This window comes from Allobosea sp. GW821-FHT10B12 (assembly GCF_059415545.1).
On record NZ_JBWKNL010000002.1, the window covers coordinates 334232 to 444006 of the forward strand.

Genomic DNA, 109775 nt, shown 5'->3' on the forward strand with positions numbered 1-109775 from the left:
GTTCAAGACACGTATCGCCGACTTCATCAGGTTCCGGGCCGAGCTAGTGCGCCGCGCCAATGTGATCGGCCAGCCTGCCGGCCGGGCCTGGGGCGACAACGAAGCCAATCGTACGGCCAGGGCCGCCCTCAATGCCGATCTGGAGGCGCTCGGGCTGGTCTATGCACGGCGAGCCGACGAGGTCGTCATCCTGAACCAACGCGCCTGGTTCACGACCTGGCTCATCATTCTGCTCGGTCTCGCAGCGCTCGCTCTGGCTGCCTATGTCGGCGCGGTGATCCGCCGCTCGCTGATCGCTCCCTTGCACGAGATCACCGAAACTGCCGATCATATCGCCGACGGCAAGGTCGTCGTCACCGTGCCGCACAGCGAGCGCCTTGATGAGGTCGGCAAGCTCGGTCAGGCCGTGCAGCAGCTTCAGGACACGCTGATCCGCAACAAGGAATTGCGGACGCTTGAACGGACCAGTGCGCGGCAGCGCGACAATCTCGAAATCCAGCTCCAGGAGAACAGGCGCCACCTGCTGGCAGCGATCAACAGCATGATGCCGGGCCTGATGATGTTGGATCTGGAGGGCAAGGTCATCCTGATGAATGAGTCCTACCGGAAGATCTACCGGCTTCCGCAGGACATGCCGCAATCGGGATTGACGATCCGTGATGTGCTTCGGCGCCGTGTCGAGATCGGCACCTTTTCCGGCGATGTCGACGTCTATGTCGCGGGGATTCTGGCGCGGATCGAGCAGGGCAGGCCCGCCGTCAGGCATGTCGACCTCAAGGACGGACGGGTTATCCGTATCGTCGAGCGGCCGATGACCGGCGCCACCAGCTGGGTGTCCACGCATGAGGATTTCACCGAGCAGCGGCATCTGCAGCGCTCGCTCGAGTGCACCGAGCATCTGCTCGCCGCGGTCATGGAGAACGTCCGCGTGGCCATCGTCGCCAAGGACGCGGCCACACTCCGCTACATATTGGTCAATCGCGCTGCAGAGATCCTGTTCGGCGTCAGCCGCGCCGAGATGATCGGTCGGACGGCACGCGATGTCTTCAGTGCCGAGACCGCCGAGTGGATCGACCGCGAAGATCGCCAGCTCCTACGCGAGGATGCTGCTGCCACAATGACGGTACGCACCATCGAGACACCCGGGAATGGCCGTCGCCTGATCGGCATCAGGCGTGTGCCGATCGCGGGCCACGACGATGAGTCGCGCGTGCTGCTGAGCCTGATCGAGGAGCATATCGAACAGGCGACCCAGTCTGCCGGCTGAGGCGCGCGGCCTCAGCTCTCACGGCGCGCTGATGAAGCGGTCACGACGATCAGCCCGGCGACGACGATCACCGCGATTCCGGCCCAGGTCGTCGGCGAGGGCAGGTCGCCGAACAGGACAAAGCCGAGCGCGGTCGCGCCGATCAATTCGAGATAGACGAAGGGCGAGAGCGTCTGCACCTGCGCCAGGCGGAAGGCGCTGATCGTCATCAGATTGCTGAGCGTCGAGACCAGGCCCATCAGCAAAATGAGCAGCAGTCCGTCGCGCGTCGGCGTCGTCCATTGCAGCAGGGCGAAGGGCATCAGCATCAGGATGCCGAGGGTGAGCTGGATCGTCAGGGTCGCCACTGGCGGCCTGTCCTGCGCCGTCGCGCGCGTCAGCACCAGATAGCAGGCCATGCAGAAGCCGGAGGCCAGCGCGATCAACGTGTCGGTGCTGGTCTCGGTCCCGGGGCGCACGACGAGGATGGCGCCGACGAAGCCGAGGAGCACGGCCAAGAGCTTGCGCCGGTCGAGCCGCTCGCGCAGCGCGATCGCGGCGAGCAGGGTCGCTGCGATCGGCGCGATGAAATAGGCGCCGAGTGCATCGGCCAAGGGAATGCGCGCGATCGCCACGAAATAGAGCGTCATCGCCGTGACGAGGAAGCCGGTGCGCAGGATTTGCGACAGCCAGTATCGGCCCGACGATGCGCGCTTATGCACCGGCGCCCGCCCGTGCTGGATCAGCGCGACCGGGAGGATGAAACCGAGCGCCGCGACATAGCGCACCCAGCTCAGGAAGGCCGGCGAGTGGGCGCCGCTGAGATATTTCGCGATGGCATCCGAAGTCGGAATGATCAGCATCGCAGCCGCCATGAGCAGCACGCCGAGCGCCTCGTCGCGTCGCTTGCGATGCGCCTGATCGGGGGAAGGGGTCATGGTGCGACCGTATCTGATTCCGCCGCGGCGACAGTGCTGGCGTTAACGCTTTCGCAGCCTCGGTAAATCCGCGTTAACCGCATGCGGTTTCTCCCGATTGCCGCTGACTTTGCGATATTGACGTGAACAAAGAGGGAATTAAACTGAACATATAGAGAACATTGGAGATCGGACATGCTCGTTGCTCGCAAGTTGATGGCCGGGGCCGTGGAGTTCCTCGCACTGGCGCTCTTCGTCGGAATGATCTGGGTCTGGGCCGCGCTCGCCTCTGGACCGCATGTCTGAGCGGCAGAGCAGGACGGACGTGGTGGACGTTTCGCGGTGTGTCCACAGCCTCTCATGGAGGCCGGCTCGACCGGGGCGGAGTGGCGCGCAATAACCGGTTCGGAGCATGCTCCAGGATGACGAATCGGCGCAGGTTCTTTTTCGCTCGGCCCACAGGCCGGCCGGGAGCGCGCCGGAGGGTGCGATGACCGACCGCAAAGACGATTTACTGGTTCAGGACGAGGTCGGCTTCGTCCATCTGCATGTCCATTCGAGCTATTCGCTGCTCGAAGGTGCGATCCAGGTCGGCGCGCTCGCCAAGCTTGCCGCCGGTGATGGCCAACCGGCCATGGCGCTGACCGACACCAACAACCTCTTCGGCGCGCTGGAATTCTCGGAGAAGCTGGCGAGTTCCGGCATCCAGCCGATCGCTGGCGTGCAGCTTTCCGTCGACTTTGCCGATGAAGATACGGGTGGACGCAAGCCGGTCCAGAGCGTCACGCCGCATCTCGTCCTGCTGGCGACCAACGAGGCCGGCTACGGCAATCTGATGAAGCTGGTGACGCAGGCCTGCCTCGCCGCCGGCGCCGGCAGCCCGGTTGCGAGCATCGATCAGGTTGCCGCCAGCAACAGCGATCTGATCGCGCTGACAGGTGGCGCGGGCGGTCCGCTCGACCTTGCCCTGCGTGCCGGCCAGCCGCCGCAGGCGGAAGCACGCCTGAAGCGCCTGCAGGCGATCTTCGGTGACCGGCTCTATGTCGAGATCCAGCGCCATGAGCGCGAGGACGGGCCGGCGGTCGAGGCCGGTTTGCTCCGGCTCGCCTATGACAATGATTTGCCGATCGTCGCCACCAACGAGCCCTTCTTCGGCAAGCCGGCGGATTTCGAGGCGCATGACGCGCTGCTCGCCGTGGCGGAAGGCCGGCTGCTTTCGGATGGCGAGCGCCGACGGGTGTCGCCGGCCCATTTCTTCGCCGGCCGCGAAGAGATGAAGCGGCGCTTTGCCGACCTGCCGGAGGCGCTGGCCTCGACCGTCGAGATCGCCCGGCGCTGTTCCTGGCGTGTCGGCACGCGCAAGCCGATCCTGCCGCGCTTCGGCGAGGAAGGGCGCGATGAGGCGGACGAGCTGGAGAGTCAGGCGAAGGCGGGCCTCGAGGCGCGGCTGGCCAAGCATGGACCGGCCACCGGCTTCACCACCGAGGACTACGAAAAGCGACTCGCCTTCGAGCTCTCGATCATCACCCGGATGAAATTCCCGGGCTATTTCCTCATCGTCGCCGACTTCATCAAGTGGGCCAAGGATCACGACATTCCGGTCGGGCCGGGCCGCGGCTCGGGCGCGGGCTCGCTCGTCGCCTATGCCCTGACCATCACCGACGTCGACCCGCTGCGCTTCGGCCTGCTGTTCGAGCGTTTCCTCAACCCTGACCGCGTCTCGATGCCGGACTTCGACATCGACTTCTGCCAGTACCGGCGTGAAGAGGTGATCGAGTACGTCAAGCATCGCTATGGCGAGGAGCGCGTCGCCCAGATCATCACCTTCGGTACTTTGCAGGCGCGCGGCGTGCTGCGCGATGTCGGCCGCGTGCTGGAGATGCCCTACGGCCAGGTCGACAAGCTGACCAAGCTGGTGCCGCAGAACCCGGCCAAGCCGATCACGCTGCCGGAAGCGATCGCCGGCGAGCCGAAGCTGCAGGAGGCTGCGGCCGAGGAGCCGGTGGTCGGCCGGCTGCTCGAGATCGCCCAGAAGCTCGAAGGCCTGCACCGTCACGCCTCGACCCACGCCGCCGGCGTCGTCATCGGCGACCGGCCGCTGGAGCAGCTCGTCGCGCTCTCGGTCGATCCGCGCACCGGCATGCGCGTCACCCAGTTCAACATGAAATGGGTCGAGCAGGCCGGGCTGGTGAAGTTCGACTTCCTCGGCCTGAAGACGCTGACGACGCTGACCATCGCGGTGCAATTGATCGCCCAGCGCGGCATTGCGGTCGACCTGGCGCAATTGCCCTTCGACGATCCCAAGACCTACGAGATGCTGGCGCGCGGCGAGACGGTCGGCGTGTTCCAGGTGGAATCGGTCGGCATGCGCAAGGCGCTGGTCGAGATGAAGGCCGACCGGATCGAGGACCTGATCGCGCTGGTGGCGCTCTATCGCCCCGGTCCGATGGACAACATCCCGACCTATTGCCGCCGCAAGCTCGGGCTGGAGGAGCCGACCTATCTCCATCCCGGCATGGAGCCGTTCCTGTCAGAGACGCATGGCATCATCGTCTACCAGGAACAGGTGATGCAGGTGGCGCAGGCGCTCTCGGGCTATTCGCTCGGCGAAGCTGACCTTTTGCGCCGCGCCATGGGCAAGAAGATCAAGGCCGAGATGGACGCCCAGCGCGACCGTTTCGTGAAGGGCGCGATCGAGGCCGGCCTGAAGAAGGACCTGGCCTCCGAGATCTTCGATCTGCTGGCGAAGTTCGCCGACTACGGCTTCAACAAGAGCCATGCGGCGGCCTATGCCGTCGTCGCCTTCCAGACCGCCTATCTCAAGGCCAATTATCCGGTCGAATTCCTCGCTGCGTCGATGACGCTCGATATCGGCAATACCGACAAGCTCTCGGAATTCCGGCGTGACGCCGAGCGGCTCGGCATCAAGGTCGAGCGTCCCTCGATCAACCGCTCCGGCGTCGATTTCGACGTCGCCGACGGAGCGATCCGCTATGCGCTCGGCGCGATCAAGGGCGTCGGCCGCGCCGCGGTCGAATCGATCGTCGCGGCGCGCGCCAAGGAAGGCCCGTTCCGCGACCTCGCCGATCTCGCCCGAAGGATCGATACGCGCCTGGTCAACCGCCGTACGATCGAGGCGCTGATCTCGGCCGGCACGCTCGACGAGATCGAGCCGGAGCGCGCCAAGGCGATGGCGGCAGTCGACGGCATGCTGGCGCTGTCGAACCGCACCCGCGACGAAGCGGCCGCCGGACAGCTCGACATGCTCGGCCGCGGGGTGGTGCAGGAGGAATTCCGCATCCCGCAGGTGGAGCCCTGGGCCCCGGCCGAACGACTGAAGCGCGAGCACGAAGCGGTCGGCTTCTTCCTGTCCGGCCACCCGCTCGACGACTATGAGCATGTGCTGAAGCGCCTGCGGGTGCAGAGCTATGCCGACTTCGCCCGCAATGTCCGCGCCAGCGGCACCTCGATCGCCAAGGTCGCTGCCTCCGTCATCGACAGATCGGAGCGACGGACCAAGTCCGGCAACAAGATGGGCATCGTCCAGCTCTCCGATCCGACCGGACAGTTCGAGGCGATCCTGTTCTCGGAGGGGCTGCAGCGCTATCGCGACCTGCTCGAGCCCGGCGCGGCGCTGGTGATCAGGCTCTCGGCCGTGCTCGACGGCGAGGAGGTGCGCCCGCGCATCGAGGATGTCGAGCGGCTCGACGAACTCGCCAACCGGCAGAAGCAGGACCTCTGCATCTTCCTGCGCGACGACAAGGCGCTGACATCTATTGCCGAGCGGGTGAAGCCGCGCGACGGCGTGCGCGCCGACGGCAAGATCTCGCTGGTGATGATCCTCGACGACGGCGCACAGGAGGTCGAGATCGAATTGCCGGGGCGCTATCCTGTCAATCAGCAGGTCGCCAATGCCGTGCGTGCTGCGCCGGGCGTGGTGAACGTCGAGCTGCGCTGACGGACTTTCTCAGCCCAGCCTTGCGCTGTCGGCGGCCAAGGCATCAGAGTGCCCACAGACAACGACAGTCTCCGGGGGGACGATGAAGCAATACGTCGCGCGCATTCCGATGAGCCTTGCCGTGCCCGAGGCGATGCACTGGGCGATCAAGGACGTGCTCGAAGGCGAGTACGAATGTGGCTATGATGGCGTCGGCCTCGATATCCTCGACATCGGCGCCAATGTCGGCTCCTTCGCGCTTTGGGCGAGCGCGCGCTGGCCGGGCAGCACCGTGACGTCCTATGAGCCGCATCCCGGCACCTACGAGCTCCTGAAGCGCAATACCGACCGGCGCCGTGACATCGTCACGGTCAACGCCGCGCTGTTTCCCGGCGGCCAGAAGACCGCGACTTTCCTGAGCCGCTTCGCCGGTGATGGCGAGTCGGGGCTCGCCTCCTATGCCGGCGACACGTTCGTGGCCGGCGCGATGGTCGAGCGTTACGAGGTCGCGGTGGTCGATCCGGCGAGCCTGCCCTCGGCTGACATCGTCAAGATCGACATCGAGGGTGGGGAGGGCGACGTGCTCGACCATCTCGACCTGTCGAAGACCTCGCTGGTGCTGCTTGAATACCAAAACCGCAGGAATCGCCTGCAGCTGGAGGCGCGTCTTAAGGCGGATTTCGAGCTGATCGATACCGTTGAGCACATCTGGGACCCGCTGCTCGAACAGCGTTGCTACCGGCCCGATCTCGCCGGCGACGTCTATGGCCGCATGTTCGCCGCCCGCAAGGGCATCACCCGGATGACGCGGACCGCCACCTAGAGCATTTCTGCGTTTCTCCGAATCGCAGAAATTCCCTAACTCTTTGTTTTATCGCATTTTCTTCACGCGAACCGGTGCCGCTTCGCTCGAAAATGCTCTGGTGAGGGCAAGCTCGTGATCGACGCCCGGACAGCGCTGATCGTCGTCGATATCCAGAACGATTTCTGCCCGGGCGGCAGCCTGGCGGTCGCCGGCGGCGACGAGGTCGTTCCACTCGTCAACGAGCTCGGCAAGCGTTTCGCCACCGTTGTGTTGACACAGGACTGGCACCCGGCCGGACATTCCTCGTTCGCGTCGAACCATCCCGGCAAGGCGCCGTTCGAGACGGTCGCCATGTCCTATGGGGCGCAAGTGCTCTGGCCGGACCATTGCGTCCAGGGCAGCGCGGGCGCGGCCTTTCATCCCGGCCTCGACCTTGCCATGGCGCAGGCGGTGATCCGCAAGGGCTGCCGCCGCGAGGTCGACAGCTATTCCGGCTTCGTCGAGGCCGACCGCACCACGCCGACCGGGCTCGGCGGCTATCTCCGGGAGCGCGGCATTGGGCGCGTCGCAGTCGTCGGCCTCGCCACCGATTTCTGCGTCAACTGGACGGCGCAGGACGCGGCCCGCCACGGCTTCGAGACCCTCGTTGTCGAGGAGGCTTGCCGCGCCATCGACCTCGACGGCTCGCTCGATCGCGCCTGGGCGGAGATGACCGCGCTCGGGGTGAGGCGGGCCAGGTTCGCCGATCTGATAGGTTGAGAAACGTTCACCTCGCCAAGGCGCGGATCTGCACCTGGACCCGGTCGCGGCCGAGCCGTTTCGAGCGATAGAGCGCCTCGTCTGCCTGCTGCAACAAGGTCTCCAGCTCGTCGCTGGCGGCACTACCCTCGGCGGCACCGATGCTGAGCGTCGCCTGAAGCGAGGCTTCATCCCAATCGGCCAGCGCCCGCGCGAAAGCGGCCCGGAGGCGGTTTGCGACGCGGACCGCTTCGGTCGCGCGCATATGCGGGAGGATGACGACGAACTCGTCACCGCCATGCCGCGCCAGGGTATCGCCAGCGCGCAATTCGTTGCGCGCAGCCTCGGCGAAGAGCTGCAGGATGCGGTCGCCGGCGGCATGGCCGTGCGTGTCGTTGAGGCTCTTGAAGTGATCGATGTCGATCAGGAGGAGGGCGACTTGGTAAGGGCGCCTGGCGGCCTCGGCCGCCAGGCGCTCCATGGCACGCTCCAGGCCGCTGCGGTTCATCGCGCCGGTGAGCGGATCGTGCTGGGCGATCGTGACCAGCCTGTTGCGGCTGCGCTCGGCAGCGAGCAGCAGCAATGCGCTGCTCCGGAGGAGCACGAAGGCGGTGCCAGTGACGGCGAACCAGGGTTTCGCGTTGTCGGCGGGAAACAGTTCAGCGCCGAGCTCTCCGGTCACGGCGAGCCAGGCGCGCAGTGCGAACAGCAGCACGGTCGGTGCGAACAGGGCCGCCAGGATGGCTCCGGAGACGAGCCGTTCGCGTCGCCACAAAAGCAGGCCTTCCCGGACCAGGAGCGCATCGCAGGCCATGACGAGGGCGGAGACGAGCACGACCCGCCTGACGAAGCCGTCGGGTTCATTCCACAGGACCAGCGGGATGGCAGCGGCCGCGACCGCCAAGGTGTAGAGCGGCAGGCGCGCGGGCCGTCCGGCAAAGCTCCTCACTCCATAGAGGACAAGCAGATAGCCGATCCAGCTGACGGTGTTGGCGAGCGGAATCGAGACGATGTCAGGTATGAAATCGCGCAACCCTACGCCGATGAAGCCGAGCCCGAGCAGCAGGTTGCTCAGCCCCCACCAGAGCGGCCAGCGTTCGAAGCGGCCGGTTGCGTAAGCGGCAAGCTGCACGAAGCCGAGAATCAAGGCGGTGATCGCACCCGCCAGATAGATTGTCCTCAGATCGAGCAACACGCCGTGTTCATCCAAGTCGACTCGGGGCACCCCTAGCAAACCGGCGTGAATGCTTTGACAACGAGATGCCGTGTACGCGGCCCGAAGGCGACCGATATCAAGCCGCAGCGATCACCTCGATCTCGACGAGCCAGTCTTCGCGCAGCGTCTGCGCCACGATCGCGGTGGTCGGGATGGCGCGGCCGCCGAGGGCGGCGAGACGGGCGCTCTGGTTGGCCTCGACGAAGCTGGCATCGCGCAGATAGCTGGTCAGCCGCACGATGTTGTCGACGCTCATATCCGCCGAGGCGAGGATCGCGCGCAGATTGTTCCAGATCAGCGCGAGTTGCTCGTCGAGCGTCGCAGCGGGCTTTCCGGCTTCGTCGAGCCCCATCGTGCCGCTGATGAAGAGCAGCCGCTGCGGCGCGACCACCTCCATTGCATGGGCGTAGTCCGAGGTCGCCGGATAGATGCCGCGGCTCGGATTATGGGTGATCACCTGCATGGTCTCCTCCTCGCAGCCGTTGGGCCGAACGTTGTCAGGCGAGGGAGTGTTATGGCTGGTGGAGGTTCCTGCAGTAGCGGAAAAGCGAATGCCGGACGAAATACAGATGACATTCCGCTTCGGCCGTCCGTGCGGCGGGGAGGGGGCGCTTTCGGCGAAACGGTATCAGGTCGTCACAAGGGCGGCTCGCTTTCGCAGCGGACCCGAGGCTTCCTGTCGCGTTCTTGTCGCATCGGGCAGGAAGGCTATTCTGGCGCCGGGGAAGCGGGGCTTGCATCTGCGGATGCGTTCAACTTGAGAGAGATTGTCATGCTGCTTTCCTTCAAGCGTTTCAGCGCTATTGCCGTGTTGGCGGCCCTGTCCGGCGGTCAGGCCTTCGCCCAGAGCCAGGCCGACCAGCTTGCCACGGCCTATCAGGCCGGCCGCAACCAGCTCGGCGTTCTCAGCTACTGCGCCGAAAAGGGGCATGTCGGTGCCGATGTCGTCGAGGTCCAGCGCAAGGTGCTGGCGCTGATCCCGCCGCCGGCCGACAAGAGTGCGGGCGACGCCGCTGAGGCCACCGGCAAGAAGGGCACGATCTCCATGATGGGCGTGACCCAGGATCTGGAGACGATCGCCAAGGCGCAGGGCGGCTCGTCGGCGACCTATTGCAAGCAGATCGGCGACGTCGTGCTGAAGGCCGCCGCCTCGCTGCCGAAGTAGGAGGCGTGGCGGCCGCTCCTGCCAATATCTGGCAGGGCAGGCATTGACCTCAACTATGGTTGAGGCCGTATCGACCCGGCTCCGCATCGCAAGCAAGGAGCCGGGTATGTCCGACCAGCCTGTCGTCAACATCAGCGTCATCACGCCGAAGCCGGAGTGCTTCGCCGAGTTCATGGAGTTGCAGCTTGCCCAGCATCACGCCTTGCGCGGCAAGGTCGAGGGGCTGATCGGCGGGCGGCTGTTCCGTTCACGCGAGGATCGCGATGTCGTCCTCGTTACGATGTTCGAATCCGAGGAGGCGGCGTCGCGCTTCAGTCGTGACGAGCGCTTCACCAGTCATATGGGGCGCGTGCGCCCCTTGCTGGAACGCGCCGTGCCGGGCGCCTACGAGGTGGCTTATGAGGTCGGTTCGCTCTGACAGCGGCTTCCGAAGCCTTGCATTCCTGCGCCATCGCGTGTAAGGCGCGCCCTATCCCACATGGGGAGCATCACCTCGACACCGAGGCGTTCCGGTGACTGGTCAGCCTATGGCCGGCTCATTCGCTCCCCAGAGGCTCAACCGGAAGGACAAGAACACCATGGCTCTGCCTGATTTCTCCATGCGTCAGCTGCTCGAGGCCGGCGCCCACTTCGGCCACCAGGCTCACCGCTGGAACCCGAAGATGTCGCCGTTCATCTACGGCACGCGCAACAACATCCACATCCTCGACCTGTCGCAGTCGGTGCCGATGCTCTCGCGCGCCCTGCAGGCGGTCAGCGACACCGTCGCCCGCGGCGGCCGCGTCCTCTTCGTCGGCACCAAGCGCCAGGCGCAGGACGCCATCGCCGATGCCGCCAAGCGTTCGGCCCAGTACTATGTCAATTCCCGCTGGCTCGGCGGCATGCTGACCAACTGGAAGACCATCTCGGCCTCGATCCAGCGCCTGCGCAAAGTCGACGAGCTGCTCTCCGGCGGCGGTACCGGTCTGACCAAGAAGGAGCGCCTGATGCTGGCCCGCGAGCGCGACAAGCTCGAGAAGGCGCTTGGCGGCATCAAGGACATGGGCGGCACGCCCGACATGATCTTCGTGATCGACACCAACAAGGAGCAGCTGGCGATCAAGGAGGCTCAGCGCCTCGGCATCCCGGTCGCCGCCATCGTCGATTCGAACTCGGATCCGGACGGCATCACCTTCCCGGTCCCGGCCAATGACGACGCCGGCCGCGCCATCCAGCTCTATTGCGACCTGATCGCTCGCTCGGCCATCGACGGCATCTCGCGCGCCTCGGGCGACAGCGGCATCGATCTCGGCGCTGCCGAGGCCCCGGTTGTCGAGACCGCGCTCGCCGAGCCGGCCGCCACTGAGGGCCAGGCTCAGGCATTCGAGCTGCTGACCGCTCCGCGCGGCGCTCCGGACGACTTCATGCGCCTCTCGGGCATGGGCCCGGAGATCGTGCAGAAGCTCAACGACGGCGGCATCTTCCACTTCTGGCAGCTCGCTGCCATGAGCCCGGCCGATGTCAGCAAGGTTGACCACGACCTCAAGCTCGCCGGCCGCATCGAGAGCCAGGGCTGGGTTGCCCAGGCGCGCGATCTCGCCGACGCCTGATCTTACGAATTGCGACGCGTCATCGGCGCGTCGCACTTTGATACCTGATTGAGCCCAAGCAGCGCCGACGCCGGAAACGGAGCGTCGGCGTTTGCCAATGGGGACCGGATTTAGAGTTGCGGCGTGCCATCGGGCGAGCCGCCAAGACAGCAAGGACGACGCAAATGGCTGCGATCACCGCCGGCATGGTGAAGGAACTCCGCGACAAGACCGGCGCGGGCATGATGGACTGCAAGGCCGCGCTCTCGGCCACCGACGGCAACATGGAAGCCGCCATCGACTGGCTGCGCGCCAAGGGCCTGTCGAAGGCCGCCAAGAAGGCCGGCCGCGTTGCCGCAGAAGGCCTCGTCGCCGTTGCCGTTCGTGGCCATAGCGGTGTCGTGGTCGAGGTCAACTCCGAGACCGACTTCGTCGCCCGCAATCTCGAATTCCAGGCGCTGGCCCGCACCATCGCCGATGTCGCGCTCGAGCGTGGCGGCGATGTCGAGGCGCTGGCCGCCCATCACTATCCGGGCGGCGGCACCGTCGCCGACGCTATCGCCAACGCCATCGCCACGATCGGCGAGAACATGACGCTGCGCCGTGTCGGCTCGGTTTCCGTCTCGGCCGGCGTGATCGGCTCCTATGTCCACGGCGCGGTCGCTGACGGGCTCGGCAAGATCGGCGTCATCGTCGGCCTGGAGTCGAGCGGCAAGGGCGACGAGCTCGCCGCGATCGGCCGCCAGCTCGCCATGCACATCGCCGCGACCAATCCGGTCGCGCTCGACCTCGCTTCGGTCGATCCGGCGGTGCTGGAGCGCGAGAAGGCGATCCTGGCCGAGAAGAACGCCGGCAAGCCCGAGCATGTGCTCGCCAAGATCATCGAGAGCGGGCTGAAGAGCTACGCCAAGGAGTACTGCCTGCTCGAGCAGGCCTATATCCATGACGGCTCGAAGTCGGTTTCGCAGGTGCTCAAGGAGGCCGAAGGCAAGGTCGGCGGTCCGGTCAAGCTCACCGGTTTTGCCCGCTTCGCGCTCGGCGAGGGCATCGAGAAGGAAGAGACCGACTTCGCCGCCGAGGTCGCGGCGGCCGGCGGCACCACGGGCTGACAAGCCCGTTGATAGCGTTCAGAAAGGCCGCGCCTCGCGCGGCCTTTTTTGTAAGTAGGAAGAGCCGGCCTGCCGAATCGGTGAGGCCGGTGATGTGGTGCAAGCAGTGGAGAGCCCCGATGAGACCTAAACGCGTTCTCGTGAAGCTCTCCGGCGAAGCCCTTGCCGGGCCTGCAGGAAATGGTCTGGACGGCGCGACGCTCACTGCGCTCGCCGCCGATATCGCCCATGCTTCGCGCGAGGGCGTCGAGATCGGCATCGTCGTCGGCGGCGGCAACTTCTTCCGCGGCGTGCAGGGACTGACCAAAGGCCTCGACCGCACCAGCGCCGATTCGATCGGCATGCTCGGGACGGTGATGAACGCGCTCGCGCTCGAACATGCGATCGAGAGTGCCGGCGCCCCGGCGCGCGCCATGTCGGCGGTGCCGATGCCCTCGCTCTGCGAGAGCTATGCCCGCAAGCGCGCGCTCGACCATCTCAGCAACGGCAAGGTGGTCATCCTCGGCGGCGGTACCGGCAATCCCTATTTCACCACCGACACGGGCGCGGCCTTGCGCGCGGCCGAGCTCGATTGCAGCCATCTCCTCAAGGCGACGCAGGTCGACGGCGTCTACTCGGCCGATCCGAAGAAGGATCCGAGCGCGACCCGCTACGACACGCTGACCCATGAGGATGCGATCCGGCGCGACCTCAAGGTGATGGACACCGCCGCCTTCGCGCTGGCGCGCGATGCAGCGCTCACCATCGTCGTCTTCTCGATCGCCGAACCCGGCATGCTCGCCGCCGTGCTGCGCGGCGAGGGCAGGGCGACCTACGTCACGCCCTGAGCCGTCAGTAGTTCGGCCAGTTGCCGGGCGTCATGATTTCGAGCAGATGCCCATCGGGATCGCGGAAGTAGATGCTCTCGCCGCCGCGATTCCAGCGCATCCGGCCTTCGATCTCTACGCCGTGCTGCCCGAGCTGCGCCTCCCATGACGCCAGCTCCTCGGCATCGACGGCAAAGCAGATGTGCAGCGGGCCCTGGCCATCATGCGGCGGGATGCTGCCTCGTTCCGAGGCTTGCGTCTCCACCGAGGCGCCGCGCAGGAACAGCAGCAGGACATTCTGCCCGCCGATATCGTAGGCGAACAGCGTCCTGGTCTTGAGCATGGACGCGAGCCCGAGCTTTTCCTCATAGAATGCCGCCGCGCGGTCGAGGTCATCGACATAGAGCGCGGTTTCGATGATGCGGTTCAGCCGGGGCATGAGACATCTCCTCGAGGCTGCGCTGACCGCTCGCGCGGCTGCAGTGCTGAGCTAGGACGTGCTCTCGGGGATAGCCAGCCCATCGGCGAGCTTATCCGATATGCATCGGCGGTTGAGCTTCGAATCCCCTTGCAGACCTGCGGGGGAAAATGCTGTTGAAGCATAAATCCTTGACCCTGGGGCGGGTGCTCGCCATGGTCGCGCGCATTTCCGGCTCCGGTCCGACCGGTTTCGACAAGGTTTTGAAGACGATGGCCCAGACCACTTTCGATCTCGCCGATCTCAATCGCCGCATGGATGGCGGCGTGCAGAAGTTCAAGAGCGACCTGGCTTCGCTTCGCACTGGCCGCGCCTCCGCCAATGTGCTCGATCCGATCACGGTCGAGGCTTATGGCGCCCGCACGCCGCTGAGCCAGCTCGCCACCGTCAGCGTGCCCGAGCCGCGCCTGCTCTCGGTCCAGGTCTGGGACCGCAGCATGGTCCAGGCGGTGGAGAAGGCGATCCGCGAATCCGATCTCGGCCTCAATCCCCAGACCGAAGGCCAGGTGCTGCGCATCCGCATCCCGGAGCTCAACGAGCAGCGCCGCAAGGAGATGGTCAAGGTCGCGCACAAATATGCCGAAGACGCCAAGGTGGCTGTCCGGCATGTGCGCCGCGACGGCATGGACCTGATCAAGAAGCTCGAGAAGGACGGGCATATGCCCAAGGACGACGTCACCAAGCAGACCGATCTAGTCCAGAAGGCGACCGACAAGCATATCGGCGAGATCGACCAGGCGCTCGCCGCCAAGGAAAAGGAAATCCTGCACGTCTAAAGTGCGTTGCGCGGCGCTGTCCGGTATCATCGACGCACGGGCAATTGGCCCAGAAGAGGCATTTTCAATGTCAGACGGCCCGCGCCCGGCAGCGCCCGATCCTGCTCCTGCCCATGTCGCCATCATCATGGACGGCAATGGCCGCTGGGCGCAGATGCGTGGCCTGCCGCGCCAGGAAGGCCACCGCCGTGGTCTCGAGGCGCTGCGGCGCACGGTCCGCAATGCCGGCGATCTCGGCATCCGCGTCCTGACTCTCTATTCGTTCTCGACCGAGAACTGGCGCCGGCCGATGGCCGAGGTCTCGTTCCTGATGGGGCTGCTGCGCCGTTTCGTCGAGAACGATCTCGCCGAGCTGAACGAGGCCGGCGTGAAGGTCCGGATCATCGGCAATCGCGAGGATCTGGCTCCCGACCTGCGGGCGCTCGTCGAACGCGCCGAGACGATGACGCAGGCCAATACCGGTCTCACCCTCGTCGTCGCCTTCAACTACGGCTCGCGCGACGAGATCGCGCGTGTGGCGCGTGACATCGCCCGGGACGTGGCTGCTGGCCGGCTTGCGCCCGAGGCGGTCGGCGAGGAGGTGCTGTCCTCCTATCTCGACACCGCTGCGTTGCCGGATCCGGATCTGGTGATCCGCACCTCGGGCGAGACCCGCATCTCAAATTTCCTGCTCTGGCAGGCGGCCTATGCCGAGTTCGTCTTCACGCCGGTGCTCTGGCCCGATTTCGATCGCAAGGCGCTCGAGGATGCGCTGGCCGAATACCAGCGCCGCGAGCGCCGCTATGGCGGTGTCGGCCAGCCCGCCGAAGCCAAGATGGGGGTCGCGTGAATGAGGGCGGCGCCAGCGCGGGCGCATCCGAGCTTCGCCTGCGGGTCGTCTCGGCGCTCGTGCTCGCCGCGGTCATCCTCGGCGTCACCCTGCTCGGCGGCTGGTCCTTCCGCCTGATCTGGACCGCCGTCGCAGGCGTCGTCGCCTATGAATGGCTCGCCATCGTCAGCCGCAGGAACGCCGTCGCCGGCGGAATCGGCGTCGGGCTGGCAGGGCTCGTGCTTAGTTTCCTGCCGTTGAGCGGCGCTGCGCTTGCGGGTGTCGCGGCGCTCGCCGGGCTCATCGGCGCAATCGTCACGACGCAAGCCAGTAATCAGCGCCTGCTCGAGGCCTGCGGCGTCGCCTATGCGCTCTGCTTCGCGCTGGTGACGCCTGTGCTGCGCGAGACCCCAGGGATGGGGCTGGCTCTGATCATCTGGACCTTTGCGGTGGTCTGGCTCACCGACATCGCCGCCTATTTCACCGGGCGGGCGCTGGGCGGGCCGAAGCTGATGCCACGTGTCAGCCCGAAGAAGACCTGGTCCGGCGCGCTCGGTGGCGCAGCGGCGGGGACTTTGTGCGGGGCAGCCGTCTGGGCCTGGTTCTTCCCGGGCCTGCCTTCCGGTCTCTGGCCGGTGCTCGCCGTGTCGTTTGCGGCTTCGGCGGCGAGCCAGGCGGGAGATTTGTTCGAATCGTCGATCAAGCGCCGCTTTGGCGCCAAGGATTCGAGTCATCTGATTCCCGGCCATGGTGGTTTCCTCGACCGGCTCGACGGTTACTGGGCCGTGCTGGTCTTCGCTGGCCTGCTGCTTTATCTGGCGCGCCTGGGACACTGATTTTTCGATGCGCCGCACAGTCACCATCCTGGGAGCCACCGGCTCCATCGGCCGCTCGACGCGCGCCGTGATCGCCGAGAATCCGGAGCGGCTGCAGGTCGCTGCGCTGGTCGCCGGTCGCGATGCGGCGGGACTGGCGCAGATCGCCCGCGAGACTGGCGCAAGCTTCGCGGCGATCGCGGACGCGCGGCAAGGCGAGGAACTCGCCGCCGCGCTGGCCGGCAGCGGCATCCGCCACGGCGCCGGGCGGGAGGGCGTGCTCGAAGCGGTTTCGCTCAACAGCGACATCGTGGTCAGCGCGATTTCGGGGGCGGCCGGGCTGGAGGCGACCTTCGCGGCGCTGACGCCGGGACGTGTCGTCGCGCTCGCCAACAAGGAGAGCCTGGTTTGCGCCGGCGCCGCGGTGATGGCGCGGGCGAGGGCGGTCGGCGCCCGCATCCTGCCGCTCGATTCCGAGCACAATGCCTTGTTTCAGGTGCTGGGAGCCGAGCCGATCTCGGCGATCCGTACGATGACGCTGACGGCATCGGGTGGTCCGTTTCGGACCTGGACCGCCGAGAAGATCGCCGCCGCCACGCCCGAGCAGGCGCTCGCCCATCCGAACTATGCGATGGGCGCCAAGATCACGATCGACTCCGCCAGCATGATGAACAAGGGGCTCGAGCTGATCGAGGCCTCATTCCTGTTCGAGCTCGGCGCCGACCAGCTCGACGTGCTCGTTCATCCCCAGCAGATCGTGCACGGCCTCGTCACCTTCCGCGACGGCTCGGTCAGCGCCGGCATGGCGGTGCCGGACATGCGCGTGGCTGCGGCGCACTGCCTCGGAATCGACGGCAGGCTGGATGCGCCGCCGAGCCGCTTCCTCGATCTGGTCGCGGCTGGCCCGCTCGCCTTCGAGCGGCCCGATCTCGCCCGCTTCCCGGCGCTGCGCCTCGCCATCGCGGCGCTCGCGGAAGGTGGCGCCATGCCGGCCGTGCTGAACGCTGCCAACGAGATCGCGGTCGAGGCCTTCCTCGATCGGCGCATCGCTTTCCCTGCGATTCCCGCCTTGGTCGAGGCTGTCTGCGAGCAAATGGCGGGTGCCCCGCTGTCGCCGCCTTCCGATGTCACGGAGGCGCTCGCCGTTGACCAAGATGCGAGAAACCGGACCGGCGCGCTCTTGTCCGGGGGGCGCTTCACTGTCACTTAGTGACTGAAGTCGGGAGAGTTTTATGGACATCCTCGGATCGGCCTGGCACGCGGCGAGTTTCCTGCTGGGCTATCTGCTGCCATTCCTGTTCGTCCTCACCCTCGTTGTGTTCGTGCATGAGCTCGGCCATTTCCTGGTCGGGCGTTGGTGCGGCGTCGATGTGAAGACCTTTTCAATCGGATTCGGGCGCGAGCTGTTCGGATTCAACGACCGGCACGGCACGCGCTGGCGTTTCGCGCTGATTCCGCTCGGCGGCTACGTCAAGTTCTCAGGCGATGCCGACGCCGCCAGCTCGACCGACGGCGACGCGCTCGCCGGCATGAGCCGCGAGGAGCGTGAGCGCTCCTTCCCGGCTCAGTCGATTGGCGAACGGGCGGCAATCGTGGCCGCGGGGCCGATCGCGAACTTCCTGCTCGCCATCCTGATCTTCGGCGCGACCGCCTATTTCGTGGGCAAGCCGACCCTGGCGCCGCGTGTCGACAGCGTCACGGTCGGCGGAGCGGCGGCGCGGGCCGGGCTGCAATCAGGCGACCTGGTCCATCTGGTGGATGGCCGCGAGATCAAGAGCTTCAGTGACCTGCAGCGGGCGATCTCGATCCGCCCCGGCGAGACGTTCCCGGTGACGGTCGAGCGGGGCGGCGCCATGGTCGTCGTCTCGGTGACGCCCGACCTGGTCGAGACCTCGTCGCCACTGGGGAAGCAGCGGCTCGGAATCATCGGGGTCCAGGCGTCGGCGAAGGCCGAGGACTGGACGACGCAGCATTTCAGCCTCGGCCAGTCCGTGCTGCTCGGCATGAGCGAAACCTGGTTCGTGGTCGAGCGGACCTATGACTACATCGCCAAGCTGATCAAGGGTAAGGAATCGACCGACCAATTGTCGGGGCCGATCCGCATTGCCCAGGTCTCGGGCATGGTCGCCTCCAGCGGCGGGCTACTGGCACTGATCAACCTAGCGGCGCTGCTCTCGGTCTCGATCGGGCTGATGAACCTGTTTCCGGTACCGATGCTCGATGGCGGCCATTTGCTGTTCTACGCAATCGAGGCACTGCGCGGCAAACCGCTGAGCGAACGGGCCCAAGAGATCGGCTTCCGAGTCGGGCTGGGACTCGTCCTGATGCTGATGCTGTTCGTGACCTGGAACGACCTTGTCCACGTCCGTTCGCTGCTGTGATCCGGCTCTCTGTCAGCCCGGCGCAAACTAGCTTGCACCGGGCTGACAGCGTTCGGCGCTAAAGCTGTCTCGCGCCTATGGATTGTGGCTTTTTATGGCCGGTTTTCGCCTGCCGGACCGGTTTCTCGGCCGGCACGCGTGACCTCCCAGCAACGACCCCCGCAAAAATCTTTTGTTAACGACAATGGCGGTTTGCACCCCGCGGGAAACTTTGTAGAAGCGTTTGGTCTTCAATGTCGCCGAGCCTCGCCTGTAGCGGGGTTCCCCGCTTGCGGGGTGGCGACCCAAAGAATGGAATAGGCGACCCGATGACGTCGACGCTTCAGAGCCGGTCCTTGCGCATGCGGCTCTCTCGATCAGTCGGACTTGCGGCCATCATGGTGGCCGTCAGCGGTAGCGTGGTGTTCGCGCAGTCCGTGATTGTCCAGGGCAACCGTCGCGTCGATGCGGAGACGATCCGCTCCTATGTGACGGGGCAGGGCTCAGGCAGCCCGCAGGAGATTCGCCAGAATCTCATGGCGACCGGCCTGTTCTCCAACGTTCAGGTCAGCCGCCGCGGGGCGCAGACCGTCGTCTCCGTCCAGGAGAACGATACGATCAACCGCGTTGCCTTCGAGGGCAATCGCCGCCTGAAGGGCGACGTCCTGCTCGGTCAGGTCCAGTCCAAGGCGCACGGCCCGCTGAGCCAGCAACTGATCGATGCCGACGTCGAGCGCCTCAAGGAAGTCTATCGTCGCGCCGGCTACGGGCTCGCCACGATCAGCGGCCGTATTCAGCCGCTGCCGAACGGCCGTTCCGACGTGGTCTTCACCATCGTGGAGAGCGGCAAGACCGGTATCAAGTCGATCAATTTCAGCGGCAACGGCGTCTACTCCTCGTCGCGCCTGCGCGGGTTGATGGCTTCGACCGAGTCGAATTTCCTGAGCTGGATCAAGACCTCCGACGTCTATGATCCGGACCGGATCAACGCCGACCTCGAGCTGATTCGCCGCTATTATCTGAAGAACGGCTATGCCGACTTCCGCATCGTCTCGAGCGATGCGCGTTTCGACGATGCGGCCGGTGGCTGGGTCGTCGACATCGCCGTTGACGAAGGTCCGCAGTACAAGGTCGGCAATGTCGGCGTCGATTCCCGGCTGCGCGATGTCGATCCGGCCGTGCTGGAATCGCTCGTCAACACGTCGAGCGGCGATACCTACAATGCCGAGGCGGTCGAGCGTTCGCTGGTCAGCCTGACCACCGAGGTGGCCAAGCGCGGCTATGCCTTCGCGCAGGTTCGCCCGCGCGGCGAGCGCGATGCGGCCAGCGGGCAGATCGGCATCACCTATGTGGTCGAGGAAGGGCCGCGGGTCTATGTCGAGCGCATCAATGTGCGCGGCAACACCCGTACGCGTGACTATGTCGTCCGCCGCGAGCTCGATCTCGGCGAAGGCGATGCCTACAACAAGGTCTTCGTCGACCGTGCGGAGCGCCGCCTCAACAATCTCGGCTTCTTCAACAAGGTCCGCATCACCAACGAGCCGGGCAGCGCGCCTGACCGCGTGGTCGTCAATATCGATGTCGAGGACAAGGCGACCGGCTCGTTCTCGATCGCGGGCGGCTATTCGACCTCGGATGGCGTCATCGGCGAGGTTTCGCTGTCGGAGTCGAACTTCCTCGGTCGCGGCCAGTATGTCCGTATCGCCGGCACGATGGGCCAGCGCACTCAGGGTATCGATTTCTCGTTCACCGAGCCGTACTTCCTCGGCCACCGGATCGCGGCGGGCTTCGACCTCTTCTCGAAGTTCAACGACAACACCAATATCGGCTACTTCGAGAGCCGGGTGACTGGCGGCCAGGTACGATTCTCTTTCCCGATCACGGAAGAGTTCTCGATCACGCCGCGCTATTCGATCTACACGACCGAGATCAAGATCCCGAACACCTACAACAAGCCGTATAACGACTGTACCTTCCCGATCGACGGCATCACGCCTGGCACCGCCGGTGCGGTGGACGCGACCACGACGTTCAACTGCTTGACGAATGGCGAGGCGACGGTCGCGGTCAAGGAGGCGCAGGGGACGACCCTGACCTCGCTGGTGGGCCTGAACTTCAACTACAACTCGCTCGACAACTACCAGAGCCCGCGCAACGGCTTCGTCGCCGAGATCAAGCCGGAGTTCGCTGGCGTCGGCGGCGACTCGAAGTTCCTGCGCGTCAGCGCCGATGCGCGCTACTACAAGGAGTTCCTCGAGGACTTCGTCGGTATCGCGCGTGTCCAGGCCGGTCACGTCCAGTCGACCGGTGGCGGCGATCTGCGCATGATCGACCACTACTTCCTCGGCCCGACACTGGTGCGCGGCTTCGCGCCTTCCGGCATCGGTCCGCGTGACGTGTCCAACGATCCGACGGCCAACGCGCTGGGCGGCACCACCTATTTCGGCGGTTCGCTCGAAGTGCAGTTCCCGATCTTCGGTCTGCCGCGCGACCTCGGCCTGAAGGGCGCGGTCTTCGCCGATGCCGGTACGTTGTTCAACTACGACGGCGGCTCGAAGGGCATCACCAACGGGGCCTTCCTGGGTTGCCCGGCTGGTTCGGAAGCGCGTCAGTTCAACGTGGCCACCAACTCGGTCTACCAGAACAATGTCGCTTGCGTGCGTGACAAGAACGTCATCCGCTCCTCGATCGGCGTGAGCCTGCTCTGGCAGTCGCCGCTCGGCCCGATCCGCTTCGACTACGCTTATGCGCTGTCGAAGGACGATGGGCAGATCGGCACCGACCCGCGCACCGGGATCACCGGCAAGTACGGTGGCGACCGGACGCAGGCTTTCCGCTTCTCGGGCGGCGCCCGCTTCTGACCGGCGGGGCGCCCGCGCGCCCCGCAACGGATCATCATATGGCAGATCCCAGTTTCTTTCCGATCGCGACCTCGCTGTCCTTCAGCGAGGTCGCTTCCTTGTCAGGCACCACCTTGCCCGAGGGCGCCGATCCGGAGCGCCGGGTCGAAGGCGTTGCGCCGCTCGAGACGGCCGGCGGCGGCGACGCCGCCTATATGGACAATCCGAAATATGTCGCGGCGCTGGTCGCGACGACTGCGGGGCTCTGCTTCGTTTCCCCGCGCTTCGTCGAGCGCGTGCCTGCCGGCACCGTCGCGCTGGTCACGCCGGCGCCCTACCATGCCTTTGCCAAGCTGCTCTCGGTCTTTCACCCGCAGGCGCTGCGGCCAGGCTCGATGTTCGGCTCCGCCGGCGTCGCTCCCGGTGCCTTCGTGCATGCGACGGCCAAGCTCGAAGCCGATGTCACGGCCGATCCGGGGGCAGTGATCGGACCGGGCGCTGAGGTCGGTGCCGGCACGGTGATCGGCCCCAACGCCGTGATCGGCGCGCAGGTGCGGATCGGACGGCAATGCGCGATCGGCGCCGGCTCGACGCTGCAAGCGGCCCTGATCGGCAATCGTGTCATCATTCATCCCGGCGTGCGAATCGGCCAGGACGGATTCGGCTTCGCCATGGGGCCGAAGGGGCACATGAAGGTGCCGCAGGTCGGCCGCGTCATCATCCAGGACGATGTCGAGATCGGCGCCAACACGACGATCGATCGCGGCGCTAGCCGCGACACGGTGATCGGCGAGGGCAGCAAGATCGATAACCTCGTGCAGATCGGGCACAACTGCGTGGTCGGGCGGCATTGCGTGATCTGCGCCCAGGTCGGCATGGCCGGCTCGAGCACGCTCGAGGATTTCGCCGTGCTCGGCGGACAGGTCGGGCTGGCGGGGCATCTGACGATCGGCATGGGCGCGCAGATCGCCGCCCAGAGCGGTGTCGCCGGCGATGTTCCGCGCGGCGCGCGCTATGGCGGCTATCCCGCGCAACCGGCGCTGAGCTGGGCACGCGAAGCCGCCTTGCTCAAGCAACTCGTCTCAAAGCGTGGCAAGGGCCCCGGCGGCGGCGAAAACGCTTGATCTCGCGCCGACTTCCGGCAAAAGCAGCTTGCAATATAGGTGACGCGCGCCGGCGCCGGGCGCAGGGCGTTCGAGGAGACCAGACACGATGACGGATGCGACCAAAGCGCTCGGCGTGGCCGATATCCAGAAGATCATGGCCTGCATCCCGCATCGCTACCCGTTCCTGCTGGTCGACAAGGTCGTCGAGATCGACGGAGACAGCTCCGGCGTCGGCATCAAGAACGTCACCTTCAACGAGCCGCAGTTCACCGGCCACTTTCCCGGCCGTCCGGTGTTCCCAGGCGTGCTGATGATCGAGGCGATGGCGCAGACCGCGGGCGTGCTTGTGGTCAGCGCGCGTGGCAGTGACGATCTTGCGGTCACCACCGTGCTGTTCACGACGATCGACAAGGCGAAGTTCCGCAAGCCCGTCATTCCGGGCGATACGCTGCGCTTTCATCTCACCAAGCTGGCGCATAAGCGCAACATCTGGTTCTACCGCGGCGAAGCCAGGGTCGACGGCGTGCTCGTCGCCGAGGCCGAGCTCTCGGCCATGGTCGTCTGAACGGGCAGCCACGATGCATGCTCCCGTTCCCGGCCAGACGCAGGATTCTGCCATGAACACTTCGATCCATCCGATGGCGATTGTCGACCCGGCTGCCAAGCTGGGAGCGGGCGTCAAGATCGGCCCGTTCTGCACGGTTGGTCCCGATGTCACCCTTGACGACGGCGTCGAGCTGATCAGCCATGTCGTCGTCGCCGGCCGCACGACGATCGGCCCTCGCACCAAGATCTATCCCTTCGCCTCGATCGGCCACCCGCCGCAGGATCTGAAGTACAAGGGCGAGCCGTCGACGCTGGCGATCGGCGCCGATTGCGTGATCCGCGAAGGCGTGACGATGAATCCGGGTACCGAAGGCGGCGGCATGAAGACCGTCGTCGGTGATCGCGGCCTGTTCCTGGCCAATTCGCATGTCGGTCATGACAGCGTGATCGGCAACAACGTCATCTTCTCGAACAATGTGATGTGTGCCGGCCACGTCACCGTCGGCGATTTCGTCATCGTCAGCGGCGGGACCGGGCTGCAGCAGTTCGTCCGGATCGGTGATCACGCTTTCATCGGCGGCGGCTCCGGTGTTCTGCTCGACGTCATCCCGTTCGGGATGGTCCGTGACAACCCCGCTCACCTCGCCGGGCTCAATCTCGTCGGTCTCAGGCGGCGCGGTTTCTCGCGCGAGCAGATCCACGAATTGCGCCGGGCCTATCGCCTGCTGTTCGCCGACGAAGGCACGCTCTCGGAGCGGGTCGAAGACGTTGCCACCGAGTTCGCCGAGCATCCGCTGATCCACGAAATCCTCGATTTCATCCGCGCCGGCGGCGATCGGGGCATTTCGGTGCCGCGTGACGTGAACGCGCCCGAACGGTGAGCGCAAAGGCGGCCGACGCTGCAGGGCGGTCGCAGGGACGGCGCGTCGCCGTCCTGGCCGGCCGCGGCGACTATCCGTTGCGGGTCGCCAGCGCGGCCACGGCGCAGGGCGCCAGCGTCTATGTCGCCGTGCTTGCCGGCGCGGGCGATCCGGCCGACTATACGGCCTATGACGCTAGGGAATACCGCCTTGGTCAGCTCGGGCGTTTCCTCGATGAGATCAAGCGCCGCGAGATCGACGAGATCGTCATGGTCGGCGCCTTGCCGCGGCCCAGCTTCGGCTCGCTGGCGCCGGAACTGTCGACCCTGAAATACCTGCCGCATTTTGCCCGCGCCTTTCAGGGCGGCGACGACCATCTGCTGCGCGGCGTCGTCAGCTTCTTCGAGGGCCAGGGGCTGCGTGTTCTAGGCCCGGCCGATATCGCCCCCGATCTCGTCGCACCAAATGGCGCACTTGGACGCCACAAGCCATCTGCCGTCGCGCGCGAGGCGATCGCGACCGGCTTCAACCTGCTCGCGGCGCTCTCGCCCTTCGACATCGGGCAGGCGGCGATCATCGCCGATCACCGCGTCGTTGCGATCGAAGCAGCGGAAGGCACGGACGCGATGATCGAGCGTGTCGCCGGCCTCGTCCAGGCGGGGCGCCTCAAGCCCGGCAAGGGTGACGGCGTGCTGATCAAGGCGCCCAAGCTTGGACAGGATCTGCGGGTCGACATGCCGGCGATCGGCCCGGACACGGTGGCGCGCGTGGCGGCCGCCGGTCTCGCCGGCATCGCGGTCAAGGCCGGCAGCGTGCTGATCGGCGACCGCGAGCGGCTCGCGACCCTCGCCGATGCCTCGGGCCTGTTCATCGAGGGCGTGGCGTGACACGCCCGTTCAGGCTCTTCATCGTTGCAGGCGAGGCTTCGGGAGATGCGCTCGGCGCGCGCTTCGTGGCGCGGCTGCGCGAGGTGCTGGGCGGTCGGCGACTCGAGCTGTCGGGTGTCGGCGGCGAGTCCCTGATCGCGGAAGGGCTGCACAGTGTCTTCCCGCAGGAGGACATTGCCGTGATGGGCTTCGGCCCTGTGGTGGCACGCCTGCCGCTGCTTTTGCGCCGCATGTCGGACGCCGCGCGGGCCGCAGAGGCATTCAAGCCCGATCTCCTGCTCACCATCGACGCACCTGATTTCAGCCTGCGCGTCGCGAAGAAGGTGAGACGGCTCGCGCCCTCGATCCCGGTCGCGCATTGGGTCTGCCCGAGCGTCTGGGCCTGGCGACAAGGACGAGCGCGGCGGATGAAACCGCATGTCGACCGCATCCTGGCGCTGCTGCCGTTCGAGCCGGCGGCGCTGGAGCGGCTCGGCGGGCCGGAGACCGTCTATGTCGGCCATCCCTTGATCGAGCGCCTGGATGCCTATCGGCCGGGGCCGGACGAAGCGCTGCGTCGCGACGATGCCGAGGCGCCCACCGTTCTGATCCTCCCCGGTAGTCGCCGTTCCGAGATTCGGCATCTGATGCCGCCCTTCGGCGAGGCCGTGGCCCTGGTGGCAGACCGGCTGCCGCAGGCCCGCTTTGTCCTTCCGGCCGTACCGCGCCTGGTCGAGATGATCACGGAGCTTGCCGCTGGCTGGCGCGTCAAGCCGGAGATCGTGGCGGGCGAACAAGCAAAGCTGACCGCTTTTCGTGGAGCGCGAGCGGCGCTTGCGGCCTCGGGCACGGTGACGCTCGAACTGGCGCTGTCGCAGGTGCCGACGGTCGCGGCCTATCGTGGCGCGGGCTGGGAGGCCGTGCTGGCGCGGCGCCTGATCAAGCTGCCGAGCGTGATCCTGCCCAACCTGATCATCGGCGAAAGCGTGGTGCCTGAGTTCATCCAGGACGAAGCCTCGCCGCAGGCCCTGTCCGAGGCACTCCTCGCCGCGATTGCCGAAGGCCCGGCACGCCAGCGCCAGCTCGACGGCTTCGCAAGTGTCGAGCAGAATATGCGAAGTGCCGGGCCAAGCCCGGCGGCGAACGCCGTCAGCGCGGCGCTCGCCCTGGTTCGGGAGCCGACAGGCGGCTAGAGCACATTCCGATCAGCTTGCATCGCAAGCTGATCGGAAAAGCGTTCTCTATCATAAAGTTAGGGACGGATTCACCGATCAGATTAAGTCAATCTGATCGGATCCGGCTCTAGCGGCCGCTTACTCGACGACGGCGCCCGAGGCCTTGGCGATCGGGCCCCATTTTGCCAGCTCGGCCTTGACGTGCTCGCCGAGCGCCTCCGGCGTCGAGCCGACGATCACCGCGCTGACATCCTCCAGGCGCTGCTTCACATTGGCGTCCTTGAGCGACTCGTTGGCGGCACTGTTGATCTTGTCGACCACCGGGCGCGGCATGTTGGCGGGTCCGAACAGCGCATTCCAAGTATAAGTCTCGTAGCCGGCGAGCCCGCCTTCGGCGATGGTCGGCAGGTCGGGGAAGGAGGAGACGCGCTCCTTGGTGGTGACGCCGATGGCACGCAACTGCCCGCTGCGGATGAACTGGGCCGAGGAGGGCAGGTTGTCGAACATGATCGGCACCGCGCCGGAGACGACGTCGTTCAGCGCCGGACCGGCGCCGCGATAGGGCACATGGTTCATGCTGACGCCGCCGAGCGATTTGAACAGCTCGCCGGAGAGATGCAGCGGTGTGCCGACGCCAGATGAGGCGTAGGAATACTTGCCGGGATTGTCCTTCAGCAGCTTCAGCACCTCCGGCACGGTCTTGGCCGGGAAGCTCGGATGCACGACCATCACGTTCGGCACCACGGCGAGCAGCGAGATCGGCGTGAAGTCCTTGACCGCGTCGAAGGTCACGGTCTTCAGGATCGCCGGATTGAGCGCATGGGTCGAGATGGTGCCGAGCAGCAGGGTGTAGCCGTCGGGCGTGGCCCGGGCGACCGCGGTCGAGCCGATATTGCCGCCGGCGCCGGCGCGGTTGTCGATCACGATCGACTGGCCGAGCAATTCGCCCATCTTCTGGCCGACGAGACGCGCGACGATGTCGGTCGAGCCGCCGGCTGCGAAGGGTACGATCAGCGAGATCGGCCGCGTCGGGAACTGCGCCTGGGCGGACACCGAGCCGGCAGCGCCGGCGAAGGGCAGGGCGGAGGCGCCGACGAGGAAGCCGCGGCGGCTGAGACCTTCTGCATTCGACATGAGCGATGAACCTTTCAAAATGGTCGGCGACTGTAGCGCGCCAAGTGCAACCGTCACTTGCGTTTGATGCATCAATCGCATGAAACAATAAAGGCCGCGACGGGGTTCCGTCGCGGCCTCGCTTGTCTCAGCCTTGGCTTCTCAGCGGCGGCCGATCGGGGTGTAGTCGCGCTTCGGAGCGCCGGTGTAGAGCTGGCGCGGACGGCCGATGCGCTGGGACGGATCCTCGATCATCTCCTTCCACTGCGCGATCCAGCCGATGCTGCGCGCCAGCGCGAACAGGGCCGTGAACATCGAGGTCGGGAAGCCCATCGCCTTCAGGGTGATGCCCGAATAGAAGTCGATGTTCGGATAGAGCTTCTTCTCGATGAAGTACTCGTCGTGCAGGGCGATGCGCTCGAGCTCCATGGCGACGTCGAGCAGCGGATCATCCTTGATGCCGAGCTCAGCCAGGACCTCATGCGTGGTCTTCTGCATGATCTTGGCGCGCGGATCGTAGTTCTTGTAGACCCGGTGGCCGAAGCCCATCAGGCGGAACGGATCGTTCTTGTCCTTGGCCTTGGCGATGTATTTCGGGATGTTGTCGACGCTGCCGATCTCCTCGAGCATCTTCAGCGCCGCTTCATTGGCGCCGCCATGCGCCGGGCCCCACAGGCAGGCGACGCCGGCCGCGATGCAGGCGAAGGGATTGGCGCCGGAGGAGCCGGCGAGGCGGACCGTCGAGGTCGAGGCGTTCTGCTCGTGGTCGGCGTGCAGGATGAAGATCCGGTCGAGCGCGCGCGACAGCACAGGATTGACCTTGTAGTCCTCGGCCGGCACGGCAAAGCACATGCGCAGGAAGTTCGAGGTGTAGTCCAGCGAGTTGAGCGGATACACGAAAGGCTGGCCGATCGTGTACTTGTAGGCCATCGCTGCCAGCGTCGGCATCTTCGCGATCATCCGCATCGAGGCGATCATGCGCTGCTGCGGATCGGAGATGTCGGTCGAGTCGTGATAGAACGCCGACATGGCGCCGACCGAGGCGACCAGGACCGCCATCGGGTGCGCGTCGCGGCGGAAGCCCTGGAAGAAGCGGGCCATCTGCTCGTGCACCATGGTGTGGCGCGTGACGCGATAGTCGAAATCCGCCTTCTGTGCTGCGGTCGGCAGTTCGCCGTAAAGCAGCAGATAGCAGGTCTCAAGGAAGTCGCCGTGCTCGGCGAGCTGCTCGATCGGGTAACCGCGATAGAGCAGTACGCCCTCGTCGCCATCGATATAGGTGATCTGCGACTCGCAGCTCGCGGTCGAGGTGAAGCCGGGATCGTAGGTGAACATCCCGGTCTGGGCGTAGAGCTTGCCAATATCGATGACCGACGGCCCGATCGAACCCGCTTTGACCGGCATGTCGACGGTTTTGCCCTCGACAGCCAACTGGCTGGAAATTCCGCTCATGGATCCGATCCTTTCAGGCTCGTTCTTCAGTCATGTTCCCGGTCGGACGGAGGCGCCGGCTGCTCATCGCGTTCCGGCATCATCCGAACGTCCCACGATGACGGCTCCATGACGGGAATGTCGGGGCGGGCAAGCGGGAAGAGTTCATCGGACTGATTTTGAAGCATTTTTTGTGCCGGACCGGCAGCGGGAGCCGCCGGTCCGCAGCGCGTTGCTAGACCAATTCGGCGAGGGGTTCAACCGAGCGGCCATTAGCCTTTCTGGGGGCAATCATGCGGCATCGGCGAGGCGCGCCAGCACCTCGTCGCGGCCGAGCACCGCCATCACGTCGAACAGGCCCGGCGAGGTGGTCTTGCCGGTCAGCGCCGCGCGCAAAGGCTGCGCTACCTGGCCGAGCTTGACGCCGCTCTCCTCGGCGAAGTCGCGGATCGCGCTCTCCAGTGGCGGCGGCGCCCAGTCGGCGACGGCCGAGAGCTTCTGCGCCAGCTTCGGCATGCGCTGCCGGGCTGCATCGTCGAGCAAAGCGGCGGCTTTCGGCTCGAGCGCAAGCGGCCGCTGGGCATAGAGATAGGAGGCGCTGTCGATCAGCTCGATCAGCGTCTTGGCGCGCTCCTTCAGGCCCGGCATGGCCGCCATCAGCTTGGCTTCCAGCTCCGGGGTCGGCTGCGTGCCGATGCCACGCGGCGGGCCGATTTCCGACCAGATCGCCTTCAGCGCGGTCATCAATTCGTGATCCTCCGACTGGCGCATATAGAGGCCGTTGAGGTTCTCAAGCTTGGCGTAGTCGAAGCGGGCTGGCGAGCGGCCGATCGAGGAGAGGTTGAACAGCGAGATCATCTCCTGCGGCGAGAAGATCTCCTGGTCGCCATGGCTCCAGCCGAGGCGCAGCAGATAGTTGCGCAGCGCGATCGGCAGATAGCCCATCGAGCGATAGGCATCGACGCCGAGCGCGCCGTGCCGCTTCGACAGCTTGGCGCCATCCGCGCCGTGGATCAGCGGGATGTGCGACATGCTGGGAACCTTCCAGCCGAGCGCCTGGTAGATCTGCGTCTGCCGCGCGGCATTGGTCAGATGGTCGTCGCCGCGGATGACGTGGGTGACGCCCATGTCGTGATCGTCGACCACGACGGCGAGCATATAGGTCGGGTTGCCGTCGGAGCGCAGCAGCACCAGGTCGTCGAGGTTCTCGTTCTGCCAGGTGACGCGGCCCTGGACCTCGTCCTCGACCACGGTCTCGCCGGTCTGCTCGGCCTTGAGGCGGATCACCGGCTTTACGCCCTCCGGCGCGGTCGCCGGATCGCGGTCGCGCCAGCGCCCGTCATAGCGCAGCGGCTTGCCCTCGGCGCGCGCCTTCTCGCGCATCTCCTCGAGCTCCTGCGGCGTCGCATAGCAGTAATACGCCTTGCCGGCGGCCAGCATCTGCTCGGCGACCTCGCGATGGCGGGCGGCGCGCTGGAACTGGTAGACGGTCTGCCCGTCCCAATCGAGGCCGAGCCAGGCGAGGCCGTCGAGGATCGCGGCGATCGCGCCGTCGGTCGAGCGTTCGCGGTCGGTGTCCTCGATGCGCAGCAGCATCTTGCCGCCATGGCGGCGGGCATAGAGCCAGTTGAACAGTGCGGTGCGGGCACCGCCGATGTGCAGGAATCCGGTGGGCGACGGCGCGAAGCGCGTGACGACCGTGTCACTCATGAAGGGAGGCTCCGGCGGAACGGGTAAGCAAAAGACGAGGGCGACTTCGATACGGGCCTCGGCCGGGGCTGACATCCGGCGCCGCCGCTGTAACATGCCTTGCCGGCTGCCGTTAAGTGCCCCCGACGGGGAGGGGGCGTGATCGCCGCGCGGCTGCGACGGGGGGACGAATGCTCTCCTACGGGCCAGAAGAGCGCCGTAGCAGGGTGCGAGCCGGTGAGCTGGCCTTGCCGGCGCGCTTGCGGCGCGTCGCCGGTGTCCCTTGGCCCGCATCGCTTTCGCTGCATGATTGGGGCGGTCGCGTCCGCCGGGCCTTCGAAACCGAGGCCGAGCGCCGCCGCCTGTTCAACTGGCTGCCGGTCTGCATGGGTGCCGGCGTGCTGCTCTATTTCCTGGCCGATCGCGAGCCGGGACTGGCCGCGCCCCTGGCCGGGGTGGTGCTGTGCGGGCTCGCCGCGCTGCTGACACGCCAGCGCCGTGCCGTCATGGCTGTCTGCATCGCGGCTGCCGCTGCCTTTGCCGGCTTCGCGACTGCGACCTTCAGAACGGCAGGCATGGCGGCGCCTGCACTTGCTCGCAACCATGTCGGCAAGCTCACCGGCTTCGTCGAGATGCTGGAGCAGCGCGAGAAGGGCGTGCGCATCGTCGTTCAGGTCACGGACCTGCCGGGTGTCGAGCCCGCGCAGCGGCCGCGGCGGGTGCGTGTCACCACGCCAGTGACGACGCTGAAGCCTGGCGATCATATCAGCGCGACGGCGCGCCTGTTGCCGCCGCCCGGGCCGGCGCGTCCCGGCGGCTATGATTTTGCCCGGGACGCGTTCTTCCAGGGCATCGGCGCGGTCGGGAACATCGCCGGCAAGATCTCGCTCGCACCTGCACCGGTTCCGATGCCGCGCCGGCTCGCCTTGGCGGTCGCGATCGACCAGGCCCGCAACGCGCTGACCGAGCGCATCGCGAGCAGCGGCGGCGGGCAGGCGGGGGCGATGGCGGCTGCCCTCGTCACCGGCAAGCGTGGGCTGATCAGCGAAGAGACCAACAGCGACCTGCGCGCCGCCGGCATCTACCATATCGTCATGTGCGATCGGGTTTGCCGGCAGCCGTCAAATCCTGTCTAACCTGATGATAAGATAAGGGTTTTGCCGGCTCTAATCACGGCAAAAAATTTTTGCGAGGTCCGCGCGAAAAGGCCCGGAATGCCCCTTCAGAAAGATATCGACATTTCGAAACGCGATTCGATATCGAAGTTGAGCGTCATATTGCGACGCCATTTCGAGAAGAGAATATTTCATGCGTTATACCAGCGTTCCCAAGGCCGATATCGGAAAGATCAAGAAGCTCTGCGTCGTCATTCGCGAGCTTAGCGAGCATTATCTCGTCTACATCGATGAGGACGAGCCGGAGATTGATTGGAGCAACCTCCCCGAATTGGGAGATGACGATTGAACGGGACGCCTTCGGGCGTCCTTTTTTCATTCAGAGCCCGGACTGACGAATCGCATCAGCGGATTGAAGGGCCAAGCCGAGATCAATTCGTCCGCGTCACTGACATCCACGATCGGCAGAAGGCTCGCCCATTTCGGCGTCAGGAACCGGGCCTTGCCATCTAGGGCGGCTCGATAGGCTCCGAAGTGGCAATGGGCGTCGAAGACACGAGTCTCGACGCCTGCCGCGTTCTCGATCGCGCAAGGGCGATGCCGACGAAGCTGCTCCGCCCAAATCGGCGAGATTCCTGTGGGCGGGTCGTTCAGGGTGCGCTCGAAGGCTTCGGCCCCGGCCTTCCGGAGGCCCTTCCACAGGTTCTTGTCGAGCGCATAGGTCTTCGTGAAGGCGGAGCGCTCGCAAAGCCCGTGATTGGGCAGAGCCACGCGACCATCGGTCGAAACACCCTTGAAGAACGGCACGAGCTTCTTCGCGGCCGGATCGTTGACGAAGAGCGGCGGCAGGGCGAAGGGCTGGGCGAGCAGCACATCGGCCGGGCTCGGAGGCCCATAGCGCGACACGAAGATTCGCTGAATGCGCTCCGGGGGATCGAGGATGAAGGGCGACGGATGGGAGCTTCGGCCGGTCATCAGGCGAGCCCACCACTCCGAGGAATAGGGAACCTGAACGGCAATCTTGCCGGGGGCGATGGTCGCGATCCATTCCATAATTGTGACGATGTCAGTTTCCGAGATCGTCGTTTGCGGACGCATCCCGATCAGATTCGCGATGCCGTTCAAGGCCGTGTTCACGGCTTCAGGACGGGCGGAGCCGTAGCATTCAAACGAGACCGCGAGCGCGGCTCGTAGCGGCGGGGCTCGCGTCGGCAATTCAGTCAGGAAAAAGCGCAGGCATTCAGCAACTGCGGCCGGATCATCGCGAACCGGCAGCTTCCAGTGAAACCGGGCAGATGGCGAGAATGTGCAAACCGGCCCCCCAAGGGAACCTTCGACCGGCTCGAAGCAGACATTGACGCCGCTCATCGCGAGGAAGACGGCATCATGCAGATCGGCGATCGTCTCTAGCCGAAGGAAGGCGTCTTTCATGGGCGAAGCGGGCGCTTCTCCAAGGCGTCGAGACGGCGATTCACTTCGACGGACGAAGCCTTCGACTCCTGAAGCGTGATGATATCCCGTTCGATCCGGGCGATGGTCGCGTTCTGGCTGTTGATGAAGAAGCCGCCGATCGCCGACGAGATTGACCAAGCGAGAGCGATCCCGGCGATGATCGGGCCGTAATTTGGCTTCGATCCGGCTTCCAACTTCGTGTGCAGGCCCTTCAGCGAATCCTTGATCTCTGCGAACTGCTCCTTGGTTTGCTGCTCGTGGCGCTCAACCCGGAGATCGATCGGGGATGATTGATTGAGCATGAGGTGCCGGAAGCTCGCGAACTCCTTCGCCAGATGCTCAACCTGCACTTCGAGGCGTGTAAGAGCCTTGGTTTCGGCGTCGTTCGTCATGCGTAGACGCCCGTGAGCGGGTACCATTTCGACGAAGCGCCGCTCGTAAAGGTCAGGCCCGCGCCGTCACCCAATGGGAAGGGTGCGTTCGTCGCGAGGCCTCGGAACGAGCCACCGCTGTGCGGATAGACATTGATCGTGCTGCCGCTCTCGTTGATGACCTTCAAATCCGTCCCGGCCGGCAGGCCCGAAGGAAAGACAAGGCCACCCGTTCCGCTTGTCACGATCGAAGTCATGTTGGTGATCGCCGTCGCGGTGCCCTGCGTGGTTCCGGCAGCCGCAAGCGTGGCGCTCGTGCCAAAAGAGAAGAAGCCGCCTGTATGGGCGACGTTCCCGGTGAAACTCGGGCTGGCAGAATTGGCCTTCGGGCTGACCGCCGTCGTGACGAAGGCAGTGGTCGCGATCTGCGTGGTGTTCGTGCCGGCCGTGGCCGTGGGTGCAGTCGGCGTTCCGGTCAGAGCCGGCGAGGCTAAGTTGGCCTTGCCTGCTGCCGTGGCTGTGATCGAGATATCGGCCGAACCGTCGAAGCCTATCGAGCCGGTGACATCGCCCGTCAGGCTGATAGTGCGCGTGGTGGCAAGCTTGGAGGCGGTTGCCGCGTTGCCGTTGAGATCGGCCGCGAGCGTGGCCTGCGCGCCTGTGAAAACCTCGTTCGTGTTAGTCGCGTCGGCAATGAGATTGAACTGGCCAGCCGACGAGTCGTAGCCGAAGAAGCCGGTCTTGATCGCGCTGCCGGTCCCATAGCGGAATTCAATGCCGCGATCTTTGCCGTCGTTCACGCTCGTCGAATTGCTGCCGAGCGTCATGATCGGGTCGGCGAGCGTCAGGGTCGTCGAGTTGATGGTCGTGGTGTTGCCCTGAAAAACGACATCGGCCGTGACAACGCCGCCAGTGTCAAAGCGCAGATAGTCGCTGAGGTTGGCGGACTGAATGATTGCCGCCGCTGCCTGAGTTTCAAGCGCTGCGATCTGAGCCTCTTCGGCGCTGTCTGCGGCCTCGTTGGCTTTGAGAGTGCTTGTGTCACGGGCCGCTACCGCTGTCGCCGCAGCCGCTTCGGCCGCGTTCTTCCGATCGAGAGCCCAAGCCGCGAGGGTCGCGGTGAACTCCTCATGGTCGATCGTGCTGATTTCGGCTGCCTGTGCCGCTGTTGCAGAAGCCTGAGCGGCATCGCGAAATGCCAAGGTGTCTGCACGAGCCGCCAGAACGGCAGCTTCCGAGATGTCGATCAGGATTTTCGTCGAGGCGACTTCGGCGCGATCGGCTTCGACCTGATCGCGCATGGCCGAGACATCGTCGAGGATATCCTGACTGAGAAGCAGGTGATTAGGAGTGTTGTTCTGACCGTAAAAGGACGAATTTGCCATCAATCGTCCCCGAAATTGGTTTCATAGGCTGGGGAGATCACGGCGTTGGTCAGGGCGTCAGCGGCTGCCTGTGCATTCAGCGCTGCAAGGGCATTCGCGAACTGATTGCGATAGGTCGCTTCGCCCTGTGCATCACGATAGTAGATGCTCGCGTGCACCATCGCGCCGGCAATGATCGCTTCGGGGGCGATATCAATGAGCCAATTCGTGTCCGTGTCTGCCGAGAGAGCCGCGAAGTTCGAGTGGTAGACGATCTCGATCTCGTCGCCCTGAACCGGGCGAGGGCCAATGACATAGGTCGGACCTACCTTGGCAAAGAACGCTGGGCATCCCGTTGTCCGCGACAAGCGGCGGACCTTCGAAAGCTCCGCCTGCTGAAGGACATTGCCGTTCACGCTGATCGTGATGAGGCCGAGCAGATCGCCGGGGACAGAGATCGAGGTGAAAGGCGTGTCGCCGACCGTATATTCGGAGACGCTTTCAGAACCGGGCGTGCGAAGCTCCCGCTGCGCCTCGCGGATTGAATTGTCGAGCCATCGCACGATGTCGGACGGCTTGGCGTCGCCTCGCCCCAATTCGCGGGTGAAGTCTTGTTTAATTTGAGCATAAGTGACCGGCATGACACGGTTATTTATGCCGTTAGGCCGTCAGACGGGCTTCTTCGACTTCTTCGCAGGGGCCTTGGAAACCGTGATCTGAGCCGGGGCTTCTACAACAACCGGGGCCGGAGTTGCGGCAGCCGGAAGGGCATGGTGCGGCTCGGCGCGATAGATCGAGCCATCAGCCGCAAGCTCGTAAATGCGGGCTTCATAGTCGCCTGTCACGACCTCGATCTCGACGTACTCGCCTTCGACGAGCTTCAGAATGCGATGCGCCATGTCAGATGGTCCGCTTCGTGGTGATGAAGTCTTCGAGCCCTTCGGCCTTCAAGAGCTTCAGGAACTCGCGGGCATCCATCTCGCCGGTCTTGAAGCCGCGAGCTTGAAGGATGAGGTACGCGCCCCACGGAATTTTCGCGATGGAATGGGTCTCGCCCATGGGCTTGGACATCGATTCGTCGCGCATATCGCGCCATTTGTTCTTCTGATCATCCGGGATGTGCTGATCGACCTGAATGATCTTTTTGCCGTCGATATCGTGGACGGTCGTTGTCGGCTGAATGAGTTTGGACATCGGGTAAGGGGTGAGAGGTAAAGAGGGGGCTTTCGCCCCCTCCGGTTTGTTTCGACCCTATTACGGGGCGTTGCCGCGACGGATGAGGGCCGAAGCCTTCGTCGAATCGTGGCGGAGCGTGTACTCGCCGATCAGCATCCACGGCTTGTTGTCGCCGGTCGGAGCCAGTTCGCCCGGAGCGAAGGGGCGCATCTCAACGAGAGCCCAATTGTCCGGATCGATCAGGAGCGAGTCGCCGGCCTTCATCCAATCCGACAGGATGACTTCGACCTTGCCGAGGTTGTTCACCACGACGTCGACCTCGTTGACCAGCTTCGAGCCGGTGCCGAAGTCGCGGGTACGACCGGTCGCGGTGAGCCAGCCCGCAATCGCGAGAGCATCCTCGGGAGCGACGAACAGCTTCGTGCCCGGCATGCCAGCAGCGCGAAGCTTAAGCTGGGCCGTCTGGAGATTGGCCTCGCTGAGGATGTTCGGAACGGTCGAGGTGACGCCCGTGTAGACGATGTTCCCCGAGTCGATCAGCGCCTGAGCGCCGGCCATCTGGGAACCAGTCGAGTTGTTGCCGAGAACCTTGTCCTGACCCGACTGAGTCAGAACCTTCTCAAGGTCACGCTTAATGCCCTTGGTGTTCTTCATCAGCAGGTGTGCAGCGAGCTTGCGGCCATGGAAATCGGTCGCGAGAGCGCGGCCCGACAGCTTCCAATAGCGAGCAAAAATCTGCGTGTAGTTCAGGCGGACGGTCGGCGCGGCCTGCGTCGCGAACGAAGCATCAGCACCGTCGATCTGCGGAACAACCGACGCGTCGTCGAGGGCATCCTCGGTCCAGTTGTGCGTCATGTTGTCGGTCTTGTCCTTCCCGATCAGAGTCTGGAAAGGCGTGTCCTTGGTGTTCAGAAGCGCCATCTTTTTGGAGAAATCCTCCTTCGCGGCGGTCTGATCGTAAAAAGTAGTAGCAGCCATAATATAGTAACCTCAAATAGATAATGAAACTAAAGCGGGCTCACCCACGCTTTGCGTAGCTGTCCCAATCGCTCAAGATCGAATCGACAAAGTCCTTTCCAGAGCCTGAGTTCTTCAGGCGCTTGGCGGCATCGGATTGCGAATTCCCGGAGATGGCCTTGCGTGTCGTCTCGACATTTGTCGAAGTCTTGACGAACTTCTTGCCCTTTGGGGTCTTCATTTCGACCTTTGCGTTCTTGCCCTTCAAATAGAGCATTGCCCAATAGGTCAGCTTCCAATGGCCGGGTTCGAGCATTTCCGGAATCGTTTCTGGCGGAAGATGCTCGTTGGCGAACTTGTTCAGTTCGGCGACGATCTTCTCATTGAGCCCAATTCCCTTCACAGGGTCCTGAAGCTCCCGGATGGTGTTCTCCATCCGCTGCGCCTTCAGCTTGTTCGCGTCTTCCTGCTGTCGCGCGCGCTCTTCGAGATATCCCTGTCGGAGATATTCGAAATCACGCTTGGCGGCAGCGGCGGCACCGCTAAAAGCTTCGAACTCTTCCTCGCTAAGCTCCTTGGCGAGTTTGCGCCAATCGGCTTTCTCGAACCTGTCGTGTCGCTCGTACGCGCTTTCGAGCATGGTTTTCGCCAGCCCATTGAAGAGATCACGGCGATCATCAAGCTCTTTGCGCGCATCGGAGAGTTCGATCGACTTCTTGTTATTGTTGATGCGGAGGCTGACCTCTTTGGCCATCTCCTCAACAGTCATAGAAATCTCTTCGTCTCCGATTTTGATTTTGTGGACAGCCTTCGGATCGGCAACCGTGGCCTCGGCAGCTTCCTCTTCGGACTCGTCTACATCATCGGTTGCGTCGGAAGCTTCGTCCTCGTCGTCAGGTAGCCCTTGTGCGCCCTCGGAGTCGTCCTCTACATCTTCAGCTTCATCATCTTCGGGATTGTTATCGGGTAGCCCTTGTGCGCCCCAATCCTTCAGAATGGAGGCCTCGAAATCGGATTCCGAGGTCTCTGTCTCAATAGCGTTCGCCTCTGTGTCAGAATGCGTAGTCATTTAATCCTTTATTTAGAATAGAAATTGATTTTGACGGTCGGTTGTGATTGGGCCGTCTTATTCGGTGCTGGATTCATTTCCGGGACTGTCGCGGTCGCGTAGGGCGATCACATAGTCCATCTGGCCTTTGTGCCACTTGATCTTGTCGAGAGCCTTCTTCAGGCCCTCTTTCTTCGCCATCAGAATATTGACAGCGTTCTGATCGCTGAACGGCGTCGCCATAAACTCGGCCTGCAAATCGGCTTCGAGTTGGTCCCAAACGAGCCGGAAGTCTTCATTCTCAAGGAGCCGCCCGGCCGCGAGGCCGAGCATGATCTTTCTGTCTGGATTCATTGGTCTATTTAGAGGCCAATGCCCCAAGCCTTGAACAAGCTGCCGAGCGGCGTGTTTCCGAAGTTGTCGATCAGCGAGGGGGGCGTCGCGGCCGGTTGACCGGCAACCTGATCGAGCGACTTCCCGTCCGGCATTGGACCCTGAAGGCTGCTGACCGAAGCCGGGGCGGAAGCTGCCGGGCGCGGCGAGTCTAGGCCAGCCATGAACTTCAGGAAGCCCATGCCGGGGGCATCCCATGCCACCTGCGAACGATCGCCGGTTCCGGACGCGCGGGTGCCGATGGCTTGGAAGGGACGGCCATTCTCGTCCTCAACCCTATAGGGCTCCCAAGGCAAAGCACTGCCCGTGCTTCCAGTGGTTGACGGTGCGCCCGGTGACTGACGCCCGCCGCTCGGCGAAGCCTCTGCCGAACCGGCGTTCTGTGAGGGGAAACTTCCCATCCAAGGCGCGCTTGTGCCTTCGCCGACGAAGTTCGGGGCGGGGCTGGGGCTGATGCCGTTCGGAGCCGTCTGACCGGCCCAAGGTTGCCCCATGCCGCCCATAGTCATCTGCGGAGCCATGGGACGACGCGTCAACTCCGGGGGGAGCGGCGGGAGATTGTAGTCCTGAACGAGATTGGGCGTCATCGTCGGCGAGCGCGAGGTGGCTACGTCGATCGGCATGCCGGGCGGGATATAGGCCTCCGGCTCGCGCTGTTCCTTGCGCTGGCGCGTCCCATTGATGAGGTAGTCGAGGAAGTTCATCGGTGCGCCCCCTTTACTTCTTCGCCTTGCCCTTCTTCGGGGCGATGGCTGACGGGGCGAACAGGATCATCAGGCCGTGACCAACCTCGCCCTTCTTGCCCTTCTTCGGAGCAGAGATATCGATCGCGGGGGCCTTTGGCTTGGCGGCAGTCTTGGGCTTCGCCGGGGCCTTGGCAGCCTTGTCAGCAGCCTTCACCGTCGCCTTCGAGACGGCAGGATCGAGGTCGATTTTCTTCGTGGTGCGGAGCTTTTTATCCCATGGCTGACGGGGCATCGGTGAACCTCTGATTAGATATCGGGGGAAATGATCGGCTTGATATTTTCGGGCGGCGCGTTCTTGGCGACTTCGAACTCGCGGTGAGCCAGATCGATGCGGCTGGCGGTTTCGCCCGCCTTGCGATCGAGATCGTCGCGCTTGGCCTCGATATTGGCGTCTGCCAGCTTCGCGGCTGTCTCGGCGTTCTTCGCCTTGATCTGCGTCTCGCGATCGACCTTCATCGCGTTCGTTTCTGCCGACATCACGATGGCGTCGGTCTGCTTGATCTCGTTTTCGATCCGCTTCATCGCGACCGGGTCCGGACCCTGCTCAGGCAGCTTCGACGGATGCGTGAAGAGGCGCGGGAAGAGAGCCGACAGGCCGTAGCCGTCCGCGATCTCACGGGCAGCTTCGAACTTGTTTTCAGCCGTGAGCATGCGGCCGAGATCAGGGTCCTGACCGGCAATGGTCAGCAACTGAATGACATTCGCAGCCTGAGCGCGGGAATCGCCGGGGGAGAGCGTCAGGGCCGCTTCCGCGTCCCGATTCTCATTCCAGCTAGACCAGTCGCCAAGCTCAACCCAATCGCCAGCAACCTCGAAAATCTTCTGACGATCCGTCTCGTTCTCGATGACCTGCCGATAAAGCTCGATCCAAAGCTCCTTCAGGAACTGACCGAAGCGCCGGACGATCTCGCGGCAACGCGTCTGCGAAAGATCGACCTGCTGAGCGACGAGCGCGGCCGAATTCTGCTTCGAGATGGTGTCCGGGTTCAGGCCCTGTGAAAGCTCTGAGATGCCGCTGACGCGCTCTGCGCCACGCTGAAGCAAGTCCAAGATCGGGATCGTGAACTGATTGGGTTGCGGCGGCAGCAGTGGGAAAATCGCATCCGGCCGGGTGACATTCACAATGCGGCCGGGGCGGTTGTCTAGCAGTTCGCTGGGGTTTGGAACGGTCCCTTGAACGACGGCGATCGGCGTGTTCGATACGCGCGCGCTGTAGTCGATATTCGACCGCATCATCACGGTCTTCGCGTTCTGGAACTGGATCAGCCACGAGCCGAAATTGTGCCCCCAAAACTCATGCGGGATGGGGAACGGCTTGAAGATGATGAAGGGGGAGCGATCGACCTCTTCAATATCCAAGGTCACGTCGCCGACGCGAACCACCTTGTAGAGGATCGATTCGCCGTCTTCCTCGCTCCAAGGATAATAGGCCTCGTGGAACCAATAGATCGGGTCGCTCTCGCGATTGACATCGCTCAAGCCGAGATCGTTGGACTTCGCCTTGCGAGAGAGCGAGTCGATATTGTCTAGGTCGTCGCGACCGTCCGGGGAGACATCACGCAGCTTCCGGACGTCATAGCCCATCGCCGCGATCTGGCTGCGGGACTTCAGGACGCGGTGAAAGTGGAAGGCATTCTCAAGGTCGCGGGCCTCACTCTCGACGCCGAACTCTTCCGGGGCGATGTTCTCGATCCGGGGGCGGGAACTGACCTTGACGCGCTTCTTACCGCTGCCGGAATAGAGGCCGTTCGGCGGGCTCTCGTCGTCGATCTCGAAGGAGAGGATATCGTCGTCGGCTTTCCAGCCTTCGATCGTGAACTCGTCAACCTCGCTGAAATCGAAGCGCTTGACCTTAAATTTGGTCTCCCAAAAGACCTTCACGATGCCGGCAGACGCCGTCAGCGAGTCCTCAATGACGGTGTAGAGGACAAGGTCCGGATCGTGCTGCCGGTTGAAGACATAGGAGCAATATTTTGTCGCGATCTGGCAAATTCGCTCGTCTTCCGGCCCCTGCGGGAGGAATTTGACGAGTTCGGGCGTCGCGTTGACGCAATCCATGATGAAGCCGCGTAGCTCGACGATCTTTTCGCGAACGGTCGTGTCGCGGAACGGCGAGCCGCCGCCCTGCTGAACAGGGCGCTCGCCGTTATAGTGATCGAGGACGTTCCGACGCGTGGTCGCGAGCGGCGATCCCTTGGCGTAATGTCCGCCCGAAGCCTTGATCTTCTTGTCTGTAAGTTCAGCGACCTCTTTGGCACGCTTAGGATCGATATTGCTGACCATCAATTTTGAATGAGAAGAGAATATGCAGTATATTTAGCCCAAGGGGTTATCCGATGGGGTCAAAGCAAAAGCGTTCTGTGTTCGGAATCAGAGGTGCGCGACGCTGAAGAACCTTGTTTGCAATGGCGAGCGCCATCACTAGGTCGTCGTGCTTTCCGGGTGCGGCCTTATACTTCCCGTTGTCCACGATGTAGGACTTCAGTTCTGTGATCGTCGCCCGGCAGTTCACCTCGATCTGATCGCGGGCGATGGCTGTGGCGAGATCGTTGATCGCGCTCTCCTTCGATTTCGGCGTGGTGCGGAAACCCGGATAGAGCGTGTGCTTCGGCTGAAGCGTCTTTTCGTCGATATCCGTGTAAATGTTGGGATAGCGACGGGCCAAAAGCTGCCGCGCCGTGTGCGAGCCGATGTTGTTGATCTCGGTCGCGATCAGGGCATTGTTGTAGTAGCGGCCTACCTTGTCGAGAAAATCGCCAAAGTCCTCCGGGATGATTTTCGCTTGGAAGGACGCGACCTGCCGCTGTTGGCTGTCGAGGACGCATGCTGCCGAGAAGTCGGCTCGATCCTGTGAGTTCGGATCGCCAAGCGCGACGTCCGCGCCGATCGTGTAGACCTCACCGGGATCGTACTCGCGATAAACCCGCAATAGGCCGTTGGGCACCTCGACGAGCTTGCCGCTGTCATCGATGCCCATGTGGTGGATAGGGTGGATATCGCGAGCGCGCTCTTCCATCCGCCCGATCGCCTTGGGATCGAAGGCAGGGCTGCCAGTCTCATCGAACGCATCATCGGGGGATGCGGGATATTCGACCTTGAATTTGCGGGAACCGATTTCGTTGGTCTTCGAGCGACGCCAGCACAGTTGCTCGTCCGTCAGGAAGGGAAACTCCTTCCGAAGAAGTTGCTCGTCGATCGTGAGTTCGAACTCGTCGGAGCCGACAGGTTCGGCATATTCAGGCGTGTCAAACCATGGGCTGAAGAACTTCAACCACGGCGATGCGCCCGGCTTGAGAAGGTCGGCCGGGGTGTCGCATGCGCTGTTCCAAAGCTCATAGAACTTGCCGGATTTGCCGTTGGCCGTGCTTTCCGCAAGAACCACGGTACCATCGGCATCCGGAACGGCCTGCATGAGCGCCGCGAAATTCGCGGACGCCTTATCGGCAGGTTTCCAGAAAGCAACCTCGGAGAGATGGGCGAAGGCGAGGGTTTCGCCGCGACCGATTTCCTCACCGCCAGCGGTCGCGACTGAGATCGCGGAATCGAGCTTGGCGAAGGTCAGTTCGCGCCGGGACCGGTTGGCCGTCTGCGGCTTCATGTTGAACGGCTCGACCGGCATATGGTCGTGGAACCGCTTATACATGTCGAAGAGAGCGTTCGTCGGCGTCGCGTGATGAGCGACGACCATCCCCTTCTTCAGCTTCGATTGCGAAAGCCGGAAATAGAAATAGGCGGAGGCGAACGTCGATGCGCCTTGCTGACGAGCCTTCAGGATGACGATGCGAACGCGACCGGTCAGCCGCATTTGTTCGTTCATCAGGGCAAGGAGCCGCCGCTGAACGTGATTGAGCCTGAAGGGAACTACTTCGTCTTTGTCTTTATCTTTGACCTTCGCGCATTTTTCGGCCCAAAAAGCGAAGTCGTCTCGGAGCCGGATGCGAATTTTCTTCTTCTGTTCGTCTGTAAGCATTCAAATTGATTGGAAGGCCTCAGATATCGCCTTCGTCGCCATCCTCTGCTGCTGGGTTGTCCAAGCTGTCGAGCCAGTCTTCGGCGCTCTCGATCGCTTCCTTCTTGGAACGACCGCTCGCCTGCTTCGGCTTGTAGAGGCCAATAAGAGCCGTAGCCGCCTTGATCTGATCGTTGGCTCCATGCGGGCCGTTCATAATCTCGCGAAGCTTGATCGTGGCTTCTTCGATGATCGCCTCACCGTTCATGTGCGAGTTTGACTTCACATTCTTCATTAGCTCTCGATATTCCTTTGACTGTCTTATCTTATCCATGTCGCGAAGAGCTTTGCGTTGAGCCACTTTGAGCAGGCGCGCGCCTTCCGTTCGCGAAATATACTTGCTGAAGCCGGGGTTCCCCTGAGGCTTGAAGCCGGGGACATCGTGATAGACCGGCCGCCGACCCGCCATCGCGGTCATGCCCGGCCGCAGGCCCTTCACGACCCGCCTCCCGTAACGCTTGCAGGGCGGGTCTTGGAGGATGAAGGCGGTCGGCACGAACGGGCCGGGACCGTCTTGCAACTCACTTCCCATCGGCCGCCTTTTTGGCCTTCGTGGCAGCGCGAGCGAAGGCAGCCTGATCGATGTCGCCGTACCGACTATCTTCCGAGAGAACCTTGTCCCATTGGGCGAAGAAGCTCTTGTCGAAGGCCTTATCGAGCTTCGCCCGATCGGCTGGGCTGGCTTTGTCCTTCATGTCCGCGACGACGAGCATCGCGTCCTGTGCGGTTCGCGATGTCTTCAGTGAGGTGCGGGCTGCCGACAGCGCGGCGTCGGTTTCCGGATCGATGCCATCACGATTGCCGATGACGCTCTCGATCGCCCGGTTGATCCGGTTTTGAAGGTGGCGCGCAGCGCTGACATAGATCGGCTTGTCCCGGACATCTGGCGGGATGGGATAGGTCAGCCCGTCATGGGTAAAGGTGTCTCCGAACTGCTCCGCCTTCATCCGAGCGCGCTCTTCCTGAAGAATGCGCGCGGCCGGAGAAGCGACGGGCTCATTCGAAGGCTTCAGTGTGCCGCGATCAGTCAGCTTCGACTCCGGGAAGAAGTTCTCGCCGGGCACCTTCGGGGGTGGGCCAGCGGAAGCGGCCGGAGCCTCCGGAGCAACCGGGGCAGGGGCGTTCCCATCCTGACGCTGACGAAGGGCTTCGACCTTGGCCTGAGCCTCTTCCAAAAGGCGAGCACGAGCGACAAAGTCCGCGATCTCTGCCGGGCGGACTGGGCTGCTGCCGCGACCTGAAGCTCGCTGCGCCTTCTGCAAGACCTTCGCCTGATCGACGGCAGCCTGACGCTGAACAGCGGCATCAGCATCAACCTGACGCTGTGAGGGAAGGGCGGGATCGACCTTCGGGGCTTCTCCCGTCGCAAGGCGATTGGCCGTGTTCCCGACGATGTTGTTCAGGCCGCGAGCACGGTCATAGAGGGCCGCTGCCGGGCGAACCGCCGACGCCGCCGCCGCGATTGGATTGCCGGACACGACGCCAAGGATCGAGGTGAGGCCGGACCGCTCGTCGATCTTCTTGACGAGCGGATTATCCGCCAGCCCGCTGCCGCCCATCTTCTCAATGCCGTTGAGCGAGGATTTCGCCCGGATCGCATTGAAGAGGGCAGCGCCTTCCTGATCGCCTCCGAGAACGCTCTCCAAATGGGAGCGCTCGTTCTTGGTCAGGGTCAGGCCCTGCTTCACCTTATCGATCGTGGTCGTGATCCGGGAGGCATCTTCGGTTTCGAGGGTCTTCAGGTGGTTCGAAGCCGCCTTGCTCGTCTCTGAAAGCTCCTGATTGAGGCGGATGCGAGCGCCGTTGATCGCAGCGCCCGCGAGTTCGGGCGTCGAGAGATCGGGATTGCCGGCCTTCGTGGTGTCAGCCGCGCGCTGAATCTCTGATGCTGCCTTGGCGTCGGCTTCGGAATCGATGCCGAGCCCATTCTTGCGCATCTTCTTCGCGTCGAGGCCTTCGCCAGCGAGGCGAGCGCCCCGGATGGCTGCGCCGTTCAAGCCGCCTGTCACGCCAGCGTTCAGAGCCTCGTCGGCGTCGAGAGACAGGCCTTTGTCCGTGAATGCCGTGCGGCCTGCCTGATTGGCATAGTTGCCCGCCACGGCTCCGGCAGCGCCATCGGCTGCCGCCATTCCTACCTGCTTCGCGACCTGCCCAAGCGAGGGCGACAGGCCCTTCACCGTGGATGTCAGAGCCGGGTTCAAGCCAACGCGAGAGAGGGCGGCTTCCGCGAGTGTGCCAGCGCCGGCAGCACCATAGTCGGTCCAAGTCGCGTCCTTCGCGGTCTTACCCTGACCGGCCATGCGATCGTCGACGTTGTTGCCGAAGTTCCGGCCGGCATTGCTCGCTCCGAATGCGACGCCTGCGCCGATCGGCCCGGCAATAGCGCCGCCAGCCGCGCCGGCAGCCAAGTCAACGCCAAGGCCGGGAGCGCTCTCGATAAAGGCGCGCGGCGCGTTGATGTATGTGGAAGGCTCGTTCCAACGCAGCTTCGACGATGCCGGGGTGAAGTTCTCCGGGGCCATAGCCTGTCCGGTCTTCATCGCCATCCGGGCCACGGTCTTCGCCCATGAGTCCGGATTCTTGTCCGAAGAGAGCTTGTCGATCGTGTTGCCGACGCCAGAGATCGCGGCGCTCGCACCATATTGGGCGGACTTCCCAACATTCGAGGCGATGGTCCCTACCGACCAATCGTCAGCCTCTGCCGGCTGGGTTGCGGGCTTCCATCTCGGAACGACCACGTCGAGGATTTCCGACGAAGTCGCCCCATTCTCACGCGAGCGCAGGTTATCGACCGTCGAGGCGAAATCCTTGTCGCGACCGCTGAAGACCGACAGAATCTCGTCGTCGGATGCCCCGCGCTGACGCAGATCGTCAACGATGGCCTTCGAAGGGGAAGCCATGATCAGCCGCCCCCGTTCGCCTGACGGCGCTTCTGAATTTCGTCCCAATAAGAATCGGCTGCGCTAGGACCCTTGGCCGGACCAACGCGAGGCGTCGTCTCGGTCGGCCCGGCCGGCTTGTTGCGGGACTCGTTGAAGGCCTTCCGCTTGCCGACATAGGCCTCATCCTTGTCGAGGCTTTCGAGGCGGCTGCCGACATTGTTGTAGGTCTGGACGAAGTCGCCCGAAGGCGCGTTCTTCCCGTAGTCCTTGAAGGTCGAGTCCTGCGCCTTGCGGAGGCTGCCATATTCGCGGCGGCTGCGATCATAGATCGTATCGAGAGCGGCGAGGGCGTTGCCATTATCGAAGCGTGTGGAGTCCGGCATGATCGCCTGAAGGGCCCGATCATAGTCCTTGTCGGTCTGAACGCCCTTATTCAGGAGAAGCGCCGAATTCGCGGCGTTCTTCACCCACTGACCATACTGCGTATAAAGCTGCTGCTGCTCGTTCGTCAGGTTGAGCTTGCCCGCGAGACCGGCTTCGATCTGCTTCATGACGCCGAGATCAAGCTCGCCATTGACGATCTTGTTGCGCCAAAAGTGCGCCTTCTCCGCATTGTCGGCGACGACGTTCATGTTGTTGTCGCGATCTAGGATCGTCTGACGCGCCTTCTCCGATAGCTCCTTGCCGGTGCCGGTCCCTGCCTGCATCTCGTATGGCAGGCCCGTGGTCGGGTTCATGAAGAGGGCTCTGCCCGTCTCCTTGTCATAGTTGAGCATCTTCGGCTGAACGGCCTTCTTCTTCTCACCCATACCGAGGGCCTTCGCGAACGCAGCCGCACCGTTGGGATTGTCACGGGCCATCAGCGAGACGGCCGCCTGTGCGAGGAAGTCAGAAATCCCGTAGCCGGCTTCAGGCTTGATGCCGAAAGCGCCGTTGATGCGATCAAGAAGGGAAGGCTGCTGACCGGGAACATTGAAGCCAGTTCCGGGCGTGCCGCCTTCGGTCTGTGCCGCGCCCGGAGCCGGAATATCAGCACGGGCCGCGCCGGTAGCATCGCCCGCGCTCGCACCCTTTCGAAGATAGTCGAGCAGCGAGGTTCCGTTCGCGTCGGCTGGATTGTAGCTGCCGCCAGACTCGACGAATTTCCGCATCCCCGCGTTGCCGCCTAGATGGGCGGCGTTGCGTAGGCCCTGCATCGTGACTGGCACGCCGCCGATCTCCTGACCGACGAACTTGTCGAGGCCCTTGGATGCGATGAACTTGTCGATGTCGCCGAAGTGCCAGTCCTCCGCCGCCTTCTGAAGCTCCGGCGACTGCATGAACTGCTGCGGTGTGGTGCCCTGCGGGATCGCGCCCGCATCCATAGCCTCTTGCAGGCGAGCACGACCGAACTGCGCCCGGCCGAAGTGACCGGTCAGGCCGCCAGCGCCGACAACGCTGTTCTGTGCGCCCCAATTGCCGCCGCTCTCGCTGGCCATGAGGCTCGGGTCGAGCGCCGAACCTGTTTGATCGTAAGGATACGCCATCGGTTAGGCCCAAATCTCGATCGGCTTGACCGAGAGCATTCCGTTGAAGGACTTCACCGCGTTCGGCTTGATCTTGGCGACCTGCTGGGCGAGCGGGCCGATCACGACCTCATCGTCACCGATGTAGTTGAACTGATAGAGTTCGATGCCGTTGTGCAGGGTGTGGAGATAAACAATGTTCTCCTTCAGACGCTCGTCGCACATCTTGAAGAGACCGGAGGCCAATCCGAGCATTGAGCCAGCCGTCGAAAGAGCAGAGGGCTGCTCCTTGACCTTCGAAATCGAAGTTGTGGTGCCGCCCTGCGTGCCGCCGTTCGCCCAAATGCTATAAGCGTTGTTGATGTTGTCCCATGTCTGCGTTTGACCAAGCTGATATTTGGCCAAGGCGTTATCGAGCTTGGTCTGATCGTTTGCCGTCAGCATGGTGCCGGCATTGATCGCAGCCTCATTCATCTTCGACATCATGTCGGTGCCCTGACCGAGGCCGCCGAAGCCGGAGGTGATCGCGCTATTCGCATTGGAGCCGAGCGCCTGAGCCGCCGCGAGTTGGCGGTTCTGATCGGTCTGTGCAGCCTGAGCGCCGGTGTTCCAAAGCTGGCCTCGGATCGAGGAATCGAGGTTCGCGGCCTGCTCGCCGAGGCTGCGGCCGACAATCGCGTCCTTGATCTGGGAGCGGGTCGAATTGGTGTTGCCGGCGAGAGCGGACTGACGCTGAAGCTGCGGAAGGACGTTCTCATTCGCCTCGCGCCGATAGGACGACATCGCGCTGTTGACCAAACCGTCTACTGTCGAGTTGTTCGCGTAGGCGTCGCCGGATTGGACCGCTTTCGCGGTGGAATTCGTGTTGAACAGGCTCGTCAGCGCGTTGCTCGAATTCGTCAGGTTGTTGACGCCCTGACCGAGCAGGCCCGCGCCGCTGCTCGCCGAGAGATTGGCTGCATCAGCGCCAGCGCCGGAGGCATATTTCAGGGTCGAGTTAAGAGCATCAACCTGCTCAGGGCGCATCGATGCGTAGATGTCGCCGTCAAACGCCTGAAAATTTTCCTTGTTCTGATCGTAGATGCTCTTTGTCTCTGCAAAGGCGTCCTTCAGATACTGCTGAGATGGCCCCCACGGGTCCTTGTTCTCAATGGTTGTTTGTGTCTTTCCGCCGCCACCCACGCTAATAACCTCACTTGATATTGTGAGGATATTTAGCGTTTAGGCCTTCGGGAGCAGGACGAAGAGCCGGCGATCTCCGCCGTCAGTGCATTCACCACGGGTTTCGAGCCGGATGAAGCCGAAGCGTTGGCGAAGCCGATCGAGCGCAGGGGAGTCCTCATCGGCAATCGTATGGAGAACGCCCGGATTCCGAGCGCGGAAGGCCTTCCAAGTCGCCAGCATGGTCTTCAGCGTGCTGTGGGTGAAGAGCGTGGGGGTCACCGACAGATGGAAGAAGGGCATGATCCGATAGGAGCCGTCCAGCACTTCGAAGTGGACCTCCGCATCCCACTCGCGAGCGTTCACAATGGGGAAGCGATGCGACTCGAAGCCGCCGCCTTCCTTCGGGAACCACTCGGCGACGCTATGCGGGTCCGGGATGTCGCTGAACGGTTCGATCATAGGCCAAGATGAGCCTTGATCGCGGCGATATCGGCATCGCGACGTGCATCGGCCTCGATCAACTGCCGGAAGGCGCGTTCGATCTTCCGAAGCTCGGATTCCGTATATTTCTCGACGCCGCCCTCGATCTTTGGGAGCGGGGCCGGGCTATAGGGCGGGATGGGCTTATCCGTCATGATCAGCGCTTCCCGATCAGGACGACTTCGATCCACAAGCCATTCAGTTTGAACGGCTTGAAGTCGTCATAGGTCATTTTGAACGCGAGATATCTGCCGGAGTGGCGGAAATCGAGCTTTGCGGTCGTCGAAGTGGAATCGATCGATTGCGTCTCGTCGGACCAAGTCGTCTGCGTTGACAGATCGGAGGCTCCGCCAACGGTGAAGACCATGGGCGCGCAATCCGCCTCTAGCTTCACCTGAATCGTGATGCCGGTGATCATTTTCGTCTGCTCGACGTCGAGTTCTAGGTCCGCGTCGTCGAGATCGATCGAGTCCTTGATCAGCGTGACGGGAGCCGTCGCGCCATAGTCGATCGCACCGGGCGAGGGGCCGTTGAAGCTGTCGAAGGTGCGAAGGGCAGGGGCGACCGTCACCGGGCCAACCGGGTCGCTTTGCGGGTCGATCCACGCATTCGAGGCCATCAGCGTGGCCTTTCGCTCGTCCGCGAGCGAAGCGAATGTGCCACCAAGCTCTTCGAAGCTCGTCGAGGCCAAATCCTCGAAGGTGACGCCATAGGCGACCGGGCCGCCTTCCATATGGTTCACATACGGCAGATCAAGGAATGTCCAAGTTTGACTGACATAGTTGAAGGCAACGGCCTTGTTGCACCCGACATTCGAATAGGGCTGCCCATATGGGAAATGGCAGTTCGGGTCCTGCGACACGAAACAGAAATAGATCGAGTTCGCTTCCCCTGCATGGAATGCAAAGGCGCGGTTGCTTTCGAGCTTCACAAGGTTGTCGAAGACAGTTGATTGAACCGCGTTGACCGCGATCGACTTCGTGCTCGTGTGATCGAGCATGTAGATGTCATTGGTCCCGAACACATAGTGCCGACCGGCATGCTCGACGACGCAATTCGTGCTCAACACGCCTTCGCCGTGAAGGCGGCTGAAGCTGAAAATGTCGGTTGAGCCGTCCGGGCGCGCGATCCAACTCTCTTCGCTGCCATAAAGGACTAGGTCGTCGCCAAGGCGGCAACCGTCGATAAGCTCGCCCTTCATTTCCGTGAGATCGTTCTCGCCGGCATTGGATTCGAGGGTCGTGAAATCCCAATCAAGCGGCGGGACGCCCTGCAAACCGGACGCGTGGCCATTCGACCACTTCACCATCGTCGGATAGGTGTAGGGGCCTTTCGTGACATTGATCCCGAACAGGAAGCCGCCGACATTCCGCAGCGCCTTGAAGCGCACATCAGCCGGGAACTGAATCTTCCCGTTCAAGCTGTTGTAGGTCTCAAGCCGCTTGAACGGGTCGGTCGTGCCGAGCGTCGAGCGGTACCAAGGTGTGCGATCCGACCGGTTGAAATAGACCACGCCGTTCAGGGTCGTGGTTGTGACCTCCGCATCGGAGTCGAGCGCGGTCCAGCCCGTGGCAGTACGATCAGTCTCGACGCCGCGACCGGTATATTCCGAGATCGAGCCGTTCCGCTTTTCGACGAAGAGGCGGATGACCTGACCGCTGTCCTTGTATGAGTGGATGTGAACCGGAGCGCTATCTTCGACTTCGAAGAGTCGGCGGGCCACGGGGCCGCGCTCAATGGTCCCGTTCTGACAACGGACATTGTTCATCATAGAGAAGGCGGTCAGAGGAAGATTAGCGGGAGAGCCGTCTGAGATCGTTCCGAGCGCTGCGAAATCCTTTACTGGAATTTTAGCCAAGCCAATTCACCGAAATATCACTTGCTATTGGCCGAATTGACGAACGTGCCTGTCGCGAAGTCAAAGACCTTGTTGAAGAGAGCAGCGCGATCTTCAAATGAGCCAGTCCAGCCCGGCAGGACGATGACGCGCGAGTTCGCCGGGTGAAGCTGATTCAGGTCGTTGCCGCTGAACATTGGCTTGCCGGCGTTGTTGAGGCAGAGCGCGAGCCCGGCCGGGCGATCAGGCCTATGGGCAACGGTCTCATACCAATCGTCGCCGCGAGCATTTCTGTAGCGGGCGAAAATCACGCCATCTACTTCGGCCGGCTCTGCCGGCCCCCAGCTTCCAAAATCAATGAAACTCATTTTAGCTCACCCAAATATTGACCCAGCCGCCTTGGCTGGGGATGTGCATTTGAAGGATGCGATAGGCGAAGGTGTGCGCGCCGTAGGCAGTTCCCGCTACACCCGTGAAGACGCCGGGTGCGACATTGGTCATTCCGCCTTGCCCGTTGACTTCGCCGTACCCAGCCATCTGCACGCGGTAGACCCGGTCGTTGGCTACGCTGACAGCGCTGTTGTAGAGCGAGAGCGAATAGCTATTCGCCTCGTCGCGCCGAGATGCCGACCACGCGTTGGCGCGGTCCTCGATCCGGCTGTTCAGATCGCCAAGCTGTTGCGTCCAAACTGCTCCGCTTGGAGTGACGTAGAAGTGGTTCTGACCGCCCTGATCCTGCCAGATCAGGTTTCCGCTGCCATCGACGACGAGGCGGCCTTTTTTGACGCTCGGGTTGTGAAGCCACAGTGACGGGCTAGCGACATTGATTTCCAGCGCGCCCGTGAGCGTGCCGCCTGTGCCCTTCACAGGTCGGTTCTCAAGATCGAGCGTGTTGATCGCTGCGGTGGCGTTCGCCGCCGCCATGAGTGCGAAGCCCGTCGCGCCAAGGGTCGCGTTCGTCGCGGTCGTGTTGCTGTTGAAATAGGGAACCGTGTTCGCGGTCGGCGTCGTCCGAAGGATAGGATTGTTCAGATGGACGTCGCTGGCCGTGACGATCGCCTTGATATTGGGAAAGCTCTCGACGATGGCGCGCTTGACCATCCGGATGTGATTGGCCCCATTCGAAGCCATATCCAAGTTGAGAGGATTGGTCGCGTCGAATTGCCAGATGTAATTTGCGGCCTCAATGGGCATGAATAACTCCAAACGGTAGACCGCAATATTTATGCGGGTCTACCGTTTGGAGCGCCGCTACTCGGCGTGCTTGGTGCTCAAAAACTTGACGACGAAACGCGGGAACTCAATCAGAGCCGCATCGATAAAGTGCTCGATCAGCGAGAGAAGGCGGTCATCGGCCGGAGACTCGTGCGTCACCGATTTGGAAAGCGAGTGCTGCCAAACCTGCGGGCGATATCGCACGAGCGAGCTAAGCAGGAACGTCCCCATGAAATAGAGGGAATATTCGTTGAGGAGAGCGCCGTTGAGCGGTTGGATCGCAAAATTATAGGGGTTTAGCCCATACGATCCCGATAGGGCAGGCAGTATGTCTTTCGCGTCGCGATATCCCTCGCCAACTCCGTACAGGTCATCATCGCTGCCGAAGGAACTGTCGGCTTCGTACTTCAACTCCGATGTGGATAAGTCATCGGTTATGGCCGCCGATCGGTTGTCGAAGATTATGACCGTGTTGGAGCCGCTGAGATTGGCACTCGAAAGACGCCAGTCTTTCAGGAAAGGATAATCGTTTCGGAGGGTGCCGACGATGCTCCGGAGGGACTCACGATCAGTAAGCCCAAACGGCTCTTCGAGGCGAATAATCCATCTGTTGTACTGCATATGTCGAGTGTTGACGCATAGGCAATTCGCCGGTCTGCCGTAGTGCTTAGGGTACTTGTGCGAAATTTCGGGAATCCGCGAGAGCACGTCCTCAAGGCTGACGATCTTGTCATCCATAGCGGCAGACAGATCGAAGGGCTTCTTCGCCGCCCAAACGCCGCCATGCGTTAGCTCGACCTCCAATTTGGCAAGCGGTGCAATCGCGTCGTTGAACTCTTGGAAGGTGCCGGTGCCGTCTAGTTCCAAGCCGAGATCGGCGATCTTCGTCGGCGTGCCAATCTCCTTCAGCCCGTGCGACCGTTGCAGATCGTTCAGGCCGGCGCAGCGAGCGGCAGCCGTCACACCACGAGCAAAGCTCAGAACGCCATAGTAGACGAGCAGGGGCCTGATCTCGATCGGCGAGTCCTCCGCCTGCTCGAAAAACAGGCGGCCTTGCTGAATGGCGACGGAGATTTCACGGGAATATGTGGCGCTTGGCTTCCTCCCGAACGCGTGCGTCAGGACATCCCGAAGGTTGCTCGCGCTCTCAAGGAATTTGATGTCGTACCAGTTCCCAGCCACGAAAATCGCCCCGCCAGCATATGAAGACGGGGCGATCTAACCGGGTTTCAATCGTGGGTGGAAGCGAGCCGAGCGCTACATCCACCGAAGCTTGAACAAGGCGGCGTCGGCGTCCGTCTCGAAGTGCAAAGCAACGGTCGTCCCGGCGATGGCTTCTCGGTGCGGCTCCGCTTCGTGCGGCAGTGTTTCGGACGCCAACCAAGGTGCAACGTCGTTCTCGAAGAGGACAATGCCGACGCCGAACGAGCGCGGGCTCTCTTGAAATATGGCCGTTTTCGCCGCTCGCTGGCGCGCGAAGATGCGGGCCAGCAAATTAGCTGCACGGGCAGAGGAGTCAGGGCTCAACATCACGCCACCTTCGCCCGGAACGCTTCCATGACCGCATCTTCCGAGACGATCGCGCGATAGGTCTTGAACTTCACGATGCTGAAGATCGTCGGCTGGGCAATGCAGTAGCGGCGGGCAAGCTCGCTCTGACTGACGCCTTCGAGCCAGTAGAGGCGACGGATTTCCCGGATCGTCTCCGGGTCTTGGATTGCTGCCGAGACATGCGGAATGCCGGGCCGACGCGGGCGACCTTTTGGGACAGGCCGGCGGCGACCGTTCTGGACGATATCGGCCCAATTCGCAGCGGCAGTGCCCCAATAGAGGTTTTCGAGCGAGTTCCGGGAACGATCGTCGTCACGATGAAGGGCCATCTCGCCGCTGATGGGAAGACGGTGATGGGCAGAGAGCACGCAACGGTGGACGTAGGCTGTCGGTGTGCCGGGGCCGGGGCGGAAGTGATGATATCCGGTGCCGTTGGGCGAAATGGCAATGTGAATCAGTGTGTGACGGTTGCGGACAATGGTTCCGCAGTCTGAAATTTCGAGATCAGGGTACATGGGGATCGTTTTAAAAGTCGTCATCTTGAATATCTCCTAAAATACGCGAGCTTGGCTATATGTTTGTTCTTAGAGCCCGCATGAATATTTATAGAGGTTGATAGAAATCGGGGAGATAAGGTCCGATTTCGGCCTGTTTTGAAATATTTCCGGGGAATTTTTCTTGGGGCGGGCGTTTTTATTTTGGGGGAGGGGGTGCGGGGATTTTCCGGGGAGGTTCGGCTGAAAAATCGACCCTGCGCTTGACGCAAAACGCGTCTTTAGCCCCCATTTTTGAAGCCGGGGGCTGCTCGCGCCAGCCTGCGATCAGGGCCACAAGGGGACCCGTCAGCGGCAGGCGCGGCGAGCGCCGTCACCCCTCGCGCACCTCACCCAAACCAGCCAGCGCGCGGCCCTGCTCGATCCATCTATGTTCGCGGGAATTCGCGGGAAATGTCCGGGACATTCGGGGACATTGGTTCGGCAAGAACCATGCCAGCACGTTGAAATCACTGCGAAAATATCTTTTGTCCAGTTGCTGAAAGGACTAGACAGTCGCTAATGCGAATCTGTATGGTTGCTTTATCGGAATTGGATTGGACAACGATGGCAGTTTACGGATATCGAAGGGTGAGCAGCGACGGTCAGCAGGACGGTTCGTCACTGTCTGACCAGACGGCTCGCATCAATGCGTTGGCCACGCTGGCATCGCTCGACATGCCTGAGTTCTATGAGGATGTGTGCTCCGGCTCGATCCCCTTCGACAAGCGGAAGGAGGGCTCGATCCTTTGGGCGAAGCTCAAGCGAGGCGACAGCCTGATCGTGGCCAAATTGGACAGGGCATTTCGCAATGCGAGCGATGCCCTTCAGCGTGCGGACGATCTCAAGGCGATGGGCGTCGATCTCTATCTGATCGACATGGGCACCGACGCCGTCACCAACAACGGCGTGTCCCGCATGTTCTTCGGAATGCTGGCACTCGTCGCCGAGTTCGAACGCTCGCGGATCGCCACCCGCATGGCCGATGGTCGTGAGGGCAAGAAGAGCAAAGGCGGCCATATCGGCGGCAAGAGGCCGTTCGGCTTCGATGTGCAGGGCACGGGCCGCGAGGCTGTTCTCGTGCCTCGCGAAGACGAACAGGCAGCCATTCGCGAGATCGTCGAGCTTCATCGTTCGAGATCGTCACTTCGCAAGATCGTCAGCGCGCTCAAGACCAAGGGCTTCGAGATCAGCCCCATGACCGTGAGCAGGATCATCCGGGACAACAGTGGGGAAAACCGTGGCTGAAACCGTAGTCAGAGAGCTTCTGCTCGATCGCCGCCATGGTGCGGCCTATATGCCTTCGAACGCTCGCTTCGACACTGGCTTCATGGTGGCTGAGCCCGTCGAATTCGAGGTCTTCATCCCGGAGGAACGCCTCGATTGGGATCGTGCTCGCGACCATCTGAGCACGGTCGATCACAAGCTCTTCGGACGGTATGAGATCACGGTTCATGACTGGCGCACGGATCGACGCCGAGTCGGTGTTCGCGCCGTCTTCCGGGACGCCTATGCAGCGGTGATGTTCAAGCTGGCGGTGGATGGCTAGAGATGACCACGTGAAGGCTTAGCGGCCTGTTCGGCTAGGGTGATAGCCACAATCGTTGAAGCCGCTCCTGAGCCTCGGGGGCGGCTTTTCTAATTCACAGAATGCTGCTGTAAAATAAGCTCTCGAACGCGACACGCAATAAGCGGGTTCAGATCGGCTATGACGTTGACAAACAATAGGAATTCGTTAGACGAGAATTCGTCTGTTGTTTTTTGACGACAAGGGCCTATCTTGAAGATCGAGCACTATCTGACGGCAGAGGGCAAAGACCCTTTCGAAGATTGGATCGACGGTCTTCGCGACCGTAAGGCCAGACGGGTGATCGATCGTCGCATTGATCGGATCGAGGCGACCGACAACCTCGGTGACCACAAGGCCCTTGGCGATGGCGTCATGGAACTGCGGATCGATTTCGGGCCGGGCTATCGGGTCTATTTCGGCCGCGACGGCGACACGATCGTGGTGCTGCTGTGCGGCGGCGACAAGAGCACGCAGAGTTCGGATATCAGGAAGGCGAAAGCCTATTGGGACAATTGGCGGAAGAGGTGAGCGCTATGGCCACGACGACGAAAAAGAATCGGCCGGCATCGATCACGGCCAGCCTCATGACCAGAATCGATTTCGAGCCGACGATGATCCTCAAGGCTCCGGAAGGCTCTTTCGTCAGCCAGAATGTCTATGAGACGAGCGCTGCTGTTCCGAAGTCCCGTAGCCGTGACGACGCTATGGCGGAGCGCTATCGCAAAGACCCTGAACTTGCCATTGAGGCGCTGAACGACATCCTTGAGGACGGCGATCAGGGCGAGCTTCTTGTGATGCTGCGGCACATGGCTCTAGCCAAGGGCATGAGTGAGATCGCAAAGGAAACTGACCTGAACCGCTCTCAACTCTATCGGACGCTCTCCGAGGCTGGAAATCCCTCGCTCAACAACCTCATCGCGATCCTGAAGGCCATGGGGCTGCGCCTATCGGTGCAGACTATCGAGCAAGACTCCTGAGCGTCAGAACGGGAAGAAGGTGACTAGCTCAAGCCAGCCGGCTGCCTTCTCTGCAATGGTTGAGAGCAGCCCCGTGATGCTTCCCCAAAGCCCTACCGCTCCGACCGCAAGGAACGGCGCGAGCAGCTTTCCGGTCGCGTCGCCTGCGCTCTTCACAGCCGCATCAACGAAGTTGTTGAGCTTGCTTCCCACCCATCCGAGAACGGCGGTCAAAGCCTTTGTGGCTGTCAGGACATTGCCGGCTTCGGGCTCCGGCTTGGCCAGTTCTTCCTTGATCTGAGTTGTCGCCTCCTTCACCTCGCGAATGAGGTCGGTCGGCGTCTCGATCTCGCCGGGCGGGCCATTGTGCCCCATGCGGCCATGGGCGGGCTTCAGCTTGGCAAGCTCGGCCTCAAGGCTGGCTATGCGATCTAGGACATCCGCTCTGAAGGCGCGCTCTTCAGGCAATCCGAATTCTGGCTTCGTGCCCGATCTCAACGACCGGTCAATATTCGCAAGCCGCTCTTCGAGAGACGGGCGTTCCGGATCGCCGGGCGCATAGGCGTCGGGTCCATCGTCGCGATCGAGCATCGCTTCGTCAGCAGCTTCGCGCCGATCAGGATGGCGCGGGCTCGGAGACCAGTCGTAGACGCCTTCCTCGTCCTGAAGCTGCTTCGCAAGGGCTTCGATGCGATCCTCTGGAAGAACACCGTCAAATTCGTTGTAAAGCTGCTCAGTGGCGTCGTAGGGGCCGCCCCAAATCCACTGATAGCCGCCCTCTTGCGAGTTGAAGGGCAGCCCGTTGGCCGGGTCCTCAAAGAAGGTCTTGAACCACGTCATCACATATTCGGCCTGTCGCTTGGCCGACATTTTCTTCAACTGTGAGCGGGTGACTCCAGTTTCGTCAGCGTAATCCGAATAGTAGCGCGTCGGGCGCTCAGGCCGCCTAGCCATGGTCGATCTTGTTCCCCTCAACCTATGCGAGCCATAGCGCGCGGACTGTCGAAGGGGAAGGCGTCAGCCCCATCTCATCTTGAACAAGGCGGCATCGGGGAGATCGCCGAAGAAGAAGTTCGGGCTCTCAAAGGCGACGTAGCTGTCGAGTTCGAGAGCGTCGAGCCAGCACTCTCCATAGTCTTCCAGAAAGTCACCCTGATCGCGTGCTTTGACCGTGTAGCAGTCGCCGACAATCTCCGTCAGGATGAAGACGTGAAGGCTGCGATTGCGGGCGAAAAGCTTGCCCTTGACCACGGTACCGCGATGGACGGCGCGATATGTCAGGGGGTGGTGATCGAGCCTGAAGGGCTTCTGTTTGTCGAAGACATAGGGATAGTTGCTTCGGTCCAAGGGTTTGCCGGGCTTCAGATAGATCGTGCAGGGGCTGCCTTCCATGATTGTTTCGACCACGGTCGGGAAGCTGTCGAGATCGATATCAGTGTGAAGCTCGTCGCTTATATTGCCGCCACGAATGGCTCGGTCATCGTGGAGGAAGACGCCGCGAAGGACGGTTTTTGGCTGCATCAGCTAGTTAGGCAGAGCGAGCCGGAACATCACGGCATTCGCGGCAGTGTCGAAGTAGAAGGTCATTTCGTCCGTGATGTGCACCACCGTGAACCCGACGATCTCCGGGAAGCTGTGGCGCACCATCTCCAAGAGAATAGCCTTCCGATTGTCGTTTGGTCCGCCGTCCACTGTCCCGCTCATCATCATGCGGAATCTGGCTTCGCTGGAACTCTCGATCGCGGCCATCACAAACCGCTTGCACCTATGCCTTTCGAGCGTGATCCCGTTTTCGTTGATCTGGCCTTCATCGCCCGTGATCATTTTCGCCGTCATCACATCCACCGCATCTTGAAAATCGCGGCCTCAGTCTCATCGTCAAACAGGAAGTGCGAGGCACCGATCGTGCCGAAGCCCGTGTCTGACCATGGCGGGTCTTCGATCACCACACCCTTCGGTGTCTTGTCGGCGAAGACGCCGTCTTTCGGTTCGCCCTCGATCGTCACGACATGGAAATCGCGGCGCTCGATCTCGACAACACCTTCAAAGGCCAGATCGACGGGAAGCTGACCTCGGATGATCTGGCCAGCTTTCAGAGCGCCAAGAAGCGCTTCGTTGCGCTCAGGATCGAACTGAAAGTTCGGTGAGGCTTTGAAATAGACTGTAGCCGGGCTGCCATTCTGCCATTTGATCGTTGCCGCGCTCCAATCTGCAAACATTGAGTCCACCGTATCGGAGAATTCCCAACTCGAATCGGTTCGGGGACGAAGGATGTGAAGAATATTGGAGGCAGAGCGGATCATCACCAATATTTACCTGATATCGGCAGAAGTCTCCATTTAAACCGCTATTTCAAAGAAAAAGCCTGCCGCACGAAGGGAGCGCGCGACAGGCCAGATTGAAGTCATATTCTAGGAGATGAGGAGCCGACCATGCTCTTCGGGATCATGACCAGCCCTCGGGCGTATTTAGCTCCGGAACGAAAATGCCTGCGTCAGCTATGCGAGTTCTGACGCAGGCATTCCCACAACCGCTTTCGTGAGAAAGGAGCCGACCATCGGGTGGCCGGCATCCCTATTTAGCTGCTGAGTCGGATGACCTCGCCAAGGACCACGTCGAGATCGGCGGAGTAGTTCACCTGAACGGCGGTCGGGAGGTCTTCCCGAGCGCGGATCGTCCCGTGAAGGAGCATGTCCGCCTTGTCCCGGAACGACTCCTGAAGGTGCTTGAACTGCTTGCTCAGCGATTGCGGGGCCGGATGGTTTGCCGCGACCTGCTTGAAGGCCGTGAACCCGAAGACCGGAGGGATATGGTCGAGGATTGCCCGGAGCAGCATCGCCGTCGCCATGTGGCAATCCTGACTAGAGGTGACGTTGATCTCCCGGCAAAGCTCGATCAGCCGCCGAAAGTCATGGGGACCGCCTTGGAGGGCTTGCAGTTCGCTGATGCGGCGCGGGTCCACATAAGGGCGCGAGCCGGCTGGCGTGGCTGCTGGCGGCTTGCTCCGCTTCCGCTCGATCGCGCGCGCGGCGGCCAGCATGTACTCAGCAGCCTCTTGGACGTTGTTGTAGGACGGACCGTCTGAGAGGCGGTTCGCCACCATTCCGATCTGGAAGGAGAAGTTACTCCCGGCCCCAAGCTCTTCGAAAATGATGGCCTGAGCATCGGTGCAATAGGCCTTGAACTTCGCGGCCCGTTCGCTGGGGAGGTAGAGCCCCATGATCGAGCCTCCATCCCGGAAATGCGGGAGAAGGCCGGCAGTGGCGGCAGCGAGCTTCTTCAAGTCATCGGACATGGAAGATTGGTAGCTCGCCGCCGGTCCCGCCGTAAGGTTAGTGCACTGGGCCTTCCACAATCAGTTGCCGATCTTCCGCCGATATCGGGCGTGATCCGCTCGCGAAATATTCCGGAGATCGAGCGTCAGAATGTTTTCAGGCCCGGCCGCATCGAGCACGGCCTGAATCTCGGCGCTGACCGGGAGGGTTGGATCGTTCTGCTGCTTCCTGCGAACGCCCGGAGCACCGCGAGTGCAAAAGGTGCCGGCCTCGATCATCTGCTGACGCTTACGGGCGCGAGCAAGGCGATCATTGGCCTTGCGAACCTGTTCCCGCTCTTCGGGCGTGTAACGGCGCGGGCGGGCCATCAGGCGGCTTCCTTCTTCGGGCGACCGCGCGACCGGATGGGAATGCCGGCTGCCTGCTTCGCCGCCTTCTTCTTCGCTCGATAGGCCTCATCCAAGGCCTTCTTCAGCGCGGCCTTCTCCTGCAAAGTGAGTTTGGGCTTCGGTCCCGGCTTCGGGCGGGTGACGTCCATGATGCCGGCTTCCTCGATCGGGATGAGATCGACTTCGGCGATATCGTGCTGGCGGATATATGCCCGCAGGGCTTCGGCCTGCGTTCGATCATAGAGATAGATGCGATAAGTCCCGGACCAATTCGAATCGCGAATAGCGCCTCTAAACACGAACTGCGCGATGTCCTCGAATTCGCGAGCCCGGATGAAATCCGCCTTCTTCAGTTTGAAGGTCTCCCGGATGGGCATATCGGCAGGAACCTCCTTCGCGCTGTAGAGAAAGGCGCAGGAGGTGCGGTCGATCAGACTGTTCGTGCCTTCGAGCCGGGGGCTCAACTGAGGAGCGGAGAGGTTATTGAAGAAGCCCGTGGTCGGGTTGTTCGTGGCCATGAAGCCGAGATCGGGAAGCGTGCCGAGATAGGTGGCGGCTTGGTTCAATGCCTGCCGGCCTTCCGGCTTGCTCCAATATCCCGTGCTCGATCTATGCCCGGACGTGAAATAGGCGATCTCGACCTTTTGGCTGGCCCGAGGCGGCGAAGGCAGCCGAACAAACTCATAGGTCACTTCGTCCGAGAATGCGGCCTCATAGACCTTGAACGCGATCGAGTGCTCGAACCCGGCTGCGGCGATCGTGACGGACTTGAAGGCCTTCATTTCGAGCGGAGTCCATGCGGACCACCATTGCAGGCGCTTCGTGGAATCCTTGAAGCTGGCGAAGTCCGTGGTGTCCACATAGAGGCCGTGGCGGGACCGAGCGCGCTTGTCGAAGGCTGACAGGGCAACAACATCATCGTGCATGAGAGAAGACGGAAGAGGCGCATGGGGGCGAGGATGCACCCGGCTCCACTCATCGCCTGTTTCAAGCTCATAGTTGGAGGCGAGATATTCCGCCGCTGCCGAGATGTTCATCGTGTTGGATGCGATAGCGGCGGGAACCTCGTCGATCACGAGATGCCAGCCGGCGAACTGGCTCAAGTCAGCGGCCATCACGCCTTCATGGGTGATCAACGCAATGACATGCGGCGTGTCTGCGTGTTTGGTCGCGAGAGCCCTGATCTCGGATGCGACGGGGAAGCCCATCCCCGAATAGATGCGTTCCGTTGCGGGTCTGGTGCCTGAACTGGCGGCTGCCTTGGCGATATCGCCGCAGCGCTCGTTGATCAGATCGGTGCGAGTGGTCGCGAAGAGGTACTTGCCCGCCTTGCTGGTCATTTCTTGGACCACGTGGCGTGTCTTACCTGATCCGGGGATGCCGGTCAGAAGTCGAATGCGAATCAATTGGTGTTCCTCAATCAGTTCTGTTATAAATAGATCCGAGTCAGGTGATGTGATGACCACCTGTCCCGGTTAATTCAGCGAGTGAATTACTATAATATATATGTAATTCGCTCGTCGATTTATTTATCCAGTCAGTTCTCTACCCATACGAAGACCACAGCACGGGACGACGAGCGCAAGCGAAGTCCTCTCCCGTGCTGTGGTCTCTCGTTCGTCGGATCGAGCCGAGGCCAGAAGGCCGAAGGCGAAGAGGCGGCGACTTCCATCATCACCACCATCATGGGCATCCGCCCGCTTCGCCTGACGGCTCGCGCCCGGATGTGTTGTTCGCTCCCCGCTCAGCGACAAGTCGCTTCTGCTGCGCTTCGCTGTTCGCGACAACGGGATTCCGAAAGTGAGTTTGAGCGAGGCCTTCGGCCCTTCGACATCAGGAAATTGCAGGCCCTCGCCCCAAAGACCTCCCCCTATGTCCGGGCTCCCCGCAGGGGACAGACACGCAGAAATCCACAGACACGCAGCCACTCGTCAGCCGGCTTCCTTGCCGCCCGCCGACATGTCTTTTGCTCTTGTCGATCGCGAGCACTTGCCTAAATTTTTGGTGCGCAATCCTGCGGAGGAAAGGAGCCATGCCCTTCTCATCGTTGAGTGATCCAGTTGACCTCGCTCGTGCACAGGCAGCTTTGGGGGCTGCGTGGGACGAAGTCAGATCGACCATTCCCGATGCGCATGAAGAGCGAGAACGCGTCCGGCTCGCCTATATCGTCGCGGCGCTGGTGCCTCTTGCTGAAGACGAAGACGACCTGACACGACGGTCCGTCCAACGGTACCGACAAACCATCATGGCCTGACAATCGCCCGGCCTCGTTGCCGCGAGGTCGGGCATTCCTTTCCCGCAAAACACGTTCTGGTCGCTTGACTCGTTCCGGCTCGATGTTCTTATTTCGTTCTCATCATGAGCGAGCCATCAGACACGCAGCCATCGCCCCCGGTGATCTCCGAGGCGGAGATCGACGCCGTCCTTCTTGAGGCGAAGGGCGACGTCCGCGAGGCCATCCGCATGCTGCTGCACGACTTGGCGGTCATGGCGACGGACGCCGATCGGCTCGTCTCCCACGGCTTCGTTCGTGGCCGGCAACCTTGGCGGAGGATCGGCTAATGGTGAAGCGATCACAGCGCTCCCTGCACCCGTCGAAGATCGACGAAATCCAGAAGGAGGTCCGGGACTTCCAGTGGAAGGTCCGTAGCTGGGCGGCGGAGGTGCCGATATCAAGCACGGTCTATATCGGGCTCGATCCGCTCAACCACTCGCTGGAGCTAATGAACCGAATCCTCAACGGTGAGAAGGAAGGCTCCGGTTATTCCCGGCCCTTCGGAGCCGAGGGAATGGAGTGAACCGATGTCGGGCGCGTGGGAACATCAGGTTGAACTCAAGCTAGATCGAAACGCAGCCGGCGACCGCCTACACCGGATGGAGCAGTGGTGCACGGACTGGCAGATTGGTTTCCGCGTGCTCGGCACGATGGACGCCGGAACCGTCCGCGTCGCATTCGAGGATGCCCGTTTCGCCCGCGCCTTTCATAGCCATTTCGGCGGCGTCATCGTGCCGGCCAATGAGCTTGAAACCGCGCTTGCAGCGGATGCTGCCGATGACGACTTGTTTGACCGGCTCGCCGGAGACTACCCTGACTAGGGGCTATGGCGGGTGTGACAATGGGTTCGGTGCCGAGCGTGCCGCGCAAGCGGGCTGACGATCTCGTTGAGCGCATTGCCGCCGTGAAGGCCGATGCCGACGCACGGGGGTTCGGAGTGCTCGCCTACTTTCTCAACATGGCCTTGGAAGAGGCCAAGATTCAGGCTGAGCGGGTCGCGAAAGGTGAGCCGGACCCCGGCATCTTCCGGCCGCGCCCGGTCGAAGATTTGGAGTAGATCCATGTGCGGGCGTTTTTCACAGGCCTACTCATGGCAAGAGATCGTCGCTTTCAGCGAGCCGCTGACGGTGCCTGCCGATCGGCCGAACCTGCGCGCCCGCTACAACATCGCGCCGACCACCGACGTCGACATCATCGTCCGCACCGAAGCCGGCCGCGAACTGAAGAAAGCCCGCTGGGGCCTCATTCCGGGGTGGCATAAAGGCGGGCTCAAGGATTTCAAGCTCGCGACCTTCAACGCCCGCGTTGAGACAGTCGAGACGAGCGGCACCTTCAAGCACGCTTACAAAAGCCGGCGCTGCATCATCCCCGCGAGCGGGTTCTTCGAGTGGACCGGCGAAAAGAAGGACCGCGTCCCGCATTTCTTCTCCGCCGCCGATGGCGACTTGCTGGCCTTCGCCGGGCTATGGGAGAACTGGCGCAATCCGGAGACCGGCGAGGAAATCACCACCTGCACCATGATCGTCCGCGAGGCCAACGCTTGGACCGCGCAATATCATGATCGGATGCCCTGCATGCTCCTCCGCAGGGATTTCGACGCGTGGCTCGACGGCTCGGGCGGCATGGAACTGCTGAAGCAGCCGCCGCGCGAGCTTCGCGAGTGGATCGTCTCGAAGCGCGTCAACAAGGCCGGTGAAGGCGACGATGACCCGACGACGATCGAGCCGTTCAAGGACGATTTGTTCTGATGAGGTAGGGGCTCCTATCCCATCAACCGCATCTTGAACGCGGCAGCCGAGGCGAGATCGTCGAAATAGATCGTATGCAGCCAGACGTGCGGACGGCTGTCCGTGCAGCCATTCTCGTCGGTGCAGTCCTCTTCCTCGTAGAGATAGAAGCCTTTCGAGCCGAACAGGATTGCCTCTTCATCCGTTTCCAGATGGTCGCCACCGTCCGGATCGAGGATTTCCTGAAGGACATTGTCATTGAGCGCCAGCCGATCGAACTGCACGACATAGGCATCTTTGATGCTCGTGATCAGATCGTGCTTGAAGGGGATGCGCTTGTTCTTGCCGGGGCGCTCGCCGGTCAGAAGATCGCCTTTCCAGATCGCAGCCATGACCTGATCATGATGAAAGGGCGCATGCTGCGGACAGCGCCGCCCATCGGTGGAGTGATCATAAAAAAGCGTCGCGGGCGGGCGATCGTCGAAAGAGACCTGAACCGAGTTCGGATAGTTCCGTTCCCATTTGTCGCACGTATAGAGCCAGTGCCATCCGTTCTTTTCGTCATACTGAGCGGAGCAGTAGACACGCGCTTCACTCAAGATCGCCGCCGGTCCATTTCGGTTCCAGTCGGTGACGTCGTTCACGTAGCCCTTCGACATTGCTTCTCCATGTTCGTTGCGGAAGGCCGGGGACCAATCTCCCCGGCACAAAATCACGCTCTCATGAGACTCGGAATCCGTCGAGACTTTTCTCGCGGCCGGTTCAGGCGACCTTCTTTGCCCCATGCTCAGCCGTCATCGCGGCAATGCGGCGGACGATTGCACGACCGTCGCCGGAACTGCTTTCGAGCGTCACGGCCCGCCGTCCGTCTTCGGTCAGCGTCACGGTCGCGAGGAAGTTGTCGAGCCCGGTGAGGATCGAGATCGCGCTTCCGATGAGATCGCCACGCATCAAATCCTCACTCGCAGATTGCGCCAGTGCTGCCGCGAGGCTCAAGGCCAGTTCGCGCCCGTCGAGCTTTGAGTCCGCCTTCGCTTTTTCAATGAACTCGCGGGCAAGCGGTTGCATGCCACGGTGCAGCCGGAAGGTCATGAAATAGCCGTCGCCATCCGTCTCGGCGATCCCGAAGAACCCGACCACATCGTGATCATTGTGCTTGATCGTCGCCATCGTCAGCCGTGCCTCAACAGCCAATAGACGAGGGCGGCTTTCTTGGCGGCTTCGGCCGCCGTGTTGGTGTTCGTCATCGCTCGAATATCCTTTCTCAAATGTCGTTCAAGCAATGCCCGGCCGTATATCCCCTAAGTCTGCCGTTGTACAGAAGAAATTTGCCAAGCGAGAAATAGTTGGTCGAACAGATGCCACAATGTGCAGAATTTTGTCAACTTGCCCCACGCGGATAGTTTGTCAACTTGCCAATGAGTGCTTCGGAATTGCTCAAAATTCGCCCTTATCCACGCGAATAATGACTTTTGTCGTAAATATCTTCATAGTGAACGTCATATTCTATGGAGATATTGTTATGGGTTATTTCCCTGATCTTCGCCAACACGCGAATGATGCGGCCGAATCCGCCGCGAAGCCTGACGAGTGGTGTCCGCAGCAACCCTATCTGAAGCAGGGCTTCGCGGACGCTCAGGCAATCTATGCCGCTCAGTGCGAACCGGCTGCCGATGACGATGAGGGCCATGCCCGCCGCCGTCGCGGTCATAACAGCCGCCGCGACGACACGGCGTCGATCTACGCCGCAACCGATGTCGGATCATCCTCTTATTCGTCGTCGTGCTCTTCGGACTCGTCATCGTCTTCGTCGTCCGATAGCGGCTCGTGTGGCGGCGGCGATAGCGGAGGGGCGTTCTGATGTCTGACGCCGAAACCCTTCAAGCCGAGATCGAGAGCATCGAATCCGATCTCGCGGTTCTCAATCGCGAGTGTATGCAAGCGTTCACGAGCCGCGATCCGAACCGTGATCCGAGCTTCGCCGAACTCTCCGACGCCTATGGCGTGCTCTGGCGCGAACTCGATGCCAAAAAGAAGGCGCTTCGCCATGTTCGTTGATGTCCTTCGCAACCTCTTCGGCCGGAAGCGTTCGGAGCCTGTCGAAGAGCCGACAACCTTCGTTCCCCCGGAACCGTTCTTGTTCAGCCTCAAGCGTTTCGAGGACCTTGCACAAATCCACGTCGATCTTGCCCGTGACTTCCTCACCGAGCAGGCTAACACCGCCCGCCCGGACCTCCCGAACGATCTCGTCGCCGCTTTCCAGAAGCTGGCGGATGACGCTGGTAAGGAGGGCGCGCGATGATCACGCAAGCCCTCTCAACATTTCTCGACGAACACCGCGTTCATGAGATCGTCTTGGACGCCGGCTTGATCACCGTGGTCTTGGGCTTCGCCGCTTTGGCGTACTTCGTCGTCCGTCTGGAGATGTTTCGTCATGCGGACGAAAAAGCCCGCCGCGCGAGGGCTTCGGACATCGCGAAGGCCATGGGCATCAAAAACTTCGACGACTTTCTGAAGCACCCCGACGCTGCCCCCAAGGGTTCGGGGACGGAACGATGAGCGCCTATTACAGCCATCGTCATCGGGAGCTTCGAGAGAGCCCGGAGATCGACGCCTCCGCAGTCGCCTTCAAGATGGCTTGCCCCTTCGAGATCATCCCCGAAGAGTGGATCGACCTACGCGGGCGGCATTGGCTGAAGCAGCGGGATCGCGATCAACGTCGAGTGACGATCGAGGCTTGGGAGGGTCTTGGTCAATGACCGAGCCCTTCGATCCCCAAGCACTGGCCGCTGCCGAAGCTGCTCGCGACAAGCTCATGGGCAAGATCGCAATTCACGAGGCGAACGCGTGCTCCTACGCTGTTATCGAGGATGAGATAGGGGAGGCGGTCTCCCTTATGCTCGTCGCCATCCTCCGGGCAGAACTGGACGTCTCGATCCGGATCATCGCGCTCGAATCTGCGAAGCAACGGCTGACGTCCCTGTGGGAAGAATATGGGGAGGCGCTAGAGGTGCTGGCCGATATGAGGGGCAGGGAACTCGTAAGCTAACGACATGTAGGAAGCGCCCGCACGCGGGTTCGCCCTTTGTTTCCGCTAACACTCCCACAAACGAGTTGGAATTTTTCCGATAAGCCGTTGGAAAAAAACAACAAAGTTTGAATCGCTGGAGGTGTGTACTAATCATTTCCCTGACTCTCGGATTCGGCACCACCCGACACTGAGCATGACGAGTCAATGCAGAATATTTGAAATAAAATTGCGATCTTTTCTCATAAGTTGAATGTTCAGGAAAGCAGGAGGGGGCGCTGCAAAATTTGCTTGAAAATCGCTTTGCGGCGAGCCAATGATCAAAAGCTCCCTCCGAGATGGCTCAGTTTTTTTTGAACTGAGAGGACCGTCCGGTGAGCGACCTCCCCGAAAGACCAAGTGAAGACCGCCATCGCCTTCGGTTGCGATGGGACGCGACCGGCCTTGAACTCGATGTCAAGGGCTTCGGTCTCATCATCGCATTGGCGGGCCTGATTGCCATTGTCGGTTGGCTGTTCAGCGGTGTCGCAATGCCTTGGCTGCCGAAGCCCTGATTGACCGGCCTAAGGCCTTCGGTCCTATGCGGGATCGCGCGCGTTTGGAGCGCGCCCAAAACGAGTACACGCCCTTTCCACATGGTCGGCGGCGGTTGGTGGAAAAGTCGCTTTCTCTCTTTCTGATCAGAGTGTTAGCTGGATTTCGTCATCGACGTCGGTGTGCATCACTTCGCGCTGTGCGTTGACAATCGCTTGGTGATCGGCCTCAAATCAAAAGTCGTCCCTGCGGTGATTCTCAGCATTTTTCTTCTTGCTGAGAGGACCGACTGAAGTGACCGACCTTCCTGAAAAACCGAAAGAACGCCACCGCGCCCAACTTCGTTGGACCGATCGCGGCGGACATGTCGATCTCGAAGGTGCGGGCGGAATCGCGCTGGGGATCGTGGTGGTGCTGGCGATCGTTGGCTTCGCCGCTTGGACCGGGCTCCCACTCTTCCCGATCTTGAAGCGGCCCCGGCTCCCGAAGCGCTAGATCAGCGCTTAATCCATTTTGCGGGGGCGGAGGCTTGTTCAACGGTTCGGGCAGCCTAGCGCCGCAGGGTGTAAGTCGCTTAGGCGGTAGCTCGAACCGCAAGCAAGCCCTCCCGGCTGAAGGCATTACAGGCCCATTGCGGATTTAATCGCCGCTACGGCCAATCCGATTCCAATCTTCTCGCCAATATCCACGGCCCACTGGCCGGCAGCCTTCAAACGCGCGAGCGCGCCGTCGACGTTTCCGTTCTCGGCCTCTTTCGCTGCATCTGCCACGGCTGCGGTTGCTGCGGCCTTCTCGCTGGTGTCGGCTTCTCGCTGCATTGCAGAGAGCAGCAGCTTCAGCAGGTGATAGAGATCATCTGCGTTCGAGGCGGCGGACTTGTTCGTCAGCGTTGAGTTTGCTCCCGAATTGAATTGCGCTGACGAATTGCCCCCGGTTTGGTGCACGATCTGGCCGTTGTTAGTCCCAGCACTAATGACGTGATTGTTGCCGCTAATGGTCCAGTAATTGACCGAAGCGCTGCTTGGAACGGCTTCTAAGCCGGACACCATCGTTATCGATTGGTCGCACCACATCACGATGCGATTGCAGTCCTTGACCATCCTCGGCCAATATTCTGCTTCCTGAAAGGTGACTTTTCGCTGGTAGTCTGCCAGCGAATATCCCGAGATATTTGAGCCGGTTTCTCGATTGTACCTCTGGACGATCGCGGCGAGGATTTGATCGGCGACTTGAGTCTCGCCGACTGTGAGAACACCCCGCTCTGGTGGTAGGTCGCCAATCTCGGCAGGGCCGTCTTCGTACCCGGCCTTGATCCGAGCGTACTGCATGCAAAAAAGAGCGCGCTCCTTCAGCGCCCTGAACGCGCCAATCCCCGGCGAGACTGCGTGTGCCACCGACCCCTCCGAATTCGAACGTCTGCGCCAATCTCACTTCGCGCCGGGCAAAAGAAAAGGGGCCTTTCGGCCCCTTGCGCGTCCCGAGGTGAACTCGATCAAGATTGCCATCCTCGCTTCGACGAGATCACAAGCAGAGCAATGCTGCCCGCCGTCATGCCGATCATCATGAGAGCCCCACCAAGATGGCCTTCGGCGATGACTTCGACAGCGCCCCGGCCGATGGCATAGAGCAGCCATCCGCCGAAGAGCATGAGCACGCCAAACCAAATTGCTCCGACGCCGCGAAACAAAACCCCAAGAAGGGGCAGGCCGATGAAGGCGATCAGAATGATTGCAGTCGTGCTCATGCCGTTCCCCCTACTTACGCGACGCGGCGGGCGATCAGGCCATTGTTGAAGGCCATCACTTCCCCCTCGATCGCGACCGAAGAGGGAGCAATCGCGTACTTCTGGCCGTCTCGCAACGTCACGTTGCAAACATTGTCGTTTGAAAAGGTCATCGACTCGATCACGGTGTTGAACGCGTGGTTGAAAGCAGCACGAGCCCTTCGGCGGTCTTCATTGGCGAGGGTGGCGGATTTCGCCCGAAAATCGACGAAGGCGCGCATTGCATCGGCGAGGCTGTCGCCCATCGGAGCGATCTGTTCCCGCTCAAGCTCTTCGCGCTGGTCAATCAGGGCGTTCAGTTCGTCGGTCAGACTATCGAGCTTCGCCTTCACGCGCCCGGAGCGATCCTTCCGCGAGGCTTCCATGGCGTCATCCATGGCAGCGCCGATTTCCGCTTCCTGAAGCTTCAGGCTCGCAATCTTCTCTTCGAGATCGTCCGGGGCGTTCTGCTGCGTGAGCTTGATCACCCCGAAGAGTGTGATCGCGATCTCTTCAAGTTCCTGATAGGGGAACCGCGTCTTGTTGCACTTCCCCTTCGTCTCGATATCCGTCGAGCACCGGAAGGCGACAAAGCTGCGCGCGCCGCGATCCTTGTAGCGCATGGGACGACCGCAGTTCTCGCAGCAGGGGAGGCCGCTGAACAGGTTGTTGAAGACCGTGCCCTTGCGGCCTCCGGTGTTCTTCGGCTTCACGGAACGCTCGTCGCTCATCTGGCGGGCACGAACCCAAAGGGACTCCGAGATGGCGGGGAGGTAATAGTCCTTGATCACTTCGCCAGCAGGCTTGCGGCGGCGTTTGTCACCCTCTTCGACGAGCGTCGTCATCGGCGTCAGATGGCCGATCACGGCCGGATTTTCCGTCACCTTCTGGACGGTTCCGCCGTACCAGACCTTGGCTTTGCCGAAGGGCTTATATTTTTCCGCGTCCCCCTTCATTTTCTCGTTCAGCCATGCCGCGATCGAGCCGCGCCCCATGCCCTCCGTGAACATCCGGAAGATGTCTTTGACGACCTCAGCACGGTCATTGAGTTTGAAGACGATTTCCTTATCAACGCGGGTGGCGGTGATCCAAGCCGGGACGCGGCAGGTCATCTTCCGCGTGGGAGCCGTCTCCCGCTTGAAGTCCCAATTTGTCGCGCCACGAAAAGACTTCCTCTCACTCTCGTCGTTGGCGGACTGCATCATGCCGACGAGCATCCAGAGCTTGCCGCTGTCCTGCTTGAGAGAGGCAGTGCTGTAGATTTGGCCGTTGCTGGTCGTGTGAATGGACACGCCTGCCGAGACGATCTGCGAGAATTGAGCAAGAGCCGTGAAAGGGTCTTGGCGAGACAGACGGTCAACAGCCTCGATAATGAGGTGATCGCCTTTCTTGATCGTTCCGTTCTGAATGAGTTCGAAGATACGGCCAAGCTCTCCGCCGTTTCGGTTTTTGCCTTTGAAGGCACTGAGGCCTTCATCAACGAATTCGCGGTCAAGAGGCACGCCGATCGAGGCGGCGTAAGCTTCAGAGTTTTGAATTTGGCGAGCAATGCCAGTGCCGATTTTCTGCCGGAGGCTTGAGATTCGGTTGTAGGAGTACGCTTTGTTGGTCAATGGATTGGTTCCTGTTAATGACCAATGCCTAGCGTACCGGTTTTTCTGCCGTCAATTTATATCGAACATCGTCTCGATCTCGGGCCTGCACATGGTGCTCGCGGCCGGCACGATCTTCTGGTTGGCGCGGGCGCTGCTGGCCCTGTCGCAGACGGCAGCGCTGCATTGGCCGGTGAAGAAGCTCGCGGCGCTTGCGGCCATGCTCGGCGCCACCGGCTATTGCGTCTTCTCTGGCGCCGAGGTTGCGACCGTGCGCTCGCTGATCATGACGCTGGTGATGCTGGGCGCGATCCTGGTTGACCGGCCGGCGCTCAGCATGCGCAATCTTGCCCTGTCCGCGATCATCGTGCTGCTGCGGGAGCCGGAGGCGCTGCTCGGCCCGAGCTTCCAGATGTCGTTCGGAGCGGTGGCGGCGCTGATCGCCTTCGCCGAACGCTGGCAGGAGCGGGCACCCGATGCGGCCGCGGCCTCCTGGCCCTGGCCACTGCGGCCGCTCTGGCTTTCGGCCGTCGGGATCCTGACCACCACCATGGTCGCGACCGCGGCGACGGCGCCCTATGGCGTCTATCATTTCCAAACCTTCAACCCGTTCGGCCTGCTCGGCAATGCATTGGCGCTGCCCTTCGTTTCGCTGATCGTGATGCCGGCCGCTGTCTTCGGCGTACTCGCCTATCCGTTCGGGCTGGACTGGCCGGCCTGGGCGCTGATGGGCTGGGCCTCCGGCCTCGTGCTCCAGCTTGCCCATTGGGTCGCCGGCATCGAACGCTCGACTGTCGTGCTGCCCGCCTTCGGCCCGCTCGCCCTGATCCTGTTCTCGCTGTCGCTGCTCTGGCTGACCTTGTGGACGACGGCGCTACGTTTCCTCGCTGCGGTGCCTCTGGTCGGCGGGCTGGCGCTGGCCTCGGCTCCGTCGCGACCGGACATCATGATCGAGCGCGACGGCTCGGGCGTATTGGTCCGTGGGCCGGACGGGAAGATGGTACTGGCCGGCAAGCCGAGCCGTTTCGTGCTGACGCAATGGCTCCATGCCGACGGCGATTCGCGCTCGCCCGACGATGCGGCGCTCCGCAACGGCGTCGCCTGCGATGCGCGCGGCTGCGTCATCCGCCTGCCGGATGGCCGCAGCGTCGCCTATACCCGCGACCGCATCGCTTTGGTCGAAGACTGCCTGCGCGCCGATCTGGTGGTGACATCGCTTTATTGGAGCGCGCCCTGCGCGGCGCGATTGATCGACCGCAGCGCACTGATCCGCGACGGTGCGACCGCCTATCATGCTGCCCGCGGCGGCTGGCGTGCGCTAACGGCCGACGAGGCGACCCGCCTGCGTCCCTGGACCCGTGCACGGCCAGAGACAAGGCCAGTGCCCGAACCTGCCCCTGCGCCGACCTCCGCGGCAGCGGAGCCGGCGCAGGATCCGGACGTGCTTCAGTAGCGCCGCATCAGATTGACGAGACGGCCCTGGATCTTGACCCGGTCTGGGCCGAGCACGCGCGTCTCATAGGCCGGGTTGGCGGCTTCGAGCGCGATCGAGGAGCCGCGCTTGCGCAGGCGCTTCAGCGTCGCCTCCTCGTCGTCGATCAGGGCGACGATGATGTCACCGGTATTGGCGGTGTCCTGCTTGCGGATCACGACGGTGTCGCCGTCGAGGATGCCGGCCTCGATCATCGAATCGCCGCGGACTTCGAGGGCGTAATGCTCGCCGCCGCCGAGCATGTCGGCTGGCATCGAGACGCTATGACTGCGATCCTGGATCGCCGAGATCGGCGTACCGGCGGCGATGCGGCCCATGACCGGGATCGAGACGGTCGAACGCCCGCTCTCCTCGGCGGCCGGCGGACGCGGCTTCGTCAGATTGACTGCCGGCGCCTGAGCAGGTGGCGTCTGGCCGAGCCCGCCCTGGACGACCGAAGGGCTGAAGCGGCCGCGTTGCGCCTGCGGCCCGCCGATCCCGTCAGGCATCTTGATGACTTCGAGGGCGCGCGCCCGGTTCGGAAGCCGGCGAATGAAGCCGCGCTCCTCCAGCGCCATGATCAACCGGTGGATGCCGGATTTGGAGCGCAGGTCGAGCGCATCCTTCATCTCGTCGAAGGATGGCGGCACGCCGGATTCGCGCAGGCGTTCATGGATGAAGCGAAGCAGTTCGAACTGTTTGCGTGTCAGCATGATCGCGCCGTCCGCCTCTCGGGCTAGAATCGAAACAAAGCACGAACACCATACTCGTTCGCCTTGTGTTCCGCAAGGCGCATCCTGCCGCAAGGTGAACAGATCAGCGCAGCCGGATGATGCGGCAGAGCTCGCCGGCCTTGGCCGGCTCGGCGAAGGCGGGGCGGATCACCAGCGCCTCGGCTCGCGACAGGTTCGCCAGCATCGAGGAATCCTGCTTGGCGAAGGGCCTGACGCGCCGCTCGCCGTCGGTGGTCTCGACGGTGGCGCGCAGATAATCCTGGCGCTCGTCATTGGCCGGCAAATCCACAGAGAGGATAGCAGGCTCGCTGCGGTCGCGCTCGGGATCGTCGATGCCGAGCAGAGCCTCGACCAGCGGCATCGCGAAGAGATGCCCACAGACGATCGAGGAGACCGGGTTACCGGGCAGGCCGAGCGCGACCATTTCGCCCAGCCGGCCCATCATCATCGGCTTGCCGGGGCGCATCGCGATCTTCCAGAAGCCGAGTTCCATGCCTTGCGCCTTCAGCGCGGCCTGGACGAGATCGTGCTCGCCGACCGAGGCGCCGCCGAGGGTGATCAGGACGTCGGCACCGGCTTTGCGCGCCGCTTCGATCTTGGCGGCGAGATCGGGATGATCGTCGCGGGCGATACCAAGGTCGAGCGCCGTGCCGCCGGCCTGCTCGACCAGAGCGGCGAGGGCAAAGCTGTTGGAGGCGACGATCTGGTCGGGGCCGACGGATTCGCCCGGCAGGACGAGCTCGTCGCCAGTAGCGAGGATCGCGACCAGCGGCTTGCGGCGGACCGAAAGTATCGGATGCCCTGCGGCAGCGGCGAGACCAAGCGCAGCGCTGTCGAGCCGGCGGCCGGCCTTCAGTAAGATCTCGCCGGTTCTGAAGTCGAGTCCCGCGAGGCGGACGAAATGGCCCTGATCGGCGGGTTTGGTGACGCGGATCACCAGGCTGCCGACGCCTTCGGCATGCTCCTGGATCAGAATTGTATCCGCGCCTTCAGGCAATGGCGCTCCGGTAAAAATCCGCACTGCCTCGCCAAGTGAAACCTTGCCGGAAAAGCGGCGACCGGCGGCGGACTCGCCGACAACGCGGAGTTGGGCGCCGCGCGCCAAATCCTCGGCGCGCACGGCATAACCGTCCATGGCCGAATTGGCGAAGGGCGGCTGGGTCCGGAGCGCTGCTACGTCTTCAGCCAGCACGCGGCCGGCGCACTTTGCCAGCGGCAGTGTCTCGGCCGGCGTCGGGCCGGGCACGCTGTCGAGCAGCGCTCCAAGCGCGACGGAAACGGGGGTGAGGCTCATGCCGATGGCCCTGCGAGCTCATAGGTTCCGGACTTGCCGCCGGATTTATGCACGAGACGGATGCCTTCGATATGCATGGCGCGATCGACCGCCTTCACCATGTCGTAGACGGTGAGGCAGGCGACACTGACGGCGGTCAGCGCCTCCATCTCGACGCCGGTCTTGCCGGTGAGCTTGACCTCGGCGCGGACGCGCACGCCGGGAAGCGCCTCGTCGATCGAAAGGTCGACCGCGATCTTCGAGAGCAGCAGCGGGTGGCAGAGCGGGATCAGTTCATGGGCGCGCTTGGCCGCCATGATGCCGGCGAGACGGGCGGTGCCGAGCACGTCGCCCTTCTTGGCCTCGCCGTCGCGGACGATGGCGAGCGTCTCGGCCTGCATCACCACATGGCCCTCGGCGACGGCGACCCTGACGGTCTCGGCCTTGTCGCCGACATCGACCATATGGGCTTCGCCCTTCTGGTCGAGATGGGTGAGGCGGCTCACGCCGCGGCCTCGGTCGCGTTGCCCGTCAGAAGCTGGCGAGTCGCGGCCGTTACGTCCGGTTGCCGCATCAGGCTCTCGCCGACCAGGAAGGTGTTGACGCCGCAGGCCTGCAGGCGGGCGATGTCGGCATGGCTGAAGATGCCACTCTCGCCGACGAGCAGGCGATCCTTCGGCACGCGCGGCGCCAAACGCTCAGTGACGGCGAGGTTGAGCTCGAAAGAGCGCAGGTCGCGGTTGTTGATGCCGACGAGCCTGGTGTCGAGCGCCAACGCCCGTTCCAGCTCGGCTTCGTCATGGACCTCGGCAAGCGCAGCCATGCCGAGCGCCTTGGCGGTAGCGATGAGCTCGCGCGCCGCGCCGTCGTCAAGCGAGGCCATGATGATCAGGATACAGTCGGCGCCCCAGCTTCGCGCTTCGAAGACCTGATACGGCTCGAACATGAAGTCCTTGCGCAGGCCGGGCAGGCCGGAGGCGGCGCGCGCCTGCGCAAGATATTCCGGTCGGCCCTGGAAGGAGGGCGTGTCGGTTAGCACCGAGAGGCAGGCGGCGCCGCCTTCGGCATAGGCCTTGGCCAGCGCCGGGGGGTCGAAATCGGCACGGATCAGGCCCTTGGAGGGCGAGGCCTTCTTGATCTCGGCAATCAGGGCCGGGCCGCCGGCGCGGTGCTTTTCTTCCAGCGCGCCGATGAAGTCGCGCGGCGCGGGCATTGTCGTGGCGCGCTTCTCGATCTCGGCCTGCGGCACGGCGGCACGGGCCGCCGCGATCTCCTCGCGCTTATAGGCCTCGATCCGCCTGAGGATATCGGACATGGGCAGCCTCACGCATTGGAGCTGGCGACGAGGGTCGCGAGCGCCGCCTTGGCCTTGCCATTGTCCAGCACCGCATAGGCTTGCGCCAGCCCCTCGCCGAGCGCTGCCGCCTTGCCGGCAACGACGAGCGCGGCTGCGGCGTTGAAGGCGGCGATGTCGCGGAAGGCGCTCTTCGCCCCGCCAAGCACCTCCTGCAGTGCCTGCGCGTTCTGTGCCGGCTCGCCGCCGCGCAGATCCTCAGGCTTGGCGCGGGCGATGCCGACGTCTTCCGGGGCGATCGAGAAGCTCTCGATCTTGCCGTCCTTCAGCGCGACGACGCGGGTCGGGCCGGTCGTGGTGATCTCGTCGAGCCCGTCGGAGCCGTGCACGGCCCAGACCCTCTTCGAGCCGAGCGATTGCAGCACCTTGACCATCGGCTCCAGCCAGGTCTCGGAGAAGGCGCCGATCAATTGCTGCTTGACGCCGGCTGGGTTCGAGAGCGGGCCGACCAGGTTGAAGATGGTGCGGGTGCCGAGCTCGGTGCGCACCGGTCCGACATGGCGCATCGAGGCATGATGGGTCGGCGCGAACATGAAGCCGACGCCAGCCTGCGCGATGCAGCGTTCGGTGGCGGCCGGCTCCAACCCGACCTTGACGCCGAGCGCAGTCAGCACGTCGGCGGCGCCGGAGCGCGAGGACGCGGCGCGGTTGCCGTGCTTGGCGACCGGGACGCCGCAGGCCGCGACGATGATCGAGGCGAGGGTCGAGACATTGTAGGAGCCCGAGGCATCGCCACCGGTGCCGACGATGTCGATGGCATCAGCCGGCGCTTCCACGGTGAGCATGCGCGCGCGCATGGCGGTGACCGCGCCGGCGATCTCTTCGGTGGTCTCGCCGCGCACGCGCAGCGCCATCAGGAAGGCGGCGGCCTGCGCATTGGTGACCTCGCCGGAGAGCATGGCCTCGAAGGCGTCGCGAGCTTCCTCGCGCGACAGCGAGGCGCCGGTCGCGACCTTGGCGATGAAGGGTTTGAAGTCGTCCATGGGAACTCGATCGATCAGGCTGTCGCGGAAAGGGCGGCGAAGATCACGATGATTTTGGATCGAACCGATCCAAAATCATAAACGTGATCGATTCTAGGGGTTCAGAGCGGGATCGACGCGAAAAACCGGTTCCCACTTTTTCGCATCCCGCTCTGGGGCGTTCTGGCGCGACCATCGCTCGGCGAGATCGAGGAAATTGCGTAGGATCGTCGCCCCATGCTCCGAGGCGATGCTCTCGGGGTGGAACTGCACGCCATGCACCGGCAGATCGCGATGCGACAGCGCCATGATCATCTCGTCGCCGGCTTCGGCCTCGATCGAGAGCTCTGCCGGGCAGCTTTCCCTGCGGATGACGAGCGAGTGATAGCGCGTCGCCTCGAGCGGACCGTTGATGCCGTGGAACAGGCCACGGGCGCGATGGGTGATGGTCGAGACCTTGCCGTGCATCGGCAGGGGCGCGCGCACGACTTCGCCGCCGAAGACCTGGCCGATCGCTTGCAGGCCGAGGCAGACGCCGAAGATCGGTTTCCTGTTTGCGCCCTCGCGCACGAGATCGAGGCAGATGCCGGCCTCGTTCGGCGTGCAGGGGCCGGGCGAGAGCACGACCGCGTCGTGGTCGCCGGCGAGGGCCTCGCTGACCGACAGCGTATCGTTGCGGCGCACGTCGACCTTGGCCCCGAGCCCGCCGATCAGGTGGACCAGGTTCCAGGTGAAGCTGTCGTAATTGTCGATCAGCAGGATGCGCATCGCGTCTAGGCCGTTCCCACCCAGTTTCTCAGGGCTGCACATGCCCCCGAACGCGCGCGCCGGTCAAGCGCGAGGGCGCGGAGCTGGTCGCTCCGCGCCCTCGACAGATGGTTCCATATGCCGGCGATAGCGGTCACTTCACCCGGCGATAATGCGCCGTCATGAACTGGACCCACTGGCCATCCTCGCCCTTGCCGCGCGAGGACAGGACGTGGTGGTCCGGGCTCTTGATCTCGACGATGTCCTGATAGGCGGCCGTCTTGCCGGGCTTGGTGAAGTCCGGACCTTCGGTGTCGAGGGTCAGCACGGTGCCATCGGCGCTGCGCGTGCCGGTATAGACCCACTGATTGCCCATCATCGAGCCGATGAAGGAGCCGACATAGCGTTCCTTCAGTGGATCATAGCCGAGCGTGATCCGGGTCGTCGCCGGGCTGCCGTCGGGCATGCAGCCGGTGCCGTCGCCGACGAGCCAGAGCCCGCCGATGGACGAGTAGGACTGCGTGCCTGAAGACTTCATCGGCGGCTGGTCCGGACCCATCATGCATTCGGTCTCATAGGTCCATTCGCCGACGAGCTGGAGGAGCCAGTCGTGCTCCGCCTGGGGCTTGGTCATGCAGGCGCTCATGTCGTGAGCCTGGTCCTGCGGCTTGTCGAGTTCTGCTGTGTTGGTCATGGCTCTTCCTCCTTTGCTTTGCTTCTCTGGGGTGAACAGTCGAATGCGCCGTGGTCAGGCGGCGGCAGCAACCAGTTGCGGCCGCTCTGTCGCCTGCTTGAGGGCGGCGAGGCCCTTCTCGAAATCGTCGCCGACCATGCGGTCCATGTTGAAGATCGTGCCCATGACCTTGCCGAGGAACGGGCAGGCGCCTTCCATCCGCCAGGTCACCAGCGTGCCGGCTTCAGCCGGGGCGAGCGTGAAGGTGATCAGGTTGTGGCAGGCCATCGGCTTGGTCATGTCGAGGGTGACGGCGAGCTTCACCGGTGCCTGGACCTCGACGATGGCGAGCTCGCCGGTGCCGGCCTGCTTGTTGCCGTCGAAGACATAGACGGCACCGACGCCGGAAGTCGCGCCCTTGAAGCTGCGCTTCATCGCCGGATCCTTCTTCTCATAGGGCGATCAGGCGCCCCATTCCTGGAAGTCCGCGAGCAAGGCGAAGATGCGCTCGGGCGTCGCCCGGATCGTCGCGGAACGGCTGACCTCGAAGATATCGGGCTTGCGTGCGGCGACAATGAGGAGGCCGGCGACAAGGGCGAGCACGGCGATGGCGATGTAGGTGAGCATGGCTTACTCCTGTTCAGGCATTTCGGGCCGTTGTTCCGCCCGTCTGCTGCAAGGACGTGGGCGCCTAGGGCGATCCGACACTGCGGTTGAAAATTTTTTTGGGCTCCAGCCACTACGCCTCAGCCCGCTGCGGGCGCGTGGCAGCAGGCGGCCGGCTCCTCACGCCAGCGGCCGGTCATGTCGGTCTTGCCGGGCGTGTCGTAGCGATCGTGGGGACGGACCCAGTCGGTGAGGTTGCCGGCGGGGCCGGTCTCGTTGCGGCCCTTCGGCGTCAGGTCGAGATACATGTAGGTGCCGAGCACCTCTTCGGCGCCGCGGCCGAAGGTCGAATAGGTCTGGTAGATCGCGCCACCGCCATCCTTCTCGAAGACGGTATGGCCGGAAAGGTCCTCCAGCGGCGAGGCGATCGTCTCGAAATTGTAGAAGGCGTTGGCGAGCTGCTCCGGCGTGTAGGAGACGTCGAAATCGTAGTTGAAGTCGCTGCCATGGGACGAGACCCAGTGGAAGTTCCAGCCCATGCGGTTCCTGTAGGCCTCGATCTCGGCGAGCGGCGCCCGCGCCACGGCGACATAGGCGACGTCATGTCGTTCGAGATGCTGCAGCACGCCCTCGACATGGTCGGCCTCGAAGGAGCAGCCGACGCAGCCCTCTATCTGGCCGGGAGCGAGCATGAAATGCTTGACGATGAGCTGGCTGCGGCCGCGGAACAGGTCGGCGAGCGTCTGCTTCCCGGTCGGGGTGTCGAAGACATAAGTTTTCTCGATCCGGATGCGCGGCAAGGCACGGCGCTCGGCGGCGATCGCATCACGCTGGCGCGTCAACTCCTTTTCCTTGATGAGCAGGGCTTTGCGGGCGGCGATCCAGTCTTCCTTGCTGACGGTGGTCTGCGTCATGATCGGTCTCCTCGCTGCAATGGCCGCTTCGGAATCCTGGAACTCAGGATTCCGAAGCAAGCTGTTGTCATCGACGAGTTTTCGGCTTTAGCCAGGTCTCGCTGGCGCCGTCCGCTCGTTGCCCCTTTGGAGCAAGGACGAACGAGCGGGCGCGGTGCCGACACCGCGCCTTGAAAAATTTCAGCAGTGCTCCGTCGCCGACCTCAGCCGGCTGCGGCCTGCCCGCTCTCTCGCATCAGCCGGTCGATGTGCTGGCGGATATGGGCGGCTTCGCTGGCCGAGCCGGCGAGCGCGATGGCGCGGTCGAAGATCGTGCGAGCCTCGCGGTCGCGGCCGAGCTGCATCAGCAGCCAGCCCTTGAACCCGAAGAAGTAGAAATAGCCCGAGAGCTGCTGTTCCAGTGGCTCGACCATGGCGAGCGCCGCCTCCGGCCCACGCAGCTTGGCTACGGCGACGGCGCGGTTGAGCGTGATCACCGGCGAGGGCTGGATATGCTCCAGCGTGGCGTAGAGCAGGTCGATCTGGGCCCAGTCGGTCTCATCCGGCTGTGCGGCGCGGCTGTGAACGCCGGCGATCCCCGCCTGGATCTGGTAGGCGCCGGGCCGGCGGTGGCGCATTGCCTTGTCGACCAGCGCCAGCCCCTCGGCGATCATCTCGCGGTCCCAGAGCGTGCGGTCCTGATCCTCGAGCAGAATGATCTGGCCGTTTGCGTCCAGCCTTGCTGCGGCGCGGGCGTGCTGGAGCAGCATCAGCGCCAGGAGGCCCATGATCTCGGGCTCGGTCGAGAACAGCCGCAGCAATAGCCGCGTCAATCGGATCGCTTCCTCGCTGAAGGGGCGGCGGCGGTCGCTCTCGGCGCCGCTGGCGGAATAGCCCTCGTTGAAGACGAGATAGAGCATCGCCGCCACCGCTGCGAGACGCTCGGCACGCTCGACCGCACCGGGTGTCTCGAACGGCACGTTCGCGGCGGCGACCCGGCCCTTGGCGCGGGTGATGCGCTGTTCCATCGCGCTCTCGCCGACGAGGAAGGCGCGGGCGATCTGCTTGACACTCAGTCCAGAGACGATGCGCAGGGCGAGCGCAACCTGCTGCGTCGCTGGCAGATCGGGATGGCAGCAGATGAAGAGCAGGCGCAGGATGTCGTCGCGGTAATGGCCGCCGTCGAGCCGCTCGGCGACCTCGCTCTCGGCGTCGCCGAGGTCGGAGAGCCGCTCCTCGTCCGGCAGGGCCTCCTGTTTCTTCTGCCGCCTGACCTGATCGAGCGCGACATTGCGGCCGACGAAGATCAGCCAGGCGGCCGGATCGCGCGGCGGGCCGTTCTGCGGCCAGGTCCGGAGCGCCCTGAGGCAGGCCTCCTGATAGGCCTCCTCGGCGATGTCGAGATCGCGGAAATAGCGCAAGAGGGCGCTGATCGCCTGAGGGCGCGCCGAGGTCAGCGCCGCATGGATCCAGGCGATCTCGGCCATGATCAGACTCCGGCCGGGTAATAGACGGCGAGCGGACGGACCTCGAAGGCGCCGCCCGGATTGGCCTCGCCAAGCTCGCGCGCGATGCCGAGCGCCTCGTCGAGATCGGCGACGTCGACGATGTAGAAGCCGAGGAACTGCTCCTTGGTCTCGGCGAAGGGGCCGTCGATGATCAGCGGCGGGTCGCGGTCCTTGCGCAGCGTCGTGGCCGCCGTGGTCGGCAGCAGGCGCGCGACCGGGCCGAGCTTGCCTTCCTTGGCGATGCGCTGGCGGACCTTTTCGAGGCGGCCCATGACCTCGTCGTTCTGCTCCTTCGTCCAGGCCATGACGACCTCTTCGGAATGATAGCAAAGGATGGCGTAGTGCATGCGCAGCGCTCCGGTTCAGGCCAAGGACGTTCGGCCGGGCCGGCAGCCGACAAGGCCGCGCGAAAAAAATCAAGCTGTGTCGACTATCCTTCAAACGAAGTCGTCCCGGGCGGGCGAAGCCCGACCCGGGACCCATGCCGGAACCTCATTCGGATCGGTTCAGGCATGGGTCCCGGATCTCCGCTTCGCTGCGTCCGGGATGACCTCAGACGAACTTTGAACCTTAAACGACCGGCGGGTTGAGCCGGGCGAAGCCCTCCTGGCGATGGTAGGGGAAGGCCGGGTAGGGCGGAACGATAGCGCTCGCCTTATCGAGCCGGGCGATCTGCTCTGGCGTCAGGGCCCACCCGACGGCGCCGAGATTGTCGCGCAATTGCTGCTCATTGCGGGCGCCGATGATCACGGAGGCGACGGCAGGACGCTGCAGCAGCCAGTTGATCGCGATCTGCGGGATGCTCCTGCCGGTCTCCTTGGCGAGTTCGTCGAGCACGTCGACGATGGCGTAGAGCTTCTCGTCGTCGACCGGCGGGCCGAAATCGGCGGTCTGGTGCAGGCGGCTGCCTTCGGGCAGCGGCTGGCCGCGCCTGATCTTCCCGGTGAGGCGACCCCAGCCGAGCGGGCTCCAGACCAGCGCGCCGACGCCCTGGTCGAGACCGAGCGGCATCAGGTCGAACTCGTAGTCGCGGCCGACCAGCGAATAATAGACCTGATGGGCGACATAGCGCGGGAAACCGTGCTTCTCGGCCAGCGCCAGCGACTTCATCAATTGCCAGCCGGCGAAATTGGAGACGCCGACCTGGCGGATCTTGCCGGCGCGGACCAGTGCGTCGAGCGTCGACAGCACTTCCTCGATTGGCGTGAAGGCGTCGAAGGCATGAAGCTGGAGCAGGTCGATATGGTCGGAGCCGAGCCGGCGCAGTGCGGCCTCGGTGCCGGCGATCAGGCGGCTGCGCGAGGAGCCGGCCTCGTTGGGGCCGTCGCCCATCGGCAGGGTCAGCTTGGTCGAGATCAGAACCTTGTCGCGCCGGCCCTTGATCGCGGCGCCCAAGACTTCTTCGGAGGCGCCGTTCGAATAGACGTCGGCGGTGTCGAACAGGTTGACGCCAGCTTCCAGGCAGATGTCGACGAGGCGGGTCGCTTCCTTGGCGTCGCTGGTGCCCCAGTTGCTGAAGAGCGGGCCCTGGCCGCCGAAGGTGCCGGCGCCGAAGCTGAGAGCGGGAACCTTGAGGCCGGAGCGGCCGAGATATCGGTAGTCCATGGTCGAATTCCTTGTTCCAAGTCTTTGATGACATTCACTGCGGACAGGAGGCAGGAGCGGTCTGCAGCGCCGTCTGCGGGCGCTTGTCGAGGCGCAGGCTGATCAGCGCCAGAACCAGGCTCGCCAGCGGCACCAAGGCGGCGACCCAGGTCACAGCGGCAAGGCCCGGGCCGTGGTCGATGGTGACGCCGCCGAGCCAGGCGCCGAAGGCATTGCCAAGGTTGAAGGCGGCGATGTTGAGGCTGGAGGCGAGATTGCGCCCGGCCGGTCCCGCCTTGTCGAGCACGCGCATCTGCAACGGCGCGACAGTGGCGAAGGCGGCGGCGCCGATCAGGCCGACGAAGATCGTCACTGCGACAGGCGAGCGTAGCGTCGCCGTCATGGCGAAGAGCACGATGGCGAGCGTCGCGGTGGTCGCGAGCAAAGCCACCGGCAGGTTGCGGTCGGCGAACTTGCCACCGAGCATGTTGCCGACGATCAGACCGAGGCCGAAGAGCAGCAGGATCGGCGAGACGGCCTCCTGCGAGAAGCCGGTGATCTCGACCAGGATCGGCTGGATATAGGTGAAGACCGCAAAGACGCCGCCGAAGCCGAGCACAGTCATGGCGAGGCCGAGCAGGACCTGCGGATCGGCGAGGGTGGCGAGCTCCTGGCGCAGCGGCGCGACCTCGACCTTGCCCTTGTCGGCCGGGACGAGACGGGCGAGCACCAGCATGGCGATGACGCCGATCGCGGCGATGGTCCAGAAGGTGGCGCGCCAGCCGAAATGCAGGCCGAGCCAGGCGCCGGCGGGGACACCGAGCAGGGTCGCGATGGTAAGGCCGGTGAACATCACCGCGATGGCCGAGGCCTTCTTGTCCTCGGGGACGAGGCTGGTCGCGACGACCGAGCCGACGCCGAAGAAGGTGCCGTGCGCCAGCGAGGTGACGATGCGCGCCGCCATCAGGAGGCCGTAGCTCGGCGCGAGCGCACAGGCGATGTTGCCGAGGGTGAAGATCGCCATCAGCAGGATCAGCACCTGCCTGCGCGGCAGCTTGCGGGTGGCGAGCGTGAGGACAGGCGCCCCGACGAAGACGCCGAGCGCGTAGCCTGAGATGAGCAGGCCGGTCATCGCCACGGAGACGCCGAGATCGGCGGCGACCTGCAGCAACAGGCCCATGATGACGAATTCGGTGGTGCCGATGCCGAAGGCACCGGCGGTGAGGGCATAGACGGCAATGGGCATGGGACGCTCCGCGCCAGGCGAGAGGGAATGATGCCCAGCCAGATGGTGCAGTGCAGCGATTTGAACTAGGATGCCGCTCGTAACATCACTTGTGATTTGAGTTCACTATGGCAACCCTGCTCAGCAACCGCTCCGGCGAAATGGAAGTGTTCGCGGCCGTGGTCGAGCGCGGCGGCTTCTCAGCCGCGGCCAAGCTCTTCGGCATGACGCCGTCGGCCGTCAGCAAGCTGGTCACGCGGCTGGAGGCCAGGCTCGGCGCGCGGCTGATCAACCGCTCGACGCGCAAGCTGCAACTGACCGCCGAGGGCCAGGCCTTCCACCAGCGCTGCGTCACCATCCTCTCCGACATCGCTGAAGCCGAGTGCGAGGCGGCGGCGGGCCGGGCACCGCGCGGGCGGGTGCGGGTCAATGCCAATGTCGCCTTCGGCAATCAAATTCTGCTGCCGCTGCTGCCGGCTTTCCTCACCGAGCATCCCGAGCTCTCGGTCGATCTCGTCTTCACCGACCAGGTCGTCGATCTGATCGAGGAGCGGGCCGATATCGCGATCCGCGTCGCACCCGGTCCCCTCCGCGGCAACCAGTTGATGGCCCGCAAGATCGGCGAGAGCGGTGTCGCGGTCGTCGCTTCCCCTGACTATCTCGCCCGCCATGGCGAGCCGAAGACGCCGGCCGATCTGGTGAAGCACAACTTGATCGGCTTCAATTTCGCCCGCTCGGTAGAGGGCTGGCCGTTTCGCGTCGACGGCGCACTGATCTCGATCGCCGCGCTCGGCAACACGCAGGTCGGCGACGGCGAGATCGCGCGCCAGCTCGCAGTCGCCGGCGTTGGCCTGGCGCGGCTGGGGCGCTTTCATACCCAGGCCGAGGTCGCCGCTGGGCGGCTCGTCACGGTGCTGGAGGATTTCAATGCCGGCGACATCGAGGTGATCCACGCCGTTTATCTCGGCCAGGGCGGCTTCGTGCCGGCGCGGATGCGCGCCTTCATCGATTTCCTGGCGCGGAACGTGAAGATTCGAGCCTGAGAACCTGCATCGTCATTCCGGGGCAGGCCGCAGGCCTGAGCCCGGAATCCATGAACACTGCCCTTTCCGTCATGGTCGGGCTTGTCCCGACCATCCACGTCTTTGCATCACTGATCGCGTGCGGTGTCCAAGACGTGGATGCTCGCCACAAGGGCGAGCATGACGAACTGGAGCGATGTCGCGGCCATGGGTTCCGGGCTCGCCGCTTCGCGTCGCCCCGGAATGACGGCGGAGGTCTCAGCTCAGCAGCAGGCTGTCGTCGGAGAGTTCCTCGCCGCGCACCTGCTTGAACAGGCGTAAGAGGTCCGGCACGTCCATTGCTTTGCGGCGCTCGCCGGCGATGTCGAAGACGACCTTGCCCTCGTGCAGCATCACGGTTCGGCTGCCGTGGTCGAGCGCGTCGCGCATCGAATGGGTGACCATCAGCGCGGTCAGCTTCTGCTCCTCGACGATGCGCCGGGTCAGGTCGAGCACGAAGGCTGCGGTGCGCGGATCGAGCGCCGCGGTGTGCTCGTCGAGCAGCAGCGTCTTGGTGCCCGCCAGTGTCGACATCAGCAGGCTGACCGCCTGGCGCTGCCCGCCCGACAGCAGCCCCATCGAGTCGCCAAGGCGATTCTCCAGGCCGAGGCCGAGCACCGCCAGCTTGTCGCGAAACAGGGACCGGCGCGAGCGGTCGAGCGCCGCGCCCAGGCCACGGGCGCGACCGCGGGCCTGGGCCAGCGCCATGTTCTCCTCGATCGTCAGGCGCTCGCAGGTGCCGGCCATCGGGTCCTGGAAGACGCGGGCGATCAGGCTGGCGCGCTTGGGCGTCGGCCAACGCGTCACGTCGATGCCGTCGACTTCGACCGTGCCGCGCTCGGCCCGGGCGTCGCCGCTGAGGACATTGAGCAGCGTCGACTTGCCGGCGCCGTTCGAGCCGATGACGGTGATGAACTCGCCTTCGGCCACGGTGAGGTCAAGACCGCGCAGCGCCCGATTCTCCAGCGGCGTGCCGCGCCCGAAGGTGACATGGACGTCCCGGACGCTGATCATGGCGCGCTCCGCTTGAACAGGCTGCGCAGCGGATTGGCGACACCAGGCAGCATCAGGGCGATGCCGACCAGCACCGCCGTGACGAGGTTGAGATCGGAAGCGCGCAGGCCGAGCCAGCCGGCATTCAAGGCGAGCGCGATGGCGAGGCGATAGGCGATGGCGCCGATCAGGCAGGAAAACACCGCGACGACGATGGACTTGGTGCGGAAGATGGTCTCGCCGAGGATGACGGCGGCGAGGCCGGCGATGATGGTGCCGGTGCCGATGCTGACATCGGCGAAGCCTGCCGTCTGCGCGAACAGGGCGCCGGCCAGCGCCACGAGGCCGTTGGAGAGGGCGACGCCGACATAGATGTACATGTCGGTGCGGATGCCCTGCGCCCGCGCCATGCGCGGATTGGCGCCGGTGGCGCGCATGGCGAGGCCGAACTCGGTCTTGAGGAAGCGGGCGAGCAGCGCGGCGATCACGGTGACGATGATCAGCAGCGCGAGCACGCGCAGGGTCGGGCGGGCGGGCAGCCCCATGGCGGCGATGAAGGGGTTCAGCCAGGTGAAGAAGTCGATCACCGTCGGCCGGTTCATCAGCGGGATGTTGGGCACGCCCATCACCCGCAGATTGATCGAGAACAGCGCCGTCATCGTCAGGATGCCGGCGAGCAGATGCAGGATCGAAAAGCGGATATTGAGCCAGGCGGTGACGCTGCCGGCGAGACAACCGGCGATGATCGCCGCCAGCGTGGCGAAGACGGGGTTGACGCCGCCTGCGATCATCGCCGCCGCGACGGCGGCGCCGAGCGGCAAGGTGCCGTCGACCGTCAGGTCGGGAAAGTCGAGGACGCGGAAGGTGATGTAGACGCCGAGCGCCACGAGAGCGAACACCAGTCCGATCTCGATGGCGCCCAGGGTAGCGATGAGACTCATCGGTCGCCCTGCTTGTTCTGTTCTGGAATGGGGAGGCGGCCGGTCGCGGCGGCGCGGGGCGCCGCCGCGTTATCAGGTCAGTTGATCACCTGCTTGGCGTGGGCCTGCACGGCGGCCGGGATCGTCACGCCCATGGCGGCAGCCGCCTTGGCGTTGATGACGAGGTTGCTGCCGCTGGCGTTCTTGACCGGGATGGTGCCGGGCTTCTCGCCCTTGAGGACGCGCACGACGACCGCGCCGGTTTCGACGCCGACCTGGAAGTAGTCGAAGCCGATCGAGGCGACCGAACCCTTCTGGACCGACTCGGTGTCGCCGGTGAAGACGGGCAGCTTGTTGTCGGTGCCGACAGCCAGCACCGTGCCGAGCGCCGAGATGATGGTGTTGTCGGTCGGCAGGTAGATCGCGTCGACCTTGCCGACCAGGCTCTGCGCGGCGGCGGAGACATCGGCGGTGCGGCCGGCCGAAGCCTCGACGATTTGCAGGCTGCGGGCAGGCGCCAGCGCCTTGACGGCGTTGAGGAGCGCGACGCTGTTGGCCTCGCCCGGATTGTAGATGACGCCGATCTTCTTGGCCGCGGGGACCAGCTCCTTGATCAGGTCGAACTGGGCCTCGAGCGGCGAGAAATCGGAGATGCCGGTGACGTTGCCGCCCGGCGCCTGCCTGTCCTTGACGATCTGGGCCGCGACCGGGTCGGTCACGGCGGTGAACACCACGGGAATCGTCTGCGTCGCCGTCACCATCGCCTGGGCGGAGGGCGTCGCGATCGCGACGATCACAGTCGGGTTCTCGCCGGCGAATTTCTGGGCGATCTGCGCCGCCGTCGCTGGGGAGCCCTGCGCCGATTCATAGCGGAAGGTGAGGTTGGTGCCGTCCTTGTAGCCGGCCTCCTCCAGCGCCTTCTTGACGCCGTCGCGGGCGGCATCGAGCGCCGGGTGCTCGACGATGGCGGTGACCGCGACCGTCACCTTCTGGGCCTGCTGGGCGAAGGCAGCCGTTCCGGCCAGAAGCGCCAGGGCAAGACCGCTGCCGATCATGGTTGCGCGCAAACGCATGGTTTCCTCTCCATTGTCGCCGAACCCTGTCGGTCCGCTTCAGGCATTTGCGCCAGCGGGCAGGGTCGATCGTGATTGCTGAGTGGCCGCCCGAAGCAACCTTGAGGCTAGGGAGCGGCGCTCTCGACTACCGGCAATATGCGCGGGCCAAAACATGCCGCGCAAGTGAGCAGGCATGCGTCTTCGGGAGGGGCGCATGCGAACATGCGCTGCCGGATCACTGTCCCCGCCGGCTGCGAGCCGCGAAGCGCACGGCTTCCTCCGCCGCCTTGAACAGGGCCTTGGCCTTGTTGATGCATTCGAGCTGTTCGGAGGCCGGGTTCGAATCGTAGACGATGCCGGCGCCGGCCTGGACCTGCATGCGGCCATCCTGGACGACCGCGGTGCGCAGGACGATGCAGGTGTCCATCTCGCCATTGGCGCCGAAATAGCCGATGCAGCCGCCATAGGCGCCGCGCCCGTCCTTTTCGAGCTCGTCGATGATCTCCATGGCGCGCACCTTCGGCGCGCCGGAGACGGTGCCGGCCGGGAAGCCGGCCGCGAGCGCCGAGAGCGCGTCATGCTCGCCGGAGATGCGTCCCTCGACGTTCGAGACGATGTGCATCACCTGGCTGTAGCGCTCGATGAAGAAGGAATCGGTGACGTTGACGCTGCCGATCTCCGCGACCCGCCCGACATCGTTGCGGCCGAGGTCGAGCAGCATCAGATGTTCGGCCCGCTCCTTCGGGTCGGCCAGCAATTCTTCGGCAAGCGCTTCGTCGGCCGCCGGCGTCGCGCCGCGCGGTCGCGTGCCGGCGATAGGCCGGATCGTGACCTTGCCGTCGCGCAGTCGCACCAGGATCTCGGGGCTGGAGCAGACGATCTGGAAGGCCTCGAAGTCGAGATATCCGAGGAAGGGCGCCGGGTTGAGCCGCCGCAGCGCGCGGTAGAGCGCGAAGGGCGGCAGTTCGAACGGCGCCTCGAAACGCTGCGAGAGCACGACCTGGAAGATGTCGCCGGCGCGGACATATTCCTGCGCCGTCGCGACCATGGCGTGGAACTCGGCCTCGCTGGTGTTCGAGGTCGATTCCGGATGCGGGATCGCCGTGATATCGATTCCGGCCTCGTCGGGCAGTGGGCCTTCGAGCGCCCGCACCACCGCGTCGAGCCGCTCCTGCGCCCGCTCATGAGCGGCGCGGGCCGGGACGCCGGCCTGAGGCCGCACCGGCGTCACCACGGTGATCTCGTCGCGGATCGAATCGAACACCACCATCAGCGTCGGCCGCGTCAGGATGGCGTCGGGCACGCCCGGGCCGGTCGCCTTGGGCTCCGGCAGGCGTTCCATCAGGCGCACCATGTCATAGCCGAGATAGCCGAAGACGCCGGCCGCCATCGGCGGCAGGCCGTCGCGATCGGGAATGGCACTCTCGGCGAGCAAAGCGCGCAGGGACTCGAAGGCCGGACGTGGGTCGGCGACGAAATCCTCGTCCTGTGCCAGGCGGCGGAGCGAGGCCTCACCGCGATGGCAGCGCCAGATCAGGTCGGGATCGAGACCAATCATCGAGTAGCGGCCGCGCACGGCGCCGCCCTCGACCGACTCCAGCAGGAAGGCCGGCCCCTTATAGGCGTGGCGCAGCTTCAGGAAGGCGGCGACCGGCGTCTCGCAATCGCCGACCAGCGACAGCGTCAGCAATTGCGGCTCGCCGGCCGCGTAGGCGGCGGCGAAGCGGGCGAAATCGGCGGTCGGATCCATGCGCCCTGCTTCAGTTCTGGCCGCCGGTGGCGTTGCGCAGCGCCGCCTGGTTGACCTGGACGCCGAGATCGCTCTGCAGCTTGCCGACATATTGGGCGAGGATGTCCTCGCTGATGCTCGACGTCAGCAGCCGTACAAAGTTCTCGGCATCCTCGGTAGTGCGGACATAGGGGCTGACCGTCGCGGTCTTGACCTGGAAGACGATGCGGCCGGCATTGTCGACCGCAGCCGAGCCGGCCTTGCCGGCGGGCGTGCCGAAGACCAGCGAGACGACATTGCGCGGCAGCGCCTCGCTCTGGTCCTGCCGGCCGAGCGTCGCATCCTCCAAAGCAAGTCCCTGCGCGAAGGCAAGCGCGTCGAGCTTCTCGCCGGCGTCGAGCTTCTGCACGATTTCGCGGGCCTGGGCTGAGAGGCGGGAGGCGACCTCGTCGGCGCGCCATTGCTTCTCGACTTCGGCCTTGACCTCGTCGAAGCCGCGTTCGCGCGGCGGATCGATCTTGCTGACGTCGTACCAGACATAGCCGCCATTGTTCGGCAAGCGGATCGCCTCGTTGTCGACGCCGATATCGGAGCGGAAGAGCGCCTGCAGCGTCGTGTCGCCGCCGGGCAGGGAGGTCTCCTGCGTGCCGTCGGCCTTGCCGAGGCTGGAATCGGCCGGGCCGAAGCTGCGCAGCGCCAGGCCGAACTCCTTGGCGATCTCGGGCAGGGGCTTGGCCGAGGCGCGCTGGTCCTCGATCTTGTCGTGCAGCTCGGTCATCTGCTCGGCGGCGCGGCTCGTCGCAACATCGCGACGGACCTCGTCGGCGACCTCCTCGAAGCCCTTGAGCCTTGCCGCCTCGATTGTCGGCACGCGCAGCAGCACGACGCCGAAACCACCCTGCACGGGTTCGCTGACCGCGCCCTGCGCCAGTGCGAAAGCGGCGTCGCGCACGGCCGGATCGAACAGGCCCTCACGGGTGAAGGTGCCGAGCGTCAGATCGGCCTCGGCGACATTGCGGCTGGCGCCGACCGCCTCGAAGGTCTCGCCGGCGGCGATCTTCGCCTTGGCGGCCTTGGCTTCCTCCATCGAGGGGAAGCCGATCTGCTGGACCGTGCGGCGCTCGGCCGAGCCGAAGCGCTGCGCCTTGACCTGCTCGTAGCGGGCGCGGGCGTCGGCATCGCTGACCTTGCTCGGGTCGGCCAGGCTGGCGGCCGTCAGGACGAGCACATTGGCGGTGCGGTATTCGGGGGCGCGGAAGGCGGCCTTGCGCTCGTCGAAATACTTGCGCAGCACCTCATCGGTGGGGGCGGCGATCTCGCCGGCAGCGCTCTCGGGCAGGGTGATATAGGCGATCTCGCGCTGCTCATGGCGCAGGCGATGGCCGAGCTCCTGCAGTGCGCCGGGAGCCGTGACGGCGCCGACCACCATTTCGGCGAGCTCCTGGCGCATCGTCGCAGCGCGCTGCTCGCGCACGAACTGCTGCTCGTTCATTCCGATCGCGCGCAGGAGCTCGTTGAAGCGGGCGGGATCGAACTGGCCGGCGGCATTCTTCAGGTTCGGATCGGCGAACAGGATGTTGCGCACGGTCTCGTCGGAGACGGCGAGGCCCATCTTCGTCGCGGTCTGGTCGAGCGTCGCGTCGGTGACGAGGCGAGAGAGCACGCGCTGGTCGAGGCCGAGCGCCCGCGCCAGCTCGGGGCTGATCTGGCGGCGCTGCTGGCGCTGCAGCTGCTGAACTTCGTTCTGATAGGCGGTGCGCACCTGCTCGAGGCCGATCTCGGTCTTGCCGACGACGGCGACGGCGTTGCGGCCATAGCCGCGGAAGATGTCGCCGATGCCCCAGATCGCGAAGGAGATGATCAGGAAACCGAACATCACGGCGATGATGAGCTTGCCGATCAAGCTCTGCCCCGCCTTGCGGATGCCCTGCATCATCATGGTCTGGTCTTCCTAATCCTCTCGCGGGCATGCCGCTGCGCGCCGCTTATAGGTAGACCGGCGTCTTCCGGCAATCACCGCGACCGGCCTCGATTGCGATCAAGGGACGGCATTGGTAGAGCCGAACGGACAAGATTTGGAGAGCAGACGTGACGCGAACGATCAAGCCGCTGGTGGCGGGCAACTGGAAGATGAACGGGCTGAAGGCGGATCTCGCCATCGCCGCCGAGGTGGCGAAGGGCGCTGACGCCAGCTTGCGGCGCGCCGTCGACCTCGCCATCTGCCCGCCCGCGACGCTGCTGTTCACGCTGACGGCTGCGCTGATCGGCTCGCGGATCGCGACAGGTGGGCAGGATTGCAGCGCCCATGACAGCGGCGCCTATACCGGTGAAGTCTCGGCGCCGATGCTGGTCGATGCCGGTGCGACCTACGCGATCGTCGGCCATTCCGAGCGCCGCACCCTGCATGGCGAGAGCAATGCGCAGGTGAAGGCCAAGGCCGAGGCGGCGCTGGCGGTCGGACTGACGCCGATTGTCTGCGTCGGCGAGACCAGGGATGAGCGCGAGGCCGGCAAGGCGCTGGCGATCGTGAAGAAGCAGCTGCGCGGCTCGGTGCCGGACGGCGCGACGGCAGTCTCGCTCGTGGTCGCCTATGAGCCCGTCTGGGCGATCGGCACGGGCCTGACCCCGACCGCGGCCGATGTCGCCGAGATGCACGAGGCGATCCGGGCCGAGCTCGGACGCATTCTCGGCAAGGCCACCGCCGCTGGCGTCAGGCTGCTCTATGGCGGCTCGGTCAAGCCGAGCAATGCCGCCGAGCTGATGAACGTCGCCAATGTCGACGGCGCGCTCGTTGGCGGCGCCAGCCTCAAGGCCGAGGACTTCCTGGCGATCGCGCGCGCCTGCGCCTGATCGCAAGGGACATCGAGACCCCGCATCAAAATCGCGGGTGGCATGGGCGCAAAGCCCATGCTATGGGCAGCGCCGTTCCGCGGGATGCCGCCATCTTGGCAGGCGCCCGCGCCATACCCATTTCGAGAGCCATGCAGAACGTCCTCATCGTCATTCACTTGCTGATCGTGATCGCGCTGGTCGGCGTCGTGCTGCTGCAGCGCTCGGAAGGCGGCGGCCTCGGCATGGGCTCGGGCGGCGGCGGCGGTGTCGGTGGCTTCATGACCGGCCGTGGTCAGGCCAACGCGCTGACCCGCGCCACTGCGATCCTCGCCGGCCTGTTCTTCATCACCTCGATCGTGCTCGCTGTGATGGCGACGCAGGGGCGGACGCAGCGCTCGATCATCGACGGTGCCCCGGCGCCGGCCGGCACGACCGCTCCGGCCACTCCGAGCGGGCCCTCCGCTCCGAACGCGGGCGGGGTCTTCGACCAGCTGCAGCGGATGCAGAACCAAGGCGGCTCACAACCGCCGCAGCCGGGAACACCGACGCGGTGACCGGGACGGGACAAGGGCAGGGGCCGGGAAACCGGCCCTTCTCTTTTGTGGACAAGCGCAAGGCGCAGGACCGGCCTGCACCGAGCCGCTTAGCGAATCGAACTCTAGGCGTTAAAGGTGACCTCCCATGACGCGGTATGTTTTCATCACCGGCGGCGTGGTGTCCTCGCTCGGCAAAGGCCTGGCGGCGGCTGCTCTGGCTGCTCTCCTGCAGGCGCGTGGCCATACGGTCCGCCTGCGCAAGCTCGACCCCTATCTCAATGTCGATCCGGGCACGATGAGCCCGTATCAGCATGGCGAGGTCTTCGTCACCGATGACGGTGCCGAGACCGATCTCGATCTCGGCCATTACGAGCGCTTCACCGGCCGGCCCTGCAACAAGGGCGACAACATCACCACCGGTCGCATTTACATGGACATCCTGACGCGCGAGCGCCGGGGCGACTATCTCGGCGCCACCATCCAGGTGATTCCGCACGTCACCAACGCGATCAAGGAATTCGTCCTCTCCGGCAATGACGGCTACGATTTCGTGCTGGTCGAGATCGGCGGCACGGTCGGCGACATCGAGAGCCTGCCCTTCCTCGAGTCGATCCGCCAGATCAGCCAGCAATTGCCGCGCGGCCAGTGCATCTTCGTCCACCTGACGCTGCTGCCCTATATCCCGACCGCAGGCGAGCTGAAGACCAAGCCGACACAGCACTCGGTCGCGGAATTGCGCTCGATCGGCATCCAGCCCGATATCCTGCTTTGCCGTACTGACCGCGAGATCCCGGTGGAGGAGCGCCGCAAGCTGGCGCTGTTCTGCAATGTCCGTGAGACGGCGGTGATCGAGGCCCGCGACGTCGCCTCGATCTACGACGTGCCGCTCTCCTACCATGCCGAGGGCCTCGACACCGAGGTGCTCGCCGCATTCGGCATGGACGACAAGACCGCGCCTGACATCAGCAACTGGCGCCGCATCTCCGAGCGGATCAAGAACCCGGAAGGCGAGGTCACCATCGCCATCGTCGGCAAGTACACCGGGATGAAGGACGCCTATAAGTCGCTGATCGAGGCGCTGACCCATGGCGGCATCGCCAACCGGGTCAAGGTCAATCTCGACTGGATCGAATCCGAGGTGTTCGAGAAGGAAGACCCGGCGCCCTTCCTCGAGCATGTCCACGGCATCCTCGTGCCCGGCGGCTTCGGCCATCGCGGCGCCGAGGGCAAGATCAAGGCGGCGAGCTTCGCCCGGCAGCGCAAGGTGCCCTATTTCGGCATCTGCTTCGGCATGCAGATGGCGGTGATCGAGGCGGCGCGTTCGCTCGCCGGCGTCAAGGATGCCAACTCGACCGAGTTCGGCCCGACCCAGCAGCCCGTGGTCGGCCTGATGACCGAGTGGATGCGCGGCAACGAGCTGGAGCAGCGCTTCTCCGGCGGCGATCTCGGCGGCACGATGCGGCTCGGCGCCTATCAATCGAAGCTCTCTGACGACACCAAGATCGCCAAGATCTACGGCTCGACCGAGATCTCCGAGCGGCACCGCCACCGCTACGAGGTCAATATGGGCTATCGCGAGATGCTCGAGGCCAAGGGCCTGCGTTTCAGCGGCGTCTCGCCGGATGGTTTGCTGCCGGAGACGGTCGAGTACCCCGACCATCCCTGGTTCATCGGCGTGCAGTACCATCCCGAGCTGAAGTCGCGGCCGTTCGAGCCGCATCCGCTCTTCGCCAGCTTCATCGAAGCGGCGGTGGTGCAGAGCCGCCTGGTCTGATCGCTCCGCGATTGCTGGCCTGACCATCACAAGGCGCGCTTCGCATTCCTATCGGAGGCGAGGCGCGCAATGCCGTTCCCATCCGCCCTGCGACAGTCTGGCGCAAGCGCGCTGCTGACGTATAGTGAGCGCCTTGACCATCATGGCATGCGAGGGGCGGCAGCATGACGATCTCGATGGCCGGGTTGCCGGCGTTCCTTCTCTATTTCTGCGTCGGCTTTGCGCTGATCGCCGGTTTTGCCGCGGTCTATATGCGGCTCACCAACCATGACGAGATCGCGCTGATCCGCGGCGGCAATCTCTCCGCTGCGATCGCCTTCGGCGGCAATCTCATCGGCTTCTCGGTTCCGCTCGAAAAGGCGATCGAGCAGGCGGCGAGCATTCCCGACCTGGTGATCTGGGCGGTGATCGCCATGCTGATCCAGCTTGGCGCCTATGGCTTCGCCCGCATCGTCATTCCCGACCTGTCGCGCAAGATCGAGGAGGATCGGATCCCCTCGGCGGCGATGCTGGCGGTGATCGCCGTTCTCAGCGGCACGCTCGCCGCCGCCAGCATGACCGAATGAGGAGGCGTCGATGAAGCGCTCGACCCAGATCGGGCTTGCCGCCGCGGGCGTGGTGCTGGTCGCGACCTACTGGTCGCTGTCCGGCGGCGAGACCGATGATTCGCTGATCTACAACAATCTCGCCGAGTGCCGGGCCGCCAACCAGCTCAGCGCCAGCCAGTGCGAGCAGCGCTTCAACGAAGCCTCGGCCAACCATCTGCGCGACGCCAAGAAGTTCACCAGCAGCGCCTCCTGCGAGCAGGAATTCGGCGCCAGCGGCTGCCAGAGCGCCGTCTGGAACAACGCCCAGGTCTTCATTCCGGCGCTCGCCGGAATCATGCTGGCGCGGCAGTTCATGTCCGGCGGCGGTGCGGCCCAGCCGCTCCTGCCGCCGACCAGTTCGGCCTGCCCGCCCGGGACGCGCCAGCCCGGCTCCGGCCGGCCCGAATGCGAGCAGCCGGCCCGCAGCTCCTCGTCCTCATCGTCCAGTGGTGGCTACTATGGCGGCAGCAGCAGCCGCTCGCGCGCCTATACGACCACCTCGGGCCAGGCGATGGTCGCGCGCAACATCTCCTCGACCGGCATGGCGAGCACGCCGAGCGTCGCCTCGCGGGGCGGCTTCGGCTCGTCTTCGCGCTCCTTCTCCTCTTCGTCATCGTCCTGACCATGCAGCGGCTTCGCGTAGCGCCACGCAAGGACTGGCAGGCTGAGGTCGAGCGCCTCGGCTTCGCCTATCACACCCTCGACGGGGAGACCTATTGGGATGAGAGCGTCGCCTATGCCTTCTCGCTGAAGGAGATCGAGGAGGATATCGAGGCGCCGACCAGTGAGATCGAAGGGCTGTGCTTCGCCTTCGTCGAGCGCGCGCTCAAGGATGAGCAGATCCTGCGCCGGCTCGCGATTCCCGAGGCGCAATGGGCCCTGATCCGCGACAGCTGGCAGCGCGGCGACCGCAATCTCTACGGCCGGCTCGATCTCGCCTATGACGGCAAAGGACCGGCCAAGCTGCTCGAGTACAACGCCGATACGCCGACCTCGCTATTCGAGGCGGCCGTGGTGCAATGGGACTGGCTCGAGCAGGCGATGGCGCGCGGCGTGATCTCGCGCGGCTCGGATCAATTCAACTCGCTGCACGAGCGCCTGATCGCCGCCTTCGGTCAGCTGCGCAACCCGAAGCCCGAGCGCATGCACTTCACTTGCGTGCAGGGCAGCTTCGAGGACAAGGGCACGGTCGACTATCTGATCGACTGCGCAGGCCAGGCCGGGATCGATGCCCGCTTCACCTTCATCGAGGAGATCGGCCTGCTTGCCGACGGGCGCTTCTGCGACGGCGCCAGCCTGCCGATCGAGCTGCTGTTCAAGCTCTATCCCTGGGAATGGCTGTTCCGGGAGCAGTATGCCTCGGCGCTCGCCGGCTCGCGCTGCCAGTTCGTCGAGCCGCCCTGGAAGGCGCTGGTCTCCAGCAAGGGACTGTTGCCCTATCTCTGGGAGATGGCGCCCGGCCACCCCAATCTGCTGCCCGCCTATTTCGAGGACGACCCGCGTTGCGCGGAGCTCGGCTCAAGCCATGTCCGCAAGCCGCTCTATTCGCGCGAGGGCGCCAATGTGACCCTCGTCGAAGGCGGCGCGGTGCGCGACAGCGATGACGGTCCCTACGGCGCCGAGGGCTTCATCCTGCAGGCGACCGCGATGCTGCCGAATTTCGACGGCAATTATCCGGTGCTCGGCTCCTGGCTCGTCGCCTCGCAGCCTTGCGGGCTCGGGGTCCGTGAGGATACGACTCCGATCACCAAGAACACCTCGCGCTTCGTGCCGCATTTTATCGAGCCGTAGCGCGTCAAGCCTACGGTTCGACCATGCCTGACACGACCAACGCCCGCGGCCTCGATCATCTCGTGATCGGCGTCGCCGACCTCGATGCGGCGGGCGCCTTCTACGCCGATCTCGGCTTCAGGGTCGGCGCGCGCAACCGCCATCCCTGGGGCACCGAGAACCGGATCGTCCAATTCCGCGGCGCCTTTCTCGAGCTGGTCACGGTCGGTGACGCAACGCTGATTCCGCCCCACGCTGCTCGGCACTTCTCCTTTGGCGCGTTCGTGCGCGATGGCCTGGCACGCGGCGAGGGGATGTCGATGCTGGTGCTGGAAAGCCGCGATGCGGCCGGCGATGCCAACGACTTCCAGGCCGCGGGCATCGGCGATTTCGAGCCCTTCTTCTTCGAGCGGCAGGCGCGCCGGCCGGATGGCAGCGAGGTCCGCGTCGCCTTCTCGCTCGCCTTTGCCGAAAATGCGGCGGCGCCGGAGTGCGGGTTCTTCGTGTGCCAGCAGCACGAACCGCAGAATTTCTGGAACCCGGCATTCCAGCAGCACGAGAATGGCGCGAGCGGGCTGTCCGCCGTGTTCCTGGTGGCGCAGGAGCCGGCTGCGCAGGCGGCTTTCGTCGGCGCCTTCTCGGGCGCGGAGAGCTTCGCGACACCGGAGGCAGGTCTGCGCCTGCCATTGCCACGCGGGCGCCTGGAGGTCCTGACGTCTCAGGCCGCCCGGGCGCTGCTCGCTGGTGAGAGCCGACAAGAACAAGCCAATTTCGCCGCCTTTGCAGTCACTGTGCCGGAGCTCGACCCGGTCAGGTCCAGGCTCGCCGAGCGCAATATTCCCCACCGCCAGGAGGGCGCACGCATCGTCGTGCCGGCGAGCGCAGCCTTCGGCTGTGCGATCGTCTTCGAGCTGGGCTGAGCGCTCCGGCGCGGCCGGTCAGCCCGCGCGAGCTTCGGCACCGGCATGTGCCGGGCCCTCGGGCAGGTTCGCCAGCAGGCCGAGCAGAGCGCGATCGTGCAGCACGACCATGCGCTCCTTCGGCTTCAACCAGATCACCGCATCCGCGACGGTCTCGGCATCGATCAGCTTGGCCTGCGCCACGGCGCGGTCAGGCTCGATCTCGCCCCGGCGACGCGGCTGGACCTGCGGCAGCATCGCCTCATGGGTCGCGCGCAGCATCGGGTCGGCGTGGAGCGCGGCAAGCCCGTCAGAGTCGTCATAGCCGGCCTGGGCGAACTCGGCCTGCAAGGCGTTGGCGCGCAGCGCGATCGCCGGCGGGTCGCCTTCCTCCGGCGTGATCAAGAGGCCGCGGCGCTTGAGCCAGAGGCCGAGCGCGAGATTGCCTGAGGCCCAGGACAGGGGAATCGCCAGGAGCAAGCCAACGATGGTGGGCGACATCCAGGCGAAGAGCGAGGTCGCGATCATGAAGGCCGAGAGGCCGGCGACCAGACCGAGCAGCGTATGGGTGCGATGCCGACGGACAATGTCCTTGAACGGGATCGAGCCATCGTCACGCCGCTGCGGGTTCCAGCCGGTGTCGCGCCCGACCAGGATCTGGAAGACCGAGCCGGACTGAATCACCATCATGATCGGCGCGAAGAAGGCCGAGAACAGAATCTCGAGCACGGCCGAGAGGATGAGGCGGATGCCGCCGCCGCAGGCGCGCCGCAGCTTGCCGTCGAACAGCGTCAGCAGGAGGCCGAACAGCTTCGGCGCCAGCAGGATCGCCATGGTCAGGCCAAACAGGTTGAGCGCTCGCTCGGGGTCGAAGCGCGGCCAGACCGGAAAGAGCCTGAACTCCTCGGTGAAGTATTCGGGCCTGGCGTAGTTGACCTGCAGCACGATCAGGATGCCGACCACCAGCTGCATCAGCCAGAACGGCGAGGCGAGATAGGCCATCATGCCGGTGGCGAAGTGCTGGCGGGTCGCCGTGAGCAGGCCCTTGGCGCCGATGATGCGCGAATGCTGCAGATTGCCCTGGCACCAGCGCCGGTCGCGGGTGGCGATATCGATCAGCGAGGGCGGGCTCTCCTCATAGGAGCCCGTCAGGTCAGGCAGCATGTAGACCGACCAGCCGGCGCGCCGGATCAGCGCCGCCTCGACGAAATCATGGCTGAGGACATGGCCGCCGAAGGGCGGCTTGCCCTTGAGATCGGGCAGGCCGCAATGATCGGCGAAGGCCTTGGTACGGATGATCGCGTTGTGGCCCCAGTAATTGCCGTCGCGGCCGGACCAGATCGCGAGACCCGTCGCGATCACCGGGCCATAGACGCGTGCTGCGAATTGCTGCAGACGCGCGAAGAAGGTGTTGCGGTTGATGATCAGCGGCAGTGACTGGATGATGCCGGCATCGGGGTCGGCCTCCATCGCAGCGGCGAGGCGCACGATGCAGGTGCCGGTCATCAGGCTGTCGGCGTCGAGCACGACCATATGGGGATAGTAGCCGCCCCAGCGCGTGACGAAATCGGCGATGTTGCCGGCCTTGCGGTGATGGTTCTTCGGGCGGTGGCGATAGTAGATGCGGGCATCGGGCCCGAGCCGCTGGCGCAGCGCCAGGAAGGCGCGCTCCTCAGCCACCCAGATGTCGGGGTTGGTGGTGTCGGAAACGATGAAATAGTCGAAATGGGCGCCCAGGCCCGTCGCCTCGATCGATTCGCGGATCGCCGCCACGGCGGCGAAGGTCCGAGCCGTCGATTCGTTGTAGATCGGCATGACCACGACGGTCTTCTGCGCCAGCGTCTCGGCACGCGGGCTCTTCACCAGGCGGAGCAGCAAGGCGAAGAAGCCGAGGATGGCGCTGGTGAAAGCGAGCGCGATCCAGGAAAAGTTCACCGTGAAGAGGACGAGCAGCACGTACTGCAGGAAGGTCGTGCGGCTGACCGACACGACATTGTACATTTCCCAGGCGCCGTAGGCCGTCAGGGCCCAGGCGCCGCCGAAGACGAAGAGCCGCGCCAGCCAGGGCGTGCGCCAGGCTTGCGGAGCCGCCGGCTTGCGTCCCTCGGAGGCCTTCCAGCTGCGGAAGGACTGCACCGGCATATCGAGCCGATTCTCGGACGGCGTCGCCTCGACCGGCACCGGGCAGGTGCCGGCGGGCTCGGTCTCCACACGGCGGGCGAGAGCGTCCACGGTCACCAGGTCCACCGGTTCAACAGGGTTTCCGACACCGGCTGCCCGCCGGCGTCGAGGACAAGGCGAAGCTCGGAAAGCGCCTCGCTGCCGGGGTCGACCTCGAAGGCGACGCGCATGGTCCGGCGCTCGGGGTAGGGCCAGAGCCGCAGATTCTGGATCGTGCCCGGTGTCGCCGTGATATTGGCGCGGATCGCGGCAACAAGTGCCGGGTCGATCAGCCTGTCGCCGGTGAAGTCGACGAGGAAGCGGCGGCGGCGGGTCTGCGAGCCGCGGCCCTGCCGGATGCGCGTCGCGATGGCGAGCGGCGGCCGCTCCGGCGGCTGCCAGCACCAGGCCTGGCGATAGGCGATGGTGGTCTCGCTGCCGGCCGCGATCGGCTGGCGTGGGCGCCAGTAGCTGATGATGTTGTCGTTTATTTCGGAGTCGCTGGGAATCTCGATGAGCTGCACCGAACCCGGTCCCCATTCGCCGAGCGGCTCCATCCAGACGCTCGGCCTGAGCTCGAAGCGCTGGTCGTCGTCCACGAAGGCATTGGGGTCGCGCTCGCGCTGGATCAGGCCGAAGCCACGCGGATTGGAGTCCTGGAAGGAAGAAACCTGCAGGTTAGCGGGATTGCTGACGGGGCGGTAGATCCACTCGCCGTTGCCAGTGAACATCTGGACGCCCGAAACCTCATGGACCGCCGGCCTGACATCGTCGAAGCCGCGCCGGCTCTGCGGGCCCGACAGATAACTGCCCATCACGCAGCCAAAACCGACATGGTCGAGATTGGCGCGCGCGAACAGCGTCATTTCGACATCGATCAAGGTGACGTCGCCAGGCCGCAAGGTCATCCGCACCGCGCCGGTGACGCTCTCGGAATCGAGCAGGGCATGGATGATGAGCGCGCCGGCGGCCGGGCTCGGCCGCTCGATCCAATAGGCGCGGAAGAAGGGGATTTCCTCGCCGCGTTGCTCGCCCGGCCGCAGGATCAGGGCGCGGGCGACCGCGCCGAAGTTCTGGCCGCGCGCCAGCGAGCGGAAGAAGGTCGCGCCCTGAAAGAGCGCAAGCTCGTAAGGGCGCTCGAGCCCGGCCGAGACACGGAAACCCGAGAACTGCAGATCCTGCCCGGCAGGGGGCGGCGTCACGCGACCGTAGTTGAACTTGCCCGGATCGAAGGCGACACGTCTGACGACGTCGTCCTCGACCGTGAACAGGCTGACCGGCGAGGAGAAGACATAGCCGCGATGCAGCGGCTCGACGGTGAAACCGCGATTCTCGCCGGCCCAGATCATTCCGGCCGGCTGCGCCCTGATGCCGACATACTGATCGAAGGGGAGGGTGGCGTAGCCCTCCGGCAGGTCGGTCGCGGTCAACGGCACCATAGGCCGGCGTGACAGAACACGCGCCGCCTCGACGACGAGGGCGGGGTCGAATCGCTGTCCTTCGGCGATGACCGATTGCACCAGCCCGACCCAGCTCGCCGGGGCCTGTGCCGCCGCCGTGCCGACGGCAAATCGCGGCGCGATGGCGCCGGTCGCAGCGAGGCTCAAAAATCGACGGCGATTCAAGGATTTCGACATCACATCCAACTTGGGCCGGCAAAGCTCCGCCGACTTGCGCTTCTAGAGCATTTCGCGCGGGGCTGAAAAGCGCAGGGCAAGGCCAAAGGCGAAAAAAGGGCCGCCCAGCATGCAGGAACGCCATGCCGAAAACGAAGCCATGTCAGATTGCTCATTCGGAGCTGGCGCGATGGCCCATCGTCCGCTGGGTTTTGCCAAATCCGCTCGCTATCGGCTATCCACCGCCGGTGCGGCATTCGCCCGCGCCCGGGACGACGGCCGGTCGTGGCCGCGTTTCCTCTAAGAGCATGTGACAGGACGATCATGACGGAAATGCAGCCCGCCCGGACTTGCCTCGCCATCGTGCTGGCGGCGGGCGAGGGAACCCGGATGAAATCGGCGCGGCCGAAGGTTCTGCACGAGGTGGCTGGCCGCTCGCTGCTCGGCCACGCCCTGGCCGCCGTGACGGCCGCCGGTGCCGACGCGCTTGCCGTGGTGATCGGGCCCGACCGGCCCGATGTCGAAGCCGAGGTGAAGAAGCACGCTCCGCATGCCGCGGTTTTCATCCAGGCCGAGCGCAAGGGTACGGCGCATGCGGTGCTCGCGGCCCGCGAAAGCCTGATTGGCGACCACGACGATGTGCTGGTCGCTTTTGCCGACACGCCGCTGGTGCGCCCTGAGACCTTCTCCGACCTGCGCCAGCCCCTGCGCACCGGCGCGGCCGTTGCCGCTCTCGGCTTCGAGGCGCGCGATCCGACCGGCTATGGCCGCTTCGTCACGCAGGATGGCGAGCTGCAGGCAATCGTCGAGCACAAGGACGCCGATGGGCCGACACGCGCCATCACGCTCTGCAATGCCGGTCTGATGGCGCTCGATGGCGGGCAGGCGCTTGCCATCCTCGATGCGATCGGCAGCGCCAATGCGCAGAACGAATTTTATCTGACCGATGCCGTCGCGGTGGCGCGTGCGCAGGGCCTGAAGGCCGTTGCCCGGGTCGCGCCGGAGGCCGAGGTGCAGGGCGTCAACGATCGCGCCCAGCTGGCGGCGGTGGAGGCCGATTTCCAGCGCCGCAAGCGGCTTGAGGTGATGCTGGCCGGCGCCACATTGATCGCGCCCGAGACCGTGTTCTTCAGCCATGACACGCAGATCGGGCGCGACGTGGTGATCGAGCCTAATGTCGTCTTTGGTCCTGGTGTGCGGGTCGCGGATAATGCCGTCATCCATGCCTTCTCGCATCTGGAAGGGGCGGGCGTCGGGGCTAGCGTCTCAATCGGCCCCTATGCACGCCTGCGTCCGGGCGCCGAACTGGCGAAAGGAGCACGGGTGGGCAACTTCGTCGAGATCAAGGCGGCCGCGATCGGCGAGGGCGTCAAGGTCAACCATCTGACCTATATCGGCGACGCCGAGATCGGCGCGAACGCCAATATCGGCGCCGGCACGATTACCTGCAATTACGACGGCTTTTTCAAGAACAAGACGATCATCGGCGAAGGCGCCTTCATCGGCTCCAACTCGGCGCTGGTCGCTCCGGTGACAATCGGGGCTGGCGCCTATGTCGGCTCGGGCTCAGTCATCACCCGGGACGTCCAGCCTGATGCGCTCGCCGTCGCACGCGGCCGGCAGATGGAGCGCGAGGGCTGGGCGTCGGCCTTCCGGGCGGCGGCCAAGACGCGAAAAGCCCAGCAATAGGCGATTTGCAAGACATTTCGTTCACAGTTCGACATTCAACGTGATTTCGCAATTGCTCCGCCACGGATTATTGCGATGCGCATCGATATCAACGGATGAGGCACATTCATGTGCGGGATCGTGGGCATTCTCGGCAAGCAGGCGGTTGCCGGCCAGGTCGTCGAGGCGCTGCGGCGGCTCGAATATCGTGGCTATGACTCGGCCGGTGTCGCGACGCTGGAAGGCGGCCGGCTCAGCCGCCGCCGCGCCGAGGGCAAGCTCAAGAATCTCGAAGTGCGCCTCTCTAGTGAGCCGCTCGACGGCCTGATCGGCATCGGCCATACCCGCTGGGCGACGCATGGCAAGCCGACCGAGAGCAATGCCCATCCGCACGCCACCGAAAAGCTGGCGGTCGTCCATAACGGCATCATCGAGAATTTCCGCGAGCTCAAGGCCGAGCTCGAGGCCGACGGCCATGTCTTCGCCAGCGAGACCGACACCGAGGTCGTCGCCCATCTCGTCACCCGCGAACTCGACCGCGGCAAGGACCCGGTCGCAGCGGTCGGAGCTGCGCTGCCGCATCTGCGCGGGGCCTTCGCGCTCGCCTTCCTGTTCGAGGGCCAGGAAGACCTGCTGATCGGCGCCCGCAAGGGCTCGCCGCTGGCGGTCGGCATCGGCGACGGCGAGATGTATCTCGGCTCGGATGCGCTGGCACTGGCCCCGTTCACCAACCTGATCGCCTATCTCGACGAGGGCGATTGGGTGGTGCTGAACCGCAAGGGCGCGACCTTCTACGATGCCGACGGGAGCCAAGTCGAGCGCCGCGCCCAGCGTGTCGCTGCCGGCGCCTTCCTGGTGGAGAAGGGCAACCACCATCACTTCATGGCCAAGGAGATCTACGAGCAGCCGGAAGTGGTCGGCCACACGCTGACGCATTACGTCGACATGGCGAACGGCGTGGCGCGGCTGCCCTTCGAGACGCCGTTCGACTGGAAAAACCTGTCGCGCCTGTCCGTCTCGGCCTGCGGCACCGCCTATTATGCCGGCCTCACCGCCAAATACTGGTTCGAGAAGCTGGCGCGGCTGCCGGTCGAGATCGATGTCGCCTCGGAGTTCCGTTATCGCGAGGCGCCGCTGCCTGCGAACGGGCTCGCGCTCTTCGTCTCGCAATCGGGCGAGACGGCCGACACGCTCGCCTGCCTGCGCTATGCCCGCCAGGAAGGCCAGCACGTCATGTCGGTGGTCAACGTGCCGACCTCGACGATCGCGCGCGAGAGCGACGTCGTCGCTCCGACGCTGGCCGGCCCCGAGATCGGCGTCGCCTCGACCAAGGCGTTCACTTGCCAATTGACCGCGCTCGCCGGCCTCGCCATCGCCGCGGCCCGTGCCCGCGGCACGCTCTCGGCCGAGCAGGAGGCGGCTTACGTCCAGGAGCTGATCGCGCTGCCCGGCCTGATGGCCCAGGCGCTGACACTGGAGCCCGAGATCGAGAAGCTCGCCCGCAAGCTCGCCAAGGCGCGTGACGTGCTCTATCTCGGCCGTGGCACCGCCTTCCCACTGGCCCTGGAAGGTGCCCTGAAGCTCAAGGAAATCAGCTACATCCATGCCGAAGGTTATCCGGCTGGCGAGCTCAAGCACGGCCCGATCGCGCTGATCGACGAGGATATGCCGGTCGTCGTGATCGCGCCGCATGATGCGCTGTTCGAGAAGACCGCCTCGAACATGCAGGAGGTCGCGGCGCGCGGCGGCCGGATCATCCTGATCACCGACGCCAAGGGCGCTGCCGAATGCGGCATCGTCCCAGAAGCGACGATCATCATGCCGGAGATGGACCCGCTGTTCGCGCCGATCGTCTACGCGGTGCCGATCCAGATGATCGCCTACCAGACGGCCGTCTTCATGGGCAAGGACGTCGACCAGCCGCGCAATCTGGCGAAGTCGGTCACCGTCGAGTGATTTCGTCTTCGGCCGGCTCAGGCCGGCTCGCGACATAGGTGCCGGCCGCGATCAGGCCGGCGCCGCTCAGCCAGAGTGCGATCGGTGGTGCGTCGGTCGCTGCCAATATCACGAAGCTCAGCAGCATTGAGCCGCAGGCGATGTATTTCGTCCTGCGCGCAATCGCGCCCGTCTTTCGCCAGCGCACGACCTGCGGCCCGAGCCAGGGATGGTTGACCAGCCAGCTCTCGAAGCGCGGCGAGGAGCGCGAGAAGCACCAGGCCGCCGCGATCAGAAACACCGTGCCGGGCATCATCGGCAGAATCAGCCCGATAATGCCCAGAGTCGTGCAGAGCCAGCCGGCCGCGAGATAGAGTGGCCGATGCCAGCGGCGCTGCGGTCTGGAGGGTTCTGACACGAGGCTTATCGACGAATCGGGGGGTAGCCAGCGCCGTACGCTCAGCTATCGTCTGATAGTGCGGCGCAATATGGTCAGGCCGCAAGAGCAGGCGGAGATCCGGATCGCCGATGAATGCCCGCATGCCCGATCCGCGCCTCGTCGCTCAGCCTGATCTGTTGCGGCCGACCTTCGGCACCCGGCTTCGGCGCTATTTCCTGACTGGTCTCGTGCTGGCGGCGCCGCTCGCCATCACTGCCTCGGTGACCTGGTGGTTCATCAACCTGGTCGACGGCATGGTGAAGCCGCTGGTGCCGGCCCAATTCTGGCCGGACAGCTACCTGCCATATCCGCTGCCGGGCTTCGGCCTCGTCATCGTGCTGATCGGCCTGACGGTGATCGGCTTTTTTGCCGCGAACCTGGTCGGGCGCACGCTGATCGGCGCAGGCGAGGCGCTTCTCGACCGCATGCCGGTGGTGCGCGGCCTCTACAAGGGGGTGAAGCAGGTCTTCGAGACGATCTTCTCCCAGTCCGGCACCTCGTTTCGCACGGTCGGCATGGTGCAGTTCCCGCAGCCGGGTATGTGGTCGATCGTTTTCATCGCTCAGGAGGCGGCACCTGAGATCGCCGGCAAACTGCCCAATGGCGACGAGCAGATCGGCGTCTTCCTGCCTTGCACGCCGAACCCGACCACTGGCTTCTTCTTCTACCTGCCGCGGCGCGAGATCGTCGAATTGTCGATCTCGGTGGAGGACGGCGCCAAGCTGATCATGTCGGCCGGGCTGATCCAGCCCGGCGAAATGGCGCCGCGCTCGGCGCCGGAAATGGGCAAGTAGCTCAGCCCTTCAGCGGCACCCAGATCTCGACGATGCCATTGCCGGTCGCGCCGTCGAAGCGCTCGTCCATACGCTCGAGCGTGACGCCCATCGCCGGTTCATGTCCGGATGTCGGCAGCCAGTCGCGCCAGATCGATTCAAACGTTTGTTTGATGCCGGTGATATGGCCGCTGTGCTCGAAGACGGCGCAGCGCTGCTCGGGCACGCTCAGCCTTGCGAACTCATCGGGCAGGTCGCTGAACGAGGAGACTTCCGCGCCGGCGATGTAGTCGAAGGCGCCGACATCGTCGCAGTTGTAGCTCGCACCATAGGCGATGAAGCCCTTCTGGCCGGGGATATGCCCGAAATGCGGGACGATCCTCTGCCAGAGCAGGGGAATGCCTTGCGTGTTGTCGACGGAGAAATGACCGCTGAAGCCGGCGATCAGCATGGGCTTTCCGGTGACGATGCGCGGCTCGGCGAGGGGAGTGCGGTTTGCGGCATGCATGGACAGAGGCTCCACGAGAGCGAGCGACGAGAGGTCGCGCCTGGCGCGCAGCTCTTCCGGCGTGACGCCGAACTGCTCGCGAAAGGCGCGGGTGAAGGCCTCGTGAGAGCCATAGCCCCAGTCGAGCGCCACCTGGAGGATGTCGGGGGCGCCATCAGCCAGCTGGCGCGCCGCTTCCGAGAGCCGGCGCTCGCGGACATAGCGCATCACCGAGCGGCCGGTCGCCACGCCGAAGGCGCGGCTGAGATGGAAGCGCGAGACGCCGCTGACCTCCGCGATCTCGTCGAGCGAGAGCTCGGAGGCGAAGCGGCTTTCGATGCACCAGAGGGCTTTCTTGATCGGGTCCATGGCTCACTCACGAAACGCCGGCACCATGGCGCAGGCGAGGCAGGGCCGCTTGATCGGGATTGCTGCTGGCGGAGATTGCTGCGCCACGTCGTCGCCGAGCAAGCGACGACGTGCGTCCCGCACCGGCAATAGGCGGAGCCAGGGCGGTGTCGAGGAAGACCGGCGGACAGTTACGGCTACACGCTTCTCGGCTATCTCTTCGGTCCGAAGCCCTCGATGCGTGGATTGGAGAAAGGCCCTCGGAATGTTCCTGCCCGATCTTTGGCCGCCGTGCCCGATGGTAGAGCCGAACTCTTGACCTGAACTGCGTAAAGGCCGCGCGAGGCATCAATCGGCACGATACCAAAGGCTTGGTCGATCGCGCTCCGCTCGACGCCGAGGAGCTCGGCTGCTCGCTCGATTCCGGGAGAGGCGCCCGGGCTCATGATCGTCATCAATGCCATGGCCTCGCTCATCGGATGAACTCCGCAAGGTTGGGCCGCTCGCCTTCGCTAGAGCCCGAAATGTGTCGCAATAGGCACCGGGCAGATGATACCTGTCCCGTAGTCGCGATTCCAGCCGGGTCCTGGGCCGGGCTTCGCCACCGCGTCGAGCCGGAACCGGTTAAATAGGAGCTTCGGAGGCACTTTTCCAGGAGGCAGGCGCGTACGCAGCGCTGCAACGCAGCCGGCGGCGACCGGACAGGACGTGGAGGTGCCGGAATCCGGCGCCCCCGCCCCGAAGGCCTGAGAGCCGAGAAAATGGGTGTAGGCGGTGATGTCTGGCTTCCGGCTACCCATCCCGGGGATGGCTGGCCCCTGGCTCGAATAGCCGACGCGCTGGTCGTGGATGTCGCAGCCGGCAAGCGTCAGGACATCGGGATGGGCGTTCGCACCCGTAATCGTATGCTTGGTGACTTTCTGGCAACGCCCATCGGGGCAGTCAGCTCCGCAATTGCCAGCTGCGAAGAGAATATCCGCGCCCATTCGGGCAAGCGTGCCAACAATGATGTTGAATGGATGATTCGGGTTGTCGGCGTAACGACCGGGATGGCCGGCGGGGAAATCCCAGCTCGGATGATACATGCCCCAGCTGTTGTTGATCACCAGAGCTCTATATTTCCAGGTCGGAGCGGCCATCTGGGCCTGAAGATATGCGTAGGCCAACAGCGCATCGCTCAGGAAGCCGGCCATCGCGCTCCCGCCCGGAGTGGTCGATCTCAGGATCGGGAAATCCAGCAGCGTGCAGGCCGGCGCTGCGATCAGCGCATCGAAAGCGCACATCGTACCGTGATCGACCGGGTAGCCGCCGGGCGTGCGTGCGACGCCAGGTGGCGCCCAGAAGGTTTTCTTGTCGAACTTGGGAGCCAGCCCGAGGCGACGCAGATGGCTGAGATTGATGCCAGTATCCATGATCGCGACGGCAACCCCGTTGCCATCGAGCTTCTTCGAATTCAGCGCCGGGACGTCGAGCAGCCGCGCCACGTCCTTGTGAGTGCCGACCGGCGCCGAACCGCAATAGGGCTTGAACAGCCCGATTTCCGGGTCAGCGAAGATCTGAACCCCGTCTTGCTCGGCCTTGACCTCGTCAATCTGGTCCACGTCGATCGTGCCGCGCGCGATGAAGGAAGGAGCGTCCTGGGCGCTCGCAGCTTCGAGATTGATCTCCTCGGCGTTGCGGGTAGCGAGCGGCAACAGCGGGAAGGCGGGGTCGAGCAGGAGGCCGCCTTTTTGGGTCGGCTCGCCGATCCCCGCGCGCATCGAGACCGATTCGAAGGCGTTCGCACTCAAGGTCCGCAAGGGCTTGCTGGCCGGCATGGCGACGATCACGGAAACACGCATCGAACCGCTCCACTCTGTGTGTCACAGCGTGCATTCGCTGTTTCGA

Annotated in this window: 121 protein-coding genes (1 of these 121 cut by a window edge); 51 read left to right on the forward strand and 70 right to left on the reverse strand. The window is 63.9% G+C overall.

Annotated features, from left to right (window positions below):
• Nucleotides 1-1267 carry the 3' portion of a PAS-domain containing protein gene (locus AC07O0_RS06815; RefSeq protein ID WP_494621268.1) on the forward strand. 365 nt of this gene lie to the left of the window's left edge, so only the last 1267 of its 1632 coding nucleotides appear in the window; the start codon falls outside the window, past its left edge; it ends in the stop codon at nt 1265-1267.
• A gap of 11 nt (nt 1268-1278) precedes the next feature.
• On the opposite strand, the gene AC07O0_RS06820 is transcribed toward AC07O0_RS06815, so the two are convergent.
• Nucleotides 1279-2184 carry a DMT family transporter gene (locus AC07O0_RS06820; protein ID WP_494621270.1) on the reverse strand — a complete coding sequence of 302 codons (906 nt, stop codon included), beginning with the start codon at nt 2182-2184 and terminating at the stop codon, nt 1279-1281.
• A 469-nt stretch (nt 2185-2653) separates the two neighbouring features.
• On the opposite strand from AC07O0_RS06820, the gene dnaE reads away from it, so the two are divergent.
• The 3 genes from dnaE to pncA all read left to right on the forward strand — a co-directional run bounded on the left by dnaE (nt 2654) and on the right by pncA (nt 7664).
• Nucleotides 2654-6121: a DNA polymerase III subunit alpha gene (gene dnaE, locus AC07O0_RS06825; protein WP_494621272.1), complete on the forward strand. Its 3468-nt coding sequence runs from the start codon at nt 2654-2656 to the stop codon at nt 6119-6121.
• An 82-nt stretch (nt 6122-6203) separates the two neighbouring features.
• On the forward strand, nt 6204-6923 hold the full coding sequence (locus AC07O0_RS06830) for an FkbM family methyltransferase (protein WP_494621274.1): 720 nt from the start codon (nt 6204-6206) through the stop codon (nt 6921-6923).
• A gap of 114 nt (nt 6924-7037) precedes the next feature.
• The gene (gene pncA, locus AC07O0_RS06835; protein WP_494621275.1) at nt 7038-7664 is read left to right on the forward strand and encodes a bifunctional nicotinamidase/pyrazinamidase; all 627 of its coding nucleotides are present in this window, start codon (nt 7038-7040) and stop codon (nt 7662-7664) included.
• A 7-nt stretch (nt 7665-7671) separates the two neighbouring features.
• Here the strand turns inward: pncA and AC07O0_RS06840 are convergent, their stop codons facing one another.
• Entirely contained in the window at nt 7672-8838 is a 1167-nt protein-coding gene (locus AC07O0_RS06840; protein ID WP_494621276.1) for a GGDEF domain-containing protein, read from the reverse strand.
• 97 nt (nt 8839-8935) lie between these two features.
• Entirely contained in the window at nt 8936-9322 is a 387-nt protein-coding gene (locus AC07O0_RS06845; RefSeq protein ID WP_494621278.1) for a RidA family protein, read from the reverse strand.
• A 309-nt stretch (nt 9323-9631) separates the two neighbouring features.
• Between AC07O0_RS06845 and AC07O0_RS06850 the strand changes: the two genes are divergently transcribed.
• The 5 genes from AC07O0_RS06850 (at nt 9632) to pyrH (ending at nt 13528) form a co-directional block, all read left to right on the forward strand.
• Complete coding sequence (locus AC07O0_RS06850) at nt 9632-10024, forward strand: pore-forming ESAT-6 family protein (RefSeq protein WP_454027643.1); 393 nt, start codon at nt 9632-9634, stop codon at nt 10022-10024.
• Between the two features lie 106 nt (nt 10025-10130).
• Complete coding sequence (locus tag AC07O0_RS06855) at nt 10131-10442, forward strand: antibiotic biosynthesis monooxygenase family protein (protein ID WP_494621280.1); 312 nt, start codon at nt 10131-10133, stop codon at nt 10440-10442.
• 160 nt (nt 10443-10602) lie between these two features.
• A complete protein-coding gene (locus AC07O0_RS06860) occupies nt 10603-11613 on the forward strand; it encodes a 30S ribosomal protein S2 (protein WP_494621282.1) in 1011 nt (336 codons plus the stop codon).
• Between the two features lie 164 nt (nt 11614-11777).
• A complete protein-coding gene (gene tsf / locus AC07O0_RS06865) occupies nt 11778-12701 on the forward strand; it encodes a translation elongation factor Ts (protein ID WP_454027640.1) in 924 nt (307 codons plus the stop codon).
• 119 nt (nt 12702-12820) lie between these two features.
• Complete coding sequence (gene pyrH / locus AC07O0_RS06870) at nt 12821-13528, forward strand: UMP kinase (protein WP_494621284.1); 708 nt, start codon at nt 12821-12823, stop codon at nt 13526-13528.
• A gap of 4 nt (nt 13529-13532) precedes the next feature.
• Here the strand turns inward: pyrH and AC07O0_RS06875 are convergent, their stop codons facing one another.
• The gene (locus AC07O0_RS06875; protein WP_494621286.1) at nt 13533-13946 is read right to left on the reverse strand and encodes a VOC family protein; all 414 of its coding nucleotides are present in this window, start codon (nt 13944-13946) and stop codon (nt 13533-13535) included.
• A 251-nt stretch (nt 13947-14197) separates the two neighbouring features.
• Between AC07O0_RS06875 and frr the strand changes: the two genes are divergently transcribed.
• From frr to lpxB, 11 genes are all read left to right on the forward strand, one after another.
• Nucleotides 14198-14761, forward strand: a complete 564-nt coding sequence (gene frr, locus AC07O0_RS06880; RefSeq protein WP_092154115.1) for a ribosome recycling factor — start codon at nt 14198-14200, stop codon at nt 14759-14761.
• A gap of 67 nt (nt 14762-14828) precedes the next feature.
• On the forward strand, nt 14829-15590 hold the full coding sequence (locus AC07O0_RS06885) for an isoprenyl transferase (protein WP_454027637.1): 762 nt from the start codon (nt 14829-14831) through the stop codon (nt 15588-15590).
• On the forward strand, nt 15587-16405 hold the full coding sequence (locus tag AC07O0_RS06890; protein WP_494621289.1) for a phosphatidate cytidylyltransferase: 819 nt from the start codon (nt 15587-15589) through the stop codon (nt 16403-16405). The genes AC07O0_RS06885 and AC07O0_RS06890 overlap by 4 nt, the downstream gene beginning before the upstream one ends.
• Nucleotides 16406-16412: 7 nt before the next feature.
• Nucleotides 16413-17594, forward strand: coding sequence for a 1-deoxy-D-xylulose-5-phosphate reductoisomerase (gene dxr / locus AC07O0_RS06895; protein ID WP_494621291.1), 1182 nt, complete (start codon nt 16413-16415; stop codon nt 17592-17594).
• A 22-nt stretch (nt 17595-17616) separates the two neighbouring features.
• The gene (rseP, locus tag AC07O0_RS06900; RefSeq protein ID WP_494621293.1) at nt 17617-18765 is read left to right on the forward strand and encodes an RIP metalloprotease RseP; all 1149 of its coding nucleotides are present in this window, start codon (nt 17617-17619) and stop codon (nt 18763-18765) included.
• Between the two features lie 377 nt (nt 18766-19142).
• On the forward strand, nt 19143-21605 hold the full coding sequence (bamA, locus tag AC07O0_RS06905; protein WP_494621295.1) for an outer membrane protein assembly factor BamA: 2463 nt from the start codon (nt 19143-19145) through the stop codon (nt 21603-21605).
• A 38-nt stretch (nt 21606-21643) separates the two neighbouring features.
• A complete protein-coding gene (lpxD, locus tag AC07O0_RS06910) occupies nt 21644-22708 on the forward strand; it encodes a UDP-3-O-(3-hydroxymyristoyl)glucosamine N-acyltransferase (RefSeq protein WP_494621297.1) in 1065 nt (354 codons plus the stop codon).
• A gap of 88 nt (nt 22709-22796) precedes the next feature.
• Nucleotides 22797-23255: a 3-hydroxyacyl-ACP dehydratase FabZ gene (gene fabZ / locus AC07O0_RS06915; RefSeq protein WP_454027631.1), complete on the forward strand. Its 459-nt coding sequence runs from the start codon at nt 22797-22799 to the stop codon at nt 23253-23255.
• A 52-nt stretch (nt 23256-23307) separates the two neighbouring features.
• Complete coding sequence (gene lpxA, locus AC07O0_RS06920) at nt 23308-24117, forward strand: acyl-ACP--UDP-N-acetylglucosamine O-acyltransferase (protein ID WP_494621299.1); 810 nt, start codon at nt 23308-23310, stop codon at nt 24115-24117.
• On the forward strand, nt 24114-24983 hold the full coding sequence (locus tag AC07O0_RS06925) for an LpxI family protein (RefSeq protein ID WP_494621301.1): 870 nt from the start codon (nt 24114-24116) through the stop codon (nt 24981-24983). Before lpxA ends, AC07O0_RS06925 begins: the two co-directional genes overlap by 4 nt.
• Complete coding sequence (gene lpxB, locus AC07O0_RS06930) at nt 24980-26155, forward strand: lipid-A-disaccharide synthase (protein ID WP_494621303.1); 1176 nt, start codon at nt 24980-24982, stop codon at nt 26153-26155. Before AC07O0_RS06925 ends, lpxB begins: the two co-directional genes overlap by 4 nt.
• Nucleotides 26156-26275: 120 nt before the next feature.
• On the opposite strand, the gene AC07O0_RS06935 is transcribed toward lpxB, so the two are convergent.
• The 3 genes from AC07O0_RS06935 to gltX all read right to left on the reverse strand — a co-directional run bounded on the left by AC07O0_RS06935 (nt 26276) and on the right by gltX (nt 30391).
• Nucleotides 26276-27271, reverse strand: coding sequence for a Bug family tripartite tricarboxylate transporter substrate binding protein (locus AC07O0_RS06935; RefSeq protein ID WP_494621305.1), 996 nt, complete (start codon nt 27269-27271; stop codon nt 26276-26278).
• A 141-nt stretch (nt 27272-27412) separates the two neighbouring features.
• The gene (gene gltA / locus AC07O0_RS06940) at nt 27413-28702 is read right to left on the reverse strand and encodes a citrate synthase (RefSeq protein WP_454027626.1); all 1290 of its coding nucleotides are present in this window, start codon (nt 28700-28702) and stop codon (nt 27413-27415) included.
• A gap of 270 nt (nt 28703-28972) precedes the next feature.
• Nucleotides 28973-30391: a glutamate--tRNA ligase gene (gene gltX, locus AC07O0_RS06945; protein ID WP_494621308.1), complete on the reverse strand. Its 1419-nt coding sequence runs from the start codon at nt 30389-30391 to the stop codon at nt 28973-28975.
• A gap of 227 nt (nt 30392-30618) precedes the next feature.
• On the opposite strand from gltX, the gene AC07O0_RS06950 reads away from it, so the two are divergent.
• Together AC07O0_RS06950 and AC07O0_RS06955 are read left to right on the forward strand one after the other, a co-directional pair.
• Nucleotides 30619-31506 carry a DUF4131 domain-containing protein gene (locus AC07O0_RS06950; RefSeq protein ID WP_494621310.1) on the forward strand — a complete coding sequence of 296 codons (888 nt, stop codon included), beginning with the start codon at nt 30619-30621 and terminating at the stop codon, nt 31504-31506.
• 172 nt (nt 31507-31678) lie between these two features.
• On the forward strand, nt 31679-31834 hold the full coding sequence (locus tag AC07O0_RS06955; RefSeq protein ID WP_494621312.1) for a hypothetical protein: 156 nt from the start codon (nt 31679-31681) through the stop codon (nt 31832-31834).
• 26 nt (nt 31835-31860) lie between these two features.
• On the opposite strand, the gene AC07O0_RS06960 is transcribed toward AC07O0_RS06955, so the two are convergent.
• From AC07O0_RS06960 to AC07O0_RS07080, 25 genes are all read right to left on the reverse strand, one after another.
• Nucleotides 31861-32916 carry a hypothetical protein gene (locus tag AC07O0_RS06960; protein WP_494621314.1) on the reverse strand — a complete coding sequence of 352 codons (1056 nt, stop codon included), beginning with the start codon at nt 32914-32916 and terminating at the stop codon, nt 31861-31863.
• On the reverse strand, nt 32913-33329 hold the full coding sequence (locus tag AC07O0_RS06965) for a hypothetical protein (RefSeq protein WP_494621316.1): 417 nt from the start codon (nt 33327-33329) through the stop codon (nt 32913-32915). Before AC07O0_RS06965 ends, AC07O0_RS06960 begins: the two co-directional genes overlap by 4 nt.
• Nucleotides 33326-34693: a hypothetical protein gene (locus AC07O0_RS06970; protein WP_494621318.1), complete on the reverse strand. Its 1368-nt coding sequence runs from the start codon at nt 34691-34693 to the stop codon at nt 33326-33328. The genes AC07O0_RS06965 and AC07O0_RS06970 overlap by 4 nt, the downstream gene beginning before the upstream one ends.
• Nucleotides 34693-35313, reverse strand: coding sequence for a phage adaptor protein (locus AC07O0_RS06975; RefSeq protein WP_494621320.1), 621 nt, complete (start codon nt 35311-35313; stop codon nt 34693-34695). Before AC07O0_RS06975 ends, AC07O0_RS06970 begins: the two co-directional genes overlap by 1 nt.
• A gap of 27 nt (nt 35314-35340) precedes the next feature.
• The gene (locus tag AC07O0_RS06980; protein ID WP_494621322.1) at nt 35341-35571 is read right to left on the reverse strand and encodes a hypothetical protein; all 231 of its coding nucleotides are present in this window, start codon (nt 35569-35571) and stop codon (nt 35341-35343) included.
• Between the two features lies 1 nt (nt 35572).
• On the reverse strand, nt 35573-35866 hold the full coding sequence (locus AC07O0_RS06985) for a hypothetical protein (protein ID WP_494621324.1): 294 nt from the start codon (nt 35864-35866) through the stop codon (nt 35573-35575).
• Nucleotides 35867-35926: 60 nt separating this feature from the next.
• A complete protein-coding gene (locus AC07O0_RS06990) occupies nt 35927-36826 on the reverse strand; it encodes an SU10 major capsid protein (RefSeq protein WP_494621326.1) in 900 nt (299 codons plus the stop codon).
• Between the two features lie 40 nt (nt 36827-36866).
• Complete coding sequence (locus AC07O0_RS06995; protein WP_494621328.1) at nt 36867-37874, reverse strand: hypothetical protein; 1008 nt, start codon at nt 37872-37874, stop codon at nt 36867-36869.
• A 57-nt stretch (nt 37875-37931) separates the two neighbouring features.
• The gene (locus tag AC07O0_RS07000; RefSeq protein ID WP_494621330.1) at nt 37932-38186 is read right to left on the reverse strand and encodes a hypothetical protein; all 255 of its coding nucleotides are present in this window, start codon (nt 38184-38186) and stop codon (nt 37932-37934) included.
• 29 nt (nt 38187-38215) lie between these two features.
• Complete coding sequence (locus tag AC07O0_RS07005) at nt 38216-38950, reverse strand: hypothetical protein (protein ID WP_494621332.1); 735 nt, start codon at nt 38948-38950, stop codon at nt 38216-38218.
• Nucleotides 38951-38963: 13 nt separating this feature from the next.
• On the reverse strand, nt 38964-39224 hold the full coding sequence (locus tag AC07O0_RS07010; protein WP_494621334.1) for a hypothetical protein: 261 nt from the start codon (nt 39222-39224) through the stop codon (nt 38964-38966).
• Between the two features lie 14 nt (nt 39225-39238).
• A complete protein-coding gene (locus AC07O0_RS07015; protein WP_494621336.1) occupies nt 39239-41275 on the reverse strand; it encodes a portal protein in 2037 nt (678 codons plus the stop codon).
• Nucleotides 41276-41321: 46 nt separating this feature from the next.
• Nucleotides 41322-42962, reverse strand: coding sequence for a terminase large subunit (locus AC07O0_RS07020; RefSeq protein ID WP_494621338.1), 1641 nt, complete (start codon nt 42960-42962; stop codon nt 41322-41324).
• 19 nt (nt 42963-42981) lie between these two features.
• Nucleotides 42982-43440, reverse strand: coding sequence for a hypothetical protein (locus tag AC07O0_RS07025; RefSeq protein ID WP_494621340.1), 459 nt, complete (start codon nt 43438-43440; stop codon nt 42982-42984).
• Nucleotides 43441-43522: 82 nt separating this feature from the next.
• The gene (locus tag AC07O0_RS07030) at nt 43523-45901 is read right to left on the reverse strand and encodes a hypothetical protein (RefSeq protein ID WP_494621342.1); all 2379 of its coding nucleotides are present in this window, start codon (nt 45899-45901) and stop codon (nt 43523-43525) included.
• A 2-nt stretch (nt 45902-45903) separates the two neighbouring features.
• Complete coding sequence (locus AC07O0_RS07035) at nt 45904-47409, reverse strand: hypothetical protein (protein WP_494621344.1); 1506 nt, start codon at nt 47407-47409, stop codon at nt 45904-45906.
• A gap of 3 nt (nt 47410-47412) precedes the next feature.
• Nucleotides 47413-48570 (reverse strand): tail fiber domain-containing protein, encoded by a 1158-nt coding sequence (locus tag AC07O0_RS07040; protein WP_494621346.1) that lies wholly within the window; start codon nt 48568-48570, stop codon nt 47413-47415.
• Nucleotides 48571-48609: 39 nt separating this feature from the next.
• Nucleotides 48610-49011, reverse strand: a complete 402-nt coding sequence (locus tag AC07O0_RS07045) for a hypothetical protein (RefSeq protein ID WP_494621348.1) — start codon at nt 49009-49011, stop codon at nt 48610-48612.
• Complete coding sequence (locus AC07O0_RS07050) at nt 49008-49187, reverse strand: hypothetical protein (RefSeq protein WP_494621350.1); 180 nt, start codon at nt 49185-49187, stop codon at nt 49008-49010. The genes AC07O0_RS07045 and AC07O0_RS07050 overlap by 4 nt, the downstream gene beginning before the upstream one ends.
• 2 nt (nt 49188-49189) lie before the next feature.
• Entirely contained in the window at nt 49190-50890 is a 1701-nt protein-coding gene (locus AC07O0_RS07055; protein WP_494621352.1) for a hypothetical protein, read from the reverse strand.
• Nucleotides 50891-50907: 17 nt separating this feature from the next.
• Nucleotides 50908-51237: a hypothetical protein gene (locus tag AC07O0_RS07060; protein ID WP_494621354.1), complete on the reverse strand. Its 330-nt coding sequence runs from the start codon at nt 51235-51237 to the stop codon at nt 50908-50910.
• A gap of 1 nt (nt 51238) precedes the next feature.
• Nucleotides 51239-52063: a hypothetical protein gene (locus tag AC07O0_RS07065; RefSeq protein WP_494621356.1), complete on the reverse strand. Its 825-nt coding sequence runs from the start codon at nt 52061-52063 to the stop codon at nt 51239-51241.
• A 57-nt stretch (nt 52064-52120) separates the two neighbouring features.
• Complete coding sequence (locus AC07O0_RS07070; RefSeq protein WP_494621358.1) at nt 52121-53266, reverse strand: YaaC family protein; 1146 nt, start codon at nt 53264-53266, stop codon at nt 52121-52123.
• Between the two features lie 75 nt (nt 53267-53341).
• Nucleotides 53342-53614, reverse strand: coding sequence for a hypothetical protein (locus tag AC07O0_RS07075; protein WP_494621360.1), 273 nt, complete (start codon nt 53612-53614; stop codon nt 53342-53344).
• Nucleotides 53614-54174 carry an HNH endonuclease family protein gene (locus AC07O0_RS07080; RefSeq protein ID WP_494621362.1) on the reverse strand — a complete coding sequence of 187 codons (561 nt, stop codon included), beginning with the start codon at nt 54172-54174 and terminating at the stop codon, nt 53614-53616. Before AC07O0_RS07080 ends, AC07O0_RS07075 begins: the two co-directional genes overlap by 1 nt.
• Nucleotides 54175-54735: 561 nt before the next feature.
• Here AC07O0_RS07080 and AC07O0_RS07085 point away from each other — a divergent pair.
• The 4 genes from AC07O0_RS07085 (at nt 54736) to AC07O0_RS07100 (ending at nt 56715) form a co-directional block, all read left to right on the forward strand.
• Entirely contained in the window at nt 54736-55416 is a 681-nt protein-coding gene (locus tag AC07O0_RS07085; protein WP_494621364.1) for a recombinase family protein, read from the forward strand.
• A complete protein-coding gene (locus tag AC07O0_RS07090; protein WP_494621366.1) occupies nt 55409-55717 on the forward strand; it encodes a hypothetical protein in 309 nt (102 codons plus the stop codon). Before AC07O0_RS07085 ends, AC07O0_RS07090 begins: the two co-directional genes overlap by 8 nt.
• 231 nt (nt 55718-55948) lie before the next feature.
• Nucleotides 55949-56266, forward strand: coding sequence for a type II toxin-antitoxin system RelE/ParE family toxin (locus AC07O0_RS07095; RefSeq protein ID WP_494621368.1), 318 nt, complete (start codon nt 55949-55951; stop codon nt 56264-56266).
• 5 nt (nt 56267-56271) lie between these two features.
• On the forward strand, nt 56272-56715 hold the full coding sequence (locus tag AC07O0_RS07100) for an addiction module antidote protein (RefSeq protein ID WP_494621370.1): 444 nt from the start codon (nt 56272-56274) through the stop codon (nt 56713-56715).
• A 3-nt stretch (nt 56716-56718) separates the two neighbouring features.
• Here the strand turns inward: AC07O0_RS07100 and AC07O0_RS07105 are convergent, their stop codons facing one another.
• The 7 genes from AC07O0_RS07105 to AC07O0_RS07135 form a co-directional block, all read right to left on the reverse strand.
• On the reverse strand, nt 56719-57573 hold the full coding sequence (locus AC07O0_RS07105) for a hypothetical protein (protein ID WP_494621372.1): 855 nt from the start codon (nt 57571-57573) through the stop codon (nt 56719-56721).
• Nucleotides 57574-57711: 138 nt separating this feature from the next.
• Nucleotides 57712-58215: a hypothetical protein gene (locus AC07O0_RS07110; RefSeq protein ID WP_494621374.1), complete on the reverse strand. Its 504-nt coding sequence runs from the start codon at nt 58213-58215 to the stop codon at nt 57712-57714.
• 3 nt (nt 58216-58218) lie between these two features.
• On the reverse strand, nt 58219-58530 hold the full coding sequence (locus AC07O0_RS07115) for a hypothetical protein (protein ID WP_494621376.1): 312 nt from the start codon (nt 58528-58530) through the stop codon (nt 58219-58221).
• Nucleotides 58530-58997: a hypothetical protein gene (locus AC07O0_RS07120; RefSeq protein ID WP_494621378.1), complete on the reverse strand. Its 468-nt coding sequence runs from the start codon at nt 58995-58997 to the stop codon at nt 58530-58532. Before AC07O0_RS07120 ends, AC07O0_RS07115 begins: the two co-directional genes overlap by 1 nt.
• A 275-nt stretch (nt 58998-59272) precedes the next feature.
• Entirely contained in the window at nt 59273-59914 is a 642-nt protein-coding gene (locus AC07O0_RS07125; RefSeq protein WP_494621380.1) for a hypothetical protein, read from the reverse strand.
• Between the two features lie 135 nt (nt 59915-60049).
• Nucleotides 60050-60337, reverse strand: a complete 288-nt coding sequence (locus tag AC07O0_RS07130) for a hypothetical protein (RefSeq protein ID WP_494621382.1) — start codon at nt 60335-60337, stop codon at nt 60050-60052.
• Nucleotides 60337-61698 (reverse strand): hypothetical protein, encoded by a 1362-nt coding sequence (locus AC07O0_RS07135; protein WP_494621384.1) that lies wholly within the window; start codon nt 61696-61698, stop codon nt 60337-60339. The genes AC07O0_RS07130 and AC07O0_RS07135 overlap by 1 nt, the downstream gene beginning before the upstream one ends.
• A gap of 692 nt (nt 61699-62390) precedes the next feature.
• Between AC07O0_RS07135 and AC07O0_RS07140 the strand changes: the two genes are divergently transcribed.
• The 6 genes from AC07O0_RS07140 to AC07O0_RS07165 all read left to right on the forward strand — a co-directional run bounded on the left by AC07O0_RS07140 (nt 62391) and on the right by AC07O0_RS07165 (nt 64381).
• On the forward strand, nt 62391-62612 hold the full coding sequence (locus AC07O0_RS07140) for a hypothetical protein (RefSeq protein ID WP_494621386.1): 222 nt from the start codon (nt 62391-62393) through the stop codon (nt 62610-62612).
• 104 nt (nt 62613-62716) lie between these two features.
• Nucleotides 62717-62920 (forward strand): hypothetical protein, encoded by a 204-nt coding sequence (locus AC07O0_RS07145; RefSeq protein ID WP_494621388.1) that lies wholly within the window; start codon nt 62717-62719, stop codon nt 62918-62920.
• Complete coding sequence (locus AC07O0_RS07150) at nt 62920-63156, forward strand: hypothetical protein (protein ID WP_494621390.1); 237 nt, start codon at nt 62920-62922, stop codon at nt 63154-63156. The genes AC07O0_RS07145 and AC07O0_RS07150 overlap by 1 nt, the downstream gene beginning before the upstream one ends.
• Nucleotides 63157-63160: 4 nt before the next feature.
• Nucleotides 63161-63454: a hypothetical protein gene (locus tag AC07O0_RS07155; protein ID WP_494621392.1), complete on the forward strand. Its 294-nt coding sequence runs from the start codon at nt 63161-63163 to the stop codon at nt 63452-63454.
• Between the two features lie 20 nt (nt 63455-63474).
• Nucleotides 63475-63690: a hypothetical protein gene (locus tag AC07O0_RS07160; protein WP_494621394.1), complete on the forward strand. Its 216-nt coding sequence runs from the start codon at nt 63475-63477 to the stop codon at nt 63688-63690.
• Nucleotides 63638-64381: an SOS response-associated peptidase gene (locus AC07O0_RS07165; protein ID WP_494621396.1), complete on the forward strand. Its 744-nt coding sequence runs from the start codon at nt 63638-63640 to the stop codon at nt 64379-64381. The genes AC07O0_RS07160 and AC07O0_RS07165 overlap by 53 nt, the downstream gene beginning before the upstream one ends.
• Nucleotides 64382-64395: 14 nt before the next feature.
• On the opposite strand, the gene AC07O0_RS07170 is transcribed toward AC07O0_RS07165, so the two are convergent.
• From AC07O0_RS07170 to AC07O0_RS07180, 3 genes are all read right to left on the reverse strand, one after another.
• Nucleotides 64396-65019 (reverse strand): hypothetical protein, encoded by a 624-nt coding sequence (locus AC07O0_RS07170; protein ID WP_494621398.1) that lies wholly within the window; start codon nt 65017-65019, stop codon nt 64396-64398.
• Between the two features lie 103 nt (nt 65020-65122).
• The gene (locus AC07O0_RS07175) at nt 65123-65530 is read right to left on the reverse strand and encodes a hypothetical protein (RefSeq protein WP_494621400.1); all 408 of its coding nucleotides are present in this window, start codon (nt 65528-65530) and stop codon (nt 65123-65125) included.
• Nucleotides 65531-65810: 280 nt separating this feature from the next.
• Nucleotides 65811-66071: a hypothetical protein gene (locus AC07O0_RS07180; RefSeq protein WP_494621402.1), complete on the reverse strand. Its 261-nt coding sequence runs from the start codon at nt 66069-66071 to the stop codon at nt 65811-65813.
• A gap of 149 nt (nt 66072-66220) precedes the next feature.
• Between AC07O0_RS07180 and AC07O0_RS07185 the strand changes: the two genes are divergently transcribed.
• The 7 genes from AC07O0_RS07185 to AC07O0_RS07215 all read left to right on the forward strand — a co-directional run bounded on the left by AC07O0_RS07185 (nt 66221) and on the right by AC07O0_RS07215 (nt 68417).
• The gene (locus AC07O0_RS07185; RefSeq protein ID WP_494621404.1) at nt 66221-66418 is read left to right on the forward strand and encodes a hypothetical protein; all 198 of its coding nucleotides are present in this window, start codon (nt 66221-66223) and stop codon (nt 66416-66418) included.
• Nucleotides 66408-66662, forward strand: coding sequence for a hypothetical protein (locus AC07O0_RS07190; RefSeq protein WP_494621406.1), 255 nt, complete (start codon nt 66408-66410; stop codon nt 66660-66662). Before AC07O0_RS07185 ends, AC07O0_RS07190 begins: the two co-directional genes overlap by 11 nt.
• Nucleotides 66659-66919, forward strand: a complete 261-nt coding sequence (locus AC07O0_RS07195) for a hypothetical protein (RefSeq protein ID WP_494621408.1) — start codon at nt 66659-66661, stop codon at nt 66917-66919. The genes AC07O0_RS07190 and AC07O0_RS07195 overlap by 4 nt, the downstream gene beginning before the upstream one ends.
• Nucleotides 66916-67119: a hypothetical protein gene (locus AC07O0_RS07200; RefSeq protein ID WP_494621410.1), complete on the forward strand. Its 204-nt coding sequence runs from the start codon at nt 66916-66918 to the stop codon at nt 67117-67119. Before AC07O0_RS07195 ends, AC07O0_RS07200 begins: the two co-directional genes overlap by 4 nt.
• Entirely contained in the window at nt 67116-67409 is a 294-nt protein-coding gene (locus AC07O0_RS07205) for a hypothetical protein (protein WP_494621412.1), read from the forward strand. Before AC07O0_RS07200 ends, AC07O0_RS07205 begins: the two co-directional genes overlap by 4 nt.
• Before the next feature lie 353 nt (nt 67410-67762).
• Nucleotides 67763-67942 carry a hypothetical protein gene (locus AC07O0_RS07210; RefSeq protein ID WP_494621414.1) on the forward strand — a complete coding sequence of 60 codons (180 nt, stop codon included), beginning with the start codon at nt 67763-67765 and terminating at the stop codon, nt 67940-67942.
• Nucleotides 67943-68216: 274 nt separating this feature from the next.
• On the forward strand, nt 68217-68417 hold the full coding sequence (locus tag AC07O0_RS07215; RefSeq protein WP_494621416.1) for a hypothetical protein: 201 nt from the start codon (nt 68217-68219) through the stop codon (nt 68415-68417).
• Nucleotides 68418-68542: 125 nt separating this feature from the next.
• Here AC07O0_RS07215 and AC07O0_RS07220 read toward each other — a convergent pair whose 3' ends face one another.
• The 3 genes from AC07O0_RS07220 to AC07O0_RS07230 form a co-directional block, all read right to left on the reverse strand.
• The gene (locus tag AC07O0_RS07220) at nt 68543-69316 is read right to left on the reverse strand and encodes a hypothetical protein (protein WP_494621418.1); all 774 of its coding nucleotides are present in this window, start codon (nt 69314-69316) and stop codon (nt 68543-68545) included.
• 98 nt (nt 69317-69414) lie between these two features.
• Nucleotides 69415-69666: a hypothetical protein gene (locus AC07O0_RS07225; RefSeq protein ID WP_494621420.1), complete on the reverse strand. Its 252-nt coding sequence runs from the start codon at nt 69664-69666 to the stop codon at nt 69415-69417.
• A gap of 14 nt (nt 69667-69680) precedes the next feature.
• On the reverse strand, nt 69681-71297 hold the full coding sequence (locus AC07O0_RS07230; protein WP_494621422.1) for a recombinase family protein: 1617 nt from the start codon (nt 71295-71297) through the stop codon (nt 69681-69683).
• A 4-nt stretch (nt 71298-71301) separates the two neighbouring features.
• Between AC07O0_RS07230 and AC07O0_RS07235 the strand changes: the two genes are divergently transcribed.
• Complete coding sequence (locus AC07O0_RS07235; RefSeq protein ID WP_494621424.1) at nt 71302-72729, forward strand: ComEC/Rec2 family competence protein; 1428 nt, start codon at nt 71302-71304, stop codon at nt 72727-72729.
• Here the strand turns inward: AC07O0_RS07235 and lexA are convergent.
• From lexA to AC07O0_RS07305, 14 genes are all read right to left on the reverse strand, one after another.
• Complete coding sequence (gene lexA / locus AC07O0_RS07240; RefSeq protein WP_494621426.1) at nt 72723-73460, reverse strand: transcriptional repressor LexA; 738 nt, start codon at nt 73458-73460, stop codon at nt 72723-72725. The two genes, AC07O0_RS07235 and lexA, sit on opposite strands and share 7 nt — an antisense overlap.
• Before the next feature lie 103 nt (nt 73461-73563).
• Complete coding sequence (locus tag AC07O0_RS07245; protein WP_494621428.1) at nt 73564-74775, reverse strand: molybdopterin molybdotransferase MoeA; 1212 nt, start codon at nt 74773-74775, stop codon at nt 73564-73566.
• Nucleotides 74772-75260 (reverse strand): cyclic pyranopterin monophosphate synthase MoaC, encoded by a 489-nt coding sequence (gene moaC / locus AC07O0_RS07250; RefSeq protein WP_494621430.1) that lies wholly within the window; start codon nt 75258-75260, stop codon nt 74772-74774. The genes AC07O0_RS07245 and moaC overlap by 4 nt, the downstream gene beginning before the upstream one ends.
• The gene (trpC, locus tag AC07O0_RS07255; RefSeq protein WP_494621432.1) at nt 75257-76069 is read right to left on the reverse strand and encodes an indole-3-glycerol phosphate synthase TrpC; all 813 of its coding nucleotides are present in this window, start codon (nt 76067-76069) and stop codon (nt 75257-75259) included. Before trpC ends, moaC begins: the two co-directional genes overlap by 4 nt.
• A gap of 8 nt (nt 76070-76077) precedes the next feature.
• Nucleotides 76078-77091 (reverse strand): anthranilate phosphoribosyltransferase, encoded by a 1014-nt coding sequence (trpD, locus tag AC07O0_RS07260; RefSeq protein WP_494621434.1) that lies wholly within the window; start codon nt 77089-77091, stop codon nt 76078-76080.
• A gap of 93 nt (nt 77092-77184) precedes the next feature.
• Entirely contained in the window at nt 77185-77838 is a 654-nt protein-coding gene (locus AC07O0_RS07265) for an anthranilate synthase component II (protein WP_494621436.1), read from the reverse strand.
• 133 nt (nt 77839-77971) lie between these two features.
• Nucleotides 77972-78511 (reverse strand): DUF1579 domain-containing protein, encoded by a 540-nt coding sequence (locus tag AC07O0_RS07270; protein WP_494621438.1) that lies wholly within the window; start codon nt 78509-78511, stop codon nt 77972-77974.
• A gap of 54 nt (nt 78512-78565) precedes the next feature.
• Entirely contained in the window at nt 78566-78925 is a 360-nt protein-coding gene (locus AC07O0_RS07275) for an SRPBCC family protein (RefSeq protein WP_494621440.1), read from the reverse strand.
• Nucleotides 78926-78952: 27 nt separating this feature from the next.
• The gene (locus AC07O0_RS07280; RefSeq protein WP_494621442.1) at nt 78953-79117 is read right to left on the reverse strand and encodes a hypothetical protein; all 165 of its coding nucleotides are present in this window, start codon (nt 79115-79117) and stop codon (nt 78953-78955) included.
• A 119-nt stretch (nt 79118-79236) separates the two neighbouring features.
• A complete protein-coding gene (locus tag AC07O0_RS07285; protein WP_494621444.1) occupies nt 79237-80010 on the reverse strand; it encodes a DUF899 domain-containing protein in 774 nt (257 codons plus the stop codon).
• Nucleotides 80011-80213: 203 nt separating this feature from the next.
• Complete coding sequence (locus AC07O0_RS07290; RefSeq protein WP_494621446.1) at nt 80214-81476, reverse strand: RNA polymerase sigma factor; 1263 nt, start codon at nt 81474-81476, stop codon at nt 80214-80216.
• A gap of 2 nt (nt 81477-81478) precedes the next feature.
• Nucleotides 81479-81844 (reverse strand): YciI family protein, encoded by a 366-nt coding sequence (locus AC07O0_RS07295; RefSeq protein ID WP_494621448.1) that lies wholly within the window; start codon nt 81842-81844, stop codon nt 81479-81481.
• Between the two features lie 223 nt (nt 81845-82067).
• A complete protein-coding gene (locus AC07O0_RS07300; protein WP_494621450.1) occupies nt 82068-83102 on the reverse strand; it encodes an aldo/keto reductase in 1035 nt (344 codons plus the stop codon).
• A 34-nt stretch (nt 83103-83136) separates the two neighbouring features.
• Nucleotides 83137-84327 (reverse strand): MFS transporter, encoded by a 1191-nt coding sequence (locus AC07O0_RS07305; RefSeq protein ID WP_494621452.1) that lies wholly within the window; start codon nt 84325-84327, stop codon nt 83137-83139.
• A 107-nt stretch (nt 84328-84434) separates the two neighbouring features.
• Here AC07O0_RS07305 and AC07O0_RS07310 point away from each other — a divergent pair, with 107 nt between their 5' ends.
• A complete protein-coding gene (locus tag AC07O0_RS07310; RefSeq protein ID WP_494621454.1) occupies nt 84435-85349 on the forward strand; it encodes a LysR family transcriptional regulator in 915 nt (304 codons plus the stop codon).
• Nucleotides 85350-85586: 237 nt separating this feature from the next.
• Here AC07O0_RS07310 and AC07O0_RS07315 read toward each other — a convergent pair whose 3' ends face one another.
• The 5 genes from AC07O0_RS07315 to AC07O0_RS07335 all read right to left on the reverse strand — a co-directional run bounded on the left by AC07O0_RS07315 (nt 85587) and on the right by AC07O0_RS07335 (nt 92003).
• Nucleotides 85587-86381 (reverse strand): ABC transporter ATP-binding protein, encoded by a 795-nt coding sequence (locus tag AC07O0_RS07315; RefSeq protein WP_494621456.1) that lies wholly within the window; start codon nt 86379-86381, stop codon nt 85587-85589.
• Nucleotides 86378-87301 carry an ABC transporter permease gene (locus tag AC07O0_RS07320; RefSeq protein WP_494621458.1) on the reverse strand — a complete coding sequence of 308 codons (924 nt, stop codon included), beginning with the start codon at nt 87299-87301 and terminating at the stop codon, nt 86378-86380. The genes AC07O0_RS07315 and AC07O0_RS07320 overlap by 4 nt, the downstream gene beginning before the upstream one ends.
• Nucleotides 87302-87378: 77 nt before the next feature.
• Complete coding sequence (locus AC07O0_RS07325) at nt 87379-88353, reverse strand: ABC transporter substrate-binding protein (protein ID WP_494621460.1); 975 nt, start codon at nt 88351-88353, stop codon at nt 87379-87381.
• A gap of 217 nt (nt 88354-88570) precedes the next feature.
• Nucleotides 88571-90085, reverse strand: a complete 1515-nt coding sequence (trpE, locus tag AC07O0_RS07330) for an anthranilate synthase component I (RefSeq protein WP_494621462.1) — start codon at nt 90083-90085, stop codon at nt 88571-88573.
• Between the two features lie 10 nt (nt 90086-90095).
• The gene (locus tag AC07O0_RS07335; protein ID WP_494621464.1) at nt 90096-92003 is read right to left on the reverse strand and encodes a peptidylprolyl isomerase; all 1908 of its coding nucleotides are present in this window, start codon (nt 92001-92003) and stop codon (nt 90096-90098) included.
• 149 nt (nt 92004-92152) lie between these two features.
• Between AC07O0_RS07335 and tpiA the strand changes: the two genes are divergently transcribed.
• The 7 genes from tpiA to AC07O0_RS07370 all read left to right on the forward strand — a co-directional run bounded on the left by tpiA (nt 92153) and on the right by AC07O0_RS07370 (nt 98483).
• Nucleotides 92153-92914: a triose-phosphate isomerase gene (gene tpiA, locus AC07O0_RS07340; RefSeq protein ID WP_494621466.1), complete on the forward strand. Its 762-nt coding sequence runs from the start codon at nt 92153-92155 to the stop codon at nt 92912-92914.
• A gap of 131 nt (nt 92915-93045) precedes the next feature.
• Nucleotides 93046-93450 (forward strand): preprotein translocase subunit SecG, encoded by a 405-nt coding sequence (gene secG, locus AC07O0_RS07345; protein ID WP_494621468.1) that lies wholly within the window; start codon nt 93046-93048, stop codon nt 93448-93450.
• Nucleotides 93451-93577: 127 nt separating this feature from the next.
• Nucleotides 93578-95206 carry a CTP synthase gene (pyrG, locus tag AC07O0_RS07350; protein ID WP_454027603.1) on the forward strand — a complete coding sequence of 543 codons (1629 nt, stop codon included), beginning with the start codon at nt 93578-93580 and terminating at the stop codon, nt 95204-95206.
• Nucleotides 95207-95370: 164 nt separating this feature from the next.
• Nucleotides 95371-95772, forward strand: coding sequence for a DUF350 domain-containing protein (locus AC07O0_RS07355; RefSeq protein WP_454027602.1), 402 nt, complete (start codon nt 95371-95373; stop codon nt 95770-95772).
• A 10-nt stretch (nt 95773-95782) separates the two neighbouring features.
• Nucleotides 95783-96415 (forward strand): DUF1190 domain-containing protein, encoded by a 633-nt coding sequence (locus AC07O0_RS07360; protein ID WP_454027601.1) that lies wholly within the window; start codon nt 95783-95785, stop codon nt 96413-96415.
• Between the two features lie 2 nt (nt 96416-96417).
• Nucleotides 96418-97584, forward strand: coding sequence for a glutathionylspermidine synthase family protein (locus AC07O0_RS07365; protein ID WP_494621471.1), 1167 nt, complete (start codon nt 96418-96420; stop codon nt 97582-97584).
• 23 nt (nt 97585-97607) lie between these two features.
• The gene (locus tag AC07O0_RS07370; protein WP_494621472.1) at nt 97608-98483 is read left to right on the forward strand and encodes a VOC family protein; all 876 of its coding nucleotides are present in this window, start codon (nt 97608-97610) and stop codon (nt 98481-98483) included.
• Nucleotides 98484-98501: 18 nt separating this feature from the next.
• Here the strand turns inward: AC07O0_RS07370 and mdoH are convergent, their stop codons facing one another.
• Together mdoH and AC07O0_RS07380 are read right to left on the reverse strand one after the other, a co-directional pair.
• Nucleotides 98502-100673 (reverse strand): glucans biosynthesis glucosyltransferase MdoH, encoded by a 2172-nt coding sequence (gene mdoH / locus AC07O0_RS07375; RefSeq protein WP_494622363.1) that lies wholly within the window; start codon nt 100671-100673, stop codon nt 98502-98504.
• A 23-nt stretch (nt 100674-100696) separates the two neighbouring features.
• Entirely contained in the window at nt 100697-102259 is a 1563-nt protein-coding gene (locus AC07O0_RS07380; protein WP_494621474.1) for an OpgD/OpgG family glucan biosynthesis protein, read from the reverse strand.
• 312 nt (nt 102260-102571) lie between these two features.
• Here AC07O0_RS07380 and glmU point away from each other — a divergent pair, with 312 nt between their 5' ends.
• Together glmU and glmS are read left to right on the forward strand one after the other, a co-directional pair.
• Complete coding sequence (glmU, locus tag AC07O0_RS07385; protein WP_494622365.1) at nt 102572-103927, forward strand: bifunctional UDP-N-acetylglucosamine diphosphorylase/glucosamine-1-phosphate N-acetyltransferase GlmU; 1356 nt, start codon at nt 102572-102574, stop codon at nt 103925-103927.
• A 108-nt stretch (nt 103928-104035) separates the two neighbouring features.
• Nucleotides 104036-105862, forward strand: coding sequence for a glutamine--fructose-6-phosphate transaminase (isomerizing) (gene glmS, locus AC07O0_RS07390; RefSeq protein WP_494621476.1), 1827 nt, complete (start codon nt 104036-104038; stop codon nt 105860-105862).
• On the opposite strand, the gene AC07O0_RS07395 is transcribed toward glmS, so the two are convergent.
• Entirely contained in the window at nt 105849-106259 is a 411-nt protein-coding gene (locus AC07O0_RS07395) for a YbaN family protein (protein ID WP_494621478.1), read from the reverse strand. The genes glmS and AC07O0_RS07395 overlap by 14 nt on opposite strands.
• 110 nt (nt 106260-106369) lie before the next feature.
• Here AC07O0_RS07395 and AC07O0_RS07400 point away from each other — a divergent pair, with 110 nt between their 5' ends.
• Nucleotides 106370-107074, forward strand: a complete 705-nt coding sequence (locus tag AC07O0_RS07400; RefSeq protein WP_494621480.1) for a DUF502 domain-containing protein — start codon at nt 106370-106372, stop codon at nt 107072-107074.
• A 1-nt stretch (nt 107075) separates the two neighbouring features.
• Here the strand turns inward: AC07O0_RS07400 and AC07O0_RS07405 are convergent, their stop codons facing one another.
• From AC07O0_RS07405 to AC07O0_RS07415, 3 genes are all read right to left on the reverse strand, one after another.
• On the reverse strand, nt 107076-107909 hold the full coding sequence (locus AC07O0_RS07405; RefSeq protein WP_494621482.1) for an AraC family transcriptional regulator: 834 nt from the start codon (nt 107907-107909) through the stop codon (nt 107076-107078).
• 191 nt (nt 107910-108100) lie between these two features.
• Nucleotides 108101-108364 carry a hypothetical protein gene (locus AC07O0_RS07410; protein WP_494621484.1) on the reverse strand — a complete coding sequence of 88 codons (264 nt, stop codon included), beginning with the start codon at nt 108362-108364 and terminating at the stop codon, nt 108101-108103.
• 36 nt (nt 108365-108400) lie between these two features.
• Nucleotides 108401-109729: a S8/S53 family peptidase gene (locus tag AC07O0_RS07415; RefSeq protein WP_494621486.1), complete on the reverse strand. Its 1329-nt coding sequence runs from the start codon at nt 109727-109729 to the stop codon at nt 108401-108403.
• Between the last annotated feature and the right edge of the window lie 46 nt (nt 109730-109775).

Excerpts from the sequence above, each read along its gene's own strand:
- AC07O0_RS06975 (WP_494621320.1), bottom strand. The coding sequence starts at position 35,313 with ATGCCGGTCACTTATGCTCAAATTAAACAAGACTTCACCCGCGAATTG.
- AC07O0_RS06990 (WP_494621326.1), bottom strand. The coding sequence starts at position 36,826 with ATGGCTGCTACTACTTTTTACGATCAGACCGCCGCGAAGGAGGATTTC.
- AC07O0_RS07305 (WP_494621452.1), bottom strand. The coding sequence starts at position 84,327 with ATGCCCATTGCCGTCTATGCCCTCACCGCCGGTGCCTTCGGCATCGGC.
- pyrH (WP_494621284.1), top strand. The coding sequence starts at position 12,821 with ATGAGACCTAAACGCGTTCTCGTGAAGCTCTCCGGCGAAGCCCTTGCC.
- lpxA (WP_494621299.1), top strand. The coding sequence starts at position 23,308 with ATGAACACTTCGATCCATCCGATGGCGATTGTCGACCCGGCTGCCAAG.
- AC07O0_RS07035 (WP_494621344.1), bottom strand. The coding sequence starts at position 47,409 with ATGGCGTATCCTTACGATCAAACAGGTTCGGCGCTCGACCCGAGCCTC.
- AC07O0_RS07120 (WP_494621378.1), bottom strand. The coding sequence starts at position 58,997 with ATGATCCGCTCTGCCTCCAATATTCTTCACATCCTTCGTCCCCGAACC.
- AC07O0_RS07280 (WP_494621442.1), bottom strand. The coding sequence starts at position 79,117 with ATGCTCACCTACATCGCCATCGCCGTGCTCGCCCTTGTCGCCGGCCTC.
- AC07O0_RS07200 (WP_494621410.1), top strand. The coding sequence starts at position 66,916 with ATGAGCGCCTATTACAGCCATCGTCATCGGGAGCTTCGAGAGAGCCCG.
- AC07O0_RS07060 (WP_494621354.1), bottom strand. The coding sequence starts at position 51,237 with ATGAGTTTCATTGATTTTGGAAGCTGGGGGCCGGCAGAGCCGGCCGAA.
- AC07O0_RS07380 (WP_494621474.1), bottom strand. The coding sequence starts at position 102,259 with ATGTCGAAATCCTTGAATCGCCGTCGATTTTTGAGCCTCGCTGCGACC.
- glmU (WP_494622365.1), top strand. The coding sequence starts at position 102,572 with ATGCAGCCCGCCCGGACTTGCCTCGCCATCGTGCTGGCGGCGGGCGAG.
- AC07O0_RS07175 (WP_494621400.1), bottom strand. The coding sequence starts at position 65,530 with ATGGCGACGATCAAGCACAATGATCACGATGTGGTCGGGTTCTTCGGG.
- AC07O0_RS07010 (WP_494621334.1), bottom strand. The coding sequence starts at position 39,224 with ATGCCCCGTCAGCCATGGGATAAAAAGCTCCGCACCACGAAGAAAATC.
- AC07O0_RS07300 (WP_494621450.1), bottom strand. The coding sequence starts at position 83,102 with ATGGACTACCGATATCTCGGCCGCTCCGGCCTCAAGGTTCCCGCTCTC.
- AC07O0_RS07130 (WP_494621382.1), bottom strand. The coding sequence starts at position 60,337 with ATGGCCCGCCCGCGCCGTTACACGCCCGAAGAGCGGGAACAGGTTCGC.
- AC07O0_RS07125 (WP_494621380.1), bottom strand. The coding sequence starts at position 59,914 with ATGGGGCTCTACCTCCCCAGCGAACGGGCCGCGAAGTTCAAGGCCTAT.
- dxr (WP_494621291.1), top strand. The coding sequence starts at position 16,413 with ATGCGCCGCACAGTCACCATCCTGGGAGCCACCGGCTCCATCGGCCGC.
- lpxD (WP_494621297.1), top strand. The coding sequence starts at position 21,644 with ATGGCAGATCCCAGTTTCTTTCCGATCGCGACCTCGCTGTCCTTCAGC.
- AC07O0_RS07325 (WP_494621460.1), bottom strand. The coding sequence starts at position 88,353 with ATGCGTTTGCGCGCAACCATGATCGGCAGCGGTCTTGCCCTGGCGCTT.
- AC07O0_RS07170 (WP_494621398.1), bottom strand. The coding sequence starts at position 65,019 with ATGTCGAAGGGCTACGTGAACGACGTCACCGACTGGAACCGAAATGGA.
- AC07O0_RS07075 (WP_494621360.1), bottom strand. The coding sequence starts at position 53,614 with ATGTTGAGCCCTGACTCCTCTGCCCGTGCAGCTAATTTGCTGGCCCGC.
- gltA (WP_454027626.1), bottom strand. The coding sequence starts at position 28,702 with ATGAGCGGAATTTCCAGCCAGTTGGCTGTCGAGGGCAAAACCGTCGAC.
- AC07O0_RS07335 (WP_494621464.1), bottom strand. The coding sequence starts at position 92,003 with ATGATGATGCAGGGCATCCGCAAGGCGGGGCAGAGCTTGATCGGCAAG.
- AC07O0_RS07290 (WP_494621446.1), bottom strand. The coding sequence starts at position 81,476 with ATGGCCGAGATCGCCTGGATCCATGCGGCGCTGACCTCGGCGCGCCCT.
- AC07O0_RS07195 (WP_494621408.1), top strand. The coding sequence starts at position 66,659 with ATGATCACGCAAGCCCTCTCAACATTTCTCGACGAACACCGCGTTCAT.
- AC07O0_RS07160 (WP_494621394.1), top strand. The coding sequence starts at position 63,475 with ATGGGTTCGGTGCCGAGCGTGCCGCGCAAGCGGGCTGACGATCTCGTT.
- AC07O0_RS06855 (WP_494621280.1), top strand. The coding sequence starts at position 10,131 with ATGTCCGACCAGCCTGTCGTCAACATCAGCGTCATCACGCCGAAGCCG.
- AC07O0_RS06850 (WP_454027643.1), top strand. The coding sequence starts at position 9,632 with ATGCTGCTTTCCTTCAAGCGTTTCAGCGCTATTGCCGTGTTGGCGGCC.
- AC07O0_RS06965 (WP_494621316.1), bottom strand. The coding sequence starts at position 33,329 with ATGACGAACGACGCCGAAACCAAGGCTCTTACACGCCTCGAAGTGCAG.
- tsf (WP_454027640.1), top strand. The coding sequence starts at position 11,778 with ATGGCTGCGATCACCGCCGGCATGGTGAAGGAACTCCGCGACAAGACC.
- AC07O0_RS07410 (WP_494621484.1), bottom strand. The coding sequence starts at position 108,364 with ATGAGCGAGGCCATGGCATTGATGACGATCATGAGCCCGGGCGCCTCT.
- frr (WP_092154115.1), top strand. The coding sequence starts at position 14,198 with ATGGCCCAGACCACTTTCGATCTCGCCGATCTCAATCGCCGCATGGAT.
- AC07O0_RS06830 (WP_494621274.1), top strand. The coding sequence starts at position 6,204 with ATGAAGCAATACGTCGCGCGCATTCCGATGAGCCTTGCCGTGCCCGAG.
- AC07O0_RS07045 (WP_494621348.1), bottom strand. The coding sequence starts at position 49,011 with ATGATCGAACCGTTCAGCGACATCCCGGACCCGCATAGCGTCGCCGAG.
- AC07O0_RS07285 (WP_494621444.1), bottom strand. The coding sequence starts at position 80,010 with ATGACGCAGACCACCGTCAGCAAGGAAGACTGGATCGCCGCCCGCAAA.
- AC07O0_RS07295 (WP_494621448.1), bottom strand. The coding sequence starts at position 81,844 with ATGCACTACGCCATCCTTTGCTATCATTCCGAAGAGGTCGTCATGGCC.
- AC07O0_RS06860 (WP_494621282.1), top strand. The coding sequence starts at position 10,603 with ATGGCTCTGCCTGATTTCTCCATGCGTCAGCTGCTCGAGGCCGGCGCC.
- AC07O0_RS07110 (WP_494621374.1), bottom strand. The coding sequence starts at position 58,215 with ATGCAGCCAAAAACCGTCCTTCGCGGCGTCTTCCTCCACGATGACCGA.
- AC07O0_RS07145 (WP_494621388.1), top strand. The coding sequence starts at position 62,717 with ATGAGCGAGCCATCAGACACGCAGCCATCGCCCCCGGTGATCTCCGAG.
- AC07O0_RS07415 (WP_494621486.1), bottom strand. The coding sequence starts at position 109,729 with ATGCGTGTTTCCGTGATCGTCGCCATGCCGGCCAGCAAGCCCTTGCGG.
- AC07O0_RS07265 (WP_494621436.1), bottom strand. The coding sequence starts at position 77,838 with ATGCGCATCCTGCTGATCGACAATTACGACAGCTTCACCTGGAACCTG.
- AC07O0_RS07400 (WP_494621480.1), top strand. The coding sequence starts at position 106,370 with ATGAATGCCCGCATGCCCGATCCGCGCCTCGTCGCTCAGCCTGATCTG.
- AC07O0_RS07085 (WP_494621364.1), top strand. The coding sequence starts at position 54,736 with ATGGCAGTTTACGGATATCGAAGGGTGAGCAGCGACGGTCAGCAGGAC.
- lexA (WP_494621426.1), bottom strand. The coding sequence starts at position 73,460 with ATGCTGACACGCAAACAGTTCGAACTGCTTCGCTTCATCCATGAACGC.
- AC07O0_RS07270 (WP_494621438.1), bottom strand. The coding sequence starts at position 78,511 with ATGACCAACACAGCAGAACTCGACAAGCCGCAGGACCAGGCTCACGAC.
- AC07O0_RS06845 (WP_494621278.1), bottom strand. The coding sequence starts at position 9,322 with ATGCAGGTGATCACCCATAATCCGAGCCGCGGCATCTATCCGGCGACC.
- AC07O0_RS07050 (WP_494621350.1), bottom strand. The coding sequence starts at position 49,187 with ATGACGGATAAGCCCATCCCGCCCTATAGCCCGGCCCCGCTCCCAAAG.
- AC07O0_RS07190 (WP_494621406.1), top strand. The coding sequence starts at position 66,408 with ATGTTCGTTGATGTCCTTCGCAACCTCTTCGGCCGGAAGCGTTCGGAG.
- AC07O0_RS06875 (WP_494621286.1), bottom strand. The coding sequence starts at position 13,946 with ATGCCCCGGCTGAACCGCATCATCGAAACCGCGCTCTATGTCGATGAC.
- AC07O0_RS07370 (WP_494621472.1), top strand. The coding sequence starts at position 97,608 with ATGCCTGACACGACCAACGCCCGCGGCCTCGATCATCTCGTGATCGGC.
- AC07O0_RS07355 (WP_454027602.1), top strand. The coding sequence starts at position 95,371 with ATGACGATCTCGATGGCCGGGTTGCCGGCGTTCCTTCTCTATTTCTGC.
- trpD (WP_494621434.1), bottom strand. The coding sequence starts at position 77,091 with ATGGACGACTTCAAACCCTTCATCGCCAAGGTCGCGACCGGCGCCTCG.
- AC07O0_RS07275 (WP_494621440.1), bottom strand. The coding sequence starts at position 78,925 with ATGAAGCGCAGCTTCAAGGGCGCGACTTCCGGCGTCGGTGCCGTCTAT.
- glmS (WP_494621476.1), top strand. The coding sequence starts at position 104,036 with ATGTGCGGGATCGTGGGCATTCTCGGCAAGCAGGCGGTTGCCGGCCAG.
- dnaE (WP_494621272.1), top strand. The coding sequence starts at position 2,654 with ATGACCGACCGCAAAGACGATTTACTGGTTCAGGACGAGGTCGGCTTC.
- fabZ (WP_454027631.1), top strand. The coding sequence starts at position 22,797 with ATGACGGATGCGACCAAAGCGCTCGGCGTGGCCGATATCCAGAAGATC.
- AC07O0_RS06885 (WP_454027637.1), top strand. The coding sequence starts at position 14,829 with ATGTCAGACGGCCCGCGCCCGGCAGCGCCCGATCCTGCTCCTGCCCAT.
- AC07O0_RS07205 (WP_494621412.1), top strand. The coding sequence starts at position 67,116 with ATGACCGAGCCCTTCGATCCCCAAGCACTGGCCGCTGCCGAAGCTGCT.
- AC07O0_RS07310 (WP_494621454.1), top strand. The coding sequence starts at position 84,435 with ATGGCAACCCTGCTCAGCAACCGCTCCGGCGAAATGGAAGTGTTCGCG.
- secG (WP_494621468.1), top strand. The coding sequence starts at position 93,046 with ATGCAGAACGTCCTCATCGTCATTCACTTGCTGATCGTGATCGCGCTG.
- AC07O0_RS07030 (WP_494621342.1), bottom strand. The coding sequence starts at position 45,901 with ATGGCTTCCCCTTCGAAGGCCATCGTTGACGATCTGCGTCAGCGCGGG.
- AC07O0_RS07185 (WP_494621404.1), top strand. The coding sequence starts at position 66,221 with ATGTCTGACGCCGAAACCCTTCAAGCCGAGATCGAGAGCATCGAATCC.
- AC07O0_RS06955 (WP_494621312.1), top strand. The coding sequence starts at position 31,679 with ATGCGTTATACCAGCGTTCCCAAGGCCGATATCGGAAAGATCAAGAAG.
- AC07O0_RS06995 (WP_494621328.1), bottom strand. The coding sequence starts at position 37,874 with ATGACTACGCATTCTGACACAGAGGCGAACGCTATTGAGACAGAGACC.
- AC07O0_RS06985 (WP_494621324.1), bottom strand. The coding sequence starts at position 35,866 with ATGTCCAAACTCATTCAGCCGACAACGACCGTCCACGATATCGACGGC.
- AC07O0_RS07140 (WP_494621386.1), top strand. The coding sequence starts at position 62,391 with ATGCCCTTCTCATCGTTGAGTGATCCAGTTGACCTCGCTCGTGCACAG.
- AC07O0_RS07020 (WP_494621338.1), bottom strand. The coding sequence starts at position 42,962 with ATGCTTACAGACGAACAGAAGAAGAAAATTCGCATCCGGCTCCGAGAC.
- AC07O0_RS07000 (WP_494621330.1), bottom strand. The coding sequence starts at position 38,186 with ATGCTCGGCCTCGCGGCCGGGCGGCTCCTTGAGAATGAAGACTTCCGG.
- AC07O0_RS07135 (WP_494621384.1), bottom strand. The coding sequence starts at position 61,698 with ATGACCAGCAAGGCGGGCAAGTACCTCTTCGCGACCACTCGCACCGAT.
- AC07O0_RS07115 (WP_494621376.1), bottom strand. The coding sequence starts at position 58,530 with ATGACGGCGAAAATGATCACGGGCGATGAAGGCCAGATCAACGAAAAC.
- AC07O0_RS06935 (WP_494621305.1), bottom strand. The coding sequence starts at position 27,271 with ATGTCGAATGCAGAAGGTCTCAGCCGCCGCGGCTTCCTCGTCGGCGCC.
- AC07O0_RS07015 (WP_494621336.1), bottom strand. The coding sequence starts at position 41,275 with ATGGTCAGCAATATCGATCCTAAGCGTGCCAAAGAGGTCGCTGAACTT.
- AC07O0_RS07405 (WP_494621482.1), bottom strand. The coding sequence starts at position 107,909 with ATGGACCCGATCAAGAAAGCCCTCTGGTGCATCGAAAGCCGCTTCGCC.
- AC07O0_RS07065 (WP_494621356.1), bottom strand. The coding sequence starts at position 52,063 with ATGCCCATTGAGGCCGCAAATTACATCTGGCAATTCGACGCGACCAAT.
- pyrG (WP_454027603.1), top strand. The coding sequence starts at position 93,578 with ATGACGCGGTATGTTTTCATCACCGGCGGCGTGGTGTCCTCGCTCGGC.
- AC07O0_RS07225 (WP_494621420.1), bottom strand. The coding sequence starts at position 69,666 with ATGAGCACGACTGCAATCATTCTGATCGCCTTCATCGGCCTGCCCCTT.
- gltX (WP_494621308.1), bottom strand. The coding sequence starts at position 30,391 with ATGAGTGACACGGTCGTCACGCGCTTCGCGCCGTCGCCCACCGGATTC.
- AC07O0_RS06970 (WP_494621318.1), bottom strand. The coding sequence starts at position 34,693 with ATGGCAAATTCGTCCTTTTACGGTCAGAACAACACTCCTAATCACCTG.
- AC07O0_RS07180 (WP_494621402.1), bottom strand. The coding sequence starts at position 66,071 with ATGACCGCGACGGCGGCGGGCATGGCCCTCATCGTCATCGGCAGCCGG.
- AC07O0_RS06960 (WP_494621314.1), bottom strand. The coding sequence starts at position 32,916 with ATGAAAGACGCCTTCCTTCGGCTAGAGACGATCGCCGATCTGCATGAT.
- AC07O0_RS07245 (WP_494621428.1), bottom strand. The coding sequence starts at position 74,775 with ATGAGCCTCACCCCCGTTTCCGTCGCGCTTGGAGCGCTGCTCGACAGC.
- AC07O0_RS07150 (WP_494621390.1), top strand. The coding sequence starts at position 62,920 with ATGGTGAAGCGATCACAGCGCTCCCTGCACCCGTCGAAGATCGACGAA.
- bamA (WP_494621295.1), top strand. The coding sequence starts at position 19,143 with ATGGTGGCCGTCAGCGGTAGCGTGGTGTTCGCGCAGTCCGTGATTGTC.
- AC07O0_RS06820 (WP_494621270.1), bottom strand. The coding sequence starts at position 2,184 with ATGACCCCTTCCCCCGATCAGGCGCATCGCAAGCGACGCGACGAGGCG.
- AC07O0_RS07005 (WP_494621332.1), bottom strand. The coding sequence starts at position 38,950 with ATGAACTTCCTCGACTACCTCATCAATGGGACGCGCCAGCGCAAGGAA.
- AC07O0_RS07100 (WP_494621370.1), top strand. The coding sequence starts at position 56,272 with ATGGCCACGACGACGAAAAAGAATCGGCCGGCATCGATCACGGCCAGC.
- trpC (WP_494621432.1), bottom strand. The coding sequence starts at position 76,069 with ATGTCCGATATCCTCAGGCGGATCGAGGCCTATAAGCGCGAGGAGATC.
- AC07O0_RS07315 (WP_494621456.1), bottom strand. The coding sequence starts at position 86,381 with ATGATCAGCGTCCGGGACGTCCATGTCACCTTCGGGCGCGGCACGCCG.
- AC07O0_RS06980 (WP_494621322.1), bottom strand. The coding sequence starts at position 35,571 with ATGGCGCATCGCATTCTGAAGCTCGTCGAAGGCGAGTACGTCGAGATC.
- AC07O0_RS07155 (WP_494621392.1), top strand. The coding sequence starts at position 63,161 with ATGTCGGGCGCGTGGGAACATCAGGTTGAACTCAAGCTAGATCGAAAC.
- AC07O0_RS07360 (WP_454027601.1), top strand. The coding sequence starts at position 95,783 with ATGAAGCGCTCGACCCAGATCGGGCTTGCCGCCGCGGGCGTGGTGCTG.
- trpE (WP_494621462.1), bottom strand. The coding sequence starts at position 90,085 with ATGGATCCGACCGCCGATTTCGCCCGCTTCGCCGCCGCCTACGCGGCC.
- AC07O0_RS07365 (WP_494621471.1), top strand. The coding sequence starts at position 96,418 with ATGCAGCGGCTTCGCGTAGCGCCACGCAAGGACTGGCAGGCTGAGGTC.
- rseP (WP_494621293.1), top strand. The coding sequence starts at position 17,617 with ATGGACATCCTCGGATCGGCCTGGCACGCGGCGAGTTTCCTGCTGGGC.
- AC07O0_RS07080 (WP_494621362.1), bottom strand. The coding sequence starts at position 54,174 with ATGACGACTTTTAAAACGATCCCCATGTACCCTGATCTCGAAATTTCA.
- AC07O0_RS07320 (WP_494621458.1), bottom strand. The coding sequence starts at position 87,301 with ATGAGTCTCATCGCTACCCTGGGCGCCATCGAGATCGGACTGGTGTTC.